Annotated in this window: 106 protein-coding genes, 2 tRNA genes and 2 pseudogenes (1 of these 110 only partly in view); 51 read left to right on the top strand and 59 right to left on the bottom strand. The window is 52.2% G+C overall.

Annotated elements, in window-relative coordinates:
* The 12 genes from mtr to OGX66_RS13590 form a co-directional block, all read right to left on the bottom strand.
* A protein-coding gene (mtr, locus tag OGX66_RS13645) for a tryptophan permease (protein ID WP_054528824.1) crosses the window boundary here: on the bottom strand, positions 1-736 show its 5' portion. It extends 509 nt beyond the left edge of the window; only the first 736 of its 1245 coding nucleotides appear in the window; the start codon lies at positions 734-736; the stop codon falls past the left edge of the window.
* Between the two features lie 137 nt (positions 737-873).
* A complete protein-coding gene (locus OGX66_RS13640) occupies positions 874-2802 on the bottom strand; it encodes a DEAD/DEAH family ATP-dependent RNA helicase (protein ID WP_003839970.1) in 1929 nt (642 codons plus the stop codon).
* A complete protein-coding gene (yrbN, locus tag OGX66_RS13635; RefSeq protein ID WP_010723222.1) occupies positions 2795-2875 on the bottom strand; it encodes a protein YrbN in 81 nt (26 codons plus the stop codon). Before yrbN ends, OGX66_RS13640 begins: the two co-directional genes overlap by 8 nt.
* A 106-nt stretch (positions 2876-2981) precedes the next feature.
* Positions 2982-3866, bottom strand: coding sequence for a lipoprotein NlpI (gene nlpI, locus OGX66_RS13630; protein WP_003024982.1), 885 nt, complete (start codon positions 3864-3866; stop codon positions 2982-2984).
* A 109-nt stretch (positions 3867-3975) separates the two neighbouring features.
* The gene (pnp, locus tag OGX66_RS13625) at positions 3976-6108 is read right to left on the bottom strand and encodes a polyribonucleotide nucleotidyltransferase (RefSeq protein WP_003024984.1); all 2133 of its coding nucleotides are present in this window, start codon (positions 6106-6108) and stop codon (positions 3976-3978) included.
* A 246-nt stretch (positions 6109-6354) separates the two neighbouring features.
* Positions 6355-6624: a 30S ribosomal protein S15 gene (gene rpsO / locus OGX66_RS13620; protein ID WP_000059465.1), complete on the bottom strand. Its 270-nt coding sequence runs from the start codon at positions 6622-6624 to the stop codon at positions 6355-6357.
* A gap of 273 nt (positions 6625-6897) precedes the next feature.
* Positions 6898-7842: a tRNA pseudouridine(55) synthase TruB gene (truB, locus tag OGX66_RS13615; protein ID WP_003024986.1), complete on the bottom strand. Its 945-nt coding sequence runs from the start codon at positions 7840-7842 to the stop codon at positions 6898-6900.
* Entirely contained in the window at positions 7842-8246 is a 405-nt protein-coding gene (gene rbfA / locus OGX66_RS13610) for a 30S ribosome-binding factor RbfA (RefSeq protein ID WP_003024988.1), read from the bottom strand. Before rbfA ends, truB begins: the two co-directional genes overlap by 1 nt.
* Positions 8247-8392: 146 nt before the next feature.
* The gene (gene infB, locus OGX66_RS13605) at positions 8393-11083 is read right to left on the bottom strand and encodes a translation initiation factor IF-2 (protein WP_003844847.1); all 2691 of its coding nucleotides are present in this window, start codon (positions 11081-11083) and stop codon (positions 8393-8395) included.
* Positions 11084-11107: 24 nt separating this feature from the next.
* A complete protein-coding gene (nusA, locus tag OGX66_RS13600; RefSeq protein ID WP_003024992.1) occupies positions 11108-12595 on the bottom strand; it encodes a transcription termination factor NusA in 1488 nt (495 codons plus the stop codon).
* 28 nt (positions 12596-12623) lie between these two features.
* Positions 12624-13076 (bottom strand): ribosome maturation factor RimP, encoded by a 453-nt coding sequence (gene rimP / locus OGX66_RS13595; protein ID WP_003024996.1) that lies wholly within the window; start codon positions 13074-13076, stop codon positions 12624-12626.
* A 207-nt stretch (positions 13077-13283) separates the two neighbouring features.
* A tRNA-Met gene (locus OGX66_RS13590) sits at positions 13284-13360 on the bottom strand.
* Positions 13361-13693: 333 nt separating this feature from the next.
* Between OGX66_RS13590 and argG the strand changes: the two genes are divergently transcribed.
* Entirely contained in the window at positions 13694-15037 is a 1344-nt protein-coding gene (gene argG, locus OGX66_RS13585; protein WP_003024998.1) for an argininosuccinate synthase, read from the top strand.
* Positions 15038-15239: 202 nt separating this feature from the next.
* On the opposite strand, the gene OGX66_RS13580 is transcribed toward argG, so the two are convergent.
* From OGX66_RS13580 to OGX66_RS13570, 3 genes are all read right to left on the bottom strand, one after another.
* Positions 15240-15326 (bottom strand) — tRNA-Leu (locus OGX66_RS13580).
* Between the two features lie 9 nt (positions 15327-15335).
* Positions 15336-15668, bottom strand: coding sequence for a preprotein translocase subunit SecG (gene secG, locus OGX66_RS13575; RefSeq protein ID WP_003025000.1), 333 nt, complete (start codon positions 15666-15668; stop codon positions 15336-15338).
* A gap of 167 nt (positions 15669-15835) precedes the next feature.
* Positions 15836-16729 (bottom strand): LysR family transcriptional regulator, encoded by an 894-nt coding sequence (locus OGX66_RS13570; RefSeq protein WP_088903017.1) that lies wholly within the window; start codon positions 16727-16729, stop codon positions 15836-15838.
* Between the two features lie 148 nt (positions 16730-16877).
* On the opposite strand from OGX66_RS13570, the gene iadA reads away from it, so the two are divergent.
* On the top strand, positions 16878-18011 hold the full coding sequence (iadA, locus tag OGX66_RS13565; protein ID WP_003025004.1) for a beta-aspartyl-peptidase: 1134 nt from the start codon (positions 16878-16880) through the stop codon (positions 18009-18011).
* Positions 18012-18021: 10 nt separating this feature from the next.
* Positions 18022-19488: a C4-dicarboxylate transporter DcuC gene (gene dcuC, locus OGX66_RS13560; RefSeq protein WP_088903016.1), complete on the top strand. Its 1467-nt coding sequence runs from the start codon at positions 18022-18024 to the stop codon at positions 19486-19488.
* A 44-nt stretch (positions 19489-19532) separates the two neighbouring features.
* On the opposite strand, the gene glmM is transcribed toward dcuC (OGX66_RS13560), so the two are convergent.
* The 4 genes from glmM to rlmE form a co-directional block, all read right to left on the bottom strand.
* Positions 19533-20870, bottom strand: a complete 1338-nt coding sequence (gene glmM / locus OGX66_RS13555) for a phosphoglucosamine mutase (protein WP_003025008.1) — start codon at positions 20868-20870, stop codon at positions 19533-19535.
* Positions 20863-21711, bottom strand: a complete 849-nt coding sequence (gene folP, locus OGX66_RS13550; protein ID WP_096889937.1) for a dihydropteroate synthase — start codon at positions 21709-21711, stop codon at positions 20863-20865. Before folP ends, glmM begins: the two co-directional genes overlap by 8 nt.
* Positions 21712-21809: 98 nt before the next feature.
* On the bottom strand, positions 21810-23744 hold the full coding sequence (gene ftsH / locus OGX66_RS13545) for an ATP-dependent zinc metalloprotease FtsH (RefSeq protein WP_003025013.1): 1935 nt from the start codon (positions 23742-23744) through the stop codon (positions 21810-21812).
* A 99-nt stretch (positions 23745-23843) separates the two neighbouring features.
* On the bottom strand, positions 23844-24473 hold the full coding sequence (gene rlmE, locus OGX66_RS13540) for a 23S rRNA (uridine(2552)-2'-O)-methyltransferase RlmE (protein ID WP_003025015.1): 630 nt from the start codon (positions 24471-24473) through the stop codon (positions 23844-23846).
* 125 nt (positions 24474-24598) lie between these two features.
* Between rlmE and yhbY the strand changes: the two genes are divergently transcribed.
* On the top strand, positions 24599-24892 hold the full coding sequence (gene yhbY / locus OGX66_RS13535) for a ribosome assembly RNA-binding protein YhbY (protein ID WP_003025016.1): 294 nt from the start codon (positions 24599-24601) through the stop codon (positions 24890-24892).
* Positions 24893-25045: 153 nt separating this feature from the next.
* Here yhbY and greA read toward each other — a convergent pair whose 3' ends face one another.
* Positions 25046-25522, bottom strand: a complete 477-nt coding sequence (gene greA, locus OGX66_RS13530) for a transcription elongation factor GreA (RefSeq protein ID WP_003025019.1) — start codon at positions 25520-25522, stop codon at positions 25046-25048.
* Positions 25523-25770: 248 nt separating this feature from the next.
* Here greA and dacB point away from each other — a divergent pair, with 248 nt between their 5' ends.
* Entirely contained in the window at positions 25771-27204 is a 1434-nt protein-coding gene (dacB, locus tag OGX66_RS13525; protein ID WP_003839958.1) for a serine-type D-Ala-D-Ala carboxypeptidase, read from the top strand.
* 92 nt (positions 27205-27296) lie between these two features.
* Here the strand turns inward: dacB and cgtA are convergent, their stop codons facing one another.
* The 4 genes from cgtA to rplU all read right to left on the bottom strand — a co-directional run bounded on the left by cgtA (position 27297) and on the right by rplU (position 30166).
* Positions 27297-28469 (bottom strand): Obg family GTPase CgtA, encoded by a 1173-nt coding sequence (gene cgtA / locus OGX66_RS13520; RefSeq protein WP_044714524.1) that lies wholly within the window; start codon positions 28467-28469, stop codon positions 27297-27299.
* A 15-nt stretch (positions 28470-28484) separates the two neighbouring features.
* The gene (locus OGX66_RS13515; protein ID WP_003025028.1) at positions 28485-29450 is read right to left on the bottom strand and encodes a DMT family transporter; all 966 of its coding nucleotides are present in this window, start codon (positions 29448-29450) and stop codon (positions 28485-28487) included.
* A gap of 127 nt (positions 29451-29577) precedes the next feature.
* Entirely contained in the window at positions 29578-29835 is a 258-nt protein-coding gene (gene rpmA / locus OGX66_RS13510) for a 50S ribosomal protein L27 (protein WP_003025030.1), read from the bottom strand.
* A gap of 19 nt (positions 29836-29854) precedes the next feature.
* Entirely contained in the window at positions 29855-30166 is a 312-nt protein-coding gene (rplU, locus tag OGX66_RS13505; protein ID WP_003025032.1) for a 50S ribosomal protein L21, read from the bottom strand.
* A gap of 258 nt (positions 30167-30424) precedes the next feature.
* Here rplU and ispB point away from each other — a divergent pair, with 258 nt between their 5' ends.
* Positions 30425-31396 carry an octaprenyl diphosphate synthase gene (ispB, locus tag OGX66_RS13500; protein ID WP_003025033.1) on the top strand — a complete coding sequence of 324 codons (972 nt, stop codon included), beginning with the start codon at positions 30425-30427 and terminating at the stop codon, positions 31394-31396.
* A 224-nt stretch (positions 31397-31620) separates the two neighbouring features.
* Positions 31621-31905, top strand: coding sequence for a DNA-binding transcriptional regulator SfsB (gene sfsB, locus OGX66_RS13495; RefSeq protein ID WP_003839952.1), 285 nt, complete (start codon positions 31621-31623; stop codon positions 31903-31905).
* A 56-nt stretch (positions 31906-31961) separates the two neighbouring features.
* Here sfsB and murA read toward each other — a convergent pair whose 3' ends face one another.
* The 7 genes from murA to mlaF form a co-directional block, all read right to left on the bottom strand.
* On the bottom strand, positions 31962-33221 hold the full coding sequence (gene murA, locus OGX66_RS13490) for a UDP-N-acetylglucosamine 1-carboxyvinyltransferase (protein WP_003839949.1): 1260 nt from the start codon (positions 33219-33221) through the stop codon (positions 31962-31964).
* 53 nt (positions 33222-33274) lie between these two features.
* Positions 33275-33529 carry a BolA family iron metabolism protein IbaG gene (gene ibaG, locus OGX66_RS13485; protein WP_003025040.1) on the bottom strand — a complete coding sequence of 85 codons (255 nt, stop codon included), beginning with the start codon at positions 33527-33529 and terminating at the stop codon, positions 33275-33277.
* Positions 33530-33698: 169 nt separating this feature from the next.
* Complete coding sequence (mlaB, locus tag OGX66_RS13480; RefSeq protein WP_003025045.1) at positions 33699-33992, bottom strand: lipid asymmetry maintenance protein MlaB; 294 nt, start codon at positions 33990-33992, stop codon at positions 33699-33701.
* A complete protein-coding gene (mlaC, locus tag OGX66_RS13475; RefSeq protein ID WP_003025047.1) occupies positions 33992-34627 on the bottom strand; it encodes a phospholipid-binding protein MlaC in 636 nt (211 codons plus the stop codon). The genes mlaB and mlaC overlap by 1 nt, the downstream gene beginning before the upstream one ends.
* Before the next feature lie 18 nt (positions 34628-34645).
* Positions 34646-35203, bottom strand: a complete 558-nt coding sequence (gene mlaD / locus OGX66_RS13470) for an outer membrane lipid asymmetry maintenance protein MlaD (protein WP_003025050.1) — start codon at positions 35201-35203, stop codon at positions 34646-34648.
* A gap of 4 nt (positions 35204-35207) precedes the next feature.
* A complete protein-coding gene (gene mlaE, locus OGX66_RS13465) occupies positions 35208-35990 on the bottom strand; it encodes a lipid asymmetry maintenance ABC transporter permease subunit MlaE (RefSeq protein ID WP_003025053.1) in 783 nt (260 codons plus the stop codon).
* 19 nt (positions 35991-36009) lie between these two features.
* Positions 36010-36810 carry a phospholipid ABC transporter ATP-binding protein MlaF gene (mlaF, locus tag OGX66_RS13460; protein WP_088903015.1) on the bottom strand — a complete coding sequence of 267 codons (801 nt, stop codon included), beginning with the start codon at positions 36808-36810 and terminating at the stop codon, positions 36010-36012.
* A 215-nt stretch (positions 36811-37025) separates the two neighbouring features.
* Here mlaF and OGX66_RS13455 point away from each other — a divergent pair, with 215 nt between their 5' ends.
* The 11 genes from OGX66_RS13455 (at position 37026) to npr (ending at position 44945) form a co-directional block, all read left to right on the top strand.
* Complete coding sequence (locus OGX66_RS13455) at positions 37026-38003, top strand: calcium/sodium antiporter (RefSeq protein WP_003839941.1); 978 nt, start codon at positions 37026-37028, stop codon at positions 38001-38003.
* A gap of 13 nt (positions 38004-38016) precedes the next feature.
* Positions 38017-39003, top strand: coding sequence for an arabinose-5-phosphate isomerase KdsD (gene kdsD / locus OGX66_RS13450; RefSeq protein ID WP_003025063.1), 987 nt, complete (start codon positions 38017-38019; stop codon positions 39001-39003).
* 20 nt (positions 39004-39023) lie between these two features.
* Complete coding sequence (gene kdsC, locus OGX66_RS13445; RefSeq protein WP_088903014.1) at positions 39024-39590, top strand: 3-deoxy-manno-octulosonate-8-phosphatase KdsC; 567 nt, start codon at positions 39024-39026, stop codon at positions 39588-39590.
* A complete protein-coding gene (lptC, locus tag OGX66_RS13440) occupies positions 39587-40162 on the top strand; it encodes an LPS export ABC transporter periplasmic protein LptC (RefSeq protein ID WP_003025068.1) in 576 nt (191 codons plus the stop codon). The genes kdsC and lptC overlap by 4 nt, the downstream gene beginning before the upstream one ends.
* Entirely contained in the window at positions 40131-40679 is a 549-nt protein-coding gene (gene lptA, locus OGX66_RS13435) for a lipopolysaccharide ABC transporter substrate-binding protein LptA (protein WP_003025070.1), read from the top strand. The genes lptC and lptA overlap by 32 nt, the downstream gene beginning before the upstream one ends.
* Positions 40680-40685: 6 nt before the next feature.
* Positions 40686-41411 (top strand): LPS export ABC transporter ATP-binding protein, encoded by a 726-nt coding sequence (lptB, locus tag OGX66_RS13430; protein WP_286511654.1) that lies wholly within the window; start codon positions 40686-40688, stop codon positions 41409-41411.
* A 46-nt stretch (positions 41412-41457) separates the two neighbouring features.
* On the top strand, positions 41458-42891 hold the full coding sequence (gene rpoN / locus OGX66_RS13425) for an RNA polymerase factor sigma-54 (protein ID WP_003025074.1): 1434 nt from the start codon (positions 41458-41460) through the stop codon (positions 42889-42891).
* A 22-nt stretch (positions 42892-42913) separates the two neighbouring features.
* Positions 42914-43201: a ribosome hibernation promoting factor gene (gene hpf, locus OGX66_RS13420; RefSeq protein WP_003025078.1), complete on the top strand. Its 288-nt coding sequence runs from the start codon at positions 42914-42916 to the stop codon at positions 43199-43201.
* An 83-nt stretch (positions 43202-43284) separates the two neighbouring features.
* Positions 43285-43776 carry a PTS IIA-like nitrogen regulatory protein PtsN gene (gene ptsN / locus OGX66_RS13415; RefSeq protein WP_044714527.1) on the top strand — a complete coding sequence of 164 codons (492 nt, stop codon included), beginning with the start codon at positions 43285-43287 and terminating at the stop codon, positions 43774-43776.
* 45 nt (positions 43777-43821) lie between these two features.
* The gene (gene rapZ, locus OGX66_RS13410) at positions 43822-44676 is read left to right on the top strand and encodes an RNase adapter RapZ (RefSeq protein WP_003025085.1); all 855 of its coding nucleotides are present in this window, start codon (positions 43822-43824) and stop codon (positions 44674-44676) included.
* Entirely contained in the window at positions 44673-44945 is a 273-nt protein-coding gene (gene npr / locus OGX66_RS13405) for a PTS phosphocarrier protein NPr (protein ID WP_003025086.1), read from the top strand. Before rapZ ends, npr begins: the two co-directional genes overlap by 4 nt.
* A gap of 130 nt (positions 44946-45075) precedes the next feature.
* Here npr and mtgA read toward each other — a convergent pair whose 3' ends face one another.
* The 4 genes from mtgA to mnmL form a co-directional block, all read right to left on the bottom strand.
* Complete coding sequence (gene mtgA, locus OGX66_RS13400; protein ID WP_003839927.1) at positions 45076-45795, bottom strand: monofunctional biosynthetic peptidoglycan transglycosylase; 720 nt, start codon at positions 45793-45795, stop codon at positions 45076-45078.
* Positions 45792-46445, bottom strand: coding sequence for an isoprenoid biosynthesis glyoxalase ElbB (elbB, locus tag OGX66_RS13395; protein ID WP_149911749.1), 654 nt, complete (start codon positions 46443-46445; stop codon positions 45792-45794). The genes mtgA and elbB overlap by 4 nt, the downstream gene beginning before the upstream one ends.
* Positions 46446-46674: 229 nt before the next feature.
* The gene (gene arcB, locus OGX66_RS13390) at positions 46675-49011 is read right to left on the bottom strand and encodes an aerobic respiration two-component sensor histidine kinase ArcB (RefSeq protein WP_003844840.1); all 2337 of its coding nucleotides are present in this window, start codon (positions 49009-49011) and stop codon (positions 46675-46677) included.
* Between the two features lie 195 nt (positions 49012-49206).
* On the bottom strand, positions 49207-50136 hold the full coding sequence (gene mnmL / locus OGX66_RS13385) for a tRNA modification radical SAM protein MnmL/YtqA (RefSeq protein WP_003839924.1): 930 nt from the start codon (positions 50134-50136) through the stop codon (positions 49207-49209).
* 684 nt (positions 50137-50820) lie between these two features.
* On the opposite strand from mnmL, the gene gltB reads away from it, so the two are divergent.
* The 5 genes and pseudogenes from gltB (at position 50821) to OGX66_RS13360 (ending at position 59586) form a co-directional block, all read left to right on the top strand.
* Positions 50821-55281 carry a glutamate synthase large subunit gene (gene gltB / locus OGX66_RS13380; protein WP_003025093.1) on the top strand — a complete coding sequence of 1487 codons (4461 nt, stop codon included), beginning with the start codon at positions 50821-50823 and terminating at the stop codon, positions 55279-55281.
* Positions 55282-55293: 12 nt separating this feature from the next.
* Complete coding sequence (locus OGX66_RS13375) at positions 55294-56712, top strand: glutamate synthase small subunit (RefSeq protein ID WP_003025096.1); 1419 nt, start codon at positions 55294-55296, stop codon at positions 56710-56712.
* Positions 56713-56807: 95 nt separating this feature from the next.
* A pseudogene (locus OGX66_RS13370) lies at positions 56808-56963 on the top strand (DUF1016 domain-containing protein); the annotation flags it as partial.
* Between the two features lie 102 nt (positions 56964-57065).
* Positions 57066-58316: a cytosine permease gene (gene codB, locus OGX66_RS13365; RefSeq protein ID WP_003844832.1), complete on the top strand. Its 1251-nt coding sequence runs from the start codon at positions 57066-57068 to the stop codon at positions 58314-58316.
* Positions 58306-59586: a cytosine deaminase gene (locus OGX66_RS13360; protein ID WP_286511651.1), complete on the top strand. Its 1281-nt coding sequence runs from the start codon at positions 58306-58308 to the stop codon at positions 59584-59586. The genes codB and OGX66_RS13360 overlap by 11 nt, the downstream gene beginning before the upstream one ends.
* 58 nt (positions 59587-59644) lie before the next feature.
* Here the strand turns inward: OGX66_RS13360 and nanQ are convergent, their stop codons facing one another.
* The 5 genes from nanQ to nanR all read right to left on the bottom strand — a co-directional run bounded on the left by nanQ (position 59645) and on the right by nanR (position 64636).
* On the bottom strand, positions 59645-60112 hold the full coding sequence (gene nanQ, locus OGX66_RS13355; protein ID WP_088903389.1) for an N-acetylneuraminate anomerase: 468 nt from the start codon (positions 60110-60112) through the stop codon (positions 59645-59647).
* Between the two features lie 2 nt (positions 60113-60114).
* The gene (gene nanK / locus OGX66_RS13350) at positions 60115-60984 is read right to left on the bottom strand and encodes an N-acetylmannosamine kinase (RefSeq protein WP_270933265.1); all 870 of its coding nucleotides are present in this window, start codon (positions 60982-60984) and stop codon (positions 60115-60117) included.
* Between the two features lie 106 nt (positions 60985-61090).
* Entirely contained in the window at positions 61091-62581 is a 1491-nt protein-coding gene (locus tag OGX66_RS13345; RefSeq protein WP_003025119.1) for an MFS transporter, read from the bottom strand.
* 110 nt (positions 62582-62691) lie between these two features.
* Positions 62692-63585 (bottom strand): N-acetylneuraminate lyase, encoded by an 894-nt coding sequence (gene nanA, locus OGX66_RS13340; protein WP_003844827.1) that lies wholly within the window; start codon positions 63583-63585, stop codon positions 62692-62694.
* Between the two features lie 259 nt (positions 63586-63844).
* On the bottom strand, positions 63845-64636 hold the full coding sequence (gene nanR, locus OGX66_RS13335) for a transcriptional regulator NanR (RefSeq protein WP_003844825.1): 792 nt from the start codon (positions 64634-64636) through the stop codon (positions 63845-63847).
* 360 nt (positions 64637-64996) lie between these two features.
* Between nanR and dcuC (OGX66_RS13330) the strand changes: the two are divergent.
* Positions 64997-66352: pseudogene (gene dcuC, locus OGX66_RS13330) on the top strand (anaerobic C4-dicarboxylate transporter DcuC).
* 56 nt (positions 66353-66408) lie between these two features.
* On the opposite strand, the gene sspB reads toward dcuC (OGX66_RS13330), so the two are convergent.
* The 5 genes from sspB to zapE all read right to left on the bottom strand — a co-directional run bounded on the left by sspB (position 66409) and on the right by zapE (position 70055).
* Entirely contained in the window at positions 66409-66912 is a 504-nt protein-coding gene (gene sspB / locus OGX66_RS13325; protein WP_102190624.1) for a ClpXP protease specificity-enhancing factor, read from the bottom strand.
* Between the two features lie 5 nt (positions 66913-66917).
* A complete protein-coding gene (gene sspA, locus OGX66_RS13320) occupies positions 66918-67556 on the bottom strand; it encodes a stringent starvation protein SspA (RefSeq protein ID WP_003025132.1) in 639 nt (212 codons plus the stop codon).
* Between the two features lie 316 nt (positions 67557-67872).
* On the bottom strand, positions 67873-68265 hold the full coding sequence (gene rpsI, locus OGX66_RS13315; protein WP_003025138.1) for a 30S ribosomal protein S9: 393 nt from the start codon (positions 68263-68265) through the stop codon (positions 67873-67875).
* A gap of 15 nt (positions 68266-68280) precedes the next feature.
* Entirely contained in the window at positions 68281-68709 is a 429-nt protein-coding gene (gene rplM / locus OGX66_RS13310; RefSeq protein ID WP_003025141.1) for a 50S ribosomal protein L13, read from the bottom strand.
* A 218-nt stretch (positions 68710-68927) separates the two neighbouring features.
* The gene (gene zapE, locus OGX66_RS13305; RefSeq protein ID WP_049015926.1) at positions 68928-70055 is read right to left on the bottom strand and encodes a cell division protein ZapE; all 1128 of its coding nucleotides are present in this window, start codon (positions 70053-70055) and stop codon (positions 68928-68930) included.
* 192 nt (positions 70056-70247) lie between these two features.
* Here zapE and zapG point away from each other — a divergent pair, with 192 nt between their 5' ends.
* The 3 genes from zapG to degS all read left to right on the top strand — a co-directional run bounded on the left by zapG (position 70248) and on the right by degS (position 73339).
* Positions 70248-70646 (top strand): Z-ring associated protein ZapG, encoded by a 399-nt coding sequence (gene zapG, locus OGX66_RS13300; RefSeq protein WP_003025147.1) that lies wholly within the window; start codon positions 70248-70250, stop codon positions 70644-70646.
* Between the two features lie 168 nt (positions 70647-70814).
* The gene (gene degQ, locus OGX66_RS13295; RefSeq protein WP_003025151.1) at positions 70815-72182 is read left to right on the top strand and encodes a serine endoprotease DegQ; all 1368 of its coding nucleotides are present in this window, start codon (positions 70815-70817) and stop codon (positions 72180-72182) included.
* An 89-nt stretch (positions 72183-72271) separates the two neighbouring features.
* Positions 72272-73339 (top strand): outer membrane-stress sensor serine endopeptidase DegS, encoded by a 1068-nt coding sequence (gene degS, locus OGX66_RS13290; RefSeq protein WP_003025154.1) that lies wholly within the window; start codon positions 72272-72274, stop codon positions 73337-73339.
* A gap of 56 nt (positions 73340-73395) precedes the next feature.
* On the opposite strand, the gene mdh is transcribed toward degS, so the two are convergent.
* Entirely contained in the window at positions 73396-74331 is a 936-nt protein-coding gene (gene mdh / locus OGX66_RS13285) for a malate dehydrogenase (protein WP_003025158.1), read from the bottom strand.
* Between the two features lie 436 nt (positions 74332-74767).
* On the opposite strand from mdh, the gene argR reads away from it, so the two are divergent.
* Both argR and yhcN read left to right on the top strand, forming a co-directional pair.
* Entirely contained in the window at positions 74768-75238 is a 471-nt protein-coding gene (gene argR / locus OGX66_RS13280) for a transcriptional regulator ArgR (RefSeq protein ID WP_003025162.1), read from the top strand.
* A gap of 376 nt (positions 75239-75614) precedes the next feature.
* A complete protein-coding gene (gene yhcN / locus OGX66_RS13275) occupies positions 75615-75881 on the top strand; it encodes a peroxide/acid stress response protein YhcN (RefSeq protein WP_003025165.1) in 267 nt (88 codons plus the stop codon).
* A gap of 57 nt (positions 75882-75938) precedes the next feature.
* Here yhcN and OGX66_RS13270 read toward each other — a convergent pair whose 3' ends face one another.
* From OGX66_RS13270 to aaeX, 4 genes are all read right to left on the bottom strand, one after another.
* Positions 75939-76217 carry a barstar family protein gene (locus tag OGX66_RS13270; protein WP_003025168.1) on the bottom strand — a complete coding sequence of 93 codons (279 nt, stop codon included), beginning with the start codon at positions 76215-76217 and terminating at the stop codon, positions 75939-75941.
* 119 nt (positions 76218-76336) lie between these two features.
* Positions 76337-78304, bottom strand: coding sequence for a p-hydroxybenzoic acid efflux pump subunit AaeB (gene aaeB / locus OGX66_RS13265; RefSeq protein ID WP_003025171.1), 1968 nt, complete (start codon positions 78302-78304; stop codon positions 76337-76339).
* A gap of 5 nt (positions 78305-78309) precedes the next feature.
* Positions 78310-79242, bottom strand: a complete 933-nt coding sequence (gene aaeA, locus OGX66_RS13260) for a p-hydroxybenzoic acid efflux pump subunit AaeA (protein WP_003025174.1) — start codon at positions 79240-79242, stop codon at positions 78310-78312.
* Positions 79243-79249: 7 nt separating this feature from the next.
* The gene (gene aaeX / locus OGX66_RS13255; protein WP_003025177.1) at positions 79250-79453 is read right to left on the bottom strand and encodes a p-hydroxybenzoic acid efflux pump operon protein AaeX; all 204 of its coding nucleotides are present in this window, start codon (positions 79451-79453) and stop codon (positions 79250-79252) included.
* 184 nt (positions 79454-79637) lie between these two features.
* Here aaeX and aaeR point away from each other — a divergent pair, with 184 nt between their 5' ends.
* Positions 79638-80567: an HTH-type transcriptional activator AaeR gene (gene aaeR, locus OGX66_RS13250; protein WP_003839896.1), complete on the top strand. Its 930-nt coding sequence runs from the start codon at positions 79638-79640 to the stop codon at positions 80565-80567.
* Between the two features lie 86 nt (positions 80568-80653).
* Here the strand turns inward: aaeR and tldD are convergent, their stop codons facing one another.
* The 7 genes from tldD to mreB all read right to left on the bottom strand — a co-directional run bounded on the left by tldD (position 80654) and on the right by mreB (position 90869).
* Positions 80654-82099 (bottom strand): metalloprotease TldD, encoded by a 1446-nt coding sequence (gene tldD, locus OGX66_RS13245; RefSeq protein WP_286511647.1) that lies wholly within the window; start codon positions 82097-82099, stop codon positions 80654-80656.
* A gap of 161 nt (positions 82100-82260) precedes the next feature.
* Positions 82261-86076, bottom strand: a complete 3816-nt coding sequence (gene yhdP, locus OGX66_RS13240) for an AsmA2 domain-containing protein YhdP (protein ID WP_204529244.1) — start codon at positions 86074-86076, stop codon at positions 82261-82263.
* Between the two features lie 111 nt (positions 86077-86187).
* Positions 86188-87657 (bottom strand): ribonuclease G, encoded by a 1470-nt coding sequence (gene rng / locus OGX66_RS13235; RefSeq protein WP_003025190.1) that lies wholly within the window; start codon positions 87655-87657, stop codon positions 86188-86190.
* Positions 87647-88240, bottom strand: coding sequence for a Maf family protein (locus OGX66_RS13230; RefSeq protein WP_003839891.1), 594 nt, complete (start codon positions 88238-88240; stop codon positions 87647-87649). Before OGX66_RS13230 ends, rng begins: the two co-directional genes overlap by 11 nt.
* A 7-nt stretch (positions 88241-88247) precedes the next feature.
* Entirely contained in the window at positions 88248-88736 is a 489-nt protein-coding gene (gene mreD / locus OGX66_RS13225) for a rod shape-determining protein MreD (protein ID WP_003025196.1), read from the bottom strand.
* Positions 88737-89759 carry a rod shape-determining protein MreC gene (mreC, locus tag OGX66_RS13220; RefSeq protein WP_049001029.1) on the bottom strand — a complete coding sequence of 341 codons (1023 nt, stop codon included), beginning with the start codon at positions 89757-89759 and terminating at the stop codon, positions 88737-88739. It abuts the gene before it with no gap.
* Between the two features lie 66 nt (positions 89760-89825).
* Positions 89826-90869 (bottom strand): rod shape-determining protein MreB, encoded by a 1044-nt coding sequence (gene mreB, locus OGX66_RS13215; RefSeq protein WP_000913396.1) that lies wholly within the window; start codon positions 90867-90869, stop codon positions 89826-89828.
* Between mreB and OGX66_RS13210 the strand changes: the two genes are divergently transcribed.
* Positions 90847-91167, top strand: a complete 321-nt coding sequence (locus tag OGX66_RS13210; RefSeq protein ID WP_153752135.1) for a hypothetical protein — start codon at positions 90847-90849, stop codon at positions 91165-91167. The two genes, mreB and OGX66_RS13210, sit on opposite strands and share 23 nt — an antisense overlap.
* An 8-nt stretch (positions 91168-91175) precedes the next feature.
* Here the strand turns inward: OGX66_RS13210 and csrD are convergent, their stop codons facing one another.
* The gene (gene csrD, locus OGX66_RS13205) at positions 91176-93116 is read right to left on the bottom strand and encodes an RNase E specificity factor CsrD (RefSeq protein ID WP_016151068.1); all 1941 of its coding nucleotides are present in this window, start codon (positions 93114-93116) and stop codon (positions 91176-91178) included.
* Between the two features lie 225 nt (positions 93117-93341).
* Between csrD and acuI the strand changes: the two genes are divergently transcribed.
* The 13 genes from acuI to OGX66_RS13140 all read left to right on the top strand — a co-directional run bounded on the left by acuI (position 93342) and on the right by OGX66_RS13140 (position 104658).
* A complete protein-coding gene (gene acuI, locus OGX66_RS13200) occupies positions 93342-94316 on the top strand; it encodes an acrylyl-CoA reductase (NADPH) (protein ID WP_016151069.1) in 975 nt (324 codons plus the stop codon).
* A gap of 119 nt (positions 94317-94435) precedes the next feature.
* Positions 94436-95440, top strand: coding sequence for a protein-methionine-sulfoxide reductase catalytic subunit MsrP (gene msrP / locus OGX66_RS13195; RefSeq protein WP_003839884.1), 1005 nt, complete (start codon positions 94436-94438; stop codon positions 95438-95440).
* Complete coding sequence (msrQ, locus tag OGX66_RS13190) at positions 95441-96040, top strand: protein-methionine-sulfoxide reductase heme-binding subunit MsrQ (protein ID WP_044714547.1); 600 nt, start codon at positions 95441-95443, stop codon at positions 96038-96040. It abuts the gene before it with no gap.
* Positions 96041-96432: 392 nt separating this feature from the next.
* Positions 96433-96903 (top strand): acetyl-CoA carboxylase biotin carboxyl carrier protein, encoded by a 471-nt coding sequence (gene accB / locus OGX66_RS13185; RefSeq protein WP_003025210.1) that lies wholly within the window; start codon positions 96433-96435, stop codon positions 96901-96903.
* 10 nt (positions 96904-96913) lie between these two features.
* Positions 96914-98263, top strand: coding sequence for an acetyl-CoA carboxylase biotin carboxylase subunit (accC, locus tag OGX66_RS13180; RefSeq protein ID WP_003025213.1), 1350 nt, complete (start codon positions 96914-96916; stop codon positions 98261-98263).
* 107 nt (positions 98264-98370) lie between these two features.
* Positions 98371-98613 carry a YhdT family protein gene (locus OGX66_RS13175; protein WP_003025216.1) on the top strand — a complete coding sequence of 81 codons (243 nt, stop codon included), beginning with the start codon at positions 98371-98373 and terminating at the stop codon, positions 98611-98613.
* Positions 98603-100054, top strand: a complete 1452-nt coding sequence (gene panF / locus OGX66_RS13170; protein WP_003839880.1) for a sodium/pantothenate symporter — start codon at positions 98603-98605, stop codon at positions 100052-100054. The genes OGX66_RS13175 and panF overlap by 11 nt, the downstream gene beginning before the upstream one ends.
* An 11-nt stretch (positions 100055-100065) precedes the next feature.
* The gene (gene prmA / locus OGX66_RS13165) at positions 100066-100947 is read left to right on the top strand and encodes a 50S ribosomal protein L11 methyltransferase (protein ID WP_003839878.1); all 882 of its coding nucleotides are present in this window, start codon (positions 100066-100068) and stop codon (positions 100945-100947) included.
* Between the two features lie 128 nt (positions 100948-101075).
* A complete protein-coding gene (locus OGX66_RS13160) occupies positions 101076-101852 on the top strand; it encodes a carbonic anhydrase (protein ID WP_270933394.1) in 777 nt (258 codons plus the stop codon).
* Between the two features lie 298 nt (positions 101853-102150).
* Positions 102151-103116, top strand: coding sequence for a tRNA dihydrouridine synthase DusB (gene dusB, locus OGX66_RS13155; RefSeq protein WP_057102187.1), 966 nt, complete (start codon positions 102151-102153; stop codon positions 103114-103116).
* A gap of 25 nt (positions 103117-103141) precedes the next feature.
* Positions 103142-103438 carry a DNA-binding transcriptional regulator Fis gene (gene fis / locus OGX66_RS13150; protein ID WP_000462905.1) on the top strand — a complete coding sequence of 99 codons (297 nt, stop codon included), beginning with the start codon at positions 103142-103144 and terminating at the stop codon, positions 103436-103438.
* Positions 103439-103526: 88 nt separating this feature from the next.
* Positions 103527-104411 carry an adenine-specific DNA-methyltransferase gene (yhdJ, locus tag OGX66_RS13145; protein WP_003839873.1) on the top strand — a complete coding sequence of 295 codons (885 nt, stop codon included), beginning with the start codon at positions 103527-103529 and terminating at the stop codon, positions 104409-104411.
* A gap of 82 nt (positions 104412-104493) precedes the next feature.
* A complete protein-coding gene (locus tag OGX66_RS13140; protein WP_003025279.1) occupies positions 104494-104658 on the top strand; it encodes a DUF2556 family protein in 165 nt (54 codons plus the stop codon).
* Between the two features lie 45 nt (positions 104659-104703).
* Here OGX66_RS13140 and envR read toward each other — a convergent pair whose 3' ends face one another.
* Positions 104704-105360: an acrEF/envCD operon transcriptional regulator gene (gene envR, locus OGX66_RS13135; protein ID WP_003025283.1), complete on the bottom strand. Its 657-nt coding sequence runs from the start codon at positions 105358-105360 to the stop codon at positions 104704-104706.
* Positions 105361-105779: 419 nt separating this feature from the next.
* On the opposite strand from envR, the gene OGX66_RS13130 reads away from it, so the two are divergent.
* The 7 genes from OGX66_RS13130 to OGX66_RS13100 all read left to right on the top strand — a co-directional run bounded on the left by OGX66_RS13130 (position 105780) and on the right by OGX66_RS13100 (position 115173).
* A complete protein-coding gene (locus OGX66_RS13130) occupies positions 105780-106940 on the top strand; it encodes an efflux RND transporter periplasmic adaptor subunit (RefSeq protein ID WP_088903009.1) in 1161 nt (386 codons plus the stop codon).
* Positions 106941-106951: 11 nt separating this feature from the next.
* Complete coding sequence (locus tag OGX66_RS13125; RefSeq protein WP_270933411.1) at positions 106952-110065, top strand: efflux RND transporter permease subunit; 3114 nt, start codon at positions 106952-106954, stop codon at positions 110063-110065.
* 270 nt (positions 110066-110335) lie between these two features.
* Entirely contained in the window at positions 110336-110557 is a 222-nt protein-coding gene (locus OGX66_RS13120) for a lipoprotein (RefSeq protein WP_003025292.1), read from the top strand.
* A 460-nt stretch (positions 110558-111017) separates the two neighbouring features.
* Positions 111018-112043, top strand: a complete 1026-nt coding sequence (locus OGX66_RS13115) for an amino acid ABC transporter substrate-binding protein (protein WP_003025295.1) — start codon at positions 111018-111020, stop codon at positions 112041-112043.
* A 69-nt stretch (positions 112044-112112) separates the two neighbouring features.
* Entirely contained in the window at positions 112113-113294 is a 1182-nt protein-coding gene (locus tag OGX66_RS13110) for an amino acid ABC transporter permease (RefSeq protein ID WP_032938248.1), read from the top strand.
* 9 nt (positions 113295-113303) lie between these two features.
* The gene (locus OGX66_RS13105; RefSeq protein ID WP_086529795.1) at positions 113304-114407 is read left to right on the top strand and encodes an amino acid ABC transporter permease; all 1104 of its coding nucleotides are present in this window, start codon (positions 113304-113306) and stop codon (positions 114405-114407) included.
* A gap of 7 nt (positions 114408-114414) precedes the next feature.
* Positions 114415-115173: an amino acid ABC transporter ATP-binding protein gene (locus OGX66_RS13100; RefSeq protein ID WP_003025300.1), complete on the top strand. Its 759-nt coding sequence runs from the start codon at positions 114415-114417 to the stop codon at positions 115171-115173.
* The last annotated feature ends 170 nt before the right edge of the window (positions 115174-115343 follow it).

The raw sequence follows: 115343 nt of genomic DNA, 5'->3' as shown, positions 1-115343 counted from the left end.
CCAGCAACCATACGGTATATAGCACCAGCGCCAGCAACGTGCCGTACACCAGACACTTAACGATGGTCTTCGGATCTTTGCCGTAGTACTTCATCAGGCTCGGGACGTTGCCGTGATAGCCGAATGAAGCCAGACAAAACGGCAGCGTCATCAGCAGATACGGTGTATACGAAGCATTGCTTTGTGCCACGTTAAACAGCGTAGTGGGCGTAACATGTCCCAGCAGACTGCCGAAGGTCAGGAAAAAGGTAATCACCTTTGCGCCCAGCACAATCGCCGTCATGCGGCTAACCGCTTTGGTGCTTAACCACACCACAAATGCCACCAGCAGCGCAAAGCCAAGACCTGCCGCGCGCGCCGGAACATTCAGCGACATCTCGGAGAAGGTGTGATGCAGAATCGACCCGCTCGCTGAGATATAGGCGTAAGTCAGGATATAGAGAACGAAGGCGATCGAGATGCCGTTCACTACGTTCCAACCTTTACCCAGCAGATCTTTCGTGATGGTGTCAAAACTGGAGCCAATGCGGTAATTGAGGTTAGCTTCAAGGATCATCAGCCCGGAGTGCAGCATGCAGAACCAGGTGAAGATCAGCGCCGCCATTGACCAGAAAAACCACGCCCCGGACATGACCACTGGCAGAGAAAACATCCCCGCGCCAATAATGGTGCCGCCGATAATCACCACGCCGCCGAGCAGCGAAGGTGACGTTTGGGTGGTGGTTAGTGTTGCCATTTAGCCATCTCTCCAGTCATTTATATTGTGACTACATCTCAATGTGCCGCACTGTACCAGTACACGAGTACAAATGAAATAAAAAAAGCCCCGATTGTTGAGATCGGGGCTGTATATATTACTTTACGCAGCGAAACTTATGCGTCACCGCCGAAACGACGACGACCAGCGGAGTCATCACGACGCGGAGCAGAAGAATCGTCACGACGCGGACCACGATTGCCTTCACGACGTTCGCCGCTAAAACGACGACCATCACCACGACCGCCTTCACGACGTTCACCGCTAAAGCCACGACCTTCACCGCGACCACCTTCACGACGCTCACCGCTGAAACGTCCACCGCCACGACGCTCACCACCGGTGTGCGGAACTGCATCGCCAACCAACTGCATGTTCATCGGCTTGTTCAGGATGCGAGTACGGGTAAAGTGCTGCAGCACGTCGCCCGGCATACCTTTCGGCAGCTCGATGGTGGAGTGGGAAGCAAACAGCTTGATGTTACCGATGTAACGGCTGCTGATATCGCCTTCGTTAGCAATCGCGCCAACGATATGACGAACTTCAACACCGTCATCACGGCCCACTTCAATGCGGTACAGCTGCATGTCACCAACGTCACGACGTTCACGACGCGGACGATCTTCACCACCACGGTCATTACGGTCACGAGGGCCACGATCGTTACGATCGCGCGGACCACGGTCATCACGATCGCGGAATTCGCGTTTCGGACGCATTGGTGCATCTGGCGGCAGGATCAGCGGACGTTCGCCCTGAGCCATTTTCAGCAGTGCGGCTGCCAGCGTTTCGATATCCAGCTCTTCTTCCGGCTGCATTTTCGCCAGCAGAGCACGGTACTGATCCAGATCGCTGCTTTCCAGCTGCTGCTGTACTTTAGCGGCGAATTTTTCCAGACGGCGTTTGCCCAGCAGTTCTGCGTTCGGCAGTTCTACTTCCGGAATCGTCAGCTTCATGGTGCGTTCGATGTTACGCAGCAGACGACGCTCACGGTTCTCAACGAACAGCAGCGCACGGCCAGCACGACCCGCACGACCGGTACGGCCGATACGGTGAACGTAAGACTCGGAATCCATCGGGATGTCGTAGTTAACAACCAGGCTGATACGCTCAACGTCCAGGCCACGGGCCGCAACGTCGGTAGCAATCAGGATATCCAGGCGGCCATCTTTCAGACGTTCCAGAGTCTGCTCACGCAGGGACTGGTTCATGTCGCCGTTCAGTGCAGCGCTGCTATAACCGCTACGCTCCAGCGCTTCTGCCACTTCCAGGGTCGCATTTTTGGTACGAACGAAGATAATCGCCGCATCAAAATCTTCTGCTTCCAGGAAACGCACCAGCGCTTCATTTTTACGCATGCCCCACACAGTCCAGTAGCTCTGGCTGATGTCAGGACGGGTGGTAACGCTGGACTGAATGCGTACTTCCTGCGGCTCTTTCATAAAGCGACGGGTAATACGACGAATCGCTTCCGGCATGGTTGCAGAGAACAGAGCGGTCTGATGACCTTCCGGGATCTGCGCCATGATGGTTTCAACGTCTTCGATGAAGCCCATACGCAGCATTTCGTCAGCTTCGTCCAGTACCAGACCGCTCAGTTTGGAGAGGTCCAGAGTACCGCGCTTCAGGTGATCCAGCAGACGGCCCGGCGTACCGACGACGATCTGTGGTCCCTGACGCAGGGCACGTAATTGCACGTCATAACGCTGGCCGCCGTACAGGGCAACCACATTCACGCCGCGCATGTGTTTAGAGAAATCCGTCATGGCTTCTGCTACCTGAACCGCCAGTTCGCGGGTCGGTGCCAGCACCAGAATCTGAGGTGCCTTCAGCTCAGGATCAAGATTGTTGAGCAGCGGTAAAGAGAACGCTGCAGTTTTGCCGCTACCTGTCTGGGCCATACCCAGAACATCGCGGCCGCCCAGCAGATGCGGAATGCACTCTGCCTGGATTGGAGATGGTTTTTCGTAACCCAGATCGTTAAGGGCTTCAAGGATAGGAGCCTTCAGGCCCAGATCTGCAAAAGTGGTTTCGAATTCAGCCATGTAGTACGTGTGCCTCAAAATTAATGGCGGCCAGTCTACATAACTCATCATGAAATTGATCTGCAATTTTCATTGAAAAGTGTGAACCGGCTCAAAGTAGGTGTATTAACGAACAACAACGCCCTCACCCGTGAAGGTGATGGCAATCAAAAAAGATTACGGGCTGATGTGTACGTCAGCTATTGCTGGTCCGATTCTGCCAGGTCATCTTGGTCCTGGCCCAGGAGCGATAATTCCAACAATGCGTATCGGTGCTCAACAAAGTTATGAACGTTGTTAGCCACCGCCAGTTTGAACAATGCCGTAGCGTTGTCCAAATCCCCCAGACTTAGGTAGTACTTACCTAAATAGAAGTTGGTTTCACTGAGATGCTCAGCGAGCGAGGTGTTATCCGTTGCGTCCGCCTTCAGGCGTTCCATCAGCGTTGCTTCGCTAATGTTGCCCAGGTAGAACTCGACAATGTTCCATCCCCATTGCTCTTTATCCGATTTCTCAAAGCGTTGCTTCAACGCTTCTTTCGCCTGCTTCTCATCGAGCTTCTGCTCGGCAAGATAAAGCCACAGACTACGGAAAGGATCATTGGGATCGTCTTGATAAAACGCTAGCAGATCATCTTGCGCTAACTTGTCGCGACCGCCGTAATACAATGCGATACCGCGATTTAAGTGCGCGTAGTTGTAAGTTGGATCAAGCTCAAGTACAGAATCAAACGCTTCATAGGCAGCATCAAAATTGCCTGCCTGCGTTAAATATATACCTAAGTAATTGAATACTTCAGGCATATCTGGTCGGATTGCCAGCGCTTGTGAAAAATCATTTCGCGCCAGTGCCCTCAGACCGAGACTATCATACAACACTCCGCGCTCATATAAAAGCTGTGCGCGTTCGTCATCGGTTAAAGCCCGACTGGCAAGAATTTGTTCCATACGTGCCAGAATCACTTCCTGCTGCAAAGTCGGTTGCAATGGTACTGCGAGGACTTCACTCTTTCGCCAGGCGGAATTACTGCATCCAGCCAGCGTGAGTGCTGTCGCAACGAAACACCAGCGCAAAAAAGGCTTCATTTCCCACTCCCGAAGACAACGATTGAATGAACGTCCAGGTTCCCCGGTTGCTAACAAGGCATCCTGCCGGGTTAAAGGCCCTCCGCTTTCACGGAGGGCAATGGCAACCTTACTCGCCCTGGCTTGCCGGAGCTTCCGGTTCGCCTGCAGGCTGAGACTGCTCAGTTGCTTCTTTAATGCTCAGACGTACACGGCCCTGGCGATCAACTTCCAGAACTTTGACCGGTACTTCCTGGCCCATCTGCAGGTAGTCGGTCACTTTCTCAACGCGCTTATCAGCGATCTGAGAGATGTGTACCAGACCTTCTTTACCGCCACCGATGGCAACGAATGCGCCAAAGTCAACGATACGGGTCACTTTACCATTGTAGATACGGCCTACTTCGATCTCTGCGGTGATCTCTTCGATACGACGGATAGCATATTTCGCTTTTTCGCCGTCGGTCGCAGCAATCTTCACGGTACCATCATCTTCGATTTCAATGGTGGTGCCGGTTTCTTCGGTCAGAGCACGGATAACAGAACCGCCTTTACCGATAACGTCTTTGATCTTGTCCGGGCTGATCTTGATGGTGTGGATACGCGGAGCAAATTCAGAGATATCGCCACGCGGGGCGTTGATCGCTTGTTCCATCACACCCAGGATGTGCAGACGCGCACCTTTAGCCTGGTTCAGAGCAACCTGCATGATCTCTTTGGTGATACCTTCAATTTTGATATCCATCTGCAGTGCAGAGATACCGTCGCGGGAACCCGCCACTTTGAAGTCCATATCGCCCAGGTGGTCTTCGTCGCCCAGGATGTCAGACAGAACAACAAAGTTGTCGCCTTCTTTCACCAGACCCATCGCGATACCCGCAACGGCGGCTTTGATCGGCACGCCTGCGTCCATCAGCGCCAGGGAAGCACCACATACGGAAGCCATGGAAGAAGAACCGTTAGATTCGGTGATTTCAGAAACCACACGCACGGTGTACGGGAATTTATCCAGTTCCGGCATTACTGCCAGTACGCCACGTTTCGCCAGACGGCCGTGACCAATCTCACGACGCTTCGGAGAACCGACCATACCGGTTTCACCTACGCAGTACGGAGGGAAGTTGTAGTGGAACAGGAAGTTGTCAGTGCGCTCGCCCATCAGTTCGTCAAGGTTCTGCGCATCACGAGTGGTGCCCAGGGTCGCAGTAACCAGCGCCTGAGTTTCGCCACGGGTGAACAGTGCGGAGCCGTGGGTACGCGGCAGAACGCCAGTACGCACGTCCAGACCACGGATCATGTCTTTTTCACGGCCATCGATGCGCGGCTCGCCTGCCAGTACGCGGCTACGAACAACGTTTTTCTCGATAGCGTGCAGGATTTCACCCAGTTCGTTAGCGTCCAGGGTTTCGTCTTCAGCCACCAGAGTCGCGATGGTTTCAGATTTGATTACGTCAACCTGAGCATAACGCTCTTGTTTGTCAGTGATGCGGTAAGCATCGCTCAGGCGAGCTTCTGCCAGTGCGGCAACGCGTGCGTTCAGCGCTTCGTTGACGGCTTCTGGCTGCCAGTCCCAACGCGGTTTGCCAGCTTCTTTCGCCAGCTCGTTGATAGCCTGAATCACAACCTGCTGCTGTTCGTGACCGAACACAACAGCACCCAGCATCTGATCTTCGCTCAGCAGTTCTGCTTCGGATTCAACCATCAGTACGGCAGCTTCAGTACCCGCAACAACCAGGTCCAGCTTGCTTTCTTTCAGTTCGTCCTGAGTCGGGTTCAGTACGTACTGGTCATTGATGTAACCAACACGTGCAGCACCGATCGGGCCGTTGAATGGAATACCAGACAGAGTCAGCGCAGCAGATGCACCAATCATTGCCACGATGTCCGGGTTAACCTGCGGGTTAACGGAAACAACGGTCGCGATAACCTGAACTTCGTTAACGAAGCCTTCCGGGAACAGAGGGCGAACTGGGCGGTCAATCAGACGCGCGATCAGGGTTTCGCCTTCGCTCGGACGGCCTTCACGACGGAAGAAGCTACCCGGGATACGGCCAGCAGCGTAGGTACGCTCCTGATAGTTAACGGTCAGCGGGAAAAAGTCCTGGCCTGGTTTCGCTTTTTTCTGGCCAACAACGGTAACGAATACCGCGGTGTCATCCATGCTAACCATAACAGCGGCAGTCGCCTGACGCGCCATCATGCCGGTTTCCAGCGTAACGGTATGCTGACCGTACTGGAATTTACGAACGATCGGATTAAGCAAAATAATATCCTTTCTCTATTTTTTTGACGGCACATTTTGCGCCATCGTTAATACCCGATCTTCTGCGCATCCTCGCGACTAATGACAACCCTAACCCATAAGCATGAGTAAAGCCTCTCATTAGCCGCGCGAACCTCTGCAACGGAAGATCATTCATAGCAACAATACATTAGTTTCCAGCGAATTGCTGCCATCTGCTGGAAAAAAGGGGCCATGAAGGCCCCCTCTTTCTGAAACTTGAAAGAATTAGCGACGCAGACCCAGACGCTCGATCAGCGCGGTGTAACGTGCAACATCTTTACGTTTCAGGTAGTCGAGCAGTTTACGACGCTGAGAAACCATGCGCAGCAGACCACGACGGCTGTGGTGATCTTTTTTGTGCTCTGCAAAGTGGCCCTGCAGGTGGTTAATCTGTGCAGTCAACAGTGCAACCTGAACATCGGTAGAACCGGTGTCGTTTGCATCACGACCAAACTCAGAAACGATTTTAGCGGTAGCTTCAGTACTTAGAGACATTTTAAAACTCCAAAGTGTTAAGAATGAAAGGATGCCGATCTCTAATTCAGCTATCCCAGTGTATACACTTTATCCTTCAAACTGACTCTGCGTTGGCTGCGTCCGCTCACCTCAGTCACTTACCTAAGTAAGCTCCTGAGGATTCTCAGACTTGCCGCCTTGATGCAGCTCGAATGATTTTGTGTATACGTCGCGTAGATTGTTAAACAATTTACGCGACGTTAAGCGGCAGTATTCTACTCGCAGCGCCCTTTTATCGCAAGACAGAGAGCGCTATGCAGGATACTCAACCACCAAGCGACGGGGGGCGACACGACCTTCATCGTCCATCTCCCCCATGCCGATAAACTTGCCGTCATCGCCTTCCGTCACGCGGACCAGCCCTTCCAGCGGCGCACCTGACGTCCGTACCGGGTTACCATTTTTAAAGTAAACCGAGGATGTTAAAGGCAAATTAACAACAGGATAGTCCGATGCTGGACTGTCCATTGGCATCAGCAAAGGATCAAGCAGCTGTGCCGCCGGAATGTTCTGCTGCTCGGCCTGTTCAACCAGCTCACGCAGATGTTCCAGCGTCACCATTCGATCCACCGGATACTTGCTGACCGTCAAACGACGCAGATACGTGACGTGCGCGCCGCAGCCCAACTTCTCACCGAGATCGTCAACAATGGTGCGAATATAGGTGCCTTTGGAACAGTGAACTTCCAGCTCCAGTTCGTTACCTTCGTGACGGATAAACAGCAGCTCATAGACGGTAATCGGTCGCGCTTCACGCGGCACTTCAATACCCTGACGCGCATATTCGTACAGCTTCTTACCCTGATACTTCAGCGCCGAATACATTGACGGGATCTGCTCGATATCGCCGCGGAAAGTTTCCAGCGCGCTCGCCAGTTGTTCTGCGGTGAAGGTTACCGGACGTTCCTGCACGATTTGCCCATCGGCATCGGAAGTGTCTGTACGCTGGCCCAGACGGGCAACCACACGATAGCGTTTGTCAGAATCCAGCAAATACTGTGAAAACTTAGTCGCTTCACCGAGGCAGATTGGCAGCATGCCTGTCGCCAGCGGATCCAGTGCGCCGGTATGTCCTGCGCGATTGGCATTGTAGATGCGTTTTACTTTTTGCAGTACATCATTGCTGGACATGCCCTGCGGCTTATCCAGCAGCAGGACACCGTGAATGTCGCGACCACGACGACGAGGACGACTCATCAGTCCTCCTTGCTGTCGTCCGCTGGGTTCACACGACGCTCATCGTCATGTTTCACCACGCTGGTCACCAGGTTGGACATGCGCATCCCTTCAACCAACGAGTTGTCGTAGAAGAAGGTCAGCTCAGGCACGATACGCAGACGCATGGCTTTACCCAGCAGAGAACGGATAAAACCAGAGGCTTCCTGCAGTGCCTTGATGCCGTTTTTCACAGCAGCTTCGTCCTGATCGTTGAGGAAAGTCACGAATACTTTGGCATATGCCAGATCACGAGACATCTCAACACCCGATACGGTGGTCATCATGCCAACACGCGGGTCTTTGATTTCGCGTTGCAGGATAAGTGCGATCTCTTTCTGCATCTCTTGCGCGACACGCTGCGGGCGACCAAATTCTTTCGCCATAATAAATTCTCCAGAATAAAGACAAAAAAGGGGCTATCAGCCCCTTTTTAAATTTCTTGCCGGGTGGCGCTTCGCTTACCCGGCCTACACCTAATCATCTTCTAAGGATTTTGGGCTGCAAATTGCGGCCCAAAAGACGACGAAGATTAAGCGATAGTACGTTGGATTTCGATAATCTCGAACACTTCGATCATATCGCCAACGCGAACGTCGTTGTAGTTCTTAACGCCGATACCACATTCCATGCCGTTACGGACTTCGTTAACGTCATCTTTGAAGCGACGCAGGGATTCCAGCTCGCCTTCATAGATAACCACGTTGTCGCGCAGAACGCGGATTGGGTTGTGACGTTTAATCGTGCCTTCGGTAACCATACAGCCTGCGATAGCGCCGAATTTCGGTGATTTGAACACATCACGAACTTCAGCCAGACCAATGATCTGCTGTTTCAGCTCCGGAGACAGCATGCCGCTCATCGCTGCTTTCACTTCGTCGATCAGATGATAGATGACGGAGTAGTAACGCAGATCCAGGCTTTCAGATTCGATAACTTTACGTGCAGAGGCATCAGCACGGACGTTGAAGCCAACCAGAATCGCGTTGGATGCCGCAGCCAGGGTCGCGTCGGTTTCGGTGATACCACCTACGCCAGAACCGATGATCTTCACTTTGACTTCGTCGGTAGACAGTTTCAGTAAAGAGTCGGAAATCGCTTCTACAGAACCCTGAACGTCAGCCTTCAGGACGACGTTCACTTCGTGAACTTCGCCTTCGGTCATGTTAGCGAACATGTTCTCGAGTTTAGATTTCTGCTGACGAGCCAGTTTGACTTCACGGAATTTGCCCTGACGATACAGTGCAACTTCACGGGCTTTCTTCTCGTCACGAACGACAGTAACTTCGTCACCTGCAGCCGGAACACCGGACAGACCGAGGATTTCCACCGGAATGGATGGACCTGCTTCCAGTACTTCCTGACCCAGTTCGTTACGCATAGCACGAACGCGACCGTATTCGAAGCCACACAGTACGATGTCGCCTTTGTGCAGCGTACCTTCACGCACCAGTACGGTAGCAACCGGACCACGACCTTTATCCAGGAAGGATTCGATAACCGCACCGCTCGCCATACCTTTACGCACAGCTTTCAGTTCCAGTACTTCGGCCTGCAGCAGGATAGCGTCCAGCAGCTCGTCGATACCGGTACCCGCTTTCGCAGAAACGTGAACGAATTGGCTCTCGCCGCCCCACTCTTCCGGCATGATGCCGTACTGGGACAGTTCGTTTTTAACGCGATCCGGATCCGCTTCCGGCTTATCGATTTTGTTGACTGCAACCACCACCGGTACACCCGCCGCTTTCGCGTGCTGGATAGCTTCGATGGTCTGCGGCATCACGCCGTCGTCTGCTGCAACAACCAGAACAACGATATCCGTTGCCTGAGCACCACGAGCACGCATGGAGGTAAACGCGGCGTGACCCGGAGTATCCAGGAAGGTGATCATACCGTTGTCAGTTTCAACGTGGTACGCACCGATGTGCTGAGTAATGCCGCCTGCTTCGCCAGAGGCCACTTTCGTAGAACGAATGTAGTCCAGCAGAGAGGTTTTACCGTGGTCAACGTGACCCATGATGGTCACAACTGGTGCGCGCGGTTCAGCCGCAGCACCGGTGTCACGGTCGCTCATTACCGCTTCTTCCAGCTCGTTTTCACGACGCAGGATAACTTTGTGGCCCATCTCTTCGGCAACCAGCTGTGCGGTTTCCTGGTCGATGACCTGGTTAATGGTAGCCATTGCGCCCAGTTTCATCATCGCTTTGATGACCTGAGAGCCTTTAACTGCCATTTTGTTCGCCAGATCGCCAACGGTGATGGTTTCGCCGATCACAACGTCACGGTTAACGGCCTGAGCTGGCTTCTGGAAGCCCTGCTGCAGAGCGGAACCTTTACGCTGCTTACCGCCTTTACCGCCGCGAACCGCTGCACGTGCTTCCTCACGGTCAGCTTTAGATTCAGCGTGTTTGTTGCCTTTCTTCGCCGGACGCGCTGCTTTAGTGCTGCGAGTACGACCACGACCGCCTTCGACTTCACGATCGTTCTCGTCTTCAGCCTGGCGAGCATGCTGAGAAGTGGTGACGTGATAATCGCTGGTGTCTTCGACAGGTTCAACGTTATTCACACCATTTTTCTCGTTTTCTTCCGCCATACGGCGAGCTTCTTCCGCTACGCGGCGCGCTTCTTCTTCAAGCTTGCGACGTGCTTCTTCTTCCGCTTTACGCTTCAGTTCTGCGGCTTCATTTTCACGGCGGGCTTTTTCGGCCTGGGCGGTTTTAGTCATATCGTCGGTCTGTTGATTGCTCACTTTGTCTTTTTCCGCAGCTTCACGTTTCGCTTTATCAGCGGCTTCACGCTTAGCTTGTTCTGCGGCCTCACGTTCGGCTTTTTGTTGCGCCTCGCGTTTGGCAGCTTCTTCTGCCTCACGACGGGCTTGCTCTTCCGCTTCACGCTGCGCCTGCTCTTCCGCGGCAAGGCGTTCAGCCTCTTGCGGATCGCGTTTCACAAAGGTGCGTGTCTTGCGGACTTCGATTTGTACCGATTTGCTTTTTCCACCGGTACCTGGAATATTGAGAGTACTGCGCGTTTTACGCTGCAATGTCAACTTATCCGGCGCTGAGCCGTTTTCACGGTTCAAATGCGCCAGTAAGGTTTGTTTCTCTTGTGCGGACACAGAGTCGTCAGCAGACTTCGGGATACCGGCATCAGCAAATTGCTGTACCAGGCGATCCACGGAAGTCTGTATCTCTGCAGCCAGCGTTTTTACGGTTACATCTGTCATACTGTTCCTTCCTGCTACAGTTTATTACGCTTCGTCGCCGAACCAGCAAATATTACGGGCAGCCATAATCAGCTCACCGGCTTTTTCGTCGGTCAACCCTTCGATATCAGCCAGATCATCAATGCCCTGTTCAGCGAGATCTTCCAGCGTACAAACACCACGGGCCGCCAGTTTGAAGGCCATCTCACGATCCAATCCTTCCAGATTCAGCAGATCGTCAGCCGGTTTGTTATCACCGAGGCTTTCTTCCTGGGCCAGTGCCAGAGTGGTCAGTGCGTTTTTAGCACGCTCGCGCAGCGCTTCAACGGTCTGTTCATCCAGGCCGTCAATTTCCAGCAGCTCTTTCATTGGCACGTAGGCCAGTTCTTCCAGCGTCGCAAAACCTTCTTCCACCAGAACGGTCGCGAAATCTTCATCGATATCGAGATATTTGGTGAAGGTATCGATGGCTGCATGTGCTTCAGCCTGATGCTTCGCCTGCAGGTCATCAACGGTCATCACGTTGAGTTCCCAACCGCTCAGTTGTGAAGCCAGGCGGACGTTCTGACCATTACGTCCAATCGCCTGAGCCAGGTTACCGGCTTCAACCGCGATATCCATGGTGTGCTTGTCTTCATCCACCACGATAGAAGCAACGTCTGCTGGCGCCATTGCGTTAATCACGAACTGCGCCGGGTTATCATCCCACAGGACGATATCGATACGCTCGCCGCCCAGTTCGGTAGAAACCGCCTGAACGCGCGCACCGCGCATACCAACACAGGCGCCGACCGGATCAATACGCTTGTCGTTGGTCTTAACGGCGATTTTCGCACGCGATCCCGGATCACGGGCAGCCGCTTTAATTTCGATAACTTCTTCGCCAATTTCCGGTACTTCAATGCGGAACAGCTCAATCAGCATTTCCGGTTTGGAACGGGTTACAAACAGCTGCGCACCGCGCGCTTCCGGGCGTACAGAGTACAGAACGCCACGAATACGGTCACCTGGGCGGAAGTTTTCACGCGGGAGCATGTCTTCACGCAGGATAACAGCTTCAGCATTGCTGCCCAGATCCAGAGAAATGTTGTCGCGGTTTACTTTCTTTACCACACCGGTGACGATTTCGCCTTCGTGTTCGCGGAACTGATCGACAACCATTGCGCGTTCAGCTTCACGTACTTTCTGTACGATAACCTGTTTCGCGGTCTGGGTGGTGATACGGTCAAAGGTGACAGATTCAATCTGATCTTCAACATATTCGCCCACGTTCAGACTTTCGTCTTCGAAGCGTGCCGCTTCCAGCGTAATTTCTTTGGTCGGCTGAGTAACTTCTTCTACGATTACCCAACGACGGAAGGTATCGAAATCACCGCTTTTACGATCGATTTCTACGCGAACGTCGATCTCTTGCTCATATTTTTTCTTTGTTGCTGTAGCCAGCGCACTTTCCAGTGCTTCAAAAATTTTCTCGCGTGGCAGCGCTTTTTCGTTGGATACGGCTTCAACAACAGCCAAAATTTCTTTGTTCATCGCGGGCTTTTCACCTCAATCCAGACTGTTAAAAGTGGGGAACCAGGTTCGCCTTCTGGATATTACTCAGCGCGAACACTTCATCTTTGCCTTCGACTGTGACCGTGATCATCTCACCGTCCACCGCTTTGATAACGCCCTGCCATTTACGACGGTTTTGTACCGCCATACGAAGAACCAGCGTGACTTCTTCACCCAGGAAACGCACGTAGTGTTCAGCTGTGAACAGAGGACGGTCGAGACCCGGAGAGGAGACTTCCAGGTTATAGGCAACGGTGATTGGGTCTTCGACATCCATCACGGCGCTTACCTGATGGCTCACATCAGCACAATCATCAACATTGATGCCATCTTCACTATCAATATAGATGCGCAGTGTGGATGTGCGACCACGAATAAATTCGATGCCGACCAGTTCGTAGCCCAGGGCTTCAACTGGCGCTGTAATCATCTCTGTTAATTTTTGCTCTAATGTGGACAAGCCCACCCCCAAGACATAAAAAAAGGGCCTAAAGCCCAGTTATTCTGTAGTCAGATAACAAAAAACCCCGATAAATCGGGGCTTTAGATAACTGAACCCTATAACCGCACCTGCGGTTCGGAGAACCTTCCGAAAGAATTTTTTTCAAATCCAGCTACGAAGGCCTAAGTCTTCACAGTATATTTGAAAAAGAACTCTAAGGGAAAGTGGTTGCGGGGGCCGGATTTGAACCGACGACCTTCGGGTTATGAGCCCGACGAGCTACCAGGCTGCTCCACCCCGCGCCTGAAACGTGGCAAATTTTACTCGTTTTGGGTAAAAAATGCAAATACTGCTGGGATTTGGTACCGAGGACGGGACGTAAAATCTGCGCACAGTATATTGATTCACTATGCGTTATGTCAACCTTGTTACGACTATGCAAATCAATGAATGCTGCCCAGCGCTAGCCCAGCAAGATAATTATTCCACCCACGCCGTTATTTAACGAAATTATCACTAAACTCTTCCTGTCATCCAGAAAAGATGATTAAATGAAAACTCATTTATTTTGCATAAAAATGCAATTAGCATAATAAGCGACCTCTTCACCAGTCTATCAAGCAGGGTTTTATTTTATGACGACGATTCTCAAGCATCTCCCGGTAGGTCAACGTATTGGTATCGCTTTTTCCGGCGGCCTGGACACCAGTGCAGCACTGCTGTGGATGCGACAAAAAGGGGCTGTCCCATATGCATATACTGCGAATTTGGGCCAGCCGGATGAGGATGACTATGACGCCATTCCTCGCCGTGCAATGGAATATGGTGCTGAGAATGCTCGCCTGGTAGATTGCCGTAAGCAGCTCGTTGCCGAAGGGATCGCTGCCATTCAGTGCGGTGCATTCCACAACACCACTGGCGGACTGACCTACTTCAATACCACCCCGCTGGGCCGTGCCGTGACCGGCACCATGCTGGTTGCCGCCATGAAAGAAGATGGCGTAAATATCTGGGGTGACGGTAGCACCTATAAAGGTAACGATATTGAACGTTTCTATCGTTACGGTCTGCTGACCAACGCCGAACTGCAGATTTATAAACCATGGCTGGATACCGATTTTATCGATGAACTCGGCGGTCGCCATGAGATGTCCGAATTTATGATTGCCTGTGGTTTCGACTACAAGATGTCCGTTGAGAAAGCGTACTCAACAGACTCCAATATGCTCGGGGCGACCCACGAAGCAAAAGATCTGGAATTCCTGAACTCAAGCGTCAAAATCGTCAACCCAATTATGGGCGTGAAGTTCTGGGATGAGAGCGTGAAGATCCCGGCAGAAGAAGTGACTGTGCGTTTTGAACAGGGTCATCCGGTTGCACTGAACGGTAAAACCTTCAGCGACGACGTTGAGATGATGCTGGAAGCCAACCGTATCGGCGGCCGTCACGGTCTGGGTATGAGCGATCAGATTGAAAACCGCATCATTGAAGCGAAGAGCCGTGGCATCTACGAAGCCCCGGGGATGGCATTGTTACATATCGCATACGAGCGTTTGCTGACCGGTATTCACAACGAGGATACCATCGAGCAGTATCACGCACATGGTCGCCAGCTTGGCCGTCTGCTGTATCAGGGCCGCTGGTTCGACTCTCAGGCGCTGATGCTGCGTGACGGTCTGCAGCGTTGGGTTGCCAGCCAGATTACCGGTGAAGTGACGCTGGAACTGCGCCGTGGTAATGACTACTCGATCCTCAACACCGTATCTGACAATCTGACTTATAAACCAGAACGTCTGACGATGGAAAAAGGCGATTCCGTATTCTCTCCGGACGACCGTATCGGTCAGTTGACCATGCGTAATCTGGATATCACCGATACCCGCGAGAAGCTGTTCGGCTATGCGCAGTCTGGTCTGCTGACCGCTTCTTCCACAACCGGCCTGCCACAGGTTGAGAATCTGGAAAATAAGGCGAAGTAAAGATACACCATCTTAAGGCCGCGAAAGCGGCCTTTTTTATGTGCGGAATATAGCTATGCGGCCCTGTAGGCCTGATAAGTGTAGCGCCATCAGGCGTTGTAATAATGTCGGATGGCGGCGTAAACGCCTTATCCGACCTACAGGACAGCCACAAATAACAGACGAAAAAAAAGACGCTTTGCAGCGTCTTTTTTTTGGAATTTGGTACCGAGGATGGGACTCGAACCCACAAGCCCGTTAGGGCACTACCACCTCAAGGTAGCGTGTCTACCAATTCCACCACCTCGGTACAGAATACTTAGCGTGGGATATCGCTGGTCGGCTGAGCCGGAGCAGCTGGCTGAGTTTGCTCGGTTTTCGCCGGTGCACTCAGATTTTCCCACTCACTTCCTTTATTGGTCTTGTTGCTGTTCATGTTACCCAGCACCAGACTGATGATGAAGAACAAGGTTCCCAATACAGCTGTCATACGGGTCATGAAGTTACCAGAACCACTTGAACCAAACAGAGTACCAGAAGCGCCTGCGCCAAAAGAGGCTCCCATATCAGCGCCTTTGCCTTGCTGCAGCATGATCAAGCCTACCAGGCCAATTGCCACAATAAGGAAAACTACTAAAAGAGCTTCGTGCATAATCAACCTGTTCCTTGCGGAGTTGCCGCGTACAATGCTTCGACCATTAAAGCGGGAATATTTACTGTTTCCCACTGAAGCGGGTGTGAATACTAACCAAAGCGAATAACCTTCGCAAGGGCAATTTGTTAGCATTGTATCAACTGCAGAAAAAATCGCCACATCAATCAAAAACGCAGCAACTTCTCCCAGCATCTCTGCATGACGGCGCGTTGATCGTCAAGATTCGCCCATACCACAACAGGGATTTCACAAATCAGATCTGCATTTTGTGGCCAGCAGTGAATAATTTGCTGATTCACCAACTCTTCCGCCACCATCGATTCAGGTAACCAGGCCATTCCCATATGACGCAACACCATTTCTCGTATAGTTTCGCTTAAACCACTCTCAAACACTTTTTTCAACCGTGGTCGCACTCGTTGTTCTGCCAGCTCAATAATACGTCTGACAAAGGTATAGTCGCTGTAACATAGCCAGGGGATCGGGGTATGCGGATCGTCCAGCGTATCCGCCAACTGTGCAGAAATCACAGGAATAAATCGCTCATACCGCCATAGTGAACGTTTTAACCCTCCGGCAATCTCCAGCCCTGGTTGTGAAGAGGGTAAATCGTAAGTCACCAGCATATCAATTTGCCGGTTTATCAGGGCATTGAAGTGGTTGTCTATCCCCTGGATACTGGCGTTTACCGTAAAGTTTAACTGCGGCTCACTCTGTCGCAGGTAGTTGATCATATCCGGCAGGATATTCACCGACAGCGTATGCAGGCTGACCATCACCAGCGTGTTATCCGTTGCTGGCGTCATCGCCGACAGCTCATGGCGTGCCTCTGTTAACGTACTGAGGACGTGCCGGGCATAAGGTTCAAAGCGTTCACCATAGCGCGTCAGCGTGACGGGGGTCGTTGTCCGATCAAACAAAGGCACGCCCAGCACCTCTTCCAGCGCTTTTATACGCCGACTCAGCGCAGGTTGAGTAATATGCCGCTGCGCCGCGGCCTGAGAGTAGTTTCCATGCTGGCTCAAGGCCAGAAAATCTTCCAGCCACTTACAATCCACGTTGTGCTCTCCGCCATGCCATAACCGCATCCTCCAATAACAAATCGGTAATAGTCATAGTTATAGTAATGGCTTTATGGTGGGCATCATAACAACAATATTCCGTTTCACCTGCCGACTCTCACCTTCGACGTTTGACAGGACCGCTATGTTTACTTTATTGACCAATGCCCGTGTTTTTTCTCCTGAGGATTTAGGCCTCTGCTCCCTGCTCATTCATGCCGACCGAATTGTGGCGGTAGAAAAAGATATTTCATTGTTTGATGGCGTCAACGAGGTCATCGATTGTCGGGGTAAATGGGTTATCCCTGGCATCATCGATCAGCATGTTCATCTTACCGGTGGCGGTGGCGAAGCCGGATTTGCCAGTCGGACACCCGCCGTCAAGCTGCGCGATCTGATTCAGGCGGGTATTACCACGGTGGTTGGCGTGTTAGGCACCGATGCCATTTCTCGTTCGCCCAAAGACCTCTACGCTAAAATGCAGTCTCTCAACCTTGAGGGATTACGCGCGTTTATGCATACGGGAGCCTACGCCGTTCCCAGCCCAACCATTACGCGATCCATCCGCGATGATATGGCCTTCATTCCGGCAATTCTTGGTGTAAAAATCGCCCTCGCCGATCACCGCGGCTCTTACCCCTCTTTCCAGGAGTTGCTGAGGATAGTGAGCGATATTCGCGTCGCTTCCCTGCTGGCAGGGAAAAAAGGCTTGCTGCATGTGCACCTGGGAAATCTGCCGGAAGGGATGTCGCAACTTATTGAGTTGTGTGATGCGGGTATTCCGATTCACCATATTTCACCGACCCATGTTGCAAGAACAGAGCCCTTGTTCGAACAGGCTATTGCTTTCGCCCATCGTGGCGGCCATATCGATGTTACGTCTGGTGGCAGTCGTTTTATGCCTCAGGAGCAAGCGATTCTCCACGCACTCGAAGCACAGGTTCCGGCGGAGCGCATCACGATCAGTTCTGACGGCAATGGCAGCGTTCCGCGCTTTAACGCTCAGGGTATCGTTGAAGGTTTAAGCGCGGCACCGGTCGCAGGCAATCTTAACCTACTTCCTCGCCTGATTGATGTCGGTATTCCGGTGCCGCAGGCCATCGCAATGCTGACGGCAAACGTTGCACGCTCGCTGGGTATTTCCGGGGGCGTGCTCTGCGCCGGAGAACGTGCCGATATCTGTGTACTCAATGATGACCTCTCGCTGGCCCATCTGTTTGCCGCGGGTAAACCGTTGCTGCGGGATGGCGAGTGCCTGGTTACCGGCAACTTCGAGTAAGGGGGCAAGAATGTCATTACTACTGGCGCTAATCGCCATCATTTTTGCCGGACGTCTGATCCTCAAAAAATATCACCCCCAGTCGGTACTGTTATTGACCGGGATTGTGCTGTTGCTTATCGCGCATTTTAGTGGAATGACCTCACTCAGTGGTCTGGTGAAAAAGAGCACCGGATTTGGCCCCTTTGACGCCTTTGAGTTTATCCGCGATACCCTGAGCGTGCGTCTCGGCGGCCTCGGGCTGCAAATTATGCTGATTGGTGGTTTCGCCACGTACATGTCAGCCATTGGCGCAAGCCAGGTACTGGTTCGGGTAACATCTCGTCCTCTACAACGGCTGAACTCGCCTTATCTGCTGCTGGGACTGGCACTGCTATTAGGCCAATTCCTGTCGCTGTTTATCAGCAGCGCCACCGGATTGGGTCTGCTGTTGATGGCGACGCTTTACCCATTGCTTACCCGTCTTGGCTGTAGCCGCGCCGCAGTTGCCGCAGTTATCGCCAGTACCTGTGCGGTTGAGTTTGGCCCAGGATCCGGCAACTCGGTTCTCGCCGCCAAAACCGCAGGTATTGAGGTGGTGAACTATTTTGTGCAGGATCAGTTGCCGATCGTTGTGCCCGTCATTCTTTTCATCGCCCTGTTGCATATTGTTGTGCAACGCTTTTTTGACCGTCGGGAAAGTGGCGACAATGCAGCTCAGCAGATGCAGACATTAACGGCAACTGATGAAGCCGACGCACCTATCGCCTGGCTGTTTCTGCCCATGCTGCCGCTTGTATTGATGTTGGTGTGCAGCGATTTAGTATTTAGCTCGCTTAAGATTACGCTGGATACCGCCGTACTGATAAGCCTCGCTATTACGCTGGTTTGTGAGTACTGCCGTCATCGCAAGGCGCGCGAGGTGATGGCTGGCGTACAAAAGGTTTTCGACAGCATGGGCAGCGTTTTTGCCACCGTCGTGACGCTGATTATCGCCGGTGAAGTTTTTTCCGCCGGGCTGAAAGCCATTGGCGCCGTCGACGCGCTGCTGTCGCTTTCTGGCGAATTTGGCCTCAGCGCCGCCTCTATTATCCTGCTGATGACCCTAATCACCTTCGCAATTTCAGCGCTGATGGGCTCCGGGAATGCGGCATTTTTCTCCTTCGCCCCCATGGTGCCGGACATCAGCCGTCATATCGGTAGCGATATCGCAGTCATGATGTTGCCTATCCAGATATCGGCGGGTATTGGTCGTACGTTATCGCCGATTGCCGGCGTCATCATTGCTATCGCAGGGATTGCAGGCGTCTCGCCTGTGGATATTGTTAAGCGCACCGCGATTCCGATGCTGGGCGGTTGGCTACTGATGATTGCGCTAACCTTTGCCCGGTCTGGGCATTTGCTGGCGGTTCTGCCGTGGCTGACAGTCCTTGTACTACTGATGGTCGGTGGTTACTTCTGGCAGCGCCGACGTAAACAGCCGCTTGCCGTACAGTAAAAAAAAGCCGGAGTCTCAGACTCCGGCTCTCACTTTCTTCGGGATTACGCCGCTTTCACAGCATCGGCAATACGGTGGGCGAATTCAGTCACCTGCGCTTCGTCTTCACCTTCAACCATCACACGAATTAACGGTTCGGTACCAGACTTACGCAGCAGGACGCGTCCACGGTTACCCAGCGCCGCTTCCACTTCCGCCATCACCGCTTTCACGTTTTCATGTTCCAACGGATCGCCGCTACCTGCGGTGTAACGTACGTTAACCAGCAGCTGTGGGAACATTTTCATGCCGCTGCACAGGTCGTGCAAACTCATATGGTTGCGCACCATCGCCGCCAGCACCTGCAGGCCCGCCACGATGCCGTCACCAGTGGTGGTTTTGTCCAGCAGGATCACATGACCAGAGTTTTCGGCACCGATACGCCAGCCTTTTTCCTGCATTTTTTCCAGCACATAGCGGTCGCCAACTTTCGCCCGAGCAAAAGGAATACCTAGCTGTTTCAGCGCCAGCTCGAGGCCCATGTTGCTCATCAGCGTACCTACCGCACCACCACGCAGCTGTCCCTGACGCAGGGCTTCACGGGCGATGATGTACATGATCTGATCGCCATCGACCTTATTGCCTTCGTGGTCAACCATAATAACGCGGTCGCCATCGCCGTCCAGCGCAATACCCAGATCGGCTTTTTCCGCAATCACGCGCGCCTGCAGGGCACGGACGTCAGTGGCGCCGACTTCTTCATTGATGTTCACACCGTTTGGCTCACAGCCAATGGCAATCACGTTTGCACCCAGCTCACGCAGTACATTTGGTGCAATGTGGTACGTTGCACCGTTAGCGCAATCCACCACAATTTTAAGCTCACTCAGACTCAGTTCGTTCGGGAAGGTGCCTTTGCAAAACTCGATATAGCGACCGGCAGCATCAACGATACGGGTAGCTTTACCCAGTTCAGCCGAGTCCACGCAGGTGATCGCTTTTTCCATTTCGGCTTCTATAGCTTCTTCAACCGCATCCGGCAGTTTGGTCCCATCGATGGAGAAGAATTTAATCCCATTGTCATAGAATGGGTTGTGCGAAGCGGAGATAACAATCCCGGCCTCAGCACGGAAAGCACGCGTCAAATAAGCAACGGCAGGTGTTGGCATTGGCCCTGTGAATGAGGCTGAGAGTCCGGCGGCTGCCAGGCCCGCTTCCAGCGCGGACTCCAGCATATAGCCGGAAATACGCGTATCTTTACCGATAATAATTTTACGTGACCCATGACGAGCCAGCACTTTCCCTGCAGCCCAGCCCAGCTTGAGCACAAAGTCAGGAGTAATTGGGGCATCACCTACGCGACCGCGGATCCCATCAGTGCCAAAATATTTACGATTACTCATAGCGTTTTTTTTCCTTTGCAGACAATGTGGCTTCCACCACACGCATCGCTTCTACGGTTTCTTTGACGTCATGGACACGAACGATCTGCGCCCCCTGCATTGCGGCAATCACCGCGCACGCCAGACTGCCATTCAGGCGTTCGGATGGCCCCACATTCAGCAACTGGCCAACCATTGATTTTCGTGACATCCCAACCAGCAGCGGCAGATTAAAATGATGAAACTCCGCCAGACGTGCCAGTAATGTGTAGTTGTGAGTGAGATTTTTACCGAATCCGAACCCGGGGTCGAGCAACAATTTATCTTTTGTGATTCCAGCCCGCTCGCAACGTGCTATTTGCTCAACAAAGTAACGATCTACCTCAGCAAAAACATCCTCATACTTTGGCGCTTCCTGCATGGTTTTCGGCTGCCCCTGCATATGCATCAGGCAAACCGGCAATCCGGTCTCCGCTGCGGCTTCCAACGCTCCAGGCTCCGAGAGTGAGCGAATGTCATTGATGATATGCGCGCCAACTCTGGCGCATTCGCGGATCACTTCGGGCTTTGAGGTATCAACCGAAATCCACACTTCAAAACGCTGAGCAATCGCCTCCACCACAGGGATCACTCGCTGCAACTCTTCTTCCACACTCACATCAGCCGCGCCCGGACGCGTGGACTCACCACCCACATCAATGATAGTCGCCCCGGCGTTAATCATCAGGTTTGCGTGTTTTACCGCCTCAACCAAAGAGTTGTGCGCTCCACCATCGGAAAATGAGTCTGGCGTGACGTTCAAAATCCCCATGACGTGCGGATGGCTGAGATCCAGTGAAGAACCCTGAGCAAAGAGTTTCATAGTTTTATCCCTGGTAAAATCTTGAATATGCAGATAAGAAAAACCCCGGAGCAAGCCCCAGGGTTTTCAATTAAAACACGGTCATCATCAACGATAACTTATTTGTCGCCCAGTTGCTCTGACATAGTGCCAGAGTCCGGCGCACGCGGTTCATCAACCGGACGCGGTGCACTCGGCTTGCCGGTGCTGCCAGAGTTGTTGTTAGAAGAACCCGGTTCTTCCCAACCCGCAGGCGGACGCACATCGCGGCGAGCCATCAGATCGTCAATCTGCGGCGCATCGATAGTCTCATATTTCATGAGCGCATCTTTCATCGAGTGCAGAATGTCCATGTTTTCGTTCAGCAAACGACGTGCACGGTCATAGTTACGCTCAATCAGCAGTTTAACTTCCTGATCGATAATGCGAGCGGTTTCATCGGACATGTGTTTCGCTTTCGCCACAGAACGTCCCAGGAACACTTCGCCTTCTTCTTCAGCGTACAGCAACGGACCGAGTTTATCGGAGAAGCCCCACTGAGTAACCATGTTACGCGCCAGGTTAGTCGCGACTTTAATGTCGTTCGACGCACCGGTAGAAACATGTTCAGCACCGTAGATGATCTCTTCCGCCAGACGGCCACCGTACAATGTGGAGATCTGACTTTCCAGTTTCTGACGGCTGGCGCTGATTGCATCGCCTTCAGGCAGGAAGAAGGTCACACCCAGCGCACGACCGCGCGGGATAATCGTCACTTTGTGCACCGGATCGTGTTCCGGCACCAGGCGACCGATAATCGCGTGGCCTGCTTCGTGATACGCGGTAGATTCTTTCTGCGCTTCCGTCATCACCATGGAGCGACGTTCCGCACCCATCATGATTTTGTCTTTCGCTTTTTCGAACTCAACCATCGACACTACGCGCTTGTTGCCACGAGCAGCAAACAGTGCCGCTTCGTTGACCAGGTTCGCGAGATCCGCACCGGAGAAGCCAGGCGTACCACGTGCAATGATTGCCGCATCGATATCCGGAGACAGCGGCACGCGACGCATATGCACTTTCAGGATCTGTTCACGACCGCGAACGTCCGGCAGACCAACCACAACCTGACGGTCGAAACGGCCTGGACGAAGCAGCGCAGGGTCAAGAACGTCCGGACGGTTAGTCGCTGCGATAACGATAATACCTTCGTTACCTTCGAAGCCGTCCATCTCAACCAGCATCTGGTTCAGCGTCTGTTCACGTTCATCGTGACCACCGCCCAGACCTGCGCCACGCTGGCGGCCTACGGCGTCGATTTCATCGATGAAGATGATGCACGGTGCCGCTTTTTTGGCTTGTTCGAACATGTCACGCACACGAGATGCACCGACACCCACGAACATTTCCACGAAATCAGAACCGGAAATTGTGAAGAATGGAACCTTCGCTTCACCTGCGATAGCTTTCGCCAGCAGGGTTTTACCCGTACCCGGAGGACCGACCATCAGGACGCCTTTCGGGATTTTACCGCCCAGTTTCTGGAAACGGCTCGGTTCGCGCAGATACTCAACCAGCTCAGCGACTTCTTCTTTTGCTTCGTCACAACCCGCAACGTCAGCAAAAGTCGTTTTGATCTGATCTTCCGTCAGCATGCGCGCTTTGCTCTTGCCGAACGACATGGCACCTTTGCCACCACCGCCCTGCATCTGACGCATGAAGAAGATCCAGACACCAATCAGCAGCAGCATTGGGAACCAGGAAATGAAGATAGAAGCCAGCAGGCTCGGCTCTTCAGGTGGTTCGCCAACAACCTTGACGTTTTTGGTCAGCAGGTTATCAAGCAGCTTCGGATCGTTAACCGGGATGTAGGTCGTGTAACGGTTACTATCTTTCTTGGTAACGTTAATCTCACGTCCGTTGATCTTCGCTTCACGAACCTGGTCCTGATTGACCTCTTGCAGGAAGGTAGAGTAATCAACCTTACGGCCATTAGACTCGCTGGGCCCAAAGCTCTGGAATACTGACATCAGCACAACGGCAATGACCAGCCAGAGAATTAGGTTTTTCGCCATGTCACTCAAGGGATTAACCTCATATTACAACTGTGTTAAAAACAGCGTCAGGATACTCTATATCCAGTTTCTTTCAAACTTTCGTTTGAAATCTGCCGGTTATGGTTTACGCCCGGTCGCTACAATATACACTTCACGCGAACGGGCGCGAGAAGAGTCCGGCTTACGAACTTTGACCTTCGTAAACAGGGAGCGAATCTCTCTTAGATACTCATCGAAGCCTTCGCCCTGGAACACCTTCACTACAAAACTACCACCTGGCGCTAATACATCACGAGCCATTCCAAGCGCCAGCTCTACCAGATACATGGCCCGGGGAATATCCACCGCCGGTGTTCCACACATATTTGGCGCCATATCAGACATGACAACTTGTACTTTACTGTCACCTACGCGTTCAAGTAACGCTTTCAGGACTAATTCATCACGAAAGTCGCCCTGAAGGAAGTCCACACCAACGATTGGATCCATAGGTAAAAGATCGCAAGCGATAATGCGGCCGGTGTTGCCGATCTGCGTAACTGCATATTGCGACCAGCCACCGGGTGCAGCACCGAGATCAACTATCGTCATCCCCGGTTTAAAAATTTTGTCACTTTGCTGTATTTCATCAAGTTTAAACCAGGCACGGGAACGTAACCCCTTTTTCTGCGCCTGTTGAACATATTTATCGCTAAAGTGTTCCTGAAGCCAGCGACTCGAGCTGGCAGAACGCTTTTTACCTGTCATTTCACATTCCCAAAGGGCAGTTCATCGTAACCAATGGTGTAAATTTCTACACAGCTATTTGGTGATATATGGGAGATGGCGGTAGAATGACCCGTTTTCAATCCCAACGTAAGCAAAAATATACGATGAATCTGAGTACTAAACAAAAACAGCACCTGAAAGGTCTGGCACATCCGCTCAAGCCTGTAGTTATGCTTGGCAACAATGGTTTGACCGAAGGGGTACTGGCCGAGATTGAACAAGCGTTAGAGCACCATGAACTTATCAAGGTGAAAATCGCCTCGGAAGATCGCGATACTAAAACCTTGATCGTGGAAGCTATCGTACGCGAAACCGGCGCCTGTAATGTGCAGGTCATCGGCAAAACGCTGGTACTGTATCGCCCGACTAAAGAACGTAAAATCTCGCTGCCACGCTAAGAATATCCCAAAGTTGAACACGAAGTTTGTGTAAAACGCGGGGTTTTCCGCTAGCAGGAGAGCAAAATGCCACGCTCTCTTCGTTGATAAAAGGCCGCTATGCGGCCTTTTTCCTTTCTTTACAATGTATCAACATCTTAACCAAGATGCGAATTACAGGTATTCTACTTTCGTCACTTCATATTCCACTTCGCCGCCCGGCGTTTTGATAACCACGACGTCATCCTGCTCTTTACCGATAAGGCCACGAGCGATAGGCGAGTTCACTGAAATCAGGTTCTGTTTAAAATCGGCTTCATCATCGCCGACAATACGCCAGGTCTGCTCTTCATCGTTATCGAGATTCAACACGGTAACCGTCGCGCCGAAAACAACGCGGCCATTGTTCGGCATTTTAGTAACGTCGATTACCTGCGCGTTGGACAGTTTAGCCTCGATATCTTTAATGCGTCCTTCGCAGAAACCCTGCTGTTCGCGCGCCGCGTGATACTCCGCGTTCTCTTTCAGGTCGCCGTGCTCACGCGCTTCAGCGATAGCGGCAATAATTTCAGGACGGCGCACAGATTTCAGAAAATCCAGCTCTTCGCGCAGTTTTTCAGCACCACGTAAGGTCATCGGGATAGCTTGCATTTGTTATACCTCTTGAACATTCCTGTAGGGGGCAGTTGCTCTCACCCCGGCTGCTAAGCCCACCCTGGCGAATGTCATGCCAGAGTCAGAAGCAAAAAAATACCGACCCGGGGCTCAAGGTCCCAGGTCAGCTACAATTCTCTATTTGATGATCATTTTACCCTGGAGTTCCTTATGGGTCATCGTTTACTTTTTGGGGCGTTGCGCCGTAGTATGACGGCCTGTTTCCAGGTTGTTAGCGCGAGATTATGCGATTTTCCAGATTTACCATCGGATTGACTGCCAGTATAGCGTTCAGCGTTCAGGCTGCGAACGTCGACGAGTATATCAATCAGCTCCCTGCCGGGGCCAACCTCGCCCTTATGGTACAGAAGGTTGGCGCACCTGCACCCGCTATTGATTTTCATAGCCAGCAGATGGCGCTGCCGGCCAGTACCCAGAAAGTGATCACCGCGCTGGCGGCATTGATTCAGCTCGGGCCTGACTTTCGTTTTACCACTACGCTTGAGACTAAAGGCAACGTGGAAGGCGGCGTATTGAAAGGTGACTTAGTGGCACGATTTGGTGCTGATCCGACGCTAAAACGCCAGGATATTCGCAATATGGTGGCAACCCTGAAAAAATCAGGCGTGACGCAAATTGCCGGAAATGTCCTGATCGACACCTCTATTTTCGCCAGTCATGATAAAGCGCCCGGTTGGCCCTGGAACGACATGACGCAGTGTTTTAGCGCACCGCCCGCAGCGGCTATTGTCGATAGAAACTGTTTCTCGGTTTCACTCTACAGCGCGCAAAAACCCAACGATCTCGCCTTTATTCGCGTGGCATCTTATTACCCGGTCACCATGTTCAGTCAGGTGCGTACTCTCGCCCGAGGTTCTGCGGAAGCGCAATATTGTGAACTGGATGTGGTTCCCGGCGATCTCAACCGCTATACGCTGACCGGATGCCTGCCCCAACGAGCCGATCCGCTGCCGCTGGCGTTCGCCATTCAGGACGGAGCCAGCTATGCCGGGGCGATTATCAAAGATGAGCTAAAACAAGCAGGTATCACCTACAGCGGTACGCTGCTGCGCCAGACGCTGGTCAACGAGCCGGGAACGGTGGTCGCCAGTAAGCAGTCAGCGCCACTGCATGACCTGCTTAAGATTATGCTGAAAAAATCGGACAACATGATTGCCGATACCGTTTTCCGTATGATTGGTCATGTCCGATTTAACGTGCCAGGCACCTGGCGGGCGGGTTCTGATGCCGTACGCCAGATTTTGCGTCAGCAGGCGGGCGTTGATATCGGCAACACCATTATTGCCGACGGTTCAGGCCTCTCCCGGCATAACCTGATTGCCCCGGCAACCATGATGCAGGTGCTGCAATATATCGCTCAACACGATAACGAGCTGAACTTTATCACTATGCTGCCGCTGGCGGGGCACGACGGCTCCCTGCAATACCGTGCGGGTCTGCATCAGGCTGGTGTGGATGGCAAAGTATCGGCGAAGACAGGCTCGCTGCAAGGAGTCTATAACCTTGCTGGCTTCATTACCACGGCAAGCGGCCAACGCATGGCATTCGTGCAATATTTGTCTGGTTATGCGGTAGAGCCGGCTGACCAGCGTAATCGCCGTATTCCGTTGGTGCGCTTCGAGAGCCGGTTGTACAAGGATATTTATCAGAACAATTAGATTTTGAAGATGCCGGATGGCGCTTACGCTTATCCGGCCTACGCAAACTGGAAACAAAAACCCCGGCAACTTGTCCGGGGTTTTTCATGCGATTAACGCTTGTAGATGAACTCGACGCCTTCGTCGTCTTCTTCGTCCCAATCGTCATCCCAGTCATCTTCCGCTTCGTCTTCGACTTCAGCGAGCTGCTGGCGGTGATAATCATCCCACATGAACTCAACTTTCTCTGGCTGTTTCGCTTCTTCAGCCTGAACAATCGGGTTCTCGATGATAAAGGTCATCACATCCCAGCAAAGATCCTTCACGCCCAGCTGGCTGGCGGCAGAGATCAGGTAATATTTACCTTCCCAGCCCAGCGCTTCGGCGATCGTTTTCGCTTTCTCTTCCGCTTCAGCCTTGTCCATCAAATCAATTTTGTTGAACACTAACCAGCGCGGTTTAGATGCCAGATCCTGACTGTATTTTTCCAGTTCGCCAATAATGATACGTGCGTTTTCTACCGGATCGGAACCGTCAATCGGATCGATATCGATGAGGTGCAGCAACACGCGGCAACGTTCCAGATGTTTCAGGAAGCGGATACCCAGGCCTGCGCCTTCAGCCGCACCTTCAATCAGCCCCGGAATGTCGGCAACCACGAAGCTCTTTTCGTTGTCCATACGCACCACGCCCAGGCTCGGCACCAGGGTGGTGAAGGGATAATCAGCGACTTTCGGCTTCGCCGCAGATACTGCACGGATAAACGTCGATTTCCCGGCATTTGGCATACCCAGCATACCCACGTCTGCCAGCAGCATCAGCTCCAGCATCAGATCGCGCTTATCACCCGGCGTACCCATTGTTTTCTGACGCGGAGTACGGTTAACCGATGATTTGAAACGGGTGTTGCCCAGACCATGCCAGCCGCCTTTAGCGACCATCAGACGCTGACCATGCTTGGTCATGTCGCCCATGGTTTCGCCCGTGCCCTGATCGATAACACGCGTACCAACAGGCACTTTAATCGTGACGTCTTTGCCACGCTTACCGGTGCAATCACGGCTCGCGCCATTCTGACCACGTTCCGCACGGAATGATTTTTCAAAACGGTAATCGATCAGCGTGTTCAGGTTTTCGTCGGCTTCCAGCCAAACGTCACCACCGTCACCACCATCACCACCGTCCGGACCGCCTTTTGGGATGTACTTTTCGCGGCGGAAGCTGACGCAACCATTACCGCCATCACCTGCAACGACCAGAATCGATGCTTCATCAACAAACTTCATTTTACTCTCCGTAAATCATTCGCCTGAGCGGGGTTGCGAAACCACCGTTTCATGCTTACGTAAACCGCCCCAAATTCGATGACCAATGGCGGAATACATCGCGCCCGCAACCACGATAAACGCACCGAGATAACCTAATAGGTTTAGCATCGGTCTGGCGAAGAAATCGGGCCAGGCCAGTGATAATAAATCTGAAAATAACAACGTAAACAGCGGTGTGAGCGTGATAATAGCGCTCACCTGCGCCGCCTGCCAACGCGCCATCGCTTCCGCAAGAGCGCCGTATCCTACCAGCGTATTCAGGCCGCAGAATACCAGGCATGCCAGCTGCCAGTCGCTGAGCTGCGTGATGACACCGGGTTTAGCCAGCGGCAACAACGCTATCGTACATAAAGTGTACAGTAAAAACAGGATCTGCGGTGATGCCAGGCGGCGCAATAACACCTTTTGCGCGACCCCATAGCTCACCCAGACCATCGCCGCACCGACACCAAAGATAACGCCCCAGGTGTAATCGGTGAGTCGGGTAAAAATTTCGATCAGACTGGTATTAAAAAACAGGACCAGGCCGCTCAGAAGCATAATGGCGCCAATCACTTGCGTGCCACGCATCTTTTCTTTGAGGATAAAGACGCTGGCGATCATCATACCAACCGGTGACAGCTGGCCGATAACCTGCGAAGCCGTTGGGCTCAAATACTGCAAGGATGAACTAAACAGAATGAAGTTACCGAACAGCCCACCGGTTGCGATAGCCAGCAACACCAGCCAACGCGCTTTGCGAAAAATACGCAACGGAGGGAGCTTTTTTTTAACCGCAAGAATAGCGCCAAGGCCAATGCTTGCCATTAAAAAACGGTAGAACACCACGGTAGGAGGCTCCATCACCTCCAGCACTTGCTTCATTGCTATTGGCAAAGCCCCCCAACATACTGCCGTTGTGAGTGCTAACAGAATACCAATGCCTGCCTGTTGCTTCATGCCGTATTCCCTGCAAGGGCTCGTTTCCGGGTTGTCACGGCGTGACGAGCGTATTTACCGGCCGTCGAATGTAAAAAGCCCCGCAACGTGTTGCGGGGCTTTTATCCGTTACCGGGACGCGAAAAACTTATTCAGCAACGATGCTGATGAATTTACGGTTTTTCGGGCCTTTCACTTCAAATTTCACTTTACCGTCTGCTTTAGCAAACAGAGTGTGGTCTTTGCCGCAACCAACGTTAGAGCCAGCGTGGAATTTAGTACCACGTTGACGAACGATGATGCTACCAGCCAGAACTGTTTCACCGCCGAAGCGTTTTACGCCCAGACGTTTAGCTTCTGAATCGCGACCGTTACGAGTCGAGCCGCCAGCCTTTTTATGTGCCATTTAATCTGCTCCCCTTAACTTAAGCGCTGATGCCAGTGATTTTCACATCAGTGAACCACTGACGATGGCCCTGCTGCTTACGGTAGTGTTTACGACGACGAAACTTAACAATTTTAACTTTCTCGCCACGACCGTGAGCAACCACTTCAGCTTTGATAACGCCGCCATCAACGAAAGGAACGCCGATTTTGACTTCTTCACCGTTTGCGATCATCAGAACTTCTGCGAATTCAACAGATTCGCCAGTTGCGATGTCCAGCTTTTCCAGGCGAACGGTCTGACCTTCGCTTACTCGGTGTTGTTTACCACCACTTTGGAAAACCGCGTACATAAAAAACTCCGCTTCCGCGCACACCTTTTTGATGATTCAGAGTGCGCTATAAATATTCACAATAGGGCGCGAATATTACGCAAAACGCGAGCCTTTGACAAGTGCTACCGTCAATACATGAAGAAAAAAAACACAACACGTACGGTAACGTTTATCTACGGCGTTTTTTCAGTACAATCAGCATATATTTATAACCCTAAACCCGACGTTACCTTCTCATACAGTAAGGTAATCGGGGCGAGAAGCCCGGCTTTTGCGATGAATTTAGAAAAAATCAATGAGTTAACCGCGCAAGATATGGCGGGGGTCAATGCGACAATCCTTGAACAGCTCAATTCTGACGTTCAGTTGATCAATCAACTGGGGTACTACATCGTTAGCGGTGGCGGAAAACGCATTCGCCCAATGATCGCCGTCCTCGCAGCGCGGGCCGTTGGTTACCAGGAAAATGCGCACGTTACGATTGCGGCCCTCATCGAGTTTATCCACACAGCGACCCTGCTGCACGATGATGTTGTGGATGAGTCAGACATGCGCCGTGGGAAAGCTACGGCAAATGCGGCGTTTGGTAATGCGGCCAGCGTGCTGGTTGGCGATTTTATCTATACCCGCGCATTTCAGATGATGACCAGCCTTGGCTCGTTGAAAGTGCTTGAAGTCATGTCGAAAGCAGTCAACGTCATCGCCGAAGGTGAAGTCTTGCAGCTGATGAACGTCAACGACCCAGACATCACCGAAGAAAACTATATGCGCGTCATCTACAGTAAGACGGCGCGGTTGTTTGAAGCGGCAGCCCAATGTTCAGGCATTCTGGCTGGCTGTAGCGAAGAACAAGAAAAAGGGTTGCAGGATTATGGCCGTTATCTCGGTACAGCTTTCCAGTTAATTGACGATTTGCTGGATTACAGCGCAGATGGCGAGCAGTTGGGTAAAAACGTCGGTGATGACCTCAACGAGGGTAAACCTACGCTGCCGCTGCTGCATGCCATGCGCCACGGTACTCCAGAACAAGCGCAAATGATCCGCCAGGCCATTGAGCAAGGTAATGGTCGTCACCTTCTGGAGCCGGTTCTTGAAGCGATGAACGCCTGTGGTTCCCTGGAGTGGACGCGCCAACGTGCAGAAGAAGAGGCAGATAAGGCCATCGCTGCGTTGCAGGTGCTGCCTGATACGCCGTGGAGAGAAGCGCTGATTGGTCTGGCACATATCGCCGTACAGCGCGACCGTTAATTCCCTACAGCATCCTCCCTCATCCCGTGCTCTGCACGGGATTTTTTTATAAGTTCTAGTACCCCCCCCCCACTCTCCTCCGGATAATCACGCAGAACCTTGGCATATTCTGAATATACAGACACTTTACATGAACATTTTAGAACATTCGTTCTTCGGGAGTTATAGTGTCGCCACAACCGATCGTGGAACCGTAAGTCGTTAACCAAAGGAGAGATGAATTTATGGAAAACAAGCTGATTGACTGGCATCCGGCCGACATCATCGCCGGACTGCGCAAGAAAGGGACCTCAATGGCCGCTGAATCACGTAAAAATGGATTGAGTTCATCAACGCTGGCAAATGCGTTAACGAGACCATGGCCAAAAGGTGAGTTGATTATCGCCCGGGCACTGGGAACTGATCCCTGGGTGATTTGGCCGTCACGCTATCACGATGCCAAAACGCATGAGTTCATCGACAGAACGCGGATGATGAGGAGTCGCAGAGAGAAAAAGAATCCGGAATGAACATTGAGCTGTAACCCCCGGCCAACTGAACTGGGGGTTACAAGAGACGTTGACGATTACTCGCCTTTCACGCGCTCAATGTTTGCGCCCAGCGCACGCAGTTTATCTTCGATGCGCTCATAGCCGCGATCGATGTGATAAATACGATCGACCACTGTTGTACCTTCAGCAATACAACCTGCCAGCACTAAACTTGCAGATGCACGCAGATCGGTCGCCATAACCTGTGCGCCTGAGAGTGTTTCCACGCCGTGGCAAATCACGGTATTGCTTTCGATTTCTGCGTGAGCGCCCATACGGCTCAGCTCAGGCACGTGCATAAAGCGGTTCTCAAACACGGTTTCCGTGATGAAGCCGGTCCCTTCTGCCACCAGGTTCAGCAGCGTGAACTGGGCCTGCATATCGGTAGGGAACGCCGGATGCGGCGCAGTACGCACATTAACCGCTTTCGGACGTTTGCCGTGCATATCAAGGCTGATCCAGTCGTCGCCGACTTCGATATCCGCACCCGCATCACGCAGTTTCGCCAGAACGGCATCCAGTGTGTCCGGTTGTGCATTACGGCAGATAATTTTGCCACGAGAAATTGCCGCCGCCACCAGGAAGGTACCGGTTTCGATGCGGTCTGGCAGAACGCGATACACACCGCCGCCGAGACGCTCAACGCCTTCGATCGTAATACGATCGGTGCCCTGGCCAGTGATCTTCGCGCCCAGCGCAATCAGGAAGTTCGCGGTATCCACAATCTCCGGCTCGCGCGCAGCGTTTTCGATGATGGTGGTGCCTTCGGCAAGCGTTGCTGCACACATGATGGTGACAGTCGCACCGACGCTCACTTTGTCCATGACAATATGCGCGCCTTTCAGACGGCCATCAACGGACGCTTTCACATAGCCTTCTTCCAGCTTGATAGTCGCGCCTAACTGCTCCAGACCGGTAATGTGCAGGTCCACCGGACGCGCGCCGATGGTGCAGCCGCCCGGTAGTGAAACCTGGCCCTGACCAAAGCGGGCAACCAGCGGCCCGAGCGCCCAAATGGATGCACGCATGGTTTTCACCAGATCGTACGGCGCACAGAAGACGTTCACATCACGCGCATCAATGTGCACGGAACCATTACGCTCAACTTTCGCACCCAGCTGGCTCAACAGCTTCATTGATGTGTCAACGTCCTTCAGTTTCGGGACGTTTTGGATCTCTACAGGTTCTTCAGCCAGCAGCGCCGCAAACAGGATCGGCAGTGCGGCGTTTTTAGCGCCTGAAATTGTGACTTCGCCCTGGAGCTTGGTTGGCCCCTGAACACGAAATTTATCCATTATTCTGTTCTCTGTTTAGAATTTATCTTCGCTACCGGCACATCACCCGTAGCTCAAAAACCGTTAAGTTTGCGATCGCGCGCCCATTCCGCTGGGGTAAACGCCTTAATCGACACGGCATGAATGCGGTTGTCCGCAATGTACTCCATCAACGGGCCATAGACCGATTGCTGCTTCTTGACCCGGCTCATGCCTTCAAACATCTCACCCACGGCAATAACCTGAAAGTGACTGCCGTCGCCAGAAACGTGGACTTCCTGGAGGGAGAGTGCATTCATCAGCACGCTCTGAATTTCATTATTTTCCATGGGCTCTTCATTCGTCAGATAGTGAAAACAGCCCAACATCTTAGAGCAAAGTGGCGCTGTCATAAATAAGCAAAAAGCCTCGCTGATAAATCAGACAAGGCATTAGTGGCAGATCCCCCTCGGGGGTTTTGCCGGATAGCGGCACAAGACCTTATCCGGCCTGGAAAAATTAACGCGGAAGGACGTCGTCAGGCAGATTGTAAAGCTGCGCCAGCGTGTACACTTTATCGTTAACACCAGTGAGCGAAACGCTGTTTCCCTGCTGCTTGCCTTGATTAATCAGATGCAACAGTAACGCCAGACCGCCGGTATCTACCCGGGATACCTGGTTCAGATCGATGCAGGATACCCCTTTCATCGCCTCAATTCGCGCATCCCATAAGGGATTTAACACGTCCTGATCCAGTTCTCCCACCAGCACCAGCTTGTCGCCTTCGCGCGTCCAGGTGAGTGACTGCGTCATTATTTTTTCTCTTCCAGAGTGATTTTCTGCTGAGAAATAGATTTCAGCTGTGCCGTCAGGCCATCAATACCTTTGGTACGCAGCAGGTCGCTCCACTCATTTTGTTTGGTGGTGATCATACTTACGCCTTCGGCGATCATGTCATACGCCTGCCAGTTACCGGTCTGGGAGTTTTTACGCCACTGGAAATCCAGACGTACCGGAGGACGACCGTTTGGATCGATAATGGTTACGCGGATAGGTACGATGGTCGCATCACCCAACGGCTGCTCAGGGGCAATCTGATAGGTCTGGCCGTGGTACATCGCCAGTGCCTGGCCGTAAGCCTGCTTCAGATATTCACGGAATGCAGCAAAATAGGCTTCACGTTGGGCAGGAGTCGCATCTTTGTAGTAACGACCCAGCACCAGCGCACCGGCATACTTAACCTGCACATAAGGCAGCAGTTCCTGATCGACGACCTGACGCAGGTAATCGGGGTTGGAACGGATTTTTGGTTGCTCGTTCTTCAGACGGTCAAAGGTCTTTTGCGCCGCCTCATCCATCAGTTTGTACGGGTTAGTCTGGTCTGCTGCGGTTGCCGCGCTAAGTGGAGCAATCACCAGCATAGCCACCATCATCAATCGTTTAAACATACGTCGATTCTCCTGATATTATTTCGTTGCGCCCGCAGGCGTAGTGGCTTCATTATTGCCTTCAGTTGCGGCTGGCGCATCGCCAGAATTCTTATTGTCATCACCTTTGCTGTTGCTGTTGTAAAGGAACTGACCAATCATATCTTCCAGCACCATCGCGGATTTCGTGTCCTGAATCGTACCGCCATCTTTGAGGATAGACGTTCCCAGCTCAGGATCTTCAAAACCCACGTTCAATGCCAGATACTGTTCGCCCAGCAGACCGGAAGTACGGATGCTCAGAGAACTGGTGTCAGGGATATGGTTAAAACGCGATTCGATTTCCAGCGTCACGCGCGGCAGGTACGTTTTCGGATCTAACGAGATGTCCGATACGCGTCCAACTACCACCCCGCCAATCCGCACCGGAGAACGCTCTCTCAGGCCGCCGATATTATCAAAGGTCGCATAAATCGTGTAAGTCGGCTCAGTACGCATTGAGGTAACGTTCGCCGCCTTCAGGCAGACAAACAGCGCAGCCAGCAGCGCAACCAGCAGGAATAACCCGACCCAAATTTCATTTTTTTTCGTTTGCATGAACTCAATTCCCAAACATCAGTGCGGTCAGCACAAAATCCAGCCCCAGAACGGCAAGAGAGGCGTGCACAACGGTGCGTGTCGTTGCCCGGCTAATCCCGGCAGAGGTCGGGATCGCATCATAACCATTGAACAATGCAATCCAGGTGACCGTAATGGCGAACACCACGCTCTTAATCAGACAGTTGACCAGGTCCAGACGCCAGTCGACGGCATTTTGCATAGCCGACCAGAAAAAGCCCGCATCAATACCCTTCCAGCTTACGCCAACCAGTGAACCACCCCAGATCCCCACGGCGACAAATATAATCGTTAGCAGCGGCAATGAAATGACACCGGCCCAAAAACGCGGAGAGATCACCCGGCGCAGTGGATCGACGGCCATCATTTCCAGGCTGGAAAGCTGCTCGGTCGCTCTCATCAGGCCAATCTCTGCAGTTAAGGCCGATCCGGCCCGCCCGGCAAACAGCAGCGCCGCAACAACCGGCCCCAGCTCACGTAACAATGACAGCGCCACCAGCATACCGAGGCTGGTTTCCGCACTGTAGGTCGTCAGCACCAGGTATCCCTGCAATCCCAACACCATACCGATGAATACGCCTGACACAATAATGATCAGCATCGATAAGACACCGACATTATAAAGCTGGCGTATCAGCAGCGGCGCATGTTTGCGAAACTCCGGTTTGCCGACAACCGCATTGAACAACATTAATCCGGCTCGCCCGAACGTCCTGAGGGTTTTTATTCCTCGATGTCCGAGTGATGCCAGCGCATTTAACAACATGGGTGGCTTAACTCCCTGTTTAGAGTAAATCGATATGGTAGTCACCCGCCGGGTAACGGAACGGAACCGGTCCATCGGCAATGCCGTCAAGGAACTGGCGTACGCGCGGATCGGCATTTTCTTGTAGTGCCTGAGCACTACCGTAGGCCACTATTTTTTTGTCCGCCATTATATAGGCGTAATCCGCAATACTCAGTACTTCAGGCACATCATGGGATACCACCACACAGGTAACACCCAGCGCACTGTTCAGTTCTGAAATCAACTTCACCAGCACGCCCATGGTGATGGGATCCTGACCGACGAACGGCTCATCAAACATAATGAGGTCAGGCTCCAGCGCGATAGCACGCGCTAACGCAGCGCGGCGCGCCATCCCGCCGGATAATTCAGAAGGCATTAATTTGGCCGCACCCCGAAGACCGACGGCCTCGAGCTTCATCATCACCGTGCTCTTCAGCAACGGCGCTGGCAACGTCGTATGCTCGCGCAGAGGGTACGCAACGTTGTCAAACACATTCATGTCGGTAAATAGCGCACCTGACTGAAACAGCATACTCATGCGCTTACGCACGGTAAATAAACGCGAACGGGACATGGCCGGGACGTTCTCACCGTCAAACAGAATCTCGCCCTTATCCGGTGAGATCTGTCCGCCAATCAGACGCAACAGCGTCGTTTTGCCGATGCCTGATGGCCCCATGATTGCCGTCACTTTACCGCGCGGTACCGTCAGGGAAATATTATCAAAGATGCAGCGGTCACCCCGGGAAAAGCTGACATCGCGCATATTGACTAGATTCGCCACAGACTGCCCCATTGATTCATCCTTTACTATTGCCTTGTTGATCGAAGAGTTTGGCGCTCAATTTAGCCCTGAACTCAACATATTTACAGATTATTGCCTGTCCTGGTTAGCGAAAGCTGGCATTTGTTTTACTTTTTAGCCGCATAAAGTCAAAATTAAGACTTCGTTACGGCTTCCAGAAGATCCTTCAAGAGGACCGGCGAGTATACCTGAAGAAAGGACTTTAGATGCTTTTAGCGACGGCGCTGTTAATAATTGGTTTACTTCTGGTGGTCTACGGTGCCGACCGTCTGGTATTTGCCGCATCCATTTTATGTCGAAACGTCGGTATTCCCCCCATTATCATCGGAATGACCGTGGTCAGCATTGGTACGTCGTTACCCGAGATCATTGTCTCCGTTGCCGCATCGATGAATGGGCAACTCGATCTGGCTGTCGGGACCGCCATAGGTTCTAACATCACCAACATTCTGCTTATTTTAGGCCTGTCGGCGCTGATTCATCCTTTTACCGTGCATTCTGATGTTCTGCGTCGTGAATTACCGCTAATGTTGCTGGTAAGTATTTTAGCTGCATCCGTCCTGTATGACGGGCAGTTGAGCCGCAGCGACGGTTTCTTTCTTCTGCTCCTGGCCGTGCTATGGCTGCTATTCATTGTTAAAATCGCCCGTCTGGCCGAGCGACAAGGCAATGACAGCCTGACACGCGAGCAGATAGCTGAGCTGCCGCGCGAAGGCGGGTTACCCGTCGCATTTTTGTGGTTGGGTATTGCGCTGATTATTATGCCTATGGCTACGCGTATGGTGGTAGATAACGCTACCGTACTGGCGAACTATTTCGCCATGAGCGAACTCACCATCGGGTTGACGGTGGTCGCCATTGGTACCAGCCTGCCGGAACTGGCAACGGCGATTGCGGGTCTGCGTAAAGGTGAAAACGATATTGCCGTCGGTAACATTATCGGCGCGAACATTTTTAATATTGTTATCGTCCTCGGGCTACCGGCGCTGATTACGCCGGGCGAAGTCAATCCTATGGCCTTCGTCCGGGACTACAGCGTCATGCTGCTGGTGAGCGTTATTTTTGCATTACTCTGCTGGCGACGTCCGCGCCAGATTGGTCGCGGCGCGGGCGCGCTGCTGACCGGCGGTTTTATCATATGGCTGGCGATGCTGTATTGGTTATCGCCACTTCTCGTTGGATAACTGGAAACGCATTATGTCGCACTTAGAGTTGCAACCGGGTTTTGACTTTCAGCAAGCAGGCAAGGAAGTCCTGGCAATTGAACGTGAAGGCCTGGCGGAGCTTGATCAGTACATCAACCAAAATTTTACCCTCGCATGCGAGAAAATATTCAGTTGCCCGGGCAAAGTCGTGGTGATGGGAATGGGGAAATCCGGCCATATCGGGCGGAAAATGGCAGCCACATTTGCCAGCACCGGCACCCCCTCATTTTTTGTACACCCAGGCGAAGCTGCACATGGCGATCTGGGTATGGTCTCGCCGCAGGATGTGGTCATCGCCATCTCTAACTCCGGTGAATCCAATGAGATAGCGGCGCTGATCCCGGTATTAAAACGTCTTCATGTACCGCTTATCTGCATGACCGGTCGTCCGGAAAGCAGTATGGCGCGTGCAGCAGATGTGCATCTGTGTGTTAAAGTGCCCAAGGAAGCTTGTCCGTTAGGCCTGGCGCCGACCAGCAGCACGACAGCAACACTGGTGATGGGCGATGCCCTTGCGGTGGCATTATTAAAAGCGCGCGGCTTTACCGCGGAAGATTTTGCGTTGTCTCATCCCGGTGGGGCACTGGGCCGTAAGCTTTTACTGCGCGTTAACGATATTATGCATACGGGCGACGAGATCCCGCATGTAACCAAAAACGCCAGCCTGCGTGACGCCTTAATTGAGATCACGCGTAAAAATCTCGGCATGACCGTCATTTGCGATGATGCCATGAAGATTGACGGTATTTTCACCGATGGTGATTTACGTCGTGTCTTCGATATGGGCGTTGATGTACGCCAGTTAGGCATTGCCGATGTGATGACCCCTGGAGGCATTCGCGTGCGTCCGGGTATTCTTGCCGTCGATGCCCTGAACTTAATGCAGTCCCGCCATATCACCTCGGTAATGGTTGCTGATGGCGACCAGTTACTCGGTGTGTTACATATGCATGATCTGCTACGTGCAGGTGTAGTGTAAGAAACTCAAGGATAACGAAAATGAGTAAAGCAGGTGCGTCGCTTGCGACCTGTTATGGACCCGTCAGCGCAGAAGTTATCACCCAGGCAGAAAACATCCGTTTGCTGATCCTGGATGTGGATGGCGTACTGTCTGATGGTCTGATTTATATGGGCAACAACGGTGAAGAGCTGAAGGCTTTTAACGTCCGCGATGGTTACGGAATTCGCTGTGCGCTCACTTCCGGTATTGAGGTTGCCATTATTACCGGACGAAAGGCTAAACTTGTAGAAGATCGCTGTGCCACTTTGGGGATCACCCACCTGTATCAGGGGCAGTCAGACAAACTGGTTGCCTTTGGCGATCTCCTTAGCAAACTGGCGATCGCGCCGGAGAATGTCGCCTACGTTGGCGATGACCTGATCGACTGGCCGGTGATGGCACAAGTGGGATTGAGCGTCGCGGTGGCAGATGCCCACCCTTTGCTGATCCCACGGGCCGATTATGTCACCCGTATTAATGGGGGACGTGGCGCTGTGCGTGAAGTCTGCGATTTATTACTCCTGGCGCAGGGCAAACTGGACGAGGCCAAAGGGCAATCGATATGAGCAAAACCAGACGTTGGGTTATCATTCTACTGTCGCTGGCTGTCCTTGTGATGATTGGTATTAATCTGGCAGACAAAGAGGACACCGCTCAGGTCGTCGTCAATAACAACGAGCCAACCTATAAGAGCGAACATACTGATACCGTCGTGTATAGTCCGGAAGGCGCGCTGAGCTATCACTTGATCGCACAACACGTTGAATATTATTCGGAACAAGCGGTTTCGTGGTTTACTCAACCAGTATTAACCACATTTGATAAGGATAAAGTACCGACCTGGACGATCAAGGCCGATAAAGCCAAATTGACCAACGATCGGATGCTGTATCTGTACGGCCATGTTGAGGTTAACGCCCTGGTGCCTGACTCTCAACTACGCAGAATTACGACCGATAACGCGCAGATTAACCTGGTGACACAAGATGTCACTTCCGATGATCTGGTGACGTTGTATGGCACAACATTTAACTCCAGCGGACTGAAGATGCGCGGCAACTTACGCAGCAAGAACGCCGAGCTGATTGAAAAGGTTAGAACCTCATATGAAATCCAAAACAAACAAACTCAGCCTTAATCTTGTACTTGCCAGCTCACTTCTGGCCGCCAGCATTCCGGCATTTGCCGTCACCGGCGATACCGAGCAGCCGATTCACATTGAGTCGGACCAGCAGTCCCTGGATATGCAGGGCAACGTGGTGACGTTTACTGGCAACGTGATTGTGACTCAGGGCACCATCAAAATTAACGCCGATAAAGTCGTCGTGACCCGTCCTGGCGGCGAAGACGGCAAAGAAGTGATTGACGGCTATGGCAATCCAGCGACGTTTTACCAGATGCAGGACAACGGTAAACCGGTTAAAGGCCGCGCCTCGCAGATGCACTATGAACTGGCGAAAGACTTTGTCGTGCTTACCGGCAAGGCGTATCTGGAACAGCTCGATAGCAACATCACGGGCGATAAGATCACCTATCTGGTAAAAGAGCAGAAAATGCAGGCCTTCAGCGATAAAGGCAAACGCGTCACCACCGTTCTGGTTCCGTCGCAGTTGCAGGACAAAAACAAGGCTCCGGCAGAGAAAAAAGGTAACTGATTCGTTATGGCAACATTAACTGCAAAGAACCTTGCAAAAGCCTATAAAGGCCGTCGTGTGGTGGAAGATGTCAGTCTGACCGTCAACTCCGGGGAGATCGTCGGTCTGCTCGGTCCTAACGGTGCAGGCAAGACAACAACCTTTTACATGGTGGTCGGCATTGTCCCGCGCGATGCGGGTAACATTATCATTGATGACGAAGACATCAGCCTGCTGCCTCTGCATGCACGCGCGCGTCGCGGCATCGGCTACTTACCGCAGGAAGCATCGATTTTCCGTCGTCTGAGCGTGTTTGATAACCTGATGGCGGTACTGCAAATTCGTGACGATCTGACCAGCGAGCAGCGGGAAGATCGCGCCAACGAGCTGATGGAAGAATTCCACATCGAACACCTGCGTGACAGTATGGGGCAGTCGCTCTCCGGTGGTGAACGACGCCGCGTGGAGATCGCCCGCGCACTGGCCGCTAATCCGAAATTTATCCTGCTGGATGAACCGTTTGCCGGTGTTGACCCGATTTCCGTTATTGATATCAAACGGATCATCGAACACCTGCGCGACAGCGGCCTTGGCGTGCTGATTACCGACCATAACGTCCGCGAAACGCTGGCAGTGTGTGAGCGCGCCTATATCGTGAGTCAGGGGCAACTGATCGCGCACGGCACGCCAACAGAAATACTGCAGGATGAGCACGTTAAGCGCGTATACCTTGGGGAAGACTTCAGACTCTGATAGGGTAGAAGACTTCACGTCACCGCAGGAGAAAACAACTCTGAACATGAAGCAAGGTTTGCAACTCAGGCTTAGCCAACAACTGGCGATGACGCCTCAGCTACAACAGGCTATCCGTCTGTTGCAGCTGTCCACGCTGGAACTTCAGCAAGAACTTCAGCAAGCGCTGGAAAGTAACCCACTGCTCGAGCAAACCGATCTTCACGACGAAATTGATACCCAGGAAAAACAGGACAGCGAAACCCTCGACACCGCTGATGCTCTCGAACAAAAAGAGATGCCTGAGGAGCTGCCACTTGATGCCAGTTGGGATGAAATTTACACCGCCGGGACGCCTTCGGGCACCAGCGGAGATTACATCGACGACGAGCTGCCTGTGTATCAGGGTGAGACCACGCAATCACTACAGGATTACCTGATGTGGCAAGTGGAACTGACCCCGTTCTCGGATACCGATCGCGCCATTGCGACATCCATTGTGGATGCGGTAGACGAAACCGGTTATCTCACCGTGACCCTGGACGATATTCTCGAAAGCATGGGCGATGACGACGTCGGTATGGACGAAATCGAAGCCGTGCTTAAACGCGTTCAGCGCTTTGATCCCGTAGGCGTGGCCGCCAAAGATCTCCGCGACTGCTTACTAATCCAACTTTCGCAGTTTGATAAAGCCACACCGTGGCTGGAAGAAGCGCGTCTGATCATCAGCGATCATCTCGATCTGTTAGCCAACCATGACTTCCGCACACTGATGCGCGTGACCCGACTGAAAGAAGACGTGCTAAAAGAAGCCGTCAATCTTATTCAGTCACTGGATCCAAGGCCTGGGCAGTCGATCCAGACTGGTGAACCAGAATACGTTATTCCGGATGTGCTGGTGCGTAAGCATAACGATCGCTGGGTGGTCGAACTCAACAGCGACAGCATCCCACGACTGCAGATCAACCAGCACTACGCCGCTATGTGCAATAGCGCGCGCAACGATGCCGACAGTCAGTTTATACGTAGCAATCTACAGGATGCGAAGTGGCTGATTAAAAGCCTGGAAAGCCGCAATGATACACTGCTGCGCGTAAGTCGCTGCATCGTGGAGCAACAGCAAGCCTTCTTTGAGCAAGGTGAAGAGTTTATGAAACCGATGGTACTGGCGGATATCGCCCAGGCCGTCGAGATGCACGAATCGACCATTTCCCGTGTGACCACGCAAAAGTATCTGCACAGTCCGCGCGGCATTTTTGAATTGAAGTATTTCTTTTCCAGTCACGTTAACACTGAAGGTGGAGGCGAAGCCTCATCCACGGCGATCCGTGCGCTGGTGAAGAAATTAATTGCTGCGGAAAACCCCGCGAAACCACTGAGTGACAGCAAGTTAACCTCTATGCTGTCAGAACAGGGTATCATGGTGGCACGCCGCACCGTTGCGAAGTACCGAGAGTCTTTATCCATTCCGCCGTCTAACCAGCGCAAACAGCTGGTCTGACTCAACCGATAAGGAAGACACTATGCAGCTCAACATCACTGGAAACAACGTCGAAATCACTGAAGCCCTGCGCGATTTTGTTAATACAAAATTTGCCAAGCTTGAACAATATTTCGACCGGATTAATCAGGTCTATATTGTGTTGAAAGTGGAGAAGGTTACACATATCTCGGATGCAACGCTGCATGTGAACGGTGGCGAAATTCATGCCAGCGCGGAAGGTCAGGATATGTACGCCGCCATTGACGGTTTAATTGATAAACTGGCTCGGCAGTTAACAAAACATAAAGATAAACTGAAACAGCACTAACTTGTCCGGGCAGTTAGCGGGTGCAGGACGGCCTGTTGTGTAGCACAACGGGCCATTTGTACAGTTAGCGCTTAGGTGAAATTATGACAAATAACGATACGACTCTACAACTGAGCACTGTTCTTAACCAGGAATGTACACGCGCGGCCGTTCACTGCCAAAGCAAAAAACGCGCACTGGAAATCATCAGTGAACTGGCGGCAAAACAGCTCAGCTTGCCCTCTCAGGTGGTATTTGAAGCCATTCTGACGCGTGAAAAAATGGGCAGTACCGGCATCGGTAATGGTATTGCTATTCCGCACGGAAAGCTGGAAGAAGACACGATGCGCGCGGTTGGTGTGTTTGTGCAACTTGAAACGCCTATCGCCTTCGACGCTATTGATAATCAGCCAGTCGATCTGCTGTTCGCCCTGCTGGTTCCGGCGGACCAAACCAAGACGCATTTGCATACGTTGTCACTGGTCGCAAAACGTCTGGCGGATAAAACCATCTGTCGTCGTCTGCGCGCCGCACAGAGTGACCAGGAGTTGTATCAAATCATCACGGACACCGAAGGTGGACAGGATGAAGCATAACAACCCAATGGCATCCTTTTTTGTCGTTGTGAGGAGAAACAGTACATGGTACTGATGATCGTCAGCGGCCGTTCAGGGTCAGGTAAATCTGTCGCTCTGCGTGCGCTGGAAGATATGGGTTTTTACTGCGTGGATAACCTTCCCGTAGTGCTGTTGCCCGATCTGGCTCGTACTCTGGCCGATCGCCAGATTTCTGCGGCCGTCAGCATTGATGTGCGCAACATGCCTGAGTCCCCGGAGATTTTCGAGCAGGCAATGAACAATCTGCCTGAAGGCTTCTCACCACAGCTGCTGTTCCTTGATGCTGACCGTAACACGCTGATTCGTCGCTACAGTGACACGCGTCGCCTGCACCCACTCTCCAGCAAGAACTTGTCTCTGGAAAGCGCTATCGATAAGGAAAGCGATTTGCTTGAGCCTTTGCGCTCTCGCGCTGACCTGATCGTTGATACCTCCGAAATGTCCGTACACGAACTGGCGGAAATGTTGCGTACCCGACTGTTGGGCAAACGTGAACGTGAATTGACGATGGTTTTCGAATCCTTTGGTTTCAAACACGGTATCCCGATTGATGCGGATTACGTTTTTGACGTGCGCTTCCTGCCTAACCCGCACTGGGATCCGAAGCTGCGCCCAATGACCGGTCTTGACCGCCCCGTCGCCGCGTTCCTCGACAGGCACACAGAAGTACACAATTTTATCTACCAGACGCGCAGCTATCTTGAGCTATGGTTACCCATGCTGGAGACCAACAACCGTAGCTATCTCACCGTAGCCATCGGTTGTACCGGCGGGAAGCACCGTTCGGTGTATATTGCAGAGCAGCTGGCAGACTACTTCCGCTCACGCGGTAAAAACGTGCAGTCACGCCATCGTACGCTGGAAAAACGTAAATCATGACCGTGAAGCAAACCGTTGAAATCACTAATAAGCTGGGCATGCATGCCCGTCCAGCTATGAAACTGTTTGAATTGATGCAGGGTTTCGAAGCAGAAGTTTTGCTGCGTAATGATGAAGGAACGGAAGCCGAGGCCAACAGCGTTATCGCTCTGCTGATGCTGGATTCAGCCAAAGGGCGTCAGATAGAAGTTGAAGCCACGGGTCCGCAGGAAGTTGAAGCCCTTGCCGCAGTGGTTGCCCTGTTTAATTCAGGTTTTGATGAAGATTAGTCAAGTGGTTTTAACACGTAGCCAGTAGGTCGGGTAAGGCGTTTACGCCGCATCCGGCAATGCCATTGTGTCGTATTGTGCCTGATGCGCTGCACTTAAATCAGGCCAACAAAAACAGCGACAGTAGCGACTAATACAACTTATTTTCCCGCATAAACGACTCACCGCCTAACTGGCGCATTTGACGCATGATCCACGCCTGGCGGCTACGCACATAACCAGAAGGCGCATTCGCTTTAAAACGCAAAGGATTAGGTAATACCGCCGCCAGCAAGGCCGCTTCAGACAGACTCAACCGACTGGCAGGCTTATGGAAATAGCGCTGCGCCGCCGCCTCCACGCCAAAAATCCCATCGCCAAACTCAGCGATATTCAGGTAAACGGTCAGAATACGTTTCTTGCTCCAGACGGTTTCCATACCCAGCGTTAGCCCGGCTTCAAGACCTTTACGTACCCAGCTACGTCCATCCCACAGAAAGAGGTTTTTCGCCGTCTGTTGCGATAACGTCGACGCCCCGCGAATACGGTTTTCATTGCGTTCATTGTGCGCCAGCGCTTTCTCTATGGCGGAGACATCGAATCCCCAGTGCTCGGGAAACTTCTGGTCCTCCGCGGCAATGACGGCCAGTCCCATCCACGGTGAGATCTCGTCCATGCTCACCCAGTCTGAGTGCGCCACATAACCAAAATCACCGGACAGCCATGCGCCCAGTTGCCGTTCAACCATCACCGCCGAGAAAGGTACAGGCATCACGCTGAAAAGTGCGATGCCTCCGCCCCAGAATACGCCGAGGACAATGACCGCCCGCAGAAAGATACGTCGCAGAAAGGCGGTAACTCCTGTTCTCATTCAGCCAGCACCAGCACACGCGATACCAGTTTATCGATGCCACTCGCAGCCTGAGCAATGTCCTGCGCCAGCATATAGGCGGGCGTGGTGACGATTTTATTGTCTTCATCGACGACAATGTCATCAACCGGACAAGGCACATGTTCAGCGCCCATCTCTTCCAGCACCTCTGCCGTATCGATATCAGTACCGATGGTCAGACGCAGAGGGAAATCAAAAATTTTAGGTAACATAGCGGGCGCAATGCACATAAATCCCAGCGGCTTACCCGCCTGATGCATGGCCACCGCCAGCCCGGCTAAGTCGCTATCAACCCGGCATTCGCTGCCCTGACTGGCAAAATTGCTCAGATTTTTGGCCGCACCAAACCCACCCGGCACGATCAACGCATCCAGTTCCGTTGAGACTGCCTGAGCGAGCGGGCGAATTTCACCGCGTGTTATACGTGCGGCTTCAATCAGTACATTACGCGTTTCCAGCATCGGCTCGCCGGTCAGATGATTAATCACATCCGCTTGCTGTTTATCCGGAGCAAAGCAGACGGCCTGAGCGCCGTTGCGGGCAATGGCCAGAAGCGTGAGAACAGTTTCATGGATCTCTGCACCGTCATACACGCCGCATCCGCTGAGCACTACACCCACTTTTTTCATCGTGATACTCCTTTCTCAACTGGCTGAAACATATTAGTTATTATGATTTAAATGCTACGCTTCACACATTTAACTGATTCATGTAACAAATTATTTAAGATTTGCTATCTTAACTGCGTGCGGCCTGAAAATTAGGGCTGCGCCCTTGTAAACAATGATAATAATTTACGGCGCAGCCACGATTTCCCTGGTGTTGGCGCAGTATTCGCGCACCCCGGTCAAGCCGGGGTCATTTTTTTTCCACGCTCGCCACCCAGGCTTTTAATACCGCCACGTCGTGCTGCCACTCCTGCTTCATCTCTTCAATCCATTCAGCAACGTTATCTTCCCAGGCGGGAAGGTCCGGCGACTGGATTTGCTGACCTAACTGTTGCAGGTGACGCAGCCCCACTGAACCTGCTGCGCCTTTAATTTTATGACCTTCCTCAACCACGCCTTTTTTATCCCGTGCGGTCAAGTTGGACTCCAACACGCTCAAATATCCCGGCATCATCTTCTCAAACACCGCCAGCCCGTCGGTAATTAACTTCGGTCCCACCAGCTCGAGGTATTGTTCCAACATAGGAATATCTAACAGCGCTTGCGATTTACTGCTTTCTTCAGATGTCACAGTGCTCTCCTCTTCGTTTCTGGTATCCCAGTATTTTTTGATCATGGCGGTTAGCGCCGGAACCGACAGCGGCTTACTCAGCACGTCATCCATTCCCGCGTCCAAATACTCTTTTTTATCTTTCAGTACGTTGGCGGTGAGTGCAACCAGCGGCGGAAGGTCCTCACGAGCGTATTTTTGCGTGAGCTCCCGCGAGATATCCAGACCGGTCATATCCGGTAGCTGAATATCCAGCAGCACCAGGTCATATTCACCCGGCTTAAACATTTCCAGCGCGGCTTTCCCGGTCATCGCGACATCCACGCTGTTGCCTAATTTTTCCAGCACGGAACGCGCAACAATAACGTTTAGTTCAATGTCTTCCACCAGCAGCACATTCAGGGCTGGCAGCGGCATGTCATCGTCTTCAAAGGCGTCTTCAATCTCTTCCGCTACCGCAGGCGCATGTACGGTCAGCGTAAAGATGGAGCCTTTACCTGCCTGGCTGGAAACCGTAATATCGCCGCCCATATTTTTCGCCAGACGCTTCGACACGGCCAAACCAATCCCGGTTCCTGTGGCCGGTTTACCGCCGTTGCTGTCCTTCACCTGATAATACATGGCGAAGATTTTATCCTGCTCATCCTGCGGAATGCCGATCCCAGAATCTTCAACCTCGAAATGCAGCATATCGCCCTGGTCATAGCGCGCCCGCACGGTCACCTGTCCCTGCTGAGTGAACTTCACGGCGTTGCTGATCAGATTCCACAGAATCTGGCGCAAACGCGTGCCGTCGGTAATGACCTTATGCGGTAGCGGTAACGTTGGCTCAAGTACAAAACGCAGCCCTTTTTGCTGCGCCTGCAGGCCAGAAAGGTTTTCCAGATCCGCCATAAAGCTGGTGAAATCAACAGGCTGGTTATCGAGCTGGACTTTACGTCGCTCCATCTTATCCATATCTATGATATCGTTGAAAATATTACCCAGCGTCACGGCAGAGACATGGATGGTTTTCAGGTATTTTTCCTGCTCAGCGGTCAGGTCTGTATCCAACAGGATTCGGCTTAAGCCGACAATGCCGTTAAGCGGAGTGCGCAGCTCGTGGCTGATGGTGGAAATGAAGGTGGTCTTATCACGGCTGGCACGTTCAAGCGCATCCTGATAGCGCTTACGCTCGGTAATATCGCGCCCAAAGCCCATCAGGCCATGTCGCTTACCTACGCGGTCATAGTACGGCACTTTACGAATTTCAAAGCAGGCTTTGCGCCCGTCCGGGTAGTCCAGCCACTGTTCGTAGGTGAGTGAGACGTTATGACGGAATACCTTCTCGTCGGTTTCAATTACCTTTTCAGCCGCTTCAGGAGAGTAAACGTCAGCCGGTTTTAAGTTCACCAGCTGTTTTTCGCTTTTGCCAGTCAGCAGTTCCATGGCACGGTTACAGCCGGAAAATTCTTTATCTTCATTGCGATAAAAAACCAGATCCGGCGAGGCATCAAGGAAAGAGCGTAAAAAGGAAGACTGTTGCTCGAGCTGGATCTGCGCTTCTTCGCGCTCTTTGATTTCAACCTTCAGTTGCTCGAACGTTTCCTGGCGCTCCGCTTCGGCTTTTTCGCGCTCAACAATTTCCTGATTGAGCTGGGCTATATTATCTTTCAATTGCACATTGAGCTTGAGATCGCGCTCGCGCATCTCTTCCAGCTTTTGTACCAGCCTTGACAGGCGTTGCCGGGACTCTTCCAGTTGCTCCACCACCACTGACAGGAAATAGACAGCCCAAGGGGTAATTAACAGACCAAAAAAGATAGAACGGATAACATCAATGCTTTCTACCTGGCCATGCAGCACCATGGTGACAGCCATCTGCACCACAATTGCCAACACGACCAGAGCCAGCGCCAACAGCAGCGAAAAGCGCACCAGACCCAACTTCATCATTAGGTCGACGTAATATTGCGCCAGCATACGGATTTGCTTCATAGAGGGTTCCTTCACGACAACTTGGCACAATAATACTCAATTCTTGGCGTGACGTTTGAGAATGTGCAAGAAATGCGGAGGTTATCAGTGAAATGACCGTAGAAGGTTAATCGTAGGCCTAATAAACGAAGCGCCATCAGGCAAGCAGGCGCAGATTGCCGGATGTCGGCTTTACCTTATCCGGCCTACGGAGGGTTAGATCCCCGGCTGCACCCATGGCGTACCCAGCGCCGAGCCTTGCACGCCGTGCTCGTTAAGGTACTTATCCAGTTCAACCATCCCAGTCCAGCGATTTTCACACCATAGCGGTGCTAACAGAGTTGGGCGACGCGCGCTGGCGGAAATGCGATGATAAATCACCTCTGGCGGCGTATGGCGGATCATCTCCCCGGCGGTAACCGTATAATCGTCCAGTTCAATTCCGTTCAGCCGCCCGGCTTCCCAGGCTTTCGCCATCGTACTGCCTTTCACAATATGCAGCGGATGCAGCTTAATACCGTCAACACCCGTCTCCACCACACGCTCCATGGTTTGCAGGCATTCTGCCTGCCCTTCTCCCGGCAGACCGACAATCAGGTGCGAACAGACTTTCAGCCCGCGTTCACGCGCCAGTCGCGTGGTGTTCTGGTAGCAGGCAAAATCATGACCGCGGTTAATACGGTGCAGGGTTTTGTCATGTGCGGTTTGCAGACCAAGTTCCAGCCATACCTCATAACCCAGGTCTTTATACTCGCAAAGCAGATCGAGTACCGCATCCGGCACGCAGTCGGGGCGCGTCCCAACGCATAACCCGACGATACTGGCCTGGCTGACCGCCTGCTGATACATCGACCGCAACACCTGTACTTCAGCAAAGGTGCTGGTATAGGCCTGAAAATAGGCCAGATAGCGTCTGGCGCGATTGACCAACTGCGCCTGATGTTCAAGCTGCTCGGCAATGGAATGATGCTGCTGAGTTTCATCGGCAAACGAGGCGACATTACAGAAAGTACATCCGCCACGTCCGATGGTGCCATCACGATTTGGACAGCTAAAGCCGCCGTGCAGCGTGAGTTTATGAACCTTTTGCCCATAACGGCGAGAAAGATCCCCACCAAACATATTGACTAATTTCTGTAACTGCATAATCTGGTAGACCGCGCCTTGAAAAGAGGCCAAAGCCTGCCATTTTTTGCCCCAGTCGGCGATGACCTGGATCAATCGCCCTGGCGAGCCTTTATTTATTGCATAACAAATCAAAATAATTGAAATTTCATTCACTCAAAATTTAATTACTTTTCCTTATATTCAGCAGTTTTTTTTATCTTCTTATACTCTCAGCGTAAAAACAGTATCTTTAAGACGCCTGAACTCTAAAAACCAGCATAAAATGCCAGTCATCTCGATAAATAAAGGGAGGACGAGGGATATCCAGCCTTTCTGACAGTGAGACAGATCACACTTCCTGGGGGATTCCCCTTAGGTTAAATCAATGTAAAAAATCCTTTTATTTCAATATTTTCATAAAGTTAATTGCCATATAGCACATTTTTGCATAAATAAGATTGCCATTTGACCTGTGTGTGGATTCCCGATAACTTGGAAATCCGCTGGAAGCTTTCTGGATGAGCAGTCTGCTCATCATATTTATGCAGTAATTGAGATTCCCTCTGAAGCAAGTCCTCAAACTTGTTTGACCTGTGCGAAAAGGATAAAGAGGGCGAATGCGAGGTAAGCGTATGACACGCAAACCCCGTCGCCATGCTCTTGGTGTGCCCGTGCGCAACGGTCCAGATGGGAATCCCTCAGAGCCTGGGGAGGTTCACTGATATGTTGTACGATAAATCCCTTGAGAGGGATAACTGTGGTTTCGGCCTGATCGCCCACATAGAAGGCGAACCTAGCCACAAGGTAGTGCGTACCGCCATACACGCACTGGCCCGTATGCAGCACCGTGGCGCAATTCTTGCCGATGGAAAAACCGGCGATGGTTGCGGCCTGCTGTTACAAAAACCTGACCGCTTTTTCCGCATCGTGGCGCAAGAGCGCGGCTGGCGTTTAGCCAAAAACTACGCCGTCGGCATGATCTTTTTAAATAAAGACCCTGAGCTGGCTGCGGCTTCTCGTCGCATTGTTGAAGAAGAATTACAGCAGGAAACCCTGTCGATTGTCGGCTGGCGCGACGTGCCGACCAACGAAGGTGTTCTCGGTGAAATTGCGCTCTCCTCCCTGCCTCGTATCGAGCAAATTTTTGTTAACGCCCCTGCGGGCTGGCGTCCGCGTGATATGGAGCGTCGCCTGTTCATCGCGCGTCGTCGTATCGAAAAACGCCTCCTGCAAGACAAAGATTTCTACGTCTGTAGCTTGTCGAATCTGGTCAATATCTATAAAGGTCTGTGTATGCCGGCGGATCTGCCGCGCTTCTACCTGGACCTGGCAGACCTGCGTCTGGAATCGGCCATCTGCCTGTTCCATCAGCGCTTCTCCACCAACACCGTACCGCGCTGGCCGCTGGCGCAGCCGTTCCGCTATCTGGCGCACAACGGTGAAATCAACACCATCACCGGCAACCGCCAGTGGGCTCGCGCCCGTACTTATAAGTTCCAGACGCCACTGATCCCTGACCTGCACGACGCCGCGCCGTTTGTTAACGAAACCGGCTCTGACTCCAGCTCGATGGACAACATGCTGGAACTGCTGCTGGCAGGCGGGATGGACATCATCCGCGCCATGCGCTTACTGGTTCCACCGGCATGGCAGAACAACCCGGATATGGATCCGGAGCTGCGCGCGTTCTTTGACTTCAACTCCATGCACATGGAACCGTGGGACGGTCCGGCGGGCATCGTCATGTCCGACGGCCGCTTTGCCGCCTGTAACCTTGACCGTAACGGCTTGCGTCCGGCACGATACGTCATCACCAAAGACAAGCTGATTACCTGCGCCTCTGAAGTCGGGATCTGGGATTATCAGCCGGATGAAGTGGTAGAGAAAGGCCGCGTCGGCCCTGGCGAGCTGATGGTTATCGATACTCGCAGCGGGCGCATTCTCCACTCCGCCGAAACCGATGATGACCTGAAAAGCCGTCACCCATACAAAGAGTGGATGGAGAAAAACGTCCGCCGCCTGGTACCGTTCGAAGACCTGGCTGACGATCAGGTCGGCAGCCGTGAACTGGACGATGACACCCTCGCCAGCTATCAGAAACAGTTTAACTACAGCGCTGAAGAGCTGGATTCCGTGATCCGCGTGCTCGGTGAAAACGGCCAGGAAGCGGTCGGTTCAATGGGTGACGATACCCCGTTTGCCGTACTCTCCAGCCAGCCGCGCATCATTTATGACTACTTCCGCCAGCAGTTCGCGCAGGTCACCAACCCGCCGATCGACCCGCTGCGTGAAGCGCACGTCATGTCGCTGGCCACCAGCATCGGTCGTGAGATGAACGTCTTCTGCGAAGCCGAAGGTCAGGCACACCGCCTGAGCTTTAAATCGCCGATCCTGCTGTACTCCGATTTCACCCAGCTCACCACCATGAAAGAGGAGCATTATCGCGCTGACCGTCTGGATATCACCTTCGACGCGACCGAAACTACGCTCGAAGAGACCGTCAAAGCATTGTGCGATAAGGCGGAACAGATGGTGCGCAACGGCACGGTACTGCTGGTACTCTCTGACCGCAACATCGCTAAAAATCGTCTGCCGGTTCCGGCGCCGATGGCCGTGGGCGCAGTGCAAACGCGTCTGGTAGAACAAAGCCTGCGCTGCGACGCCAACATCATCGTTGAAACCGCCAGTGCCCGCGATCCGCACCATTTTGCCGTCCTGCTCGGTTTTGGCGCGACGGCAATCTATCCGTATCTCGCGTATGAAACATTGGGACGTCTGATCGACACTCAGGCGATTGCCAAAGATTACCGAACCGTGATGCTGAACTACCGTAACGGCATCAATAAAGGTCTGTACAAAATCATGTCCAAGATGGGCATCTCGACCATTGCCTCCTACCGCTGCTCGAAGCTGTTTGAAGCCGTTGGTCTGCACGATGATGTGGTTGCGTTGTGCTTCCAGGGCGTGGTCAGCCGTATTAGCGGTGCAGGGTTTACCGACTTCCAGCAGGATCTGCTGAACCTCTCCAAACATGCATGGCTGGCGCGTAAACCTATCAGCCAGGGCGGTTTGCTGAAGTACGTCCACGGCGGCGAATACCACGCCTACAACCCGGACGTGGTACGCACTCTGCAGCAGGCGGTACAAAGCGGCGAGTACAGCGACTATCAGGAATACGCCAAGCTGGTTAATGAGCGTCCGGCGGCCACGCTGCGCGATCTGCTGGCGATTACGCCTGGCGATGAAGCCGTAAGCATTAGCGAAGTAGAACCCGCGACCGAACTGTTTAAACGCTTTGATACCGCCGCCATGTCCATCGGCGCATTAAGCCCCGAAGCACACGAAGCGCTGGCCGAAGCGATGAACAGCATCGGCGGCAACTCGAACTCCGGTGAAGGCGGCGAAGACCCGGCGCGCTACGGCACCAATAAAGTGTCACGCATTAAGCAGGTTGCTTCCGGTCGCTTTGGCGTAACCCCGGCATACCTGGTCAATGCCGATGTCATTCAGATTAAAGTCGCTCAGGGCGCGAAACCTGGCGAAGGCGGTCAGTTACCAGGTGATAAAGTCACCCCGTACATCGCCAAACTACGCTATTCAGTGCCGGGCGTGACGCTGATCTCCCCGCCGCCGCACCACGATATCTACTCTATCGAGGATTTAGCGCAGCTGATTTTCGACCTGAAACAGGTCAACCCGAAGGCGATGATCTCGGTGAAGCTGGTTTCCGAACCAGGCGTTGGTACCATCGCCACTGGCGTAGCGAAAGCCTATGCGGATCTGATCACCATTGCTGGCTACGATGGCGGCACTGGCGCAAGCCCGCTCTCATCAGTGAAATATGCGGGCTGTCCGTGGGAACTCGGCCTGGTGGAAACCCAGCAGGCGCTGGTGGCTAACGGTCTGCGTCACAAGATTCGTCTGCAGGTCGATGGCGGTCTGAAAACCGGCGTCGATATCATTAAAGCGGCAATTCTGGGTGCAGAAAGCTTTGGCTTCGGTACCGGCCCGATGGTGGCGCTGGGCTGTAAATATCTGCGTATTTGCCACCTGAACAACTGCGCAACCGGTGTTGCAACTCAGGATGAGAAACTGCGTAAGAACCACTATCACGGCCTGCCGTTCAAAGTGACCAACTACTTTGAATTTATCGCCCGTGAAGTGCGCGAGCTGATGGCCGAGCTGGGCGTCACCCGCCTGGTCGACCTGATTGGCCGCACCGATCTGCTCAAAGAGCTGGAAGGGTTTACCGCCAAGCAGCAAAAGCTGGAGCTGTCTCGTCTGCTGGAAACAGCCGAACCGCATCCTGGTAAAGCGCTGCATTGCACCGAGAACAACCCGCCGTTTGATAATGGCGTACTGAACGCCCAGCTGTTGCAGCAGGCGAAGCCGTTCGTCGACGAGCGCCAGAGCAAAACCTTCTGGTTCGATATCCGCAACACCGACCGTTCCGTCGGCGCATCGCTGTCGGGCTATATCGCTCAGACGCATGGCGATCAGGGGCTGGCGTCTGACCCGATCAAAGCGCACTTCAGCGGTACTGCAGGCCAGAGCTTTGGCGTGTGGAACGCGGGCGGCGTGGAGCTGTATCTGACCGGCGATGCCAACGACTATGTCGGTAAAGGCATGGCGGGTGGTCTGCTGGCAGTGCGTCCTCCGGTTGGCTCTGCTTTCCGTAGCCATGAAGCGAGCATCATCGGTAACACCTGCCTGTATGGCGCCACCGGTGGTCGCCTGTTTGCTGCGGGTCGTGCGGGTGAGCGCTTTGCAGTGCGTAACTCTGGCGCAATCACCGTGGTTGAAGGTATTGGCGACAACGGCTGTGAATACATGACCGGCGGCATCGTCTGTATTCTCGGCAAAACCGGCGTTAACTTCGGCGCGGGCATGACCGGCGGATTCGCCTACGTGCTCGACGAAGACGGTGAATTCCGCAAACGCGTAAACCCGGAACTGGTCGAAGTGCTGAGCGTGGACTCGCTGGCGATCCACGAAGAGCACCTGCGCGGCCTGATTACCGAGCACGTACAGCATACCGGTTCTTCTCACGGCGAAGAGATCCTGGCGAACTGGCCAGCATTCTCGGCGAAATTCGCGCTGGTAAAACCAAAATCCAGTGATGTGAAAGCACTGTTGGGTCACCGTAGTCGTAGCGCAGCAGAGCTGCGTGTGCAGGCGCAGTAAGGGGTAGCAGCAATGAGTCAGAACGTATACCAATTTATCGACCTGCAGCGTGTTGATCCGCCGAAGAAGCCGCTGAAGATCCGCAAGATCGAGTTTATCGAGATCTACGAGCCGTTTTCTGAAGGTCAGGCCAAAGCACAGGCAGATCGCTGCCTGTCCTGCGGTAACCCGTACTGCGAGTGGAAGTGTCCGGTGCATAACTACATCCCGAACTGGCTGAAGTTGGCGAATGAGGGACGTATTTTTGAAGCGGCAGAGCTTTCGCACCAGACCAACACCCTGCCGGAAGTCTGCGGGCGCGTGTGTCCGCAGGACCGTCTGTGTGAAGGATCCTGTACGCTGAACGATGAGTTTGGCGCGGTAACTATCGGCAATATTGAGCGCTATATCAACGATAAAGCGTTCGAGATGGGCTGGCGTCCGGATATGACCGGCGTTCGCCAGACGGACAAGCGCGTGGCGATTATCGGTGCGGGGCCTGCGGGCCTGGCCTGTGCTGATGTGCTGACCCGCAACGGCGTAAAGGCTGTGGTATTTGACCGTCACCCGGAAATCGGCGGCTTGCTGACCTTCGGTATCCCAGCCTTCAAGCTGGAAAAAGAGGTCATGACCCGTCGCCGTGAAATCTTCACCGGCATGGGCATTGAGTTCAAACTCAACGTGGAAGTAGGCCGTGACGTACAGCTCAACGATTTGCTGAAGGATTACGACGCCGTGTTCCTTGGCGTAGGAACCTATCAGTCGATGCGCGGCGGGCTGGAAAACGAAGACGCTGATGGCGTGTTTGATGCCCTGCCGTTCCTGATTGCCAATACCAAACAGTTGATGGGCTTTGGCGAAAGCAGCAATGAGCCATACATCAGCATGGAAGGCAAACGTGTCGTCGTGCTCGGCGGTGGCGATACCGCGATGGACTGCGTGCGCACCTCCGTACGTCAGGAAGCATCACACGTTATCTGCGCCTATCGTCGCGATGAAGAGAACATGCCGGGTTCGAAACGCGAAGTGAAAAACGCGCGCGAAGAAGGCGTCGAGTTCCAGTTCAACGTCCAGCCTTTAGGTGTGGAAGTGAATGCCAACGGGAAAGTGTGCGGCGTGAAAATGGCGCGTACTGAAATGGGCGAACCGGATGCGAAGGGACGTCGCCGTGCGGAGATCGTCGCTGGCTCCGAGCACGTTGTTCCGGCTGATGCCGTGGTCCTGGCGTTTGGTTTCCGCCCACATAGCATGGAATGGTTGAAAGAGCACAGCGTCGAACTGGATTCACAGGGGCGCATTATTGCCCCGGAACGTAGCGACAACGCTTTCCAGACCAGCAACCCGAAAATCTTCGCCGGTGGCGACATCGTACGCGGTTCGGATCTGGTGGTCACCGCGATTGCCGAAGGTCGTAAAGCGGCAGACGGGATTCTGAATTACCTGGAAGTGTAATACATCTGGCTCCCCTGACGCTGATCGATGGGGAGCCTATATTCCTCCACTAAATACATGCGGTATCATTTTTCGATAACCGCTCACAAATACAGCTGTATATTCAGTACATTGAAATTCCGCAGACAGTGTCTGCAGAATCTTACCATTTGGCGCAACTGGCTAAATCTTTCACACAACCCTGGTCGGTGTATGTCCGCCTCTTGTCGGTTAAAAATGCCTATGCCCGAAAATCAACGCAATCATCAACACCATAAATAATAACCATGTAAAGATTATACGTAATCGTTTGCTTTATTCTGAGAACTGTATATTATGCGGCGGATTTTTTGGGCAAAATTCATGGAGGCGTTGTGTCGCAGGACAACAATTATAGCCAGGGCCCCGTCCCTCTGGCGGCGCGGAAAGGCGTGGTTCCACTAACATTTGTTATGTTGGGGCTTACATTTTTTTCCGCCAGTATGTGGACCGGTGGCACACTCGGTACCGGTCTTTCCTATAATGATTTCTTCCTGGCAGTTCTCTTCGGTAATCTTCTCCTCGGTATTTACACTGCATTTCTCGGTTTTATCGGCGCAAAAACAGGGCTCTCAACCCACCTTCTGGCGCGTTACTCATTTGGTTTGAAAGGTTCATGGCTTCCCTCACTGTTGTTAGGCGGTACGCAGGTAGGCTGGTTTGGCGTGGGTGTGGCTATGTTTGCTATCCCGGTGGGCAAAGCGACGGGAATTGACGTCAATATCCTGATTGCGGTTTCTGGTCTGTTGATGACCCTGACCATCTTTTTTGGCATCTCGGCGCTGACAGTTTTATCTATCATCGCCGTGCCTGCCATCGTCGTTCTTGGCAGCTACTCCGTCTGGCTGGCGGTGAGTGATGTCGGCGGTTTAGACCATTTAAAAGCGATAGTGCCGCAGACGCCGCTGAATTTCTCCACCGCCCTGGCGCTGGTGGTCGGTTCGTTTGTCAGCGCAGGAACATTAACCGCCGACTTCGTTCGCTTTGGTCGCAACGCCAAAGGCGCGGTGCTGATTGCCATGGTGGCGTTTTTCCTTGGCAACTCCTTGATGTTCATCTTCGGCGCTGCGGGCGCGGCTGCGGTTGGACAGGCGGATATCTCTGACGTGATGATTGCCCAGGGACTGCTGCTGCCCGCGATTGTAGTGCTCGGTCTGAACATCTGGACGACTAACGACAATGCGCTGTATGCCTCAGGTCTGGGATTTGCCAATATTACCGGCCTTTCCAGCCGTACGCTGTCGGTGGCTAACGGTATTATCGGCACATTGTGTGCGCTATGGCTTTACAATAACTTTGTCGGTTGGCTGACTTTTCTGTCGGCAGCAATTCCCCCGATTGGCGGGGTGATCATCGCCGACTATCTGCTGAACCATCGTCGCTATGCCGACTTCAGCAAAGCGCAATTTATTTCCGTAAACTGGATAGCGATCCTGTCCGTTGCATTGGGCATTGCCGCAGGTCACTATATTCCCGGTATTGTGCCCGTCAACGCCGTACTTGGCGGCGTATTCAGCTATATCCTGCTGAATCCACTTTTCAATCGCAGCCTTGCTAAATCACCAGAGGTCAGCCATGCAGAATAATAACATCACCCTTCGTCAGGCACGTTTACAGGGACGCGAAGGATTGTGGCAGCTCACGATTGAAAACGGGCGCTTCAGCCGGATTGAGCCACAGGACACCGCCACGTTACCGCTGGGCGAAGTGCTTGATGCCGAAGGCGGCCTGGCCATTCCACCGTTCGTTGAGCCACATATCCATCTGGACACCACGCAAACTGCAGGCGAGCCGAGCTGGAACCAGTCTGGTACGTTATTTGAAGGCATTGAGAGTTGGGCCGAACGTAAGGCAATGCTCACGCACGAAGACGTCAAAGCGCGCGCCATGCAGACGCTGAAGTGGCAGATGGCCAACGGCATCCAGTATGTCCGCACGCACGTTGACGTTTCCGATCCGACGCTGACTGCACTGAAAGCCATGCTGGAGGTGAAGCAAGAAGTCGCGCCGTGGGTTGAGCTGCAAATTGTCGCCTTCCCGCAAGAGGGCATTCTTTCTTACCCCAACGGTGAAGCGCTATTAGAGGAAGCCGTGCGTTTGGGCGCAGACGTCATTGGCGCGATCCCCCACTTTGAATTTACGCGTGAATATGGCGTTGAGTCGCTGCACAAAATTTTCGCTCTGGCGCAGAAATACGATCGGCTTATCGATGTGCACTGCGACGAAATTGACGATGAGCAGTCACGCTTTGTTGAAACCGTCGCGGCGCTGGCGCATCGTGACAATATGGGCGAACGCGTGACCGCCAGCCATACCACGGCAATGCATTCCTATAACGGCGCGTATGCTTCCCGCCTCTTTCGCCTGTTGAAAATGTCCGGCATTAACTTTGTCGCGAACCCACTGGTAAATATTCACCTGCAAGGGCGCTTTGATACGTATCCTAAACGTCGCGGCGTAACGCGCGTCAAAGAGATGCTGGAAGCGGAGATCAACGTCTGCTTCGGCCATGATGACGTCTTCGACCCATGGTATCCGCTGGGCACCGCCAATATGCTGCAGGTACTGCATATGGGATTACATGTGTGTCAGCTGATGGGATACGGACAGATCAACGATGGGCTGAACCTGGTTACCACCCACAGTGCGAAAACCCTGCACCTGCAGGATTACGGTCTGAACGTGGGAAACTCCGGAAATCTGGTGATTTTAGCGGCAGAAAATGGGTTTGACGCGGTTCGTCGCCAGACGCCTGCCCGTTATTCCATTCGTCACGGGCGAGTCATTGCTGAGACAGTGCCAAGCCAGACCACGCTGCATCTGACGCAGCCGGAAGCAGTGACGTTTAAGCGCTAAGTTGTTCTATCCAGTGTCGGATGGCGCAAGCCTTGCCATCCGACACGGTCTCTCATCGTCAGGCTTGTAATAAGCTGGCGCGCACCTTGATCACGACCTTTTTGATTTCCCCCGGCCCTTCCACCATACAGCCCGGTTTATGCGGCTCGCCCGGCATAAAAATCGCAAATCTTCCCGGCTTCAGTACGATCGCCTGCTCATCGGCAATCTCGCTGCACAGCTGATAGTCATCCTCAACATGCATCTCATCGCACTGGCGAGCAGAATCGGTCATCCCGAACAGAATGCGTTCTTCGCCGGACAACAGCACCTGAATATCAATGTACTGCTGATGCAGTTCCGCTTTCTTTTGCTCTGGGCTCTGCGTCGCAAACTGCATGACATTCATAAAAATAGTATCGCCCTGCAACGCGTAGCGCCCTGGCGTTTTCTCCTGCGGATTCGCCGCAATGGCAAGCGTTAATGCCTGCTGTAAGACCGGATGTAATCCGGCAGAAGGCAGTGAACGCAACTCATCTGATATCATCATCATTCTCCCTGGGCCAACAGCGCGGCCCCCAGTAATCCAGCGTCATGGCGGTAATGCGCCGCCAGTAATTCCACGTGATAGGCCAAGGGCTCTTGTGCCAGATAATGTTCAACCAGCGCCAGATATCCTTCAGCCAGCCCAACGCTGCCGCCGATCACCACAATCTGGCAATCGGTCGTGGCCTTCACATCGGCGACAAGCCTTGCCAAAGTACGCGCCGAGCGATGGATCAACCTGCTTGCCTGCTCATCTCCTTGCCCGGCGCGGCTAAAAATGGTTTTGGCATCGCATCCAGCAAGTGTACCTTCGGCCGCAGCCGCGATCCCTCGACCGGAAGCAATCGCCTCGACGCAGCCCACACGCCCGCAGCCGCAGGCCGGTCCATTGAGATCCGCCAGCGTATGTCCTAAGTGTCCAGCCAGACCACCAGACCCGGAGAGTAACTTGCCGTTGCTGATCACGCCGCCGCCGACGCCTGTCGACACGGTGATAAAAACCATGTCGCTTATCTCATCCGCCAGAGCGTGGTATTCCGCCCAGGCCGCTGCCTGTGCGTCATTGACTGCCAGCGTCGGCAGGCCGGTGATTTGTTCCAGCGTTTGTGTCAGCGGAAAATGCATCAACCCGCCAAGGTTATGCGGATTCAGCGCCAGTAAAGCCCCCTCACGGATAATCCCCGTCGAGGCGATCGCCACCCGATTAGCACGCCCCTGTAGCGGTGCAACCAGTGCTTGCAGCGCAGCGCGCAGCGCCTCCGGCGTTTTGCTGGCGGGCGTCGGCAATTCACGCCGCTCGCGAATTTGCAGATTACTGTCTAACAGCGCGGCAGCCAGTTTGGTACCGCCGATATCAATTGCCAATGTGGTCATGACACCGCCTTCTGCATCGCGGTGATACGCTTTTTATCCCGTTGCTCAAGTAACGACATCCTTCTTCCCTTACGCTAATAGCCCGGTTCAACACCGGGCAATGGGATTAACTTTTGGATTTCACCATGGTGCTTTTGTCACCGCCGAACGGCACAGCCCCGCTAAACGGTCGACCATCAATGGCATCATGCGTACGTAACGCTTCAGGACGCAGCCAGCGCTGTACGCGGGACGGCATATCGAGACCAATCAGCAGGATCACCACAAATGTCAGGCCGAAAGAGAGCGATCCCAGCGCGGTGCCCAGATCCAGACGTTGGGCAATCAGCGCGCCGATGATCGGTGCCAGAGCCCCACCCAGTGCGCCCACGTTATAGGTGAAGCCCAGGCCCGCCGCACGCTGGTCGGTATCGAAATAGCCGCCAATCAGTTTTGGTAAGATCCCGGAGATCCCCTGGCCGAGCATTTGCTGGAAAAACAGCAACAAACCCAGCACCCAGACGTTTGAGCCGCCAATCGCAAATACCGGAATAATCAGCAACTGCGAAGCCAGCAGACTGCAGACATAGGCCTTGCGCGTGCCCAGCCAGTCGCCAAGAAAACCGCCGACGCAACAACCGACCGCCGCACCAAAACCGCTAAAGAAGAGCACTCTGGCCACCGTGGAAGGATCGTACAGCAGTTCGGTTTTCAGATAGGTTGGCAACAGTGCCTGAATCGGCCACGAGTACAGGAAGGCGAATAGTACAACCACCATCAGCATGACGCCCGTCGGCCAGCGCTTCCCGCTGCTTTGCACCATAAAGCTAATGAAAATAAACGCACATATCAGGCCGAGGACCGCCACGATAGCCGCATTTTGCAGGTCGCCAGCAAAGCAGAACCACAGCGCGGTTGCAGCGGCGATCGTCATCAGAATATTAATTACCCGATGCTCGCCCCGGTAGAGAATATCCACCATCGTGCGCACTGGCGCTTTGCCTTCGTGTTTCTCTTTCCAGTCTTCCGCTTCCGGAATATTTTTACGCAGCCAGAGGGCGAAGATAATTGGCAGGATGCCGATGAAGAACAGCGCACGCCATCCCCAGACCGGAACCACCAGGCTGTAGACCTGCGCGGCGATCACGGCACCAACGGAAAAGCCGGAAATCAGGAAGCCACTGGCTTTATTTCGCAGGTGTTTAGGCCAACTTTCAATAACATAGGTTGCACTGGAGCCGTACTCACCCGCCATTCCCATACCGATAACCAGACGGGCGATAAACATGGTGGTGTAGCCCGGCGCGAAGCCGCAGGCCAGCGTCCCCACGGAGAACAGAATGATGCTGGTGACCATTGCCAGACGGCGTCCGTAACGGTCGCCCATTGCCCCCAGCATTAACCCGCCAAACCAACGGGAGATAAAGGCGGCCGAGATCAGGCTGGCGGCCTGCACCGTCGTCAGTCCGAATTCGCCCTGCACTTCTGTCAGCACCAGGGCGATTAACACAAAATCGAAACCATCAAGCAAATATCCCAGCCAGGCGGCGGAAAATGCCCGCCATTGTGCCCGATTGAGATGGCGATACCACGGGATGCTCTGGGTAGAAGTACTCATTTTACTCTCCCGACGATCTTTGTTGTTGTGCCGGGTGGTGGCTTTGCCTTACCCGGCTTACGGTCGAAAAATCCAGGCCGGGCAAGCGAAGCGCCCCCGGCGACCCGCGATTACGCCTTTTCCGCCAGCAGTTGGTTTGCCAGCGCTTTCAGTTCCGGCAGATAGCGTTCATCTACCGGAGCAAAGGGTTTACGGCACAGTGGAACAGAAACCACATCCATATAGTGCAGTACTGTTTTCAGGCCGCGGAACACGCCAACCTTAATAAGCAGATCGATAACCTTATTGCACTCGGTTTGCAGCTTTTGCGCCGTGCGAATGTCACCTTCTTTGAGCGCTTTCACAATTCCCTGATAACGCCATCCCATGATGTTGTAAGTGCTACCGATACCACCATCTGCGCCTGCTAGCAGTCCAGAAGCGAAGATCTCGTCATAACCGTTATAAAGCACCAGATCGGGATGAGCGCGGCGGATCTGTTCCATCTGATAGAGATCGCCAGAAGTTTGCTTCAGTGCGCCAACGCCCGGCAACGTCACCAGCGTGTTGATCTGATCCAGCGTCAGTTTTACGCCGCTCAGTGCCGGGATGTTATAGACCACCATCGGTAAGCCATCGGCGGAATCAATAATTGCGCGGTAGTGATCGCAGTGCTCTTCAAAGCTGAACGGATAGTAAAACGGCGTGACGGCCGAAACCGCATCAAATCCGTAGCGATGCGCAGCGCTCGCCAGCTGTTGGCTCTCTTCGGTGCTCACCGTGCCAACATGGGCGATCAGCGTCACCTTGCCTTTTGCTTCTTCAGCAACAATTTCCAGAACCTGCTCTCTTTCAGCGCGGTTCTGGACAAAGGCCTCACCCGTTGAGCCACCAACGTAGAGCCCATCGATCCCCTGCCCAATGTTGAAACGCACCAGACGGCGCAGGCTCTCGATGTCCAGTTTCTGTTGGTTATCGAATGGAGTTAACAACGCTGGCATTACGCCTTTTAAATTTCTTGCCATAACGACCTCTGACGATGATTAGTGTTATCTGACTGCATACCTTTATACCTGTTATACCAGATCAAATAAGCAGCAATACAATAGAGAACGCTTATAGTGCGATCTACCTCACTAAACACTTCATCCTTCGAGCCGCCTCTGCGTTGGCTGCGTTCGCTCACCCCTGTCACATAGTTATCTATGCTCCAGGGGACTCGCTCTCTTGCCGCCTTGATGCAACTTGAATGATTTTGGGTTTAAAAGATCGTCAGGATCGCGATTACTTACGCAATTTTTTACTTTTGCTGAAGGCGTGCCAGGTTGCGGAAACGCTATTGAGATGTTCTTGCAGTGCGCGGTCTGCTTCTTCAGGATCGCGCTGACGAATCGCGTCAACAATAGCGATATGCTGCTGATAACTCACGTTATTGTGCTCATACAATTCTTGATCGGCAACGGCCGGACGGGCAGCAATTAACCAGTCTAACAGCGCAACATGGATCGCCATAAAGATGGGATTGCCCGGGATCTCCGCCAGTACGCGGTGAAAATCAACGTCCGAACGGATGAACAACGTATTGTCATCAAGCGACTGGCTGTTGATCTCCAGCGCTTTCGCCAGCCTGTCGATTTGCTCATCTGTCGCATGTTCGGCGGCGTATCGAACCAGGCTTGATTCAAAGAACAGTCGCAACTGCTCGAAGTGGGCAATGCCGCCGGGATGTGCGAGGAAATCTTTCGCCATACCAGACAGCTCACTGATGATGGTATCAGCTGAAGGACGCGAAACGCGGGCGCGCTCGCCGTTGTTGATTTGTACCAGACCTTTGCGTTTTAACGCGGCCAGCGCTTCTCGTACAGAAGGACGGCCCACGTTAAAGAAGGCCATCAGCTCCCGCTCAGACGGCAACTGTTCGCCCTCGCCAAATTCCCGACGACGAATCATCTGCTCCAGTTCTTCCTCAACCATTTCAGACAGTTTTTTACGCGCAAGCGGGCGATTGCGTAAGCTACGGCCAATGGTGGATGGAGAGTCTTCAGCTTGCGAATCAAATGCGTTCATAGGGTCCATTCAGCTAAGTCGTGGTGACAAACAACAGCGGGTTTATCCTAACACAGGATCGAAAGCAGGGTGAAATGATGGTCGATCCGCCCCCGCTGGCTTATTGATAACATACGTAACAGCAATATTATTTTAAGCGAGTATCTTCCGCCTATTTTTAATTTAATAGAGTTATATCATCTTCATGAAATTTATGAACATTAACATGATAATTTATCATAACCATCTATTTTATAACGATAAATAATTAAATCCTCGAATTAAAAATAAGATATTCACTCCATAAAAAATGCCCAGAAAAATATAACATCCGTTGGGATAACAGCGTTATTACCGGATTTATCTTCTTCTCTGGCATGGAGTGAAACAATGTTCGGCATCATTATCTCTGTCATCGTTTTATTAACGATGGGTTACCTGATCCTCAAAAACTACAAACCGCAGGTCGTGCTGGCCGCCGCCGGGATCTTCCTGATGATCTGCGGTGTCTGGCTGGGCTACGGCGTGTTGGTCGCTGACGATAAGAGCAGTGGCTATCTACTGGTCGATATTTACAACGAAATTTTGCGTATGCTCTCCAACCGCGCGGCCGGACTGGGGTTATCAATCATGGCGGTGGGTGGTTATGCCCGTTATATGGACAGAATGGGAGCCAGCAGAGCGATGGTTAGCCTGTTAAGCCGCCCGCTCAAGCTAATCCGCTCACCCTATGTTGTGCTTGCCGCCACCTATGTTATTGGTCAGATCATGGCGCAATTCATTACCAGCGCATCCGGGTTAGGTATGTTGCTGATGGTGACGCTATTCCCAACGCTGGTCAGTCTTGGCGTGAGCCGTTTATCTGCAGTGGCGGTCATTGCCACCTCAATGTCTATTGAATGGGGCATTCTGGAAACCAACTCGATTTTTGCCGCGCAGGTCGCGGGTATGAAAATCGCCACTTATTTCTTTCAATACCAGTTGCCCGTCGCGTCGTGTGTCATTGTCGCCGTCGCCATTGCGCATTTTTTCGTTCAGCGTCAGTTTGATAAAAAAGCCGCACCGGAAAGCAACGGATTTGCTGAACAAAAGACGCTGGAAAACGTACCTCCGCTCTAACCCGTCATGCCGCTGATCCTGATGCTGGGCTCGCTTGCCCTTGCGCAAATGGGGCTAATGAAAGCAGAGTTGAATCTGGTGGTGGTGATGTTGATGAGCATGACGCTGACTATGTTTGTTGAATTCCTGCATAAACATAATCTGCGCGAAACGATGGATGATGTGCAGGCTTTTTTTGACGGCATGGGGACGCAGTTCGCCAACGTTGTCACGCTGGTGGTCGCCGGTGAAATCTTTGCGAAAGGGTTGACGACTATCGGGACTGTCGACGCCGTAATAAAAGGCGCAGAGCATTCCGGTCTTGGCGGCATCGGCGTGATGATCATCATGGCGGTGGTCATCGCCGCCTGTGCGATTGTCATGGGGTCAGGCAACGCACCGTTTATGTCTTTTGCCAGCCTCATTCCGGATATTGCCGCCGGGCTGCATATTCCTGCAGTAGTGATGATTATGCCGATGCATTTTGCCACTACGCTTGCCCGCGCGGTGTCACCCATAACCGCTGTAATTGTCGTGACATCAGGTATTGCCGGCGTATCGCCCTTTGAAGTAGTAAAACGTACAGCAATCCCGATGGCAGTAGGATTTGTGGTGAATATGGTAGCCACCATCGCGCTGTTTTACTGATCCCGAAGCCAGAAAACAGAACAGGCCCGAAAGGGCCTGTTTTTTTATTTCACTATTTATTTCACTACGCGCAGCGCTGGACGCCCACCGCGAGGTGGCGGCGGAGTGTCATCAGGATCGTTGTCGTCGCCATTGTCAGGCTTATCGCCATCAATGACCGACATGACTGTTTCACTCTCAAAACCAGACGCGTTGTTGTCGTCATCATTTAAGCTGGCAACATCTTCGTCGTAGGCGGCTTCCGGTTCGAACATCGTACCGGCGCCATTTTCACGTGCATAAATTGCCAGAACAGCAGCCAACGGCACAGACACCTGACGCGGCACACCACCGAAGCGCGCGTTAAAGCGCACTTCATCGTTAGCCAGTTCCAGGTTGCCCACCGCACGCGGTGCAATATTCAGAACAATTTGCCCGTCACGCGCATATTCCATTGGAACCTGCACGTCCTGGAGCGTCACATCCACCACCAGATGCGGCGTGAGCTGGTTGTCTAGCAACCACTCATAGAATGCGCGCAGCAGATACGGACGGCGTGGTGTTAGCTGTGGCAAATCCATACAGGTTAACCCCGGCCCAGACGCATTTCACGTTCAGGCTCAGTCAGAGAAGCCAGGAAAGAGTCACGTTCGAAGACGCGAGTCATGTACCCTTTCAGTTCTTTCGAACCTGCACCGTTGAATTCAATACCCAGCTGCGGTAAACGCCACAGCAGCGGCGCCAGGTAGCAGTCTACCAGGCTGAACTCATCGCTCAGGAAGTAAGGTTTCTGGCCAAATACTGGCGCAATTGCCAGCAGTTCTTCGCGCAGACGCTTACGCGCGACTTCGGCTTCAGATGCAGAACCGTTCACGATGACATTCATCAGCGTGTACCAGTCTTTTTCAATACGCTGCATGTACAGGCGGCTTTCACCACGCGCAACCGGGTAAACCGGCATCAGCGGCGGATGCGGGAAGCGCTCATCCAGGTATTCCATAATGATGCGAGATTCCCACAGGGTCAGCTCACGATCCACCAGTGTCGGTACGCTCTGATTCGGGTTGAGGTCGATCAGATCCTGAGGTGGATTGTCCTTCTCCACGTGCTCAATCTCGAAACTAACACCTTTCTCAGCCAGCACAATGCGGACCTGATGGCTATAGATGTCAGTAGGACCAGAAAACAGCGTCATTACCGAACGTTTGTTGGCAGCGACAGCCATGAAAACCTCCAGGTATATTCAGAATTTTTACTGCTACCAGCCACTCAGTGGCCAGCCAGAAGTGATGTCACCCAGACTCGGGAAAGTCATTGCTGTTCAAAATACAAACAAAAAATGAACGATACCGGACATTTGGGCAGAAAATTGGATGATAGTTTACCAGATTTTGTGACCTTTGTGGTGAGTCGATTCTTGAAATGGGGAAAAAGAGGTGGCAATCAGCGGATTACCGTGGATCTGAGGCGAGAAATAACGATAAAAAAACCCGCCAAAGCGGGTTTTTTCGCAAATTGTCGTCTGCCGAAGCAGAGTACAATTAACGTTTGGAGAACTGAGGACGACGACGTGCTTTACGCAGACCGACTTTCTTACGTTCAACCTGACGAGCATCACGGGTAACGAAGCCAGCTTTACGCAGTTCGCCACGCAGGGACTCGTCGTACTCCATCAGAGCGCGGGTGATACCGTGACGGATCGCACCAGCCTGACCAGAGATACCACCACCTTTAACAGTGATGTACAGATCCAGTTTCTCAACCATGTCGACCAGTTCCAGCGGCTGACGAACTACCATGCGGGCAGTTTCACGACCGAAGTACTGTTCCAGAGAACGTTGGTTGATTACGATTTTACCACTGCCCGGTTTGATGAAAACGCGAGCTGCGGAACTTTTGCGGCGACCAGTGCCGTAGTATTGATTTTCAGCCATTGCCTATAATCCCGATTAGATGTCAAGAACTTGCGGTTGCTGTGCCGCGTGGTTGTGCTCGTTGCCAGCGTAAACTTTCAGTTTACGGAACATAGCACGACCCAGCGGGCCTTTTGGCAGCATGCCTTTAACCGCGATTTCAAGCACACGCTCAGGACGGCGAGCAATCATCTCTTCAAAGGTCGCTTGTTTGATACCACCGATGTGGCCGGTGTGGTGATAGTACACTTTGTCAGTACGCTTGTTGCCGGTTACAGCAACTTTGTCAGCGTTCAGAACGATGATGTAATCACCGGTATCTACGTGCGGAGTGTATTCCGCTTTGTGCTTACCGCGCAGGCGCAGAGCCAGTTCGGAAGCCAGACGGCCCAGAGTTTTACCGGTCGCGTCAACAACATACCAGTCGCGTTTTACGGTTTCTGGTTTAGCTGTAAAAGTTTTCATTAAAAGCTTACCCAAATAAATAAGTTACACGTTGGTGAACACCCAAACGTTTTGTCAGTTGAGGTTCACACGACATTGTCCAGCAAACCTACCCCTTCGAATAGCCTATGCCGGCGCATAGAAAGTTTTGGGAAAAAAACTCTCTCGTAACGTGGGGTCGCAAGATTATAGAGAAGTCAGGGTCAAAGATCGACCCCTTTATGTGATTTGCGGCAGGTTTAACCGGCTAAATGTTCCCGCTTCAGATACTCTTCGCTTTGCATCTCCTGCAAACGCGACAAACAGCGCTGAAATTCAAACTTCAGACGCTCGCCCTGATAAATTTCATAGAGTGGCGATGCCGCGCTGACCACCAGCTTGACGTGGCGTTCGTAGAACTCATCCACCAATGCGATAAAGCGCCGCGCTTCACTCTCCATCAGCGGAGTCATGACCGGCACATCAGACAACAGTACCGTGTGAAACAAACGCGACAGCGCAATGTAGTCATGCTGGCTACGCGCATCGACACAGAGTGTGGTAAATGACACCGCCAGCGTTTGGTTTTCGACGGCCAGCGTCTGCATCGGACGATGATTGATCTCCAGCGTCGGCGCATGTTCACCTTTGGTTCCCGCTAATGCCAGCCAGAGTTTATCCATCTGTTGGCGGGTTTCCTCATTCAGTGGCGACAGCCACAAATGCGCCTGCGTTAAGGTGCGCAGACGATAATCGACGCCAGCATCAACATTCATTATGTCGCAATGCTGTTTGATAGCATCAATGGCAGGAAGAAAACGCGCGCGTTGTAAACCGTTACGATACAGCTCATCGGGCGGAATATTGGAGGTCGCCACCAGCGTAATGCCACGGGCAAACAGAGCCTTCATCAGGCCGCCGAGTAGCATGGCGTCGGTAATATCAGAAACAAAAAATTCGTCAAAGCACAGCACGTCCGTTTCGGCCTTAAAGCGATCGGCGATGATTTCCAGCGGATCGCTCTGCCCCTGTAAGGCAGTAAGCTCTTCATGCACACGCAGCATAAAACGGTGAAAATGCAAACGCTGTTTACGTTCGCCCGGCAGACTATGGTAAAACAGATCCATCAGCCAGGTTTTTCCGCGCCCAACTCCGCCCCACATATATAAACCACGCACCGGCGCGTTGATCGGCGACTCACGCTTGCCCAGCAATTTGCCAAAACGCGCCATCAGTCCGCTCTCCTGCGGCGCAGGATGTGCTGGCGTCGTAAGTGCCTGGAAAATTGTTTCCAGTCGATTCACGGCTTCTTGTTGTACATTGTCGGGCTGATGACTGCCGTCGTTGAGGGCTTGCTGGTAACGCGATGTCGGGGAAAGGCTTTGCATGATGTTATTGTTATTCCTTGAGAATCGATGTGCCGTCGCTCACGGTTGACGAAAAAAAGGCCGTTCTACATTACGTGATATAAACACGGGATTCCACTTCTACGGGATTAGCGGTTATAGTGGCATAATCAGGCGCAGGCATGGAGCCTAAAGCCAACACCCTACGGAAACACAAGACAACGGGAGATGTTCATGACCTGGGAATATGCGCTAATTGGGTTAGTCGTCGGTATCATTATTGGTGCTGTAGCCATGCGTTTTGGTAATCGGAAATTACGCCAACAGCAGGCATTGCAGTACGAACTGGAAAAAAATAAAGCTGAGCTGGAAGAGTACCGTGAAGAACTGGTGAGCCACTTTGCCCGCAGCGCTGAATTGCTGGATAACATGGCGGACGATTATCGTCAGATTTACCAGCACATGGCGAAAAGCTCCAGCAACCTGCTGCCGGGTATGTCGCCGGAAAACAACCCGTTCCGTAATCGTCTGGCAGAGTCTGAAGCAGGCAACGATCAGGCGCCGGTTCAGATGCCACGTGACTATTCTGAAGGGGCATCTGGCCTGCTGCGTAGTGGCGCAAAGCGCGACTAACCGCACATCGTTAAGAAATTTATTGGGCGCAGCAATTGCGCCCTCCGCTTCTCTTCCCGTCCCAGCTATTATTTAGTCGTTAGCCTCATTGTGACCAAACCGAAAATTCAATAACATCAAACTGTTTTGAATCATCTTCCGTTTACTCAAGGTACGAGAGCAGGATCCATGAAAAAACAAACCCAGCTGTTGAGTGCATTAGCGTTAAGTGTCGGGTTAACTCTCTCGGCGCCATTCCCGGCCGTTGCGTCGATTCCCGGCCAGGTTCCCGGTCAGGCTGCGCTCCCCAGCCTCGCCCCGATGCTGGAGAAAGTGTTGCCAGCCGTGGTGAGTGTAAGGGTCGAAGGCACCGCCACTCAGGGGCAGAAAGTCCCGGAAGAGTTCAAAAAATTTTTTGGTGATGAACTTCCCGATCAACCTTCACAACCTTTTGAAGGACTGGGTTCAGGTGTCATTATTGATGCCGCCAAAGGCTACGTCCTGACCAATAACCACGTTATTAATCAGGCGCAAAAAATCAGCGTTCAGCTTAATGATGGTCGTGAGTTCGACGCAAAGCTTATTGGCAGCGACGATCAGAGCGATATCGCACTGCTACAAATTCAACACCCCAGCAACCTGACGCAAATTGCCATTGCTGACTCTGATAAACTCCGCGTGGGTGATTTCGCGGTGGCTGTGGGTAACCCGTTCGGTTTGGGTCAAACAGCCACCTCCGGCATTGTATCGGCTTTGGGTCGCAGTGGGTTGAACCTGGAAGGTCTGGAAAACTTTATTCAGACTGACGCCTCTATCAACCGCGGTAACTCCGGCGGCGCATTGCTTAACCTCAACGGTGAGCTGATCGGTATTAACACCGCGATTCTGGCCCCCGGTGGCGGCAGCATCGGTATTGGTTTTGCAATCCCGAGCAACATGGCGCGCACGCTGGCACAGCAGTTGATGCAGTTTGGTGAAATCAAACGCGGTCTGTTGGGCATCAAAGGCACCGAGATGACTTCCGATATCGCCAAAGCGTTCAAACTGGACGTACAGCGTGGCGCGTTTGTCAGTGAGGTTCTGCCTAACTCCGGCTCCGCAAAAGCGGGGGTGAAATCAGGTGACGTCATTACCAGTCTCAACGGTAAACCGCTTAACAGCTTCGCCGAACTTCGTTCACGTATTGCGACAACCGAACCGGGGACCAAAGTCAAACTGGGCCTGCTACGTAACGGTAAACCGCTGGAGGTTGAAGTCACCCTCGATACCAGCACATCATCGTCCGCCAGCGCAGAGATGATTGCGCCTGCGTTGCAAGGGGCCACGCTCAGCGACGGTCAGTTAAAAGATGGTACCAAAGGCATCAGAATTGATAACGTTGAAAAAAGCAGCCCTGCCGCACAGGCCGGACTGCATAAAGATGACGTTATTATTGGCGTTAACCGCGATCGCGTAAACTCGATCGCTGAAATGCGTAAAGTGCTGGAAGCGAAACCGTCGATCATTGCCCTGCAGGTGGTGCGCGGTAACGAGAGTATTTACCTGCTCCTGCGTTAACGCATGCAACCGGACATCAGCCCCTCGTGTGATGTCCGGTAAACTCGTGATATGCTGCAGCCGTTCCCTTTATTAATGACGCCGCCATCATGTTTGTGAAGCTTTTACGTTCGGTCGCGATTGGTTTAATCGTCGGCGCTATTCTGCTGGCCGCGATGCCCTCGCTGCGCAAAATTAATACGCTTACCGCACCGCAGTTCGATAGTGCAGATGAAACGCCCGCCAGCTATAACCCGGCGGTTCGCCGTGCAGCACCTGCCGTCGTTAACGTTTATAACCGCAGTATGAACAGCACAGCGCATAACCAGCTTGAGATCCGCACGCTCGGCTCAGGCGTTATCATGGATCAGCGCGGCTATATCATTACCAATAAGCACGTCATTAACGATGCCGACCAAATCATCGTCGCATTGCAGGACGGTCGCGTATTTGAAGCGCTGCTTGTGGGGTCTGATACGTTAACCGACCTTGCGGTGCTGAAAATCAACGCCACTGGTGGACTGCCGACAATTCCGATTAATAACAAACGCGTACCGCACATCGGCGATGTGGTTCTCGCAATCGGGAACCCGTACAACCTCGGGCAAACCATCACCCAGGGGATTATCAGTGCCACCGGTCGTATTGGCCTCAACCCGACGGGGCGGCAAAACTTCCTGCAAACCGATGCCTCCATCAACCACGGTAACTCCGGCGGCGCGCTGGTCAACTCGCTGGGCGAGTTGATGGGTATTAATACCCTGTCATTTGATAAGAGCAACGATGGCGAAACCCCGGAAGGGATCGGCTTTGCTATTCCTTTTCAACTGGCAACCAAAATCATGGATAAGCTGATTCGTGACGGGCGCGTGATTCGCGGCTATATCGGCATCAGCGGCCGAGAAATTGCGCCACTGCACGCCCAGGGCGGCGGGATGGATCAAATTCAGGGGATTGTGGTTAACGAAGTAGCCCCGGACGGTCCGGCAGCGCAGGCAGGTATTCAGGTTAACGATCTGATTATCTCGGTCAATAACAAACCGGCGGTATCTGCACTGGAAACGATGGACCAGGTGGCAGAGATTCGACCAGGTTCAGTTATCTCCGTGGTCGTGATGCGAGATGACAAGCAGTTGACGCTACAGGTCACGATTCAGGAATATCCGGCGACCAACTAATACGGATATAAAAAAACCGGAGCAAGTGCTCCGGTTTTTTACTTTTGGGCAGTTCGTTACTTAACGAACTCTTCGCCCAGAGTGATATCTTTCTTCAGCGTATCCAGCATACCTTCCAGCGCAGCTTGTTCAAACGCGCTCAGCTTGCCGATAGACTGACGCTCTTCTACGCCGTTTTTACCCAGCAGCAGCGGCTGAGAGAAGAAGCGAGCATACTGGCCATCGCCTTCAACGTAAGCACATTCAACCACACCTTTTTCGCCGCTCAGTGCGCGAACCAGTGACAGTCCGAAACGTGCTGCGGCCTGACCCATAGACAGGGTTGCAGATCCGCCACCGGCTTTAGCTTCCACAACTTCAGTACCCGCATTCTGGATACGTTTGGTCAGGTCAGCTGCTTCTTGCTCGGTGAAGCTTACGCCAGGAATTTGTGACAGCAGCGGCAGAATGGTCACGCCAGAGTGGCCGCCAATAACCGGGACTTCAACGTCGCCAGGCTGCTTGCCTTTCAGTTCCGCAACAAAGGTGTTGGAGCGGATGATGTCCAGCGTGGTCACGCCAAACAGTTTGTTCTTATCGTATACGCCTGCTTTTTTCAGGACTTCTGCAGCGATAGCAACGGTCGTGTTCACCGGGTTGGTGATGATACCGATACATGCTTTCGGACAGGTTTTAGCAACCTGCTGCACCAGATTCTTCACGATACCGGCGTTAACGTTGAACAGGTCGGAACGATCCATACCCGGTTTACGTGCGACGCCCGCGGAGATCAGTACTACATCAGCACCTTCCAGTGCAGGGGTAGCGTCTTCGCCACTGAAGCCTTTGATTTTCACAGCAGTAGGGATATGGCTCAAATCAACGGCCACACCAGGCGTTACTGGAGCGATGTCGTACAGGGAGAGTTCTGAACCTGAAGGCAGTTGGGTTTTTAACAGTAATGCTAGCGCCTGACCGATACCACCAGCAGCGCCGAGGACTGCAACTTTCATCCTAAACTCCTTATTATATTGATAAGCAAAGTGTCTATTGCTCCGCGGCGGCGACCTTAATTCACAAATCCAACGAATACAACAACCACGCGTCAAGAATGCGTAGTCACGCAAATTTGGCTTTTATGCATTTAACTTACGTAAAATAAAACCTAAGTTACGTAATTCAAAACCACCCGCACAGTAGAGCAACTTTCCAACAGGTGCTGACAATATACCCTACCCACCCCTCAAAACAACATCAATTTGATAACATTTAATTTACTTTTAACCTTATTTGCGAGCCGTGACACAGGCATGTTTCTTGATAACGAAATTTGATAAAATTCCGCTCTTTCATAACATTATTTCAGCCTTGAACAAGGCAGACTGTTTGCATAAAAATTCATCTGTATGCACAATAATGTTGTTTCTACCGCCATATTACGGGTGACTTATGCGAAGCTCGGCAAAACAAGAAGAATTAGTAAAGGCGTTTAAAGCGCTGCTTAAAGAAGAAAAGTTCAGCTCTCAAGGCGAAATCGTCCTCGCATTGCAGGATCAGGGCTTTGATAATATCAATCAGTCCAAGGTTTCACGCATGCTGACCAAATTTGGCGCCGTGCGTACCCGCAATGCGAAAATGGAAATGGTGTACTGCCTTCCGGCGGAACTGGGCGTGCCTACAACCTCCAGTCCGCTGAAAAATCTGGTGCTGGATATCGACTATAACGATGCGGTCGTGGTTATTCATACTAGTCCTGGCGCTGCTCAGTTGATTGCACGTCTGCTGGACTCATTGGGGAAAGCGGAAGGTATCCTGGGTACGATTGCCGGTGACGATACCATCTTCACCACCCCAGCTAAGGGTTTTACGGTAAAAGATCTCTACGAAGCCATTCTGGAACTGTTCGAACAAGAACTGTAATACCGCCTCCCCGTCGCCTCGCGGCGGGGGAAAACACTCTCTTTCTACCCCCTTCCGTCTATTTTTAACTGCTATGCATTTAACAAATGGTGCGTTTAACCGTCAAAAACCATTCACATAGTGAATATGAAGGCTTAAAAACGCACATTTTGCAAAAAACCATATCCAATTGATTTTATTTAATTTATTTCTTTTAAAATGTTCGAAACGCTCTTTTTAATTCCATTTGGTTATAAAAAATATTTTTCTTAACACTTAATACCCACAGAAACAATTAGCGTGGTATTAATTTATAAGGTTATTAGTGTATACTTGATTTTGTGATGAGGGTCACGAAACGCAGACCCCTATAAAAGAATTCGACGAGGTAAATATCATGAAAATCAAAACTACTATTGCAACCTTAAGCCTTCTTTCTGTTCTCTCCTTCGGTGCAAGCGCCGCGGTTACTCAGGTGAACTCACAAGAAGCACAGAATCTGCAATCTATGGGTAGCATCTCCGTATCTCAGATCGGTAGTTCACCAATGGACATGCGTCAGGCCATCGCCGCTAAGGCTGAAAAAGCAGGCGCCAGCAGCTATCGCGTCACCGAACTCCGTGAAGGTGCTCACTGGCACGCTACTGCAGAACTGTACAAATAAACCCTCGTCGTCTAAGTCCGACGACTTGCCCCCGCCTGCCGGGGGCTTTTTTATGTCTTACATTGAGTGACGAACGTTAAAACGCAACTGCCCTTCCAGCTCTTCTTCCGCTTCATCGAACAGTAAAATCAGCGCGCCGTATCGCCTGCGCAGCTTGTCCGGTAAATGGACAAATTCAATCTCCAGCGGCAACGGTAAAACTTCCCCGATAACCACCTCCCACAGAGAATCTAAATCAACCACCTTCTCCCTGGCGAGACCGAACGTGCGCGTAAACTCACGATAGAAATCACCCTGGTCTTCTATCTCGTCAAAATCAAATGTATAGATATTCATCTATAGCCACCATCCCGACGCCAGCCACTCTACAGACCGCCAATATGTAGGGGTCTCTCGCATTTTCAGGTAAGTATAGCCATAAAAAAACCGACGCTTTTAGCGTCGGTTTTCAACTCTTAATTACTGACCAGCGCATGCTGGTATTTGTGCAACATCCCACTGAGTCGTTTTACCGGCTCGGTCACCTGTGGTGGTGCTTGCCAGATGATTAATTTCTCCTGATAGATCTCAAGCTCTTCCAGCAACTGGCTAAAATAGCGTCGACGCTTGTCGTCATTTCCTGCGGAAATCACGCGATCGGCAGTGCGGCGAAGCTGGCGGTGGAATGCGGATAAATCCTCGTTCACCGGTACCGGCGCATCGCGCAGGCGCTGGTGTGCGATGATCATGGTCAGCGCCAGGCGAAACTTCGCCAGGTCGCCCGGAAATTTGTTCATCAGCAAAAACAGCTGCTGATAAAGCGCCGGGAGGTGGTTTTCTTTACGACGTACCACGTTGGTGGTCATCGCTGAAACCGCCGCCGAGACAAACTGGTTGAGCAACACACGACCCGTTCTGTCACGAGAGTTATCACGCACCAGCAGAATGACGATAAACGCCAACATGCAGCCAACAATCTGCCCCAGCGCACTGTCAAGGAACTGGCTAAAGTGGAAGGTCATCGGGTTATCCAGCACGATGATATTAATGGTGCTGGCCAGCGCCCCCATCGAACCCAGCCGTCGTTTCTGTACTTCAATCCCCAGAAAGAATCCCAGCACTGCCAGGCTCAGGCACAGCAACAACATGCTTTGCTGCGTATTAGGGATAATCACCAGGAAATAGAGTGCCCCGAGCGGTAACGCCGCCAACGTACCGTAGATAAAGTCTATCGCCACCATGCGCGGGTTGGGCAAACGCATTGCCAGCGAGGTGACGACCGCAATCATCACCATTGCGCCGCTGCCGGATGTCCAGCCGGTCCACAGCCAGAATAAGGTTCCCAGCACACAAGAAAGCGTGGTGCGCCAAAAGTTAACCATCGCATGGTGACGCTCGGCAGATTCCACTTTCACCACCGGTTCACCTTGCAGGATCTCTTCTTCGATAGCGCTAATTTTGGTGTTGCTGACAACTCCACGTTTAAGTAACAGATAGCGCGTTGCCGCCCCGGCCCAGGTGTAAATTGTGACAGGTGTGTCACGTTCACCGGTCCATGCAATCACCCGACGCATCCTCTTCAGCTGTTTATGGACATCCTGTACCGTTTCAACCGGCGTATCGAACAACTCGCGGAAGGTATCGGTGATCAGTTCTGGTCGGGTGTTCTGAATAAGATAGGTTTCGCAGGATTGTGTGATAAGCGTAAGCGACAGCGTATTCAATGCCTTGAGTCTGCGGTTAGCCCGTACCCAGCGCGAGGACTCCATATTCAGGTTACTACGCATCCCTTCCAGCGCCGCCGTACGCCGGACTAAATCTCCCCAGGCTTTGTCTACTTCTTCACTGTCGCCATGCTTAATGCACAGCTGCATAAGCTGATATTGCGCCACCAGCAGGCTATCCAGTTCGACATCAATCTCCTGTTTCACCGAACGGGGCGAAAAGAGCAGGTCGGCAACAATGGCACAGACAATACCCATCACAATTTCACTACAGCGTTCGAGCGCAAATTGCGGCGTCAGCAGCGGTTCAGCCTGGATAGTAATGACGATGATCAGCGCCGTATAGCCCGAAAGCCCCCAGGCATAAGAGTTTTCAATCTTCACTAACGACGAGATCCAGGTACAAAAACCGGCCCAGATACAACACACCAGGATCATCAATAGCGGGGCGCGGATCATGCTGATGATAATGATCAGGGCGGCAATACAGCCGATAAATGTCCCGACAATACGCAACATGCCTCGATAGCGGATAGCACCTGAATAAGGTTCTCCGCCAGCGGCAAAGGCCGGACCTGCCGCCACAATGGCCGCGGTCAGCACCGCCCAGCGCGGGGTCTCAAGCTGGAAGTGAAAGCCAACGAACAGCGCCAGTACAATCGCGCAGGCCAGTTTTACCGCAAAGCGGATATGCTGGTTGGCAATGGAGAAAATACCCATCGCGATTAACCAAACTCGCGCAGGCGGTGCGCCATTTTACGGAAGAAAGATTCCTGGCTGGCATCGCGATCCTGCTTGCCGGTAATGACGACGGTCGCCGTCGTCCCGGCAGGCCACAAGGTTCCCTGCTGCTCATCAAGACGAATTCGCACCGGCACACGCTGCGCCAGACGCACCCATTCAAGATTGGAATCAATGGTCGCCATACCCTTGGCGTCCCGCGTGCTGCTGGCATTCGTTACGCCAGCCGCCACACTATCAACAGTCCCCTTCAGCACATTATTACTGCCAAGCGGGGTGATTTCAGCGCGATACCCAGGGCGGACGCCTTCCAGTTTGGTTTCTTCCATATACGCCAGCACATAGAAAGAATGCTGTTTGACCAACGCCACCGCCGTGGAACCGCGCGTGATAAATTCGCCGCTATAGACGTTCAGGTTAGTCACCCAGCCGTCTGCTGGCGCGCGAATAACGGTACGTTCCAGATCTAATTTCGCCAGATCGCGGGTCGCTTGCGCCTTCGCAAGCTGGTGTAATACGGTTTGCAGGACGTTGTTTGATTGGTCAATCTCTTCACGAGACATAGCCTGCACGCCCAATCGGTTACGACGACCGGCCTCCTGGCGTTTTTCCTGCGCCAGTACCTGATAATAGGCCACGTCAGCTTCGGCCTGCTCGAGGGCTTTCTTATAGCGTGGCTGGTCGATAGTGAACAGGATCTGATCCTTTTTCACCAGTTGGTTATCATGGATGTTAACGTTGGTAATAAGGCCCGCAACATCCGGCGCAATCGCGACGACATCGGCGCTGAAACGCGCATCACGTGTCCACGGCGACTCGGTGTAGAACACCCATGCGCGGAAAATAGCGATGAAGGCCAGAATGACCAGTATCACGGTAATGGCCGTGCGGGAGAGTTTTCTTGTTAGTGTTTTCACTTCAACCTCAAACGAACAGGCGCGTTATTAAATAGAACAGACAGCAATACAGCGCGGTGTTAAACAGAGCCGGATGCCAGACAAAATCATAGATGCCAGTCGGAACAAGCACCCGGCGCACCAGCCAGAAAATCGCCAGTGACAAAAGTAATTCGAAAAAAATCGGTGGGAAGGACAGACCAAACACCACGATAACGGGAAACAGACTCATGTTGACCTTGGTAACGTAAGAGAGTGCAGATGATAGATTTTCTAGCGTATGTCACCGCAGAGAAGGGCAAGGATGAGCCAGGCGAGAGCGACATAGCCGTTATTTGAATAATAATATATTAACGTAACTGTTATGCTGTTATCTATATTATGTGATCTAAATCACTTTTAAGCCAGAGTGAACAATGGAACGATTAAAACGTATGTCGGTGTTCGCCAAAGTTGTCGAAATGGGCTCCTTCACCGCCGCCGCAAGACAGCTACAAATGAGCGTTTCATCGATAAGCCAGACGGTCTCAAAACTGGAAGATGAGCTACAGGTCAAGCTGCTAAACCGCAGCACGCGTAGCATTGGGCTAACTGAAGCCGGTAAAATTTATTATCAGGGCTGCCGGAGAATGCTGCACGAAGCGCAGGATGTTCACGAGCAACTCTATGCCTTTAACAACACGCCTATCGGCACCCTGCGCATTGGCTGTTCTTCAACTATGGCACAAAATGTCCTCGCCGGATTAACCGCCACGATGCTGAAAGAGTATCCGGGATTGACGGTAAATCTGGTGACCGGCATCCCGGCCCCGGATTTAATCGCTGATGGTTTGGACGTGGTTATCCGCGTCGGCGCGTTGCAGGACTCCAGCCTGTTTTCACGCCGTTTGGGGGCTATGCCGATGGTGGTCTGCGCGGCGAAAAGCTATCTCGCACAGTTTGGCACCCCGGAGAAACCTGCCGATCTCAGCAACCACTCGTGGCTGGAATACAGCGTGCGCCCGGATAATGAATTCGAGCTTATCGCTCCGGAAGGAATTTCCACCCGCCTGATCCCAGAGGGTCGTTTTGTGACTAACGATCCGATGACATTGGTGCGCTGGCTGGCCGCAGGTGCGGGCATTGCCTATGTACCGCTGATGTGGGTGATCAATGAGATCAATCGTGGCGAAGTGGAGATTCTGCTTCCCCGCTACCAGTCGGATCCGCGTCCGGTCTATGCGCTGTATACCGAAAAAGACAAATTGCCGCTCAAGGTGCAGGTGGTGATTAACTATCTGACAGACTATTTTGTCGATGTAGCGCAGCTGTTTCAGGGAATGTACGGTCGGGGAAAAGAGAAATAAAAAAAGTGTAGGCCGGATAAGGCATTGACGCCGCATCCGGAAAGATGCCCGATGGCACTGGTGCTCATCGGGCATACATCATGATGTTATGCGGTGCCACCCACGGTCAGGTTATCCACCTTCAGCGTCGGCTGGCCCACGCCCACCGGCAGGCTCTGCCCTTCTTTACCGCACACGCCAACCCCGTTATCCAGTTTCAGGTCGTTACCCACCATCGAAATCTGCTGCATCGCTTCGATACCAGAGCCAATCAACGTCGCGCCTTTCACCGGTTTGGTGACTTTACCGTTTTCAATCAGATATGCTTCAGACGTAGAGAACACAAATTTCCCGGAGGTGATATCCACCTGGCCGCCGCCGAAGTTAGGCGCATAAATACCGTATTCAACGGATTCGATGATTTCCTGCGGCGTAGATTTCCCCGGCAGCATATAGGTGTTGGTCATACGTGGCACCGGCAGGTGCGCGTAAGATTCGCGGCGACCGTTACCCGTTGGCGCAACGCCCATCAGGCGCGCATTCAGTTTGTCCTGCATGTAGCCTTTCAGAATACCGTTTTCGATCAGCACGTTGTACTGACCCGGCGTGCCTTCATCATCAATAGCCACAGAGCCACGACGGTCCGCCATTGTGCCGTCATCCACCACGGTGCACAGTTCTGACGCTACCAGCTCCCCCATGTGACCGCTGAATACCGAGGTACCACGGCGGTTAAAGTCGCCTTCCAGACCATGACCGACCGCTTCATGCAGCAGAACGCCAGGCCAGCCAGCGCCGAGTACTACCGGCAGCGTACCAGCAGGCGCAGCTACCGCAGAGAGATTAACCAACGCCATGCGTACGGCTTCTTTCGCCCATGCGTCAGCACGAACTTCACCATCAAGGTCGCCCAGGAAATAGTCATAGCCAAAACGACCGCCGCCACCGCTGGCGCCGCGCTCGCGCTTACCGTCCTCTTCCACCTGTACGCTTACGGACAGGCGTACCAGCGGGCGAACGTCAGCGGCCAGCGTACCGTCGGTCGCTGCTACCAGGATCAGTTCATAAACACCGGTCAGGCTGGCGGTTACTTCCTGGACGCGCTTGTCGGCGGCACGCGCCACGCTGTCTACGCGGCGCAGAATATCCAGTTTCTCTTCGCGGCTCATGCTCTGCAGGGGATCAACCGAGGTGTAAAGCGCCTGATGCTCTACAGCTCCCAGCGTTTTTACTTTGCCGTCACCGCTGTCACGCACGATAGTACGGGCAGCATGAGCACTCTGCTCCAGCGCCAGCAGGCTAATCTGGTCTGCATAGGCAAACCCTGTTTTTTCGCCGCTGATGGCGCGCACGCCAACGCCCTGATCGATATTGTAAGAACCATCTTTAATGATGCGGTCTTCTAAAACCCAGGATTCGTGATAGCTCGACTGAAAATAGAGATCGCCGTAATCAAGACGGCGTTCGGCCAGTTGGCCCAGGATGGCAAACAGATCCTGATGTTTCAGGCCATTTGCCGCTAGCAATTGTTCACTTACCAGGTTCAGACTCATCGTTTTGCTACTCATTAGTTACTGTTGTAGGCCTGATAAAACGCGCCAGCGTCGCCATCAGGCACTTCAATGCCGGATGGCGGCGTGAACGCCTTATCCGGCCTACGGACTGCGGTAGAGGATCTATGTTGAGATTGGGGCAATTACTCGCCCCCGTCAAATTATTGCTGGCTTTCTTTGCGCGGCTGACGCAGAACTTCGTTAATCTGCGGCTTATCGACCGGACCGGTGATGCGATAGCGCAGAATCGACACTTTGCTCCACAATGGTCCCAGAACCTTACTGGCAGCAAACACCGCCGCGCCGACAATTGGATTGACAGCAAACGCAGCGGCAACGCCTACGGTGGCAGAAATTTCCGGCGCGACAATGGCTTCCATATCCAGCTCCCGGCGCACCAGGTTCACCGAGCCTTTCATCGCAATGTCTGCCTCCAGACCGTCCACCAGCGTGTCATCGGTATGCATCACGCCATCTTTGATCCAGGCCGTGCTGCGAATCGAGTCGAAATAGAAACCTTCGCTGAAAGTATCGCTAAAATCAAAACGCAGTTTACGCAGCAACGCATCAAAGCTCAGCAGTCGCAAGAGTTGCCCCGCATGTCCAGTGCTGAGTTCAGTAAGCTCACCTTTGCCCAACCGGGTACGCAAAATCCCATTCAGCGAAGCTTCATCTGGATCCCATGGCGGGTTACGCCAGTGCAGGTCATACTCCACGTTGAACGAAGAGTTACGAATCGGGGTCGATACGCCAAAGAAACTGGCAGCGGAGTCAATTTTACTGCCGCTCAGTTTCCCCTTCAGTGACGTTCGTTCTTTGCCCGGCGCGTTCACCCACACACCATCGGTGGTCAGTCTGGCAAAGCCTGTATCCAACAGACCGTTACTCAGCGTTAGCGTGTCGCCTTTAATCGCCACATCGGCATCAATACGCCCATATTTCTGTCCCCACATCCAGCACTCGGCACAGCGTAACTGAACATCCGGCCAGCCGCGGAAGCTGACGTTGTCCACGGCGGAAAACGGCGAGGCTGGAGTACTATTCAATGGTGCTTTCGTCGGCGACGCTTTCGCCGCGCTGGGGTTGTAATAAAGATACTTAATATTGGCCAGCCACGGCGCATTATTGCGCATAGCCAGCGTGGCATTTATTTCACGTCCCTGCGCCTGCACGATGGAGCCATTGCTCGCAGGCTCAGACACGATACTCAAGTTATTCCACTGCTGACCGCCCAGGGATAACGATGGCGTACGCACCGTGATGCGCTGCGGGAAGTTGGCGTTGGTGCCAACGTTATCTGCTGCGCCTTTCTGGAACAACGCCAGCCATTGCGCGCCATCCATAGGGGGAAGGTTAAGCTCAATACCTTGCTGATCGGGTAACGCGGGCACGGTGCGGCTTTCCGACGTCCAGATTGCGCGGTCAAGCGTCAGTTTCTGATTCAGCAGCCAGCGGCTGTTAAAGTGGTTCTTACTGCCCGCGTTGCCGGTCAGTTCAAAACTGCGCAGATTGCCGTTGGCCTTAACGTTCACCGGTAACGCCTCACCGGCTGCCTTATTCAGCGGAGCAGGTAAGTGACTACTTACATTCTTCAGGTCGCCTTTGAGCTCAATGTCGTAGGTCGGTCCGGCATGATACGGAAGATCGATACCCACCTTGCCATTCCACGCCATGCTGCCGCTTAAGGCATCGTTGACCTGCGCTGGTAAAATCCCCATGCGGGTTGGCTGCCAGTCGCCTTGCAGGTTCACGGCTACCTGATAGGCTTTCGCCCCTTCGGTGGTGGAGAAGTCGACGTTCAGCGGCTGATTAAACCAGTTCGCCGTCATCGGCTCGCTCTTCAGATCGCCGTTGATAAAGCTGAATTTACCATTCAAATTCTTCAGCGTGCTGTCGAGCGGTTTAATAAACAGGCTGTTATTACGCAGGTTGACATCGCCTTTGGCGGTAACCAGCGAGCCGTCTAGCGGAATATCCAGATGTAAGCGAGCATTCACATCGCCGTCAATCTGCAACTGCTCAAGCGTGGCGCCGAGGGAGTCCTTCAACGGCGTCTCATCAAAATAAGGTCCGACCGCCTTGCCCGGCCCGTTGATATCGGCATCAATCAGCAGTTTTTCTTTAGCATAGTCGGGAATATTAGCCGTCAGGTTACTGGCCTTCACGCCGCCTAAATTGACGCTATCCGTCTTCATCCACAGACCATCGTTAATGAAGTTAAGTTCAATATTGAGATCGGTTAGCGCAGGCCAGTCGGGCTGGAAAGCAAATTTCGCCTTACGTAGCGGCACCAGAACCTGAAATTGCCCTTCGTTGTGCAGATACGGGAACAGATGTGGGTTACCGCCATACACCAGCGTGGCGTTATCCGCTTCGCCGCCCTGAATAGCGCCGCTGAGGTAGTCAACCAGCTCTTTGCCCATCAAGTTTTCCGGGAAATAGCGCCAGGCCTGAGAGCCGTCGTCGGTGCTAATGCCAGCCAGAATGCCTAACCACGGTTCATCTCCAGTGGGCTGCAGATAGCGAAAACCACCGCGCGCGCGTACCGCTTTCGCTTTAACATCGATGTTGCGCCCATCTAACTGAAAACCTTTATCATTTTTCAGCCAGCTTAGCGTCGCCACGCCATTCTCTATTTCCAGCGGCGCGCGGAAGACAGTTTCATACGGCATTTTGGCTTGCTTCATGGAGGCGGTGAGCGCCCCATTTTCAACACTGCCCGCAAGCGTACCGGAGAAATGCTCAGCCCCCGGTAACAACTTCCACTGTTTCCAGGCCAGATTGGTCCATGCGGACTGGAAGCGGGTTTTTTCTGTCGCCTGTAACGGGATATCCAGCGCCAGCACATCTATTTTGCCGCTCGGCTGCGTGGCGCGCCAAATATCACCCAGCGCAGGCGATAACCGGGACGCCATCGGGCGCAGACCTTCTAATCCGGCCAGATCCAGATTGCTGGCACGAATGCGAAGCTCGTCGCTGCGTTTGTTATTCTCGCCACCGACTTCCTGCTCAGGGATCCAGGCCAGCGTTAATGCACCGCTCGGCCAAGGTTTATCATCCATGGTGATACGGGTATCGGGAATGGAGAATTGCCAGCCCGGCTGTTCCCGGCTGATGTGCGCCGTCAGGTTATCGACAGAGAGCGTATGCGTACGGTTGTCACCCAGCCAGCTGGCACCGCCTTTCTTCAGCCAGACATCCCCCCCGGAGACAACGCCTTTATTGATCGTCATCCATGCTTCCAGGCTAAAACGCGCAGTTTGCAGGGCGACATTGTCCTGCATCCATTTGCCCAACCACGGTTTGACGTCAATGTCGTCTGCCTGCAACCAGACCCGACCATTATTCAATAGCCCATTATCGTCGCGCAGATCCATCCTCACCTGCATAACGCCGTGCTGTCCGGTCAGGCTGGAGAGGCTGACCTGACCCTCGGCGCGATGCCGATTTTTATTGTTCAGCCAGGTAAGCTGTGGGATCGCCAGTTCAGCACGTTGGCCTGAGAGGGTTATAAAGCTGATATGACTGTCGCGTAGATCGAAATGATCAAACTGACGCAGGAAGAGATTGCTGAGATGGTCGGTTTCAATTCCATCTCCGCCTTCACTACGCTGGATAGGAGTATTGGTGCGCAACTGCAGTTGCCAAAAGGTGAGATCGCGAAACTGCCAACGCATGTGCAGCAAACTTTGCCAGACATCCAGCGCCAGCGTGACGCGTTTTACCGAAAATTCTCCCCCATCTTTTAGCTGCGCATGGATATTACGCGCTTCAAGCGTAGGACCGAAATTTTGCCAGCTGGCAGAAAGCTGACTGGCGGAAACAGGTAGACCTGTAGCGGATTCAATCTTGCCAAGAATGGCTGGACGCCAGCTATCAAGATGAGGTAACGCAAGGCGCAGTCCACTGACCAGCAGCGCTGCGATGACAACGAATGCGGCTCCAGTGAGCAGTAATATCCCCGGCAATCGCCTCACGCACCTCTCCTTGTCTACCAAAAAATATGACTCACACCCCTTGAGTGAATATTGCCGGATGACGGCGCTTGCGCCTTATCCGGCCTACATGCGCGGGTGCCACTACACGATTTACATCATGACGACGTCGAACTGCTCCTGGTTATACAGCGGTTCGATTTGTACTTTGACCTGTTTGCCGACAAAGATCTCAACCTCCGCCAGCGCATGTGACTCTTCACCTTTCAGGGTTTCAGCCACTGCCGGAGAGGCATAAACCAGGAAACGATCGGAGTCATATGCATGGTGTACCCGCACGATTTCGCGCATGATTTCATAACATACGGTTTCCACCGTTTTCACCGTACCACGCCCATGGCAGGTTGGACACTCGTTGCACAATACATGTTCCACGCTTTCACGTGTGCGTTTGCGCGTCATCTCCACCAGGCCCAGCTGTGAAAAACCGTTAATGCTGGTTTTTACACGATCCTTGCTCAGAGCCTGCTCCAGGGAGTGCAGTACCCGGCGACGGTGATCTTCATTATTCATGTCGATAAAATCGATAATGATAATGCCGCCGAGGTTACGCAGACGCAGCTGACGAGCAATGGCCTGCGTTGCTTCAATATTAGTATTAAAGATAGTGTCGTCGAGATTACGATGCCCAACAAACGCGCCGGTATTGATGTCGACGGTGGTCATCGCTTCAGTTTGATCGATGATCAGATAACCGCCGGACTTCAGCTCAACTTTGCGTTCCAGCGCGCGCTGGATTTCATTCTCTACGTCAAAGAGATCAAAAATAGGCTGACGCCCGCTGTAATGTTCCAGCTTGCTGGTCATCTCGGGGATATATTCCGCCGTAAATTCCAGTAACGCCTCATAGGTCAGACGGGAGTCGACGCGGATGCGGTCAAGCTGCGCATCAGCAAAGTCACGCAACACGCGCTGTGCCAGTGCCAGTTCACCGTACATCTGGTAGCGCGTTTGCGGGCGCTTTTTACGCTCCATGACTTTTGTCCAGACGCGTTTCAGGTAGGCAGCATCCGAGGCCAGATCCTCTTCGCATACGCCTTCTGCCGCCGTGCGAATGATGAAACCACCCTGCTCATCGCAGTAATCCGCCACCACTTTTTTCAGACGTTCGCGTTCCGTTTCGCTTTCGATACGTTGGGATACGCCAACGTGCGAGGCCCCCGGCATAAAAACGAGATAACGGGAAGGAAGCGTGATGTCCGTCGTCAGGCGTGCGCCCTTCGTTCCCAAAGGATCTTTTACCACCTGCACCATCAGATCCTGACCCTGGCGCACCAGTTCAGAAATGTCGCGTACGGTGAACTGTTTTTGTTCTTCACCCGCCACGCATTCGGTGTGCGGCATAATGTCAGAAGCGTGAAGAAATGCGGCTTTATCCAGTCCAATATCTACAAAAGCCGCCTGCATACCCGGAAGTACACGACTTACACGACCTTTGTAGATATTGCCTACGATTCCGCGTCGCGCCTCACGTTCAATATGAATTTCCTGCAGAATACCGCCATCAATGTAAGCCACCCGAGTTTCCGATGGCGTTACGTTTACCAACAATTCAGCCGTCATGTTTATCCCTTTTCTCACGCAGTGCGTTAAAATTGGTCAGCAACTCATACGTTTCTACCAGCGGTAAGCCGACTACGGCGTGATAGCTGCCATTTATCTTCCTGACAAAACAGCCACCCAACCCTTGAATACCGTATGCACCTGCTTTATCCATTGGTTCACCGCTGGCAACATAACCCGCGATGTCCTCATCGGTTAGTGCTCTGAATGTCACTTCCGTCACTACCAGGCAGTCCAGACTGTGCTGGCAATCGGCCAGTGCCACGGCCGTCATAACTTGATGCGTTTTGCCCGACAGTTTGCGCAGCATTGCTGCGGCGTGGGCAGCGTCGTGCGGTTTTTCCAGCACTTCGCCATTAAGGATAACGATGGTATCCGCACCCAATACCGGCAAATCACGCGGTGCCAGTGCTACACCAGCCTGCGCTTTTTCGCGCGCCAGACGGGAAACGTACTGCTGCGCACTTTCCTGCGGGTGCCGCTGTTCTTCAATCCCAGGGATCAGCCGTTCAAACGTAACACCAAGCTGAGCGAGCAACTCCTGACGACGTGGAGAACCTGAAGCAAGATACAGAGTATTCATATCAACCTTATTGCACCGCAAACTGCTGACGGACTTTACGCATCAGTAAGAATAGCCATGGCCAAAGCACGCCATTCACTACACTACTCCAGAACACTTCAGGTCTGAAAGAGACGTTGATCACTAAAAACTCGGCCCAGAAAACAATAATATCCACGACCAGTGATAACAACATGACCACCAGCGCCTGTTGCCAGAGCGCGAGGTTTCGGAATAGCTGGAATTTCAGCGCGACCAGATAAGCAATGATACTCATCGACAATGCGCGCACGCCAAGCGTGGAGCCGCTGATGAGATCCAGTATGGCACCCACCACAAATCCCGTGCCCACATTTACGCGATGCGGCAGCGCCAGGATCCAATACAACAAGATGAGCAGTACCCAGTTTGGCCGGAAAACCAGAATGTCATCCGGCCAGGGCATGACTTGCAGCAACAGTGCAATAAGGAACGAGAGCCAAATAACCCAACGTCCCTGGCTACGATAGCTTGCCACTTACTGTCCTCCCGGCTTACGCGGAGCAGGTTGTGGCGGCGTGGTATCCACAGGCGCAGGAGTCACACCTGTTGCAGGAGTTGGCACTGGCGCAGGCGGCCCCATGGAATCTGGTGCTGGCAGAACTTGCGGCATCATTTGCATCAGACGTTCATTGGCAACGCGGTGTACTTCTTCCGGCGTCATCGGGTTCGCGCCATTACGATCGGCACCCCACAACAGCAACAGATAGCGCAAACGCTGCAGACCCGCGGTCGGGCGAGCCTGAATCACGGTATAAGCGCGCTGAGTGTCCAGCTTAACGGAAGAAACAACAGCAACCGGATAACCTTCAGGGAAACGTCCGCCCAGACCCGAGGTGACCAGCACATCGCCAACGCGAATGTCGGTATTGGCCGGCAGGTGTTCGAGCTGAAGATCGTCAGTGCAGCCGTTACCCGCAGCGATCACGCGAATATCGTTACGCAGAACCTGAATGGGCAGCGCATGCGTCGCATCGCAAATCAGCAGCACGCGGCTCGTCAGTTTAGCCACCGCCACGACCTGACCCACAACGCCTTTGTCACTAATAACCGGCTGACCTTCGTAGACGCCGTTAACGCTCCCTTTGTCGATCACCACCTGATCGCTGTAAGGGTCATTAACCGTTGAGATGACTTGCGTCACCATCTTTTGTTCGTCCTGACGCAATGGCGATCCCAGCAGCTCGCGCAAACGCGCGTTCTCCTGTTTGTATTGCCCCAGCATCAGCAGTTCGCTATTTTTCAGCAGCAGTTCCTGACGCAATGCCCGGTTTTCAAGTTCGAGTTGGTCACGCGAAGCCAGCGTTTGCGACACGCCGTCGAGTAATTCACGAGGACCATTTGAGATAAAGTAGAAAGGACTGACGGCGGTATCCATGTACGTTCGGATTTGACTAAACGTACCCAAGCGGCTGTCGGCAATAATAACGCCGAGCGCCACCAGCACCGCCAGAATAAGGCGAATCTGTAGCGAAGGGCCACGGCTAAAAATTGGCTTCATAGTCTATGCGTATTCTCGTATCAGAGCGGAAGGGCAACCCGCGGGGGCTACCCAACCTGCATCCGATTACTCTTCGCTGAACAGGTCGCCGCCGTGCATGTCGATCATTTCCAGCGCCTTGCCGCCGCCGCGCGCCACGCAGGTCAGCGGATCTTCAGCAACAACAACTGGAATACCGGTTTCTTCCATTAACAGACGGTCAAGGTTACGCAGCAGCGCACCGCCACCGGTCAGCACCATACCGCGTTCGGAGATGTCAGACGCCAGTTCCGGCGGGCACTGTTCCAGTGCAACCATTACCGCGCTAACGATACCGGTCAGCGGTTCCTGCAGGGCTTCCAGAATCTCGTTGGAGTTCAGGGTAAAGCCGCGCGGAACGCCTTCAGCCAGGTTACGACCGCGAACTTCGATTTCGCGCACTTCGTCGCCCGGATAAGCGGAACCGATCTCGTGTTTAATACGTTCTGCGGTCGCTTCACCGATCAGAGAACCGTAGTTACGACGAACATAATTAATGATGGCTTCATCAAAGCGGTCGCCGCCAATACGAACAGAAGAGGAGTAAACCACGCCGTTCAGGGAGATAACGGCAACTTCAGTGGTACCACCACCGATATCAACAACCATTGAACCGGTTGCTTCAGAAACTGGCAGACCCGCACCGATCGCAGCCGCCATCGGCTCTTCGATCAGGAAGACTTCACGAGCACCTGCGCCCTGAGCTGATTCACGGATCGCACGGCGTTCAACCTGAGTTGCTCCAACCGGTACACACACCAGTACGCGCGGGCTTGGGCGCATGAAGCTATTGCTGTGCACTTGCTTGATAAAGTGCTGGAGCATTTTTTCAGTCACGAAGAAGTCAGCGATAACGCCGTCTTTCATTGGGCGAATTGCAGCGATATTGCCCGGCGTACGACCCAGCATCTGCTTCGCATCATGACCTACTGCAGCCACGCTTTTCGGCGAACCGGCACGATCCTGACGAATGGCCACAACAGAAGGCTCATTCAATACGATGCCTTGTCCTTTTACATAAATAAGGGTATTCGCGGTACCCAGGTCAATGGACAGGTCATTGGAAAACATGCCACGAAATTTTTTCAACATACTAAGGGATAATCCTGAAAGCTGGGGCGGAAAACAAAATCCGCTTACTTTACCAACCACACGCAGCAGCGACAAGGCGCAAAAATCATCTGCTACGGTGAAAATTAGTGCAGTTCGTTTCCTTTGTTACAAAACCGGCCTGAGTCCATCAGGGCTGAATAAATCAGCAGCACTCCTCGCTTTTGTTTGCAACCTGTCAAAGGTCATTCACCTGCATGTTTGCTGTTACAACCTGGCGAGCAGGCAAGCACACCCCCAGAAGGCACAGCGCGCGTTATTCTACGTGAAAACAAATTAAACGGCAGGTTAAACCGAGTATCTTTGCGAATATTTTTTCACGTTAGTGTCAAGTGGTTGTGATGCAGCAAAAAAATCCCCTTGCCCACCCGCAACTCCGCGTTCTGTCAGCGTATGCCACTCACTACGCGAACGTACGCCCGTAGCGTAAACCTGCGTGGGTGTTCCCGAACAGGCCTCCACCAGGCTTTGAACCAGAAGCTGATTTTCCGTTCGCTTATCAATGTTCCTCACCAGACTTGGATGCAGCTTCAATAACTCAACGTTAAGCTCTTTAATCCAACTGGTGCTCACCAGCGTTAACCCCGCCTGCGTAACGGCAATACGCACGCCCAGCGCATTCATCAATCTGATGACGGGCTGTAACCGGCTGATATGTTGACAGACATCTGCCTCAGCAAGTTCAATAATTATGCGTTTGCGTAATGATTTTTCGCACTGCATCAGCGTATCACGCAGCCAGCGCTGAAAACGTGGGCGAATAAGCGATTCAACCGTTATCTGCATCGCCAGATTTTCCTGCGGCCAGTAACCCAAAAGCAGGGTCAGACGGCTTATCTGCAAACGGTCATACTCTTCAGCCAGGCCAAATTGAAGGACCATCGGCATATATTCCGCCGAAATGACCTCTTCGTTACCATCAAAAATACGGCACATCAGCTCCCGATGGTGCACCCGCCCTTCACGGGTTACTGCAGGCTTTTGATAAATTCTCGGCCCGCCCCGGCTGAGCATCTGTTCGATCAGCGTTCGCCAGCGTACGTTGCCCCGACCTTTTTCCGGCAGCGAGTCATCATAGACCGACCAGCTATTTCCGCCCTGCAATACCGAATTCCGCGTGGCTGCTTCAGCATGATCCATCACTTGCTCCGGCGACTGACCGCTGCGGCAAACGCAAATGCCAATATGAACCATATCGGCACGATCGATCATTTTATTAGCCGGAAGTGCATCTACCGCTTTTAATAATTGCCCGGCAATACTTTCCGCCTCTTTCAACGTGCGGTGTGGCAGCAGGATGGCAAAATCGCTACGGTGGTAACGCGCAAGCAACGCGCCCGGATAGCGCGTCATAAAAGTCGACAACAAATTGATCAGCGTCGAGATTTGTTCTTCCGCGAGGGTGATTCCCCAGCTATCGCGCAGCAGCGTAAAGTCCGGCAGGCGTACCATCATCACGACGCCATGCGAGCCTACTTTTTCCTGATCTTCCAGCAGCGTGGCCAGTTGGTTATCAAAGAACAGGCGGTTGCTTAGCCCAGTTTTTGTATCCTGCGCGACATAGGAACGAATCAGCGTATCCAGGCGGCTGCGTTGCTCGCGAGCATTTTGAATTTCAGTCAGCAGCATATCGAGCGCACTGCTGGTGCGCGCAGGCCATTCATAGACCGTTCCCCGCACGTTCGGCCCACGTTCGCCGTTCAGAATACGTGTGGAACGAATCTCCAGCAGCTCCTGACCCGAAAGCTGGCGCTGAAGCCAGCGCACAGACAAAAAGAGCATCAGAATAATGAAAGCAATGGCTATCGTGAGCGGTGCAGTGGTCAGTAGCGAATGGAAATAGTTACCCATCGGATCCTGATAAACCAGACGCAATGACATGCCCGGATGCTTGACCAACGGTACGGTGATCTCGCGGTAGAGATTGTTCGTCCCTGCCGGTCGGTAGCTACTGGTGCGCGAGTGGTCATACACCACGTGTTCGCCCTGCAACAGTTCGATGCGCACGATATCAACAGAAACCATCAGCTCATCGATTTGCGGGGTTAACGCAACGACATCTCTGGAGACCAGATGCGTATCAATCGCCGTCGCGACCGCCTGCACGCGCGTGGTGAACTTATATTGAATAGCGTTATAGAAACTCAGCGAACAGCCGATCAGAGTCACGAAGATCGTTAACCCAGTAAGCAGCGTGACAAAAGCTGAAAATTTCGTCGTTAATCGCATCCTTGTGTTAACTCCGACAGTTATGAAACAGGCCTGAAAGTGATAAAGCGACCCAAAAATGCAAAACTGAACGCAAAATCCGTCCATTTATACATACAGTGTGGGCATACTACCAAATCAGGTATATCTGGCAATTTATTGCGCAGAATCGGCATCATGTTTTGATTAGCGAGTATAGTCTTCATTAATAATTTTCCAATCCACTATACGAATTGAGGACAGGTTATGCAGGCTTTGATCTTAGAACAGCAGGACGGAAAAACCCTCGCATCCGTTCAACCCCTCGACGAAAATCAGCTACCTGAAGGCGATGTTACGGTGGATATCCACTGGTCAAGCCTGAACTATAAAGATGCTCTGGCTATCACTGGCAAGGGTAAAATCATTCGTAATTTTCCGATGATTCCTGGTATCGATTTCGCCGGTACCGTGCGTGCAAGCGAAGATCCCCGTTTTCATGCGGGTCAGGAAGTGTTACTGACCGGCTGGGGCGTGGGTGAAAATCATTGGGGTGGACTGGCAGAGCGCGCACGCGTGAAAGGCGACTGGCTGGTTGCGCTGCCAAAAGGACTGGATGGGCGTAAAGCCATGGTCATCGGTACCGCCGGCTTTACCGCTATGCTGTGCGTAATGGCGCTTGAAGATGCAGGTATTCGCCCGCAAGACGGTGAAATTGTCGTCACCGGCGCCAGCGGCGGCGTGGGCAGCACAGCCGTTGCGTTACTGCATAAGCTGGGTTATCAGGTTGCGGCGGTTTCGGGCCGTGAAAGCACCCACGACTACCTGAAAAGCCTGGGCGCTAACCGTATTCTTGGCCGCGATGAGTTTGCCGAGTCTCGTCCGCTGGAAAAACAGCTGTGGGCTGGCGCGGTGGATACCGTTGGCGACAAAGTTCTGGCAAAAGTTCTGGCGCAGATGAACTACGGTGGCTGCGTTGCCGCCTGCGGCCTGGCGGGTGGTTTCGCTCTGCCGACCACGGTGATGCCATTCATTCTGCGTAACGTTCGTTTGCAAGGAGTGGACTCGGTGATGACCCCGCCGGCACGCCGTGCAGAGGCCTGGGCGCGTCTGGTTAAGGATCTGCCGGAATCTTTCTATGCTCAGGCGGCAACGGAAATTACGCTGGCTGATGCGCCGAAGTTCGCCGATGCCATCATCAATAACCAGGTGCAAGGCCGTACGCTGGTGAAGGTGAAGTAACAGGCCCTGGCGCAGAAATTTACACTTAATTAACCAAATTTCGCGGCACATCTACAGACTCCCTGCCATATTAACTACGCGTCCCCTGTCAGTTATGACGCGTAAGCCGGGAGTCTGTTATGAAGAAATTACGTCCATTTACAGAAGCCGACGTCACTGATGAGTCGGCTTTTTTTATGCAGCGCCGCCAGGTACTAAAAGCATTAGGGATCAGCGCTGCCGCCTTGTCTTTGCCCCTCTCTGCACAGGCCGATCTTCTGAGCTGGTTTAAGGGCAACGATCGCCCGCCCGCACCTGCAGGTAAGCCGCTTGATTTCAGTAAGCCCTCCGCCTGGCAAAATTCACTTCCTTTAACGCCTGCGGATAAGGTTTCTGGCTACAACAACTTCTACGAGTTCGGTCTCGATAAAGCGGATCCGGCAGCCAATGCAGGCAGCCTGAAAACCGATCCGTGGACGTTGCAAATCAGTGGCGAGGTGGCAAAACCACTCACCCTCGATCACGATTCGCTGACCACCCGTTTCCCGCTGGAAGAACGGATTTATCGGATGCGCTGCGTGGAAGCCTGGTCAATGGTCGTGCCGTGGATCGGCTTTCCGTTACATAAACTGCTGGCGCAGGTTGAACCCACCAGCAACGCAAAGTATGTCGCGTTCGAAACGCTGTACGCACCGGATGATATGCCGGGACAGAAAGATCGCTTTATTGGCGGCGGGCTAAAATATCCCTATGTTGAAGGACTGCGTCTGGATGAAGCAATGCACCCACTCACACTGCTTACTGTGGGGGTTTATGGCAAGGCCCTTCCACCACAAAATGGCGCGCCCATTCGCTTAATTGTGCCGTGGAAATATGGATTTAAAGGCATTAAGTCGATCGTGAGTATCAAACTCACGCGCGAACGCCCTCCGACAACCTGGAATCTGGCCGCGCCCAATGAATACGGATTTTATGCCAACGTGAATCCGCATGTCGATCACCCCCGCTGGTCCCAGGCCACTGAGCGTTTTATTGGCGCAGGCGGTATCCTGGACGTACAGCGTCAGCCCACGCTGATGTTTAACGGCTATGCCGAAGAGGTTGCATCACTGTATCGCGGACTCAATTTGCAGGAGAATTTTTAAGTGCGTCTGACCGCAAAGCACATTATCGCGATGAAAGTTTGCCTGCATCTTGCCGGTTTATTGCCGTTTATCTGGCTATTTTGGGCGGTAAATCACGGCGGCCTGAGCGCCGATCCGGTCAAAGATATCCAGCACTTTACCGGTAGGACAGCTCTGAAATTCTTGCTGGCGACCTTGCTGGTCTCTCCACTCACGCGCTACGCTAAACAGCCATTATTGATACGCACACGTCGTCTGTTAGGGCTATGGTGTTTCGCCTGGGCAACGCTGCATTTAACCAGCTACGCGTTACTGGAGCTGGGCATTAATAATCTGGCGTTATTAGGGCGGGAATTACTTACGCGACCTTATTTAACATTGGGCATTGCTAGCTGGGTCATATTATTCGCCCTCACTTTAACATCTACGCAAGCTGCACAGAGAATGCTGGGTAAAAACTGGCAGTATCTGCACAACTTCGTCTATCTTGTGGCGATCCTGGCACCCATACATTATTTGTGGTCGGTAAAAATTATCTCCCCTCAACCGATTATTTATGCAGCGCTCGCGGCGGTGCTGCTAGCGTGCCGTTACAAGAAGTTTCGCCAGTGGTGGCGGTAGTTTCACGTTATGTGCAGTGCGTTGCAAAACACGGACGATCCGATTTTCTTTACATGTTAACGGTTGATTATCTTCCCTGATAAGACCAGTATTTAGCTGCCAATTGCTACGAAATAGTTATAATGTGCGACTTTGCTATCCCCGGTAGCGTTTTTAAAGCGCTGAAAGGGTGACAATCGCATATTGAAGGTATATTTTGTCTTTTACCCGAAAATGGCAGAAGATAGCCGCACAATGACTAACAAGTCTGGCAATCTCATTTAATGGCAGCAGCACCCAGTGCAGCGCCTGAGATGCGTGGCATCTTGTCACTCACTGTTATAAAAATGCTATACAGACGGCGGTAAAACGCTTGTCACAATCTCACTAAACAAAGAGTACGGAACCCACTCATGGATATTCGTAAGATTAAAAAACTGATCGAGCTGGTTGAAGAATCAGGCATCTCCGAACTGGAAATTTCTGAAGGCGAAGAATCTGTACGCATCAGCCGTGCAGCGCCAGCTGCAAGTTTTCCGATGATGCAACAGGCTTATGCTGCACCAGTGATGCAGCAGCCAGCTCTGTCTAACGCTGTCGCACAAACTGCCTCTCCAAGTATGGAAGCTCCGGCAGCAGCGGAAATCAGTGGTCACATCGTACGCTCCCCAATGGTTGGTACGTTCTACCGCACCCCGAGCCCGGATGCGAAAGCGTTCATCGAAATCGGCCAGAAAGTGAATGCGGGCGATACCCTGTGCATCGTTGAAGCCATGAAAATGATGAACCAGATCGAAGCCGACAAATCCGGCGTAGTTAAAGCGATTCTGGTAGAAAGCGGTCAACCGGTAGAATTTGACGAGCCGCTGGTCGTCATCGAATAACGAGGCGAACATGTTGGATAAAATTGTTATCGCCAACCGCGGCGAGATTGCCTTGCGTATTCTTCGTGCCTGTAAAGAACTGGGCATCAAGACTGTCGCGGTGCATTCAAGCGCGGATCGCGATTTAAAACACGTATTGCTGGCGGATGAGACGGTCTGTATTGGCCCGGCAGCATCCGTAAAAAGCTATCTGAACATCCCGGCTATCATTAGCGCTGCTGAAATCACTGGCGCGGTGGCAATTCACCCGGGTTATGGCTTCCTCTCTGAGAACGCCAACTTTGCTGAACAGGTAGAACGTTCCGGCTTTATCTTCATCGGCCCGAAAGCCGACACCATCCGCCTGATGGGTGACAAAGTGTCCGCAATCACCGCGATGAAGAAAGCAGGTGTACCAACAGTCCCAGGCTCTGACGGCCCGCTGGGTGATGACATGGACGCTAACCGCGCTCATGCTAAACGCATCGGTTATCCGGTTATCATCAAAGCCTCCGGCGGCGGCGGCGGTCGCGGTATGCGCGTCGTGCGCAGCGATGCCGAACTGGCACAATCCATCTCCATGACCAAAGCGGAAGCGAAAGCGGCTTTCAACAACGACATGGTTTACATGGAGAAGTACCTGGAAAACCCACGCCACATTGAGATTCAGGTGCTGGCAGACGGTCAGGGTAACGCAATTTATCTGGCAGAGCGTGACTGCTCCATGCAGCGTCGTCACCAGAAAGTTGTCGAAGAAGCACCTGCACCGGGCATTACTCCGGAACTGCGTCGCTACATCGGCGAGCGTTGCGCCAAAGCCTGTGTTGATATCGGCTATCGCGGGGCGGGTACTTTCGAGTTCCTGTTCGAAAACGGCGAGTTCTACTTCATTGAGATGAACACCCGTATTCAGGTTGAACACCCGGTAACCGAAATGATCACCGGCGTTGACCTGATCAAAGAGCAACTGCGCATCGCAGCGGGTCAACCGCTGTCCATCAAGCAGGACGAAGTTGTGGTTAAAGGCCATGCGGTAGAATGCCGTATCAATGCCGAAGACCCGAACACCTTCCTGCCAAGCCCGGGTAAAATCACGCGTTTCCACGCGCCGGGTGGTTTTGGTGTGCGTTGGGAGTCTCATATTTACGCAGGCTACACCGTACCTCCGTACTATGACTCAATGATCGGTAAGCTGATCTGCTATGGCGAAAACCGCGACGTCGCTATCGCCCGTATGAAAAACGCCTTGCAGGAACTGATCATCGACGGTATCAAAACCAACGTTGACCTGCAGATCCGTATCATGAATGACGAGCACTTCCAGCACGGTGGAACCAATATCCACTATCTGGAGAAAAAACTCGGACTTCAGGAAAAGTAAGCGTGCGTTAACCAAAAAGGCCGGAAATTCCGGCCTTTTGTTTTTCTCCCCTCCCGCACGTGCCATAAGGTACAATCCCCGCTTTCTTTATCCACAAGGGACAAAAAATGGACGCTCGTTTTGTTCAGGCCCATAAAGAGGCGCGCTGGGCGCTGTGGCTAACCCTTTTATATCTGGTTACATGGTTAGTGACCGCTTACTTACCTGATTCAACGCTGGGTTTTACCGGCTTACCGCACTGGTTCGAAATGGCCTGCCTGCTAACGCCGCTGGTTTTCATCGTGCTGTGCTGGGCGATGGTGAAGTTTATCTATCGCGACATTTCGTTGGAGGATGACGATGCAGCTTGAAGTTATTTTACCGCTGGTCGCCTATCTTCTGGTGGTCTTCGGTCTTTCTGTTTACGCCATGCGTAAGAGAGTGACCGGTACCTTCCTGAATGAATATTTCCTTGGCAGCCGTTCCATGGGCGGGGTCGTGTTAGCGATGACGCTAACGGCAACCTACATTAGCGCCAGCTCGTTTATTGGCGGTCCTGGCGCTGCTTACAAATACGGACTGGGATGGGTGCTGCTGGCGATGATCCAGTTGCCTGCCGTCTGGCTCTCATTGGGGATTCTTGGTAAGAAATTCGCGATTCTGGCGCGTCGTTATAATGCTGTTACCCTCAACGATATGCTGTTTGCGCGCTACCAGAGCCGCCTGCTGGTGTGGCTGGCGAGTCTCAGCCTGCTGGTCGCGTTTGTCGGAGCAATGACCGTACAGTTTATTGGCGGCGCACGTCTGCTTGAAACCGCAGCGGGCATTCCTTACGAAACTGGATTGCTGATTTTTGGCGTCAGTATCGCATTGTATACGGCGTTCGGCGGATTTCGCGCCAGTGTACTGAACGATACCATGCAGGGTATGGTGATGCTGATTGGAACTATCGTTTTGCTGGTCGGCGTCGTCCATGCTGCCGGTGGCCTTAGCAATGCGGTGGTAACCCTGCAGACTATCGATCCTAAACTGGTCTCGCCGCAGGGCGCTGATGACATTTTGTCACCCACGTTTATGACCTCATTTTGGGTATTGGTGTGTTTTGGCGTAATTGGCCTGCCGCATACGGCGGTACGCTGCATCTCTTATAAAGACAGTAAAGCGGTACACCGCGGCATTATCATCGGCACCATAGTGGTGGCGATCCTGATGTTTGGTATGCATCTGGCGGGTGCTCTGGGACGGGCGGTAATCCCTGACCTGACGGTACCAGACCTGGTTATCCCTACGCTGATGGTCAAAGTCTTGCCGCCGATCGCTGCCGGGATCTTCCTTGCGGCTCCCATGGCCGCGATCATGTCGACGATCAATGCCCAATTGCTGCAAAGTTCCGCTACGATCATTAAGGATCTGTACCTGAACCTTCGTCCGGAACAGCTTAAAAATGAAACCCGGCTGAAGCGCATGTCAGCAGTGATTACCCTATTGCTGGGCGCGTTACTGTTGCTGGCCGCCTGGAAACCACCAGAGATGATTATCTGGCTGAATCTGCTGGCGTTTGGCGGGCTGGAAGCCGTCTTCCTGTGGCCGCTGGTGCTGGGCCTCTACTGGGAGCGGGCAAACGCGTCAGGCGCATTGAGCGCGATGATTGTCGGCGGCGTGCTTTATGCTTTACTCGCCACCTTTAACGTTCAGTTCCTGGGCTTCCATCCGATCGTGCCCTCGTTACTGATAAGCTTGCTGGCTTTCCTGATCGGCAACCGTTTCGGTTCCGCCGTCCCGCAAGTCGCCATATTGACTACTGATAAATAAAGAGTTTTGCCATGCCATGGATCCAACTGAAACTGAACACGACCGGTGCCAACGCTGAAGAGTTGAGCGATGCGCTGATGGAAGCGGGCTCCGTTTCCATTACTTTCCAGGATACGCATGATACGCCGGTATTTGAACCTCTGCCGGGCGAGACTCGCCTGTGGGGTGATACCGACGTTATCGGCTTGTTCGATGCAGAAACCGACATGAAAGAAGTTGTTGCCATCCTGGAACAGCATCCGCTGCTGGGTGAAGGCTTCGTGCATAAAATCGAACAGCTCGAAGACAAAGACTGGGAACGCGAATGGATGGATAACTTCCACCCAATGCGCTTTGGCGAACGTCTGTGGATTTGCCCGAGCTGGCGCGATGTCCCGGATGAGAATGCTGTCAACGTGATGCTGGACCCGGGTCTGGCGTTTGGTACAGGCACGCACCCCACCACCTCTCTGTGCCTGCAATGGCTGGACGGTCTTGATCTTAACGGTAAAACGGTTATCGACTTTGGCTGCGGCTCCGGCATTCTTGCCATTGCGGCACTGAAACTGGGTGCGGCGAAAGCCATTGGCGTGGATATCGATCCGCAAGCGATTCAGGCCAGCCGTGATAACGCCCAGCGTAATGGTGTTTCTGAGCGTCTGGAGCTTTATCTGCCGAAAGACCAGCCAGAGGCGATGAAAGCCGACGTGGTGGTCGCCAACATCCTTGCTGGCCCATTACGTGAACTGGCTCCGTTAATCAGCGTACTGCCCGTAGAAGGCGGTTTGCTGGGGCTTTCTGGTATTCTTGCCAGCCAGGCGGAAAGCGTCTGTGAAGCCTATGCCGATCTCTTTACGCTCGATCCGGTTATTGAGAAAGAAGAGTGGTGTCGCATTACCGGCCAGAAAAAATAATCCCTTCCGGCGTGGTTATCTGACCACGCCATTTTCAGACAATAGACCAGCATACCGACACTTTCCTCAGCGATATAATAATCAATTGATTTTGTTATTTTTTATATTGATTTTCATTGAGTAAACGTATGCGTTTCAACTGTTTTACAACAACTTTGCTGGCAGCATGCCTGATGCCACTGACCACGCTGGCCGTACCATGGGGATATACCGAAGAAAATGGCCCCGCACGGTGGGGAGAAATCAGCAAAGCGTATGCAACGTGCCAGACAGGCATAAACCAATCCCCCATAGACATCCAGACCACCACAACCAGTAAACTCGGTCTTCCCGCGCTCAACATGCAGTACGTCGATGGCCCAACTAGATTTCGGAGCATTAACCATACGTTGCAGGCAACGATGAGTAGCTATACATCTAATTCCATTGAAATTGATGAAACGCTTTATTATTTAAAACAATTTGAATTCCACGCCCCGAGTGAACATGCCCTCAACGGTAAAACCTATCCGCTGGAGCTGCAGCTGCTCCACAAAAATCAATCCGGAGACATCGCTATCGTGGCGGTTATGTTTGACGTCGGCGAACCGAACCAGGCGATTCAAAATTTGTGGGAGTCCTTTCCAGCCATGGAAGACAGCAGTATGCCCATCTTCTCACCAGTTAATATCAATCAGCTTTTACCCGACAATAAAACCTACTGGCGCTACCGTGGTTCGTTAACAACGCCTCCCTGCAGCGAAGGCGTCACTTGGGCTGTCCTGAAAACGCCTGTTGCTCTTTCAACCGAACAGCTGGATAAATTTCACTACATTGTTGGGCGTGCAAACAATCGCCCGCTGCAGCCGTTGAATGAACGCAAGATTACGGAAAGCTATTCTGGGGATAACGAGATCCTGTACTAAAATGAGGTAGCGATCACACAATGGCGAGGTGATTTGCTGATTAATTCAGCAGAATATCTTGTCAGTACCTTCTGCAGCTGAAGAAAAAATGAGAAGTTACGCAAAATTATATGTGTATATAAAATAGACACATCTTTATAATGCAATGATTTATATGATTAAATATTTTCATACGTTCACATTTACGGCAATTCATTGATCCACCTCAGTGGATTGGTCAAAGTTTGGCCTTTCATCTCGTGCGAAAAATGCGTAATATACGCCGCCTTGCAGTCACAGTATGGTCATTTCTTAACTCATGCGCATCGGACAATACCAGCTCAGAAATCGCCTGATCGCAGCACCTATGGCTGGCATCACTGACAGACCATTCAGGACGCTGTGCTATGAGATGGGAGCAGGATTGACGGTATCCGAGATGATGTCTTCTAACCCGCAGGTTTGGGAAAGTGACAAGTCTCGTTTACGGATGGTGCACGTTGATGAGCCAGGAATTCGCACGGTGCAAATTGCCGGTAGCGACCCTGTTGAGATGGCCGATGCCGCACGTATTAACGTGGAAAGCGGCGCCCAGATTATTGATATCAATATGGGGTGTCCGGCTAAAAAAGTGAATCGTAAGCTCGCAGGTTCAGCCCTCTTGCAGTACCCGGATTTAGTGAAGTCGATACTAACCGAGGTCGTCAATGCAGTGGACGTTCCTGTCACACTCAAGATTCGCACCGGCTGGGCTCCGGAACACCGTAACTGCGTAGAGATTGCCCAACTGGCTGAAGATTGTGGCATTCAGGCTCTGACCATTCATGGACGCACCCGCGCCTGTTTGTTCAATGGAGATGCTGAGTACGACAGTATTCGGGCAGTTAAGCAGAAAGTTTCCATTCCGATTATCGCGAATGGCGACATTACTGACCCGCATAAAGCCAGAGCTGTACTCAACTATACGGGGGCGGATGCCCTGATGATAGGACGTGCAGCTCAGGGAAGACCCTGGATCTTTCGGGAAATCCAGCATTATCTGGACACTGGGGAGCTGCTGCCCCCGCTGCCTCTGGCAGAGGTGAAGCGCTTGCTTTGTGCGCACGTTCGGGAACTGCACGACTTTTATGGTCAGGCAAAAGGGTACCGAATTGCGCGTAAACACGTATCCTGGTATCTCCAGGAACACGCTCCGGATGACCAGTTTCGGCGCACATTCAACGCCATTGAAGATTCCAGCGAACAGCTGGCGGCGTTGGAGGCATACTTCGAAAATTTTGCGTAAACAGAAATAAAGAGCTGACAGAACTATGTTCGAACAACGCGTAAATTCTGACGTACTGACCGTTTCTACCGTTAACTCTCAGGACCAGGTAACTCAAAAGCCCCTGCGTGACTCGGTTAAACAGGCACTGAAGAACTATTTTGCTCAATTGAATGGTCAGGATGTTAACGATCTCTATGAGCTGGTACTGGCTGAAGTAGAACAGCCCCTGTTGGACATGGTGATGCAATACACCCGCGGTAACCAGACCCGTGCTGCCCTGATGATGGGCATCAACCGTGGTACGCTGCGTAAAAAACTAAAAAAATACGGCATGAACTGATACTAATCAGTTAAATGTTTGTTTTAAAAGGCGCTACTCGGCATGGGGAAGCGCCTTTTTTATTAACTTCACACGGGAGGCTTTGGCGATGAACGCAAGATGTGAACCTGTCTATTTTGGCGATGAATCTAAAAAGATAATCCTGGGTGATGCACTGACCGAACTGAAAAAGCTGTCTTCTGAAAGCGTCGATCTCATTTTTGCCGATCCACCTTATAACATCGGTAAAGATTTTGACGGGATGGTGGAGTCCTGGGATGAAGAGGCTTTTCTGGCGTGGCTGTTTGAGTGCATTGACGAGTGCCATCGCATTCTCAAACCGCACGGCACCATGTACATCATGAACAGTACGGAGAACATGCCGTATATTGACCTCAAATGCCGCCAGCTCTTTACTATCAAGAGCCGTATCGTGTGGTCATACGATAGCTCAGGGGTACAGGCCAAAAATTACTTTGGTTCGATGTATGAACCGATCCTGATGATGGTAAAAGATCAGAAAAACTACACATTTAATCGTGACGATATTCTGGTTGAAGCCAAAACCGGGGCTCAACGCGCGCTAATAGACTACAGAAAAAATCCACCGCAGCCATACAATCAGAAAAAAGTGCCGGGAAATGTCTGGGAGTTCCCACGCGTTCGCTATCTGATGGACGAATACGAAAACCACCCCACCCAGAAACCCAAAGCCCTCCTGGAGCGTATAATTCTGGCATCCTCGAACCCAGATGACAGGGTACTGGATCCGTTTGCCGGCAGCTTCACCACCGGTGCCACCGCCGTGGAATTGGGTCGCAAGTTTGTCGGGATTGAGATCAATGTTGAATACGTAAAAATGGGGCTCAGAAGACTGAGTATCGGTTCTCATTTTTCAGAAATTGAGCTTGCCAAGGTGAAAAAACGTAAGACAAAAAACCTGTCTAAAAAGAGTCGATTGACGGCAAAGAGCGGCGATCTTTCAACAAAGTAAAGGCATTGTAAGTCTGCTTTTCAGGTTACAGATTTCGTGTATATTCCCTGCACGCTTGGGCATGAATACACAGGGTTTGGTAATGATTCGCAAGTATTGGTGGCTGGTTGTTTTTGCAGTATTCGTTTTTCTTTTTGATGCGCTGCTCATCCAATGGATAGAGCTGATGACAACAGAGCACGATAAGTGCCGGAATATGAACTCAGTGAATCCCCTTAAGCTGGTCAACTGCGTCGACCTCGAATAGCGCCACAAACCCCACTTCAGCAGCCGTCAGGCCTGGCGGCTAAAACTACCCCACCTGACTCTCACTCTGCGCTAATTGCCTTACGCTACCATCTGGGCTTAACATTTTTAATACATTATCAACTAATACTGGCGCTTGTTTATAAAGATCATAACTCATTGGATTAATGAGCCAGTTTTTAACAATGCCACTAAAACTCCCATGAAGAATAATTATTATAACGTCTAAATCAAGGCTGGTTGCGATAAGTCCGTCGTCCATACATTTTTGCAAGGCAATGCGCATACCCAGATGATTGATACCAATTTTTTCACGAATAGCCTGTTCCGATATCATATCGTTATGGAATTCACATTTATGATATAAAATTTGCATTAATGCCTGCTGGCGAGGATTCTGCGCAATATATTGCAACCCCACAACTAACTTTTCACGCAGTCGCTGTAAAGGATTATCTCCCCAACGGCCAATAAGCTGGTCCTGAATAAGATCGCGCAATGGCGGTTGTTGTAACCATAGTTCATTAAACAATTGCGTCTTGTTTTCAAAATGCCAATACAGCGCCCCCCGCGTCACGCTGGCGGCGTCTGCAATGTCGTTTAGCGTCGTATTGCTTACGCCACGTGCGGCAAACTGTACAATCGCTGTTTCTATCAGGTGCTGCCGCGTTTTGAGGGCATCAGCTTTCGTTTTTCTGGCCATGGTTTCAGCTGTCTGAGGTAAGGGTAAGGTAGAGAATGATTAACTTTCTTATCTAATATTTGCTAAACGCAATAAATGTATCACTTAGCATTTATTTAAACGAGCCCTAAAAAATATTATTACTGACTTTGCACACGAATAAACAAAACAAATACCAACAATCAATATATTCACAAACCAAATACTTATTTCAATTTGTGTTTATACGCATCATAGCATTGCTATTAACACCACAATGAAACAGCAGTCGATTAATCTCTTTTTGCTTTTACGTGCCGTGAATCGCACCCATAAATAAGTATTACTTACATCGCAAGCTAATAATTTGTAGGATAGCCAACTATTATTTTCTCTTGTGCGCGTTATCGCCCCTGCGTTACCCGGTTAATAACGAGCGTTCGGTTTTTTAAGGAATTGAAATGACGAAAAATGCCAGGTTTTCACTCCTGCCCTCATTCATCATCGTCTCCGCTGCATTACTCGCCGGTTGTAACGATCAGGGAGAAACACAAGCTCATCCCGCAGAACCGCAGGTGATTGTCCATGTCGTCGAAAAGGCTCCTTTAGCCGTAACGACCGAATTACCCGGGCGCACAACGGCATTCCGAATTGCAGAAGTCCGTCCCCAGGTCAGCGGGATAGTGCTTAAACGAAATTTCACTGAGGGAAGCGATATTGAAGCCGGACAGTCGCTTTATCAGATCGATCCCGCGACTTACCAGGCCGACTATGACAGCGCCAAAGGTGAACTGGCGAAGAGTGAAGCGGCGGCTGCAATCGCGCATTTAACGGTAAAACGCTATGTGCCATTGGTTGGCACCAAGTACATCAGCCAGCAAGAGTACGATCAGGCAATTGCTGATGCTCGTCAGGCCGATGCCTCCGTGATCGCGGCAAAAGCGGCGGTCGAAGGCGCGCGTATCAATCTGGCCTACACAAAAGTGACATCGCCGATTAGCGGACGCATCGGTAAATCTAACGTCACCGAAGGCGCATTAGTCACGAATGGCCAGGCTACAGAGCTTGCTACCGTTCAACAGCTCGATCCCATTTACGTCGACGTAACACAGTCCAGTAACGACTTTATGCGCCTCAAACAGTCTGTTGAGCAAGGGAGTCTGCATAAAGACAGCACCAGCAGTACGGTCGAACTGGTGATGGAAAATGGTCAGTCATACCCGCTAAAAGGCTCTTTGCAGTTTTCTGATGTGACGGTTGATGAAAGCACCGGCTCAATCACCCTCAGAGCCGTGTTCCCTAACCCAGAGCATACGCTGTTGCCGGGCATGTTTGTGCGCGCACGCATTGATGAAGGTGTTCAGCCAAATGCCATTCTCGTTCCGCAGCAGGGGGTAACACGTACGCCTCGCGGCGATGCCACCGTAATGGTCGTCAATGACAAGAGTCAGGTTGAGTCTCGCGCAGTCGTTGCTGCACAAGCCATTGGCGACAAATGGCTTATCAGCGAAGGCCTGCAACCGGGTGACAAAGTTATCGTGAGCGGCTTACAGAAAGCACGTCCAGGCGTTCAGGTTAAAGCAACCGCCGATACCGAAACTCCTGCCACGAAAGCCCAATAAGGTAACCGGACATGGCTAACTTTTTTATCAGGCGTCCTATCTTTGCCTGGGTACTGGCTATCATTCTGATGATGGCGGGTGCTCTGGCAATCATGCAACTGCCCGTGGCACAGTACCCGACCATTGCGCCTCCTGCGGTCGCCATTTCTGCCACCTATCCTGGTGCAGATGCGCAGACGGTTCAGGATACAGTCACACAGGTTATCGAACAGAATATGAATGGTATCGATAACCTGATGTATATGTCCTCCACCAGCGACTCGGCCGGGAGTGTGACTATTACGCTGACTTTCCAGTCCGGTACCGATCCCGATATCGCGCAAGTACAGGTGCAAAATAAACTGCAGCTCGCCACTCCGTTACTGCCGCAAGAAGTTCAGCAGCAAGGGATCAGCGTCGAGAAATCGAGTAGCAGCTTTTTGATGGTCGCGGGTTTTGTTTCTGACAACCCACAAACCACACAGGATGACATTTCCGACTACGTCGCTTCGAACGTTAAAGACTCAATCAGCCGTCTGAATGGCGTGGGTGACGTGCAGCTGTTTGGTGCACAGTACGCCATGCGCATCTGGCTGGATGCAAACTTATTGAACAAATATCAGCTCACGCCGGTTGATGTGATCAATCAGTTGAAGGTACAGAACGATCAGATTGCCGCAGGTCAGTTAGGGGGGACGCCTGCATTACCTAACCAGCAGTTGAACGCCTCTATCATTGCGCAAACGCGACTGAAAGACCCTGAAGAGTTCGGGAAAGTGACTTTACGCGTGAACAGCGATGGTTCGGTTGTTCACCTGAAAGACGTCGCGCGTATCGAGTTGGGTGGGGAAAACTACAACGTCGTGGCGCGTATTAACGGTAAGCCTGCATCCGGCCTTGGGATCAAGCTGGCAACCGGGGCAAACGCGCTGGATACCGCGAACGCTATCAAAGCCAAGCTGGTTGAACTGCAACCATTCTTCCCGCAGGGAATGAAGGTGGTCTACCCGTACGACACGACGCCGTTTGTGACCATCTCCATTCATGAAGTGGTAAAAACGCTGTTTGAAGCGATCGTGCTGGTGTTCCTGGTCATGTATTTGTTCCTGCAAAACATCCGGGCAACGCTCATTCCAACCATCGCTGTCCCTGTCGTATTGTTGGGCACATTCGCCGTACTTGCCGCGTTTGGCTACTCGATAAACACCCTGACGATGTTCGGCATGGTGCTCGCCATCGGTCTATTGGTCGATGATGCGATAGTGGTGGTGGAAAACGTGGAACGCGTGATGATGGAAGATAATCTGCCGCCTAAAGAGGCGACGGAAAAGTCCATGTCACAAATACAGGGAGCACTGGTTGGTATTGCCATGGTGCTGTCTGCGGTATTTATCCCGATGGCCTTCTTTGGCGGTTCAACTGGGGCTATCTATCGGCAGTTCTCCATTACCATCGTTTCCGCCATGGCGCTTTCTGTACTGGTAGCGCTGATCCTGACTCCTGCGCTTTGTGCAACGTTGTTGAAGCCGGTATCGGCTGAGCATCACGAGAAAAAAAGCGGTTTCTTTGGCTGGTTTAATACCAAATTCGATCACAGCGTCAATCACTATACCAATAGCGTCAGCGGTATTGTGCGTAAAACAGGGCGTTACCTTGCCGTCTATCTGATCATCGTGATCGGAATGGCGGTTCTGTTTATGCGCCTGCCGACCTCCTTCCTGCCAGAGGAGGATCAGGGTGTGTTTATGACAATGATTCAACTTCCGGCAGGAGCTACGCAAGAGCGCACCCAGAAAGTACTGGATCAAGTTACTCAGTACTACCTGACCAATGAGAAAGCTAACGTCGAAAGCGTCTTCACGGTTAACGGTTTTAGCTTCAGCGGTCAGGGGCAAAACTCAGGTCTGGCATTCGTTAGCCTCAAGCCCTGGAATGAACGTAGCGGCGAGGAAAATAGTGTTGAAGCGGTCATTGCACGCGCCACACGCACGTTCAGCCAGATCCGCGATGGGTTAGTCTTCCCCTTCAATATGCCCGCTATTGTTGAACTGGGTACCGCAACCGGCTTCGATTTTGAGCTGATCGATCAGGGCGGTCTGGGGCATACTGCGTTGACGCAAGCGCGTAACCAACTACTGGGAATGGTCGCTAAACACCCCGATCTGTTGGTTCGCGTTCGTCCTAACGGACTGGAAGATACTCCGCAGTTTAAGCTGGATGTTGATCAGGAGAAAGCACAGGCACTGGGGGTATCGCTGTCGGATATCAACGAAACTATCTCCGCATCACTGGGCGGCTATTACGTCAATGACTTTATTGACCGCGGTCGTGTGAAAAAAGTGTACGTTCAGGGGGATGCAAAATACCGCATGCTGCCAGCGGACATCAATAATCTGTATATCCGCAGCTCCAATGGCGAAATGGTTCCGTTCTCTGCGTTCAGTGCATCACATTGGATTTATGGTTCACCGCGACTGGAACGTTACAACGGTATGCCATCCATGGAAATACTGGGCGAAGCGGCACCAGGGCGAAGCACTGGTGAAGCAATGGCGCTGATGGAAAGTCTGGCGGAAAAACTGCCGAATGGTATTGGTCATGACTGGACGGGTATGTCTTATCAGGAAAGGCTGTCGGGTAACCAGGCGCCTGCGCTGTATGCCATCTCGTTAATCGTAGTATTCCTTTGCCTTGCCGCATTGTATGAAAGCTGGTCTATTCCTTTCTCGGTGATGCTGGTTGTACCGCTCGGTGTTGTAGGTGCATTGTTAGCAGCATCACTGCGCGGGATGAATAACGATGTGTATTTCCAGGTTGGCTTACTAACCACTATCGGCCTCTCGGCTAAGAACGCCATCCTGATCGTCGAGTTTGCCAAAGACCTGATGGATAAAGAAGGCAAGGGGTTGATTGAAGCGACGCTGGAGGCATCACGTATGCGTCTTCGTCCTATCCTGATGACATCCCTGGCCTTTATTCTGGGGGTTATGCCTCTGGTTATCAGTCACGGAGCAGGTAGTGGTGCACAGAATGCGGTCGGTACAGGTGTTATGGGAGGAATGCTGACCGCAACATTGTTGGCTATCTTCTTCGTCCCCGTCTTCTTTGTTGTCGTGAGACGGCGTTTTAGTCGGCACAACGATTAATTTGTAAAATAAAGGCGTCTACGGACGCCTTTTTTACCTACGATGCTCCTCTTTATTTATTAGTAAGATAGCCATTTATTTCATTTAAACTATCCCTCTAAACTCGCTTACGACCTTTCTTTTTATCCATTATTTTTACAATCCACATGAATTGAGATTATTCCTCATGTCAGTCCTTTTTTAAGAAGTGGTAAAATAATCACCGAGTTCGCAGATGGCTTAGCGTTTGTCTTTGCTTAATTAGCGAAACGCTTATTTTGAGGTAACACCATGAAAAGATTAATATCCGTTGCATTGCTTACCGCATTCCTGGCTGGCTGTGCACACGATTCTCCTTGCGTACCTGTATACGACGATCAGGGGCGCCTGGTTCATACCAATACCTGTATGAAAGGCACTACCCAGGATAACTGGGAAACAGCCGGAGCCATCGCCGGTGGTGCTGCAGCAGTTGCCGGACTAACACTTGGGATTGTCGCCCTGACCAAATAAATCATCTCAAAAGCGCGGTTATTACCGCGCTTTGAGCACTAAGCATAAAATCTACATATAAGACAAAACGTTGCTTAATAGCGACTGACATATAATAAAATTATTATAGATTTCCCTCACACATCCACGATTTAAAATTAGCATTTTTTCTGTTTTTCGTTACACCACAGTTTCTTTTCATTATTTTCACGCCATTAATATTAACGCCAGAAATCGTTATCACGCGTCCTGTCTGATTTTTAAATTTTTTGCGCCGAAATGTGGCTTACGTTTCAATTTTGCACCACTTCAGGGCGCTGCATTTATTTTTTCCTGTCTACACTCTGCATATTGCGTCGAATAATCAGGCGCAAAAAACTGGCACTACCTTTGCTTAAAAGAGTATGGCCAAAGCCACAGACAGGTAAAAGACGTTTTCAGAACGTTTCCATAACAATAATTCCTCCACACAGGATGCTCTATGAAAAAGATGATAATCGCCAGCCTGGCTGCGGCCGGCGTGCTGCTTGCTGTTGCAAATCAGGCGCATGCCGGCGCAACACTTGATGCCGTAAAGAAAAAAGGGTTTGTGCAATGTGGGATCAGCGACGGCTTGCCTGGCTTTTCTTATGCCGATGCAAGCGGCAAGTTCTCGGGTATTGATGTTGATGTATGTCGTGGCGTTGCCTCCGCCGTATTTGGCGATGATAGCAAAGTAAAATATACCCCGCTCACCGCCAAGGAACGCTTTACTGCATTACAGTCTGGTGAAGTCGACATGCTCTCTCGTAATACCACGTGGACCTCCTCTCGTGATGCCGGTATGGGTATGTCCTTCACTGGCGTAACGTATTATGACGGCATTGGTTTTCTTACCCACAATAAAGCAGGTCTGAAGAGCGCTAAAGAGCTGGATGGCGCAACGGTCTGTATTCAGGCGGGAACCGATACCGAACTGAACGTGGCCGACTACTTTAAAGCCAACAATATGAAGTACACCCCCGTCACCTTTGACCGCTCGGATGAATCAGCCAAAGCTCTGGAATCTGGACGTTGCGATACGCTGGCTTCCGACCAGTCTCAGCTGTATGCCCTACGCATCAAGCTGAGCAATCCTGCGGAGTGGATCGTCCTGCCAGAAGTTATTTCTAAAGAACCACTGGGACCTGTCGTACGTCGTGGGGACGATGAGTGGTTCTCCATTGTTCGCTGGACGCTGTTCGCCATGTTGAATGCGGAAGAAATGGGTGTTAACTCGAAAAACGTCGATGAAAAAGCAGCTAATCCAGCAACTCCGGATATGGCTCACCTGTTGGGTAAAGAAGGGGATTATGGCAAGGATCTGAAACTTGATAACAAATGGGCCTACAACATTATCAAGCAGGTTGGTAACTATTCGGAGATCTTTGAACGTAACGTTGGCTCGGAAAGTCCGCTGAAGATCAAACGTGGACAGAACAACCTCTGGAATAACGGTGGCATCCAATATGCGCCACCGGTGCGCTAATGCTTAGTGATGTAACGGGCGCCGCAACTGCGGCGCTCAGCCCAGAGTCATAGTTACTGAGGTTTTCTTATGTTCCATCGCCGCTCAACCATAAAAGGATCGTTATCCTTTTCTAACCCTGCGGTCCGCGCCTGGTTATTTCAAATACTCGCCGTCATTGCGGTTATCAGCATTGCGGTCTATCTCATTCATAACACGATAAATAACCTGAACAATAGCGGTATTACCTCGGGGTTTTCTTTTCTCGATCGCAGTGCCGGATTTGGTATTGTCCAGCATCTGATTGATTACGAGCAAGGCGATACGTATGGCCGTGTCTTTGTGGTCGGCCTGCTCAATACACTATTAGTTTCTGCATTGTGTATTGTTTTCGCATCAATTCTCGGTTTCTTTCTCGGACTGGCACGCCTGTCAGATAACTGGTTATTGCGAAAACTCTCGACGATCTACATCGAAACGTTCCGCAATATACCGCCGCTGCTGCAGATCTTCTTCTGGTATTTCGCTGTATTACGTAACCTGCCCGGCCCACGCCAGGCTGTTAACGCACTGGATTTGATGTTCCTGAGTAACCGGGGGCTCTATATACCGGCCCCACAAATGGGAGAAGGTTTTTTTGCCTTTTGCACCGCTGTCGTTATCGCTATCGTCGTCACCATCGGATTATTTCGCTTCAACAGAATGCATCAGACCAAAACCGGCCAGCTACGTCGGACCTGGCCCACGGCTCTGGCGTTGGTCGTACTTTTACCGGTGATTTCACAGTGGATGTTTGGCGCTGCGCTTCACTGGGATATTCCCGCGCTTCGTGGTTTTAACTTCCGTGGCGGTATGGTGCTTATTCCCGAACTGGCGGCACTGACTCTGGCGCTTTCGGTGTACACCTCGGCATTTATTGCAGAAATTATTCGGGCGGGAATTCAGGCCGTTCCTTATGGCCAACATGAAGCCGCACGCTCGCTGGGCCTGCCAAATCCGGTGACGCTACGCCAGGTAATCATCCCACAGGCGCTACGCGTCATCATTCCCCCACTGACCAGCCAGTACCTGAATATCGTCAAGAATTCTTCTCTTGCGGCCGCCATTGGCTATCCGGACATGGTTTCACTGTTTGCCGGCACGGTACTCAATCAAACAGGGCAAGCCATTGAAACGATCGCCATCACCATGTCGGTATACCTGATCATTAGTCTGAGTATTTCTTTGCTGATGAATATTTATAACCGCCGTATTGCACTGATTGAGCGCTAAGGAGCCATGATGACAAAAGCCCTGCTGTCTCACCCCTCACGCCAGCGCAGTAATCCGGCAAGCCGCAGCCTACTCTGGGTGCGTAAAAACCTGTTCTCCAGTTGGTCAAATAGCCTGCTCACCCTACTATGCATATGGCTGATTTGGTCATTTCTTCCGCCACTGTTGAACTGGGTATTCTTTCAGGCCAACTGGGTCGGTTCAACCCGAGCAGACTGCACCAAAGCCGGAGCCTGCTGGGTGTTCATTCATGAACGCTTTGGGCAATTCATGTATGGACTTTATCCCCACGATCAGCGCTGGCGTGTAAATCTGGCCCTGATAATTGGTTTACTGTCTATCGTTCCCATGTTCTTGAAAACAATCCCGCATCGTGGCCGCTATATCGCCGTCTGGGCCGTCGTTTATCCAGTGGTGGTTTGGTGGCTGATGTACGGGGGTTTTTTCGGGCTGGAGCGCGTAGAAACCCGGCAGTGGGGTGGATTAGCACTGACGCTAATTATCGCATCCGTGGGGATTGCAGGCGCGCTTCCATGGGGCATTTTACTGGCGCTGGGACGTCGTTCCCATATGCCAGTCGTGCGGGTTTTATCCGTCATTTTCATTGAGTTCTGGCGCGGTGTGCCGTTGATTACCGTTCTGTTTATGTCCTCGGTCATGCTTCCTCTGTTTATGTCCGAAGGAACCAGTATCGACAAGCTTATCCGGGCCCTGGTCGGCGTTATTCTTTTCCAGTCGGCCTATGTCGCAGAAGTGGTTCGCGGAGGGTTACAAGCCCTACCAAAAGGTCAGTATGAAGCCGCTGAATCACTGGCGTTAGGATACTGGAAAACTCAGGGGCTGGTCATTCTTCCGCAAGCCCTCAAGCTGGTTATCCCTGGCCTGGTTAACACGATTATCGCCCTGTTCAAGGATACCAGTCTGGTCATTATCATCGGTCTGTTTGATCTCTTCAGTAGCGTGCAGCAAGCAACTGTGGACCCTGCGTGGCTGGGTATGTCGACAGAAGGATATGTTTTCGCTGCACTGATTTACTGGATCTTCTGTTTCAGTATGTCGCGTTACAGCCAACATCTGGAAAAACGTTTTAACACCGGGCGTACACCGCACTGAGGAATTTATGAGCCAATTATTAATGCCGTCTACCGACGCGATGATTACGCTGGAAAACGTCAACAAATGGTACGGACAGTTTCACGTCCTGAAAAACATCAACCTGAAGGTAAAACAGGGAGAGCGCATCGTATTATGCGGGCCTTCCGGTTCGGGTAAATCGACAACTATCCGCTGTATTAACCATCTGGAAGAGCATCAGCAAGGACGCATTGTGGTGGATGGGATTGAACTCAATGAAGACATCCGCAATATTGAACGCGTCCGACAAGAAGTTGGCATGGTCTTTCAGCACTTTAATCTCTTTCCTCATTTAACTGTCCTACAAAACTGCACACTGGCGCCTATCTGGGTGCAAAAGATGCCGAAAAAAGAGGCTGAAGTACTGGCAATGCACTACCTCGAGCGGGTCCGCATTGCCGAACATGCGCATAAATATCCCGGGCAAATCTCTGGTGGACAACAACAGCGCGTGGCCATTGCACGCTCGCTGTGTATGAAACCCAAAATCATGTTATTTGATGAACCCACATCAGCGTTGGATCCTGAAATGGTAAAAGAAGTGCTGGATACCATGATAGGTCTGGCACAATCGGGCATGACCATGCTATGTGTAACCCATGAAATGGGCTTTGCCCGCACAGTAGCTGACCGGGTGATCTTTATGGATCTTGGCGAGATTGTGGAACAGGCACCACCGGATGAGTTTTTTGCTCACCCCAAATCTGAACGCACTCGTGCGTTTTTATCGCAGGTTATTCATTAAAGCCATATGCCGGATACAGTTCCGGCTTATTTCCGCGTATAAACGCAAAAAGGCCATCCTTTCGGATGGCCTTTTGCTTTTATTTGATGTCTGGCAGTTCCCTACTCTCGCATGGGGAGACCCCACACTACCATCGGCGCTACGGCGTTTCACTTCTGAGTTCGGCATGG

Source organism: Citrobacter sp. Cf072, assembly GCF_030334485.1.
GTDB lineage: Bacteria > Pseudomonadota > Gammaproteobacteria > Enterobacterales > Enterobacteriaceae > Citrobacter > Citrobacter freundii.
The sequence above is the reverse complement of the archived record's forward strand: the minus strand, read 5'-3'. Positions and strand labels throughout refer to the sequence as shown.

Bases quoted from the DNA above. Each gene is read 5' to 3' on its own strand.
- aaeB (WP_003025171.1), bottom strand. From the start codon at position 78,304: ATGGGTATTTTCTCCATTGCCAACCAGCATATCCGCTTTGCGGTAAAA.
- panF (WP_003839880.1), top strand. From the start codon at position 98,603: ATGCAGCTTGAAGTTATTTTACCGCTGGTCGCCTATCTTCTGGTGGTC.
- msrP (WP_003839884.1), top strand. From the start codon at position 94,436: ATGAAGAAATTACGTCCATTTACAGAAGCCGACGTCACTGATGAGTCG.
- npr (WP_003025086.1), top strand. From the start codon at position 44,673: ATGACCGTGAAGCAAACCGTTGAAATCACTAATAAGCTGGGCATGCAT.
- nanA (WP_003844827.1), bottom strand. From the start codon at position 63,585: ATGGCAAGAAATTTAAAAGGCGTAATGCCAGCGTTGTTAACTCCATTC.
- mreC (WP_049001029.1), bottom strand. From the start codon at position 89,759: ATGAAGCCAATTTTTAGCCGTGGCCCTTCGCTACAGATTCGCCTTATT.
- lptC (WP_003025068.1), top strand. From the start codon at position 39,587: ATGAGCAAAACCAGACGTTGGGTTATCATTCTACTGTCGCTGGCTGTC.
- argR (WP_003025162.1), top strand. From the start codon at position 74,768: ATGCGAAGCTCGGCAAAACAAGAAGAATTAGTAAAGGCGTTTAAAGCG.
- truB (WP_003024986.1), bottom strand. From the start codon at position 7,842: ATGAGTCGTCCTCGTCGTCGTGGTCGCGACATTCACGGTGTCCTGCTG.
- OGX66_RS13375 (WP_003025096.1), top strand. From the start codon at position 55,294: ATGAGTCAGAACGTATACCAATTTATCGACCTGCAGCGTGTTGATCCG.
- OGX66_RS13100 (WP_003025300.1), top strand. From the start codon at position 114,415: ATGAGCCAATTATTAATGCCGTCTACCGACGCGATGATTACGCTGGAA.
- arcB (WP_003844840.1), bottom strand. From the start codon at position 49,011: ATGAAGCAAATCCGTATGCTGGCGCAATATTACGTCGACCTAATGATG.
- zapG (WP_003025147.1), top strand. From the start codon at position 70,248: ATGACCTGGGAATATGCGCTAATTGGGTTAGTCGTCGGTATCATTATT.
- dacB (WP_003839958.1), top strand. From the start codon at position 25,771: ATGCGATTTTCCAGATTTACCATCGGATTGACTGCCAGTATAGCGTTC.
- tldD (WP_286511647.1), bottom strand. From the start codon at position 82,099: ATGAGTCTGAACCTGGTAAGTGAACAATTGCTAGCGGCAAATGGCCTG.
- infB (WP_003844847.1), bottom strand. From the start codon at position 11,083: ATGACAGATGTAACCGTAAAAACGCTGGCTGCAGAGATACAGACTTCC.
- nanQ (WP_088903389.1), bottom strand. From the start codon at position 60,112: ATGATATCAGATGAGTTGCGTTCACTGCCTTCTGCCGGATTACATCCG.
- rplM (WP_003025141.1), bottom strand. From the start codon at position 68,709: ATGAAAACTTTTACAGCTAAACCAGAAACCGTAAAACGCGACTGGTAT.
- mtgA (WP_003839927.1), bottom strand. From the start codon at position 45,795: ATGAGAACAGGAGTTACCGCCTTTCTGCGACGTATCTTTCTGCGGGCG.
- nusA (WP_003024992.1), bottom strand. From the start codon at position 12,595: ATGAACAAAGAAATTTTGGCTGTTGTTGAAGCCGTATCCAACGAAAAA.
- OGX66_RS13175 (WP_003025216.1), top strand. From the start codon at position 98,371: ATGGACGCTCGTTTTGTTCAGGCCCATAAAGAGGCGCGCTGGGCGCTG.
- OGX66_RS13455 (WP_003839941.1), top strand. From the start codon at position 37,026: ATGCTTTTAGCGACGGCGCTGTTAATAATTGGTTTACTTCTGGTGGTC.
- rpsO (WP_000059465.1), bottom strand. From the start codon at position 6,624: ATGTCTCTAAGTACTGAAGCTACCGCTAAAATCGTTTCTGAGTTTGGT.
- sspB (WP_102190624.1), bottom strand. From the start codon at position 66,912: ATGGATTTGCCACAGCTAACACCACGCCGTCCGTATCTGCTGCGCGCA.
- prmA (WP_003839878.1), top strand. From the start codon at position 100,066: ATGCCATGGATCCAACTGAAACTGAACACGACCGGTGCCAACGCTGAA.
- elbB (WP_149911749.1), bottom strand. From the start codon at position 46,445: ATGAAAAAAGTGGGTGTAGTGCTCAGCGGATGCGGCGTGTATGACGGT.
- rng (WP_003025190.1), bottom strand. From the start codon at position 87,657: ATGACGGCTGAATTGTTGGTAAACGTAACGCCATCGGAAACTCGGGTG.
- ptsN (WP_044714527.1), top strand. From the start codon at position 43,285: ATGACAAATAACGATACGACTCTACAACTGAGCACTGTTCTTAACCAG.
- kdsD (WP_003025063.1), top strand. From the start codon at position 38,017: ATGTCGCACTTAGAGTTGCAACCGGGTTTTGACTTTCAGCAAGCAGGC.
- argG (WP_003024998.1), top strand. From the start codon at position 13,694: ATGACGACGATTCTCAAGCATCTCCCGGTAGGTCAACGTATTGGTATC.
- degS (WP_003025154.1), top strand. From the start codon at position 72,272: ATGTTTGTGAAGCTTTTACGTTCGGTCGCGATTGGTTTAATCGTCGGC.
- nanR (WP_003844825.1), bottom strand. From the start codon at position 64,636: ATGGACCCTATGAACGCATTTGATTCGCAAGCTGAAGACTCTCCATCC.
- mlaB (WP_003025045.1), bottom strand. From the start codon at position 33,992: ATGACGCAGTCACTCACCTGGACGCGCGAAGGCGACAAGCTGGTGCTG.
- accB (WP_003025210.1), top strand. From the start codon at position 96,433: ATGGATATTCGTAAGATTAAAAAACTGATCGAGCTGGTTGAAGAATCA.
- ispB (WP_003025033.1), top strand. From the start codon at position 30,425: ATGAATTTAGAAAAAATCAATGAGTTAACCGCGCAAGATATGGCGGGG.
- mnmL (WP_003839924.1), bottom strand. From the start codon at position 50,136: ATGCAGTTACAGAAATTAGTCAATATGTTTGGTGGGGATCTTTCTCGC.
- secG (WP_003025000.1), bottom strand. From the start codon at position 15,668: ATGCACGAAGCTCTTTTAGTAGTTTTCCTTATTGTGGCAATTGGCCTG.
- iadA (WP_003025004.1), top strand. From the start codon at position 16,878: ATGTTTACTTTATTGACCAATGCCCGTGTTTTTTCTCCTGAGGATTTA.
- yhbY (WP_003025016.1), top strand. From the start codon at position 24,599: ATGAATCTGAGTACTAAACAAAAACAGCACCTGAAAGGTCTGGCACAT.
- nanK (WP_270933265.1), bottom strand. From the start codon at position 60,984: ATGACCACATTGGCAATTGATATCGGCGGTACCAAACTGGCTGCCGCG.
- csrD (WP_016151068.1), bottom strand. From the start codon at position 93,116: ATGCGATTAACGACGAAATTTTCAGCTTTTGTCACGCTGCTTACTGGG.
- lptB (WP_286511654.1), top strand. From the start codon at position 40,686: ATGGCAACATTAACTGCAAAGAACCTTGCAAAAGCCTATAAAGGCCGT.
- OGX66_RS13105 (WP_086529795.1), top strand. From the start codon at position 113,304: ATGACAAAAGCCCTGCTGTCTCACCCCTCACGCCAGCGCAGTAATCCG.
- yrbN (WP_010723222.1), bottom strand. From the start codon at position 2,875: ATGAAAATTGCAGATCAATTTCATGATGAGTTATGTAGACTGGCCGCC.
- mlaE (WP_003025053.1), bottom strand. From the start codon at position 35,990: ATGTTGTTAAATGCGCTGGCATCACTCGGACATCGAGGAATAAAAACC.
- zapE (WP_049015926.1), bottom strand. From the start codon at position 70,055: ATGCAAAGCCTTTCCCCGACATCGCGTTACCAGCAAGCCCTCAACGAC.
- OGX66_RS13270 (WP_003025168.1), bottom strand. From the start codon at position 76,217: ATGAATATCTATACATTTGATTTTGACGAGATAGAAGACCAGGGTGAT.
- rpmA (WP_003025030.1), bottom strand. From the start codon at position 29,835: ATGGCACATAAAAAGGCTGGCGGCTCGACTCGTAACGGTCGCGATTCA.
- hpf (WP_003025078.1), top strand. From the start codon at position 42,914: ATGCAGCTCAACATCACTGGAAACAACGTCGAAATCACTGAAGCCCTG.
- yhcN (WP_003025165.1), top strand. From the start codon at position 75,615: ATGAAAATCAAAACTACTATTGCAACCTTAAGCCTTCTTTCTGTTCTC.
- degQ (WP_003025151.1), top strand. From the start codon at position 70,815: ATGAAAAAACAAACCCAGCTGTTGAGTGCATTAGCGTTAAGTGTCGGG.
- mreB (WP_000913396.1), bottom strand. From the start codon at position 90,869: ATGTTGAAAAAATTTCGTGGCATGTTTTCCAATGACCTGTCCATTGAC.
- OGX66_RS13125 (WP_270933411.1), top strand. From the start codon at position 106,952: ATGGCTAACTTTTTTATCAGGCGTCCTATCTTTGCCTGGGTACTGGCT.
- rapZ (WP_003025085.1), top strand. From the start codon at position 43,822: ATGGTACTGATGATCGTCAGCGGCCGTTCAGGGTCAGGTAAATCTGTC.
- OGX66_RS13230 (WP_003839891.1), bottom strand. From the start codon at position 88,240: ATGAATACTCTGTATCTTGCTTCAGGTTCTCCACGTCGTCAGGAGTTG.
- kdsC (WP_088903014.1), top strand. From the start codon at position 39,024: ATGAGTAAAGCAGGTGCGTCGCTTGCGACCTGTTATGGACCCGTCAGC.
- murA (WP_003839949.1), bottom strand. From the start codon at position 33,221: ATGGATAAATTTCGTGTTCAGGGGCCAACCAAGCTCCAGGGCGAAGTC.
- mdh (WP_003025158.1), bottom strand. From the start codon at position 74,331: ATGAAAGTTGCAGTCCTCGGCGCTGCTGGTGGTATCGGTCAGGCGCTA.
- OGX66_RS13115 (WP_003025295.1), top strand. From the start codon at position 111,018: ATGAAAAAGATGATAATCGCCAGCCTGGCTGCGGCCGGCGTGCTGCTT.
- rlmE (WP_003025015.1), bottom strand. From the start codon at position 24,473: ATGACAGGTAAAAAGCGTTCTGCCAGCTCGAGTCGCTGGCTTCAGGAA.
- glmM (WP_003025008.1), bottom strand. From the start codon at position 20,870: ATGAGTAATCGTAAATATTTTGGCACTGATGGGATCCGCGGTCGCGTA.
- dcuC (WP_088903016.1), top strand. From the start codon at position 18,022: ATGTCATTACTACTGGCGCTAATCGCCATCATTTTTGCCGGACGTCTG.
- OGX66_RS13360 (WP_286511651.1), top strand. From the start codon at position 58,306: ATGCAGAATAATAACATCACCCTTCGTCAGGCACGTTTACAGGGACGC.
- aaeR (WP_003839896.1), top strand. From the start codon at position 79,638: ATGGAACGATTAAAACGTATGTCGGTGTTCGCCAAAGTTGTCGAAATG.
- nlpI (WP_003024982.1), bottom strand. From the start codon at position 3,866: ATGAAGCCTTTTTTGCGCTGGTGTTTCGTTGCGACAGCACTCACGCTG.
- rpsI (WP_003025138.1), bottom strand. From the start codon at position 68,265: ATGGCTGAAAATCAATACTACGGCACTGGTCGCCGCAAAAGTTCCGCA.
- rplU (WP_003025032.1), bottom strand. From the start codon at position 30,166: ATGTACGCGGTTTTCCAAAGTGGTGGTAAACAACACCGAGTAAGCGAA.
- cgtA (WP_044714524.1), bottom strand. From the start codon at position 28,469: ATGAAGTTTGTTGATGAAGCATCGATTCTGGTCGTTGCAGGTGATGGC.
- rbfA (WP_003024988.1), bottom strand. From the start codon at position 8,246: ATGGCGAAAGAATTTGGTCGCCCGCAGCGTGTCGCGCAAGAGATGCAG.
- OGX66_RS13120 (WP_003025292.1), top strand. From the start codon at position 110,336: ATGAAAAGATTAATATCCGTTGCATTGCTTACCGCATTCCTGGCTGGC.
- yhdJ (WP_003839873.1), top strand. From the start codon at position 103,527: ATGAACGCAAGATGTGAACCTGTCTATTTTGGCGATGAATCTAAAAAG.
- OGX66_RS13110 (WP_032938248.1), top strand. From the start codon at position 112,113: ATGTTCCATCGCCGCTCAACCATAAAAGGATCGTTATCCTTTTCTAAC.
- mlaF (WP_088903015.1), bottom strand. From the start codon at position 36,810: ATGGGGCAGTCTGTGGCGAATCTAGTCAATATGCGCGATGTCAGCTTT.
- ibaG (WP_003025040.1), bottom strand. From the start codon at position 33,529: ATGGAAAATAATGAAATTCAGAGCGTGCTGATGAATGCACTCTCCCTC.
- mlaD (WP_003025050.1), bottom strand. From the start codon at position 35,203: ATGCAAACGAAAAAAAATGAAATTTGGGTCGGGTTATTCCTGCTGGTT.
- OGX66_RS13515 (WP_003025028.1), bottom strand. From the start codon at position 29,450: ATGAAGCAACAGGCAGGCATTGGTATTCTGTTAGCACTCACAACGGCA.
- lptA (WP_003025070.1), top strand. From the start codon at position 40,131: ATGAAATCCAAAACAAACAAACTCAGCCTTAATCTTGTACTTGCCAGC.
- gltB (WP_003025093.1), top strand. From the start codon at position 50,821: ATGTTGTACGATAAATCCCTTGAGAGGGATAACTGTGGTTTCGGCCTG.
- sspA (WP_003025132.1), bottom strand. From the start codon at position 67,556: ATGGCTGTCGCTGCCAACAAACGTTCGGTAATGACGCTGTTTTCTGGT.
- OGX66_RS13160 (WP_270933394.1), top strand. From the start codon at position 101,076: ATGCGTTTCAACTGTTTTACAACAACTTTGCTGGCAGCATGCCTGATG.
- OGX66_RS13640 (WP_003839970.1), bottom strand. From the start codon at position 2,802: ATGGCTGAATTCGAAACCACTTTTGCAGATCTGGGCCTGAAGGCTCCT.
- accC (WP_003025213.1), top strand. From the start codon at position 96,914: ATGTTGGATAAAATTGTTATCGCCAACCGCGGCGAGATTGCCTTGCGT.
- mlaC (WP_003025047.1), bottom strand. From the start codon at position 34,627: ATGTTTAAACGATTGATGATGGTGGCTATGCTGGTGATTGCTCCACTT.
- OGX66_RS13140 (WP_003025279.1), top strand. From the start codon at position 104,494: ATGATTCGCAAGTATTGGTGGCTGGTTGTTTTTGCAGTATTCGTTTTT.
- OGX66_RS13130 (WP_088903009.1), top strand. From the start codon at position 105,780: ATGACGAAAAATGCCAGGTTTTCACTCCTGCCCTCATTCATCATCGTC.
- folP (WP_096889937.1), bottom strand. From the start codon at position 21,711: ATGAAACTCTTTGCTCAGGGTTCTTCACTGGATCTCAGCCATCCGCAC.
- OGX66_RS13210 (WP_153752135.1), top strand. From the start codon at position 90,847: ATGCCACGAAATTTTTTCAACATACTAAGGGATAATCCTGAAAGCTGG.
- greA (WP_003025019.1), bottom strand. From the start codon at position 25,522: ATGCAAGCTATCCCGATGACCTTACGTGGTGCTGAAAAACTGCGCGAA.
- acuI (WP_016151069.1), top strand. From the start codon at position 93,342: ATGCAGGCTTTGATCTTAGAACAGCAGGACGGAAAAACCCTCGCATCC.
- fis (WP_000462905.1), top strand. From the start codon at position 103,142: ATGTTCGAACAACGCGTAAATTCTGACGTACTGACCGTTTCTACCGTT.
- dusB (WP_057102187.1), top strand. From the start codon at position 102,151: ATGCGCATCGGACAATACCAGCTCAGAAATCGCCTGATCGCAGCACCT.
- OGX66_RS13345 (WP_003025119.1), bottom strand. From the start codon at position 62,581: ATGAGTACTTCTACCCAGAGCATCCCGTGGTATCGCCATCTCAATCGG.
- rpoN (WP_003025074.1), top strand. From the start codon at position 41,458: ATGAAGCAAGGTTTGCAACTCAGGCTTAGCCAACAACTGGCGATGACG.
- ftsH (WP_003025013.1), bottom strand. From the start codon at position 23,744: ATGGCGAAAAACCTAATTCTCTGGCTGGTCATTGCCGTTGTGCTGATG.
- envR (WP_003025283.1), bottom strand. From the start codon at position 105,360: ATGGCCAGAAAAACGAAAGCTGATGCCCTCAAAACGCGGCAGCACCTG.
- sfsB (WP_003839952.1), top strand. From the start codon at position 31,621: ATGGAAAACAAGCTGATTGACTGGCATCCGGCCGACATCATCGCCGGA.
- aaeX (WP_003025177.1), bottom strand. From the start codon at position 79,453: ATGAGTCTGTTTCCCGTTATCGTGGTGTTTGGTCTGTCCTTCCCACCG.